This is a genomic window from Leptospira meyeri (assembly GCF_004368965.1).
In the GTDB taxonomy this organism is placed as follows: Bacteria; Spirochaetota; Leptospiria; order Leptospirales; family Leptospiraceae; genus Leptospira_A; species Leptospira_A meyeri.
The window spans coordinates 173,015-288,357 of the sequence record NZ_SORO01000002.1 but is presented as its reverse complement, the minus strand read 5'-3'; the positions used below and the strand labels follow the sequence as shown (position 1 = coordinate 288,357).

Below are 115,343 nucleotides of genomic sequence, written 5' to 3'. Positions count from 1 at the left end.
GATGATCCAAAAATCATAAAGAAAGTATTGGATGCTGAAATTGATGAACAAAAAAAACGCGCAAATACAAAGGTGTCTGAACAAAAATGAAATCAAAGCCATTCCAAGTTATATTATTGCCTTTCACTATACTTATTTTTTTAATACAATGTTCTGGTTCGGATAAAAAGACAGAAGATCCGTTAAAGAATACAAAAAAGTTAGCACTTGAAGGGCATAAGTCTCTTTATTACCAAGGAGCACTTCCAGTAAAAGGAACAAGTATTAAGTTCATTCCTCCTTTTCACGAATCTACAATTTATGTTATGGACCAACGGTTTGGGTTGGCAGGAGAGGAATTTTCACGTTCGGTTTTGAAGGCACGAGAGTCTGTTGTGATTGTGAAAGACGGAACTAAAATGAGTTGGTCTGCTGCAGGAAAGCTGAACGCAAGTGGAGAAGCTGCCGTTCAGTATTTGGATGAGAACGCCACCAAACCTGGATTATTTATCATGTACAGTTCTGTTGCTGAATCCTATGGATTAATTGGATCTTCTTGGGAGCGAGGCATTGAATCTCACGAGGCGGTGATTAAAAACTCAATTGCCACTCGTAAAGAATGGGATGATTGGGCGAATATGCAATTGAATCAGAAAGAAGAGAAAGACACCTCTCCTTCAACTAAAAAAAGGTTCAACGAATACAAAGAAAAATTCCAAAAGGTATATGAATCTACTGTGTACGGATATGTAGATTTAGATGATGCATTGAAATCGTCTTATAATGAAACTTATGATGATTTTAAATCAGGGACTTGGAAACGGAGGTTCTCCGAAATCGACGATTATCGATCTTCTGTCTCAATGAAAATTTTTGGGAACTGGAAAGAAACTATTTTTTCTTACGGGAAGGATACTTCTCAAGAACTTGATCGAGCCAAAGCAGATATAGAATCGATTGCAGATGGAGAAGGTGTCCCTCTGGCACTTCTTAAATTTTTTTCAAGAACAGCAAAAGCATTGTTTTACGATAGTGTCATCAAACCCATCGGAAAAATAACAATTCTTTCAATAGGATATGTTACTTGGAATGGAATCATTTATCCGTCTGCATACATTACGACTGCGGCAGGTTCAAGTCTGTATTGTTTGGTGGAAACATTTACATTGGCAGGGAAAGGCGTTGTTTATATTACAGCACCGAGTGTTGAGCTTGCGTTAGGTGCTTTGTTAAATAGCACAGAAGTAGTTTTAAAAGAATCAGTTCAGTCTATGGAGAAAGGGGCAAAAGTTACTTCCGCTGTTGCGAGAAAAACATCTGCTTATTCTGTTAAAACTGCTGCCGTAGTTACCGAATCATCGGGGAAATATATTTTGGCACCAATGAGTCTTGTGGGAGTCACAACAGCGCAGACAGTTCTTGGTGGCGGGCTAGCTGTTTCAGGTACGGTCACAGGGGCAACCTTTACAGGAGCTTCGGCAACCGCACAGGCGGTGACTTATACTTCCACGAAAGTTGCGGCAGGGACAGTTGGAGTTGTGGGCACCACGGCATCTTTTGGAACCGGGACAACTTATGGAATCTACCAGTTAACAAAAGCAGTTGGTGTCCCCAGTGGAATTGTGATTGGTTCAGGAGTTGTACTCAGTTATGAATTTGTTTCGCATATGTCCGCACATTCAGTGTTGGCGGTTGCGGATTGTACGTATTTAGTGTTATCCCTTGAAGGTGGGAAATGGGTTGTCTATGGTGTGAAAGATGGCTCGAAAAAAGCCTCACGTTTACTAACGGGAGCCGTTGTTGATATGGACCAAATCCGAAAAGAAGGAGGAACAGTAGTAAAAGTTCCTTTAGAAGAGGGTGAAGTTGAAAAAATACTAGGTAAAAAAAAGAAAAAATAAAACCGTAGGAATATGGAGAAAGAAGGAAAAAAAATTCTCATCATAGAAGATTCGGAATTACAGCGAAAACTTCTCAATCGATGGATCTCTAACCATGGTTATGTTCCTATTGAAGCGGTTTCTCTTTCTGATGCGAGAACAATCATAAGTCAGGATCAGATTGATGTCGTTCTTTTGGATTGGGAATTGCCAGATGGTTCCGGCATTGAGTTGATTTCTGAGATTTTCTCCTCTTCTCCAGTGGGTTGGCTTCCTATCATTATGGTCACAGGTCATACAGAACCTGAAAATCTAAAACTTGCAATTGAAGCAGGTGCTACCGATTATATTACGAAACCTGCTAAAGAAATTGAACTTTTGGCTAGAATCTTTAGCGCTCTTCGGATGAAATCTTTGCATGATCAACTAAGAGAAACCGCAATCCGTGATGTAATGACCGGTTTATATAATCGGCGTTATATGGAAGAGAGGATTGAGCAAGAGTTCCAAAGATGCAAAAGGCATAAACATACCTTATCATTGGCTATGATTGATATTGATTTTTTTAAAAAAGTAAATGATACTTATGGCCATGAAACAGGTGACATTGTTTTAAAGAGAATTGCTTCAGAATTGAAGTCTTGTTTGCGAAAATCAGATATTATTTCTAGATTTGGTGGGGAAGAGTTTGTCATCGTTTTTCCAGAAACAGGTGTACCGGATGCAACACGTGTTTTAGATAAGATAAGGGAAAAGGTTTCAAACATTGAATTGGAATCAGAGGGAAATCAAAAATTTAAAGTTTCTTTCAGTGGCGGAGTTGCTGGTGGAGATATCTCTGAAGTTGAAAATCCAATCGAACTTCTTCGAACGGCTGACAAACTATTATATGAAGCAAAGTCCTCAGGTCGAAATCGAATCATCAATTAATTTATCAAATTGAATATCAATCACTCTTTTTACCAACTAACACCTGATTCCATACTAAATGCTTTAGAATCATTGGGATATGAAACTACAGGTAGATTTTATCCCTTGAACAGTGTTGAAAATCGAGTTTATGATATTGAAACATCGAATGCGGGAAGAATCGTAGTAAAGTTTTATCGACCAGGTAAATGGAGTTATGACCAAATTTTAGAAGAACACCGGTTTCTCTTGGAACTTTCCTTGGAAGAAATTCCGGTGTTAACTCCAATCACTTTAAAAGGTAAAACTTTATTTGAATGGTCAGGAATTTATTTTGCCATTTGGCCTTTGCGGAATGGTCGGATTGTGGAAGAAATTGCCGGAGGTGATTTAGAAAGAGTAGGTGCGCTCCTCGGTCGAGTCCATGCGGTTGGGAAAAAACTCGGTTCGGTGCATAGACCAACCCTTGATATCCCTTCTTATGGTTTAAATTCTTTAAACTTTATTTTAGGTAAAGGATTAATTCCAAACAAAACTTTGGCAGAGCGATACCAAGTAACTGCTCTTAGGTCTTTCGAAATTTTTGAATCTTTAGTGAAAGAATATCAAATTCCTTTTCAAAGAATTCATGGAGATTGCCATAAAGGGAATTTGCTCGTTTCATCTGACGGTTATAGTCTTTTGGATTTTGATGATTTTTTGATGGGACCAATTATACAAGATTTTTGGATGTTGCTTCCATTGGGTGAATCAGATCGAAAGAATGATGTATTTGGTTTTTTACAAGGTTATACGATGTTTGCAGAGTTTGATGAAAACTGGTTACAATTGGTGGAACCACTTCGAATCATTAGATACATACATTATGCTGCATGGATTGCGAAACGCTGGGAAGATCCTTCATTTCCATCTTTATTCCCTCATTTTGGTACAGAAGAATATTGGTTAAAAGAAACTTTGGATTTGGAGTCTGCTAAAAAGGATTTGGAAGAGCAGTCGATTGAGGTTTCAAATCAAGGTAATATTGAGCCTGAGATGACAAACAAAGATTTTTTTTGGGATTGGGAAAATTAGAAGGGCGCATCAACCAGATGTGATAATGCAACTGCGAAAGCATGAGATACATTTAAAGAATCAATTTGATTTTTCATTGGAATGTAAACCAATTTGTCCGAGAGATTGAGAATGTTTGATTCGATTCCTTCTGCTTCATTACCAAGTACCAATACAAATTTTGTTTGTTTACCTGTTTCATAGATTGATTGAATTTTTGATGATAAGATTTTCCCTTCTCGAGGAAGGCTAAGAGATAATATTGTATGTCCAGTTTCTTTGAGAGTGTTGATTGTTTCAGTTGAATTATAAGTGCGAACTAGTTGAATCTGGAAAAGAGATCCCATGGACACTCTGACACTTCTTCGTAGATATGGTGAGGCAGACTTATTGTCAAAAAGAATGGTTTTGATACCAAAGGCTGCTGCAGAACGGATAATAGAGCCAATGTTTTCACTATCGACGATTGAGTTCACGAATAAAATCGGTGCAGTTGCTTTAGACAATTCACTCCATTTTTGATAACCAACAGCCATAAATCCTTGGTGTACAGAAAATCCAATCGTCTCTTCAAACACTTGTTTATCGGCAATAAAACAACGGTTAACGTCTGGTATTCTTGATAGGATTAATTCTTTGTGTTTTTCCCAGTATTTGGGCATACAGAATACGGATTCCACTGAAAGAGAAGAATTTAAGAGGCGAACGGCAGTTTTTTCATGGTCGGCAATGAATTTATCCGAAGTTTCTTCTTTTGCTTTGAGGAGTTGGTAATCGGCAAGCCTGGGGTCCTGAGGGGAGTGGATGTATTGCATTATGTCTCATTGGCCCGGGAAAGCCCCCACCCTGAATAGGGTGGTGGAGGCGGGCTTGTGGGTTTGTCTTAAAACCTCTAACACAAATTCTTCTTTCCTTCAATCAAAGATTATTTTTCCAAAAGTTTTCTTTCAAAAAGTTCATATTACTTCAGATGATACTTGGATTGGACAAATCCATTGGGAAAAGTTAAAGTTTTTATGTGCTCTAGTTTTTGGTCTTGGGCTAAATCACCGAAAAGAGGAAGACCTGAGCCAAGTAAAACCGGGATCCGTGTGATTGTGATCTCATCTAGCGCTCGTTCTTTGATAAAATGCTGAATCAACTTCCCTCCATCAACATAAGCTGATCTGATCTGCTTTTTCACTAAAGTTGTCGTTAAGTTTTTTATCGTTCCATTAAATATATAAATTGGATATTGAGACTCAAATTTGTAATCGGGATTGTGAGTGAAAACGTAAACAGGGGTGGAAACAAATGGATATGGTTCAAAGCCAAGAACAGACTCAAATGTCACCCTACCCATAACAATACAATCAATCGCTCTTATGAAGGCTGAATATCCAAAGTCATCCTGATCTAACTTAAATTCATCTGAAGTGAGCCAATCGAGAGCCCCATTTTTTCTTGCGATATAACCGTCTAAACTGCTTGCAATAAATGCTTTATACTGTATCATATTTTGTACTATTCTACGGCGTAGACTTTTTTCTACATTGTAGAATAGACTGGATAAAAATGAAACAAAAAATAATTCAAACCGCGCTGAAAATATGTGAAAAAGATGGATACGAATCCTTTAGTATGCGGAAATTAGCAGCAAATTTAGGTTTAGACCCGATGGCTGTTTACCATTATTTCGAAAATAAAGATGCATTAACTCTTGCAATGGTCGAACAAATCTTCAATCGGTTCCATGGTCAGGTTATTGTCGTTGAAAAACATTCGAAAACATATCTAAAAAGAATTTTAGTTGAATATTGGAAATTATTTCTCGAATACCCAGGAATGTCTCTATACCTAATTAAAAATTCCTATAATGGGTTTCCTTCTGTTGTGAGATTTAATCAAACCTTAGAATATTTAATTGTGAAGGTTTATCCAAAAGCAAATATCCGAAAAACCTTAAACATCTTAATTGATTTTATTCATGGCAATGCGCTTGCGTTTTCTTTTCTTCACCTTAAAAAACAAAAAGTAAAAAAAAATCCAAATAATCAAAAGGAATTTGAATCTTTATTGTCGTATCTTTTGGATTCTTTTTGACCACCTAATGGTAGTTTTCTGGCTGTGTGGCTTTTAAAGTTAGTAAAAATCACCAATCATGCCTCATTTGTAGTTGATAAAATTACGAACCTTAAAAATATTTATTTGAAAACCCGGGTTTCTCCTAACTTCAATGAACATAGACCCTCGCACAGTTGTATTTATAAACATCGTTGGATGTTTGCTAATGTCTGGGGGACTTTGGTTTGCCGCAAGAGGCTATTTCCAAAGGCTTCGTTTTGTTAAAGATTGGTCAATTGCCACATTGCTACAGGCGTTGGGGTGGGTAGTGATGGGTGCTCTCCGAGGTGTTATCCCGGACTGGATTTCTATCAGTGCAGGAAACTCTCTAATTCTTTTATCACTTGTTTATTCTAATAACATCATACTTTCAATGTTTGATCGAAAGACAATGTGGAAATCCGGACTTTTTTCCGTTGTCTTAGTATTTGTTTTGTTGGTATTTCATCAATTCTCTGATTTTGCACCAAAATATCGTATTTCCTTAATATCTTTTGCAGCTTCTATCCAACTCATATTGTCCTCCAAAACCATATTAGCTGCAAATAGAAAAGCGAGACTTTCTAGTCATTTTGCAGCTTTTTTCTATTTAGCTTGTGGTATATTTTTATTTTTTCGTTTTATATATTATACTTTCGCCGATGTTTCTGTTTCTCAAATAGCATTTGGTAAAGGGCCCATTCAAGATTTCACCTATTTGTTTTTTTATGTAACTTCTGTCATGATGACATTTGGTTTTTTGATGATGTGTATTGATATATTCATTAAAGGCCAAGAAGAAAGTGAACAGAAATATCGTTTGCTTGCAGAAAATACTTCTGATGTAATTTGGGTATTGAATTATGATGATCAAAAGTATATTTATGTTAGTCCTTCGATAGTTAACATTACAGGTTTTACATCGGGAGAGGCAGCTCTTCATTCAGTGCAGGAGTCCTTTACACCAACTTCATTTAAATATATAATGGATGTGTTGCCAAATAGAATCCAAGAATTTAGGAAAACAGGAGAGAGAAAACCATTCAGCGATGAAGTGGAACAATACTGTAAAGATGGCTCAACGATATGGATCGAAGCAAATACAGTGTTTCAATGGAATCCAAATGGTTCGATTAGTATATTAGGTGTTTCGAGAAACATTGATAAAAGAAAAAAAGCAGAAATAGAAAAAGACAAATTTTTTTCCCAATTACAATTATTGAATCATACTAAGGATAAATTTTTTTCAATCATTGCGCATGATTTAAAAGGCCCGATTGGGGGTATGAATACCTTTGCTGGTATGATTTTAGAAGATTTGGATACAAGACCCTTAAAACGCACGAAAAACGATTTGAGTATTCTTTTCCAATCTTCCGGTGAAATTTATAATCTTTTAGAAAACTTACTCACTTGGGCAAGATCACAAACTGGAGAAGTTTCTTTTTTTCCTGAGCATATCTCTTTATATCGCTCGATAGAATCGGCAATAGCTTCTGTATCTTTTTCTATTCAAAACAAATCTATAATAGCAAAGAACTCAGTTGATCCTAAGACAACAGCTTATGCAGACGAAAAAATGATAGAAACAATACTTAGAAATCTGATCTCCAATGCGGTCAAGTATTCTCAGCCAGGTGGTGAAATTAGGATTTCGGCAGAATCGATAGATAATGATATTCAAATTTGTATAACTGATTTTGGTATTGGTATCAATGAAGAAATTCGTAAAAAGTTATTTCGTATTGATGCCAAACAAACAAGTATGCCCGGTACAATTGGAGAAAGAGGGACTGCTCTAGGTTTGATTTTGTGTAAAGAATTTATTGAAAAGCACGGTGGCAGTATTCGCGTGGAAAGTGAATTAGGTAAGGGTTCTCAATTTTATATCACCTTACCTAGAGAGTCAAGTGTTCCTATTCGGGTACAACTTTAGTTCCATCGACCACTGTATCGCCTGGGTAAAGTATTACTGATTCGCCAACAGTAAGGCCACTTCTGATCATACTGGTTCCTTCACTTTGATGCTCTACCTCAACAAATCGAAGTTTGGCTCTCTTTTTTTCGACTATAAACACTGCCCATTTCTCATCTTCACGAAACAATGCGGAAGTAGGTATGACTATTGCGTCTGGTTTCTCAAATAGGATGATTTTACATTCCAGTTCATAGCCATCACCTATCCCGTGTGGTGGGTTGAATTCAATCGATATAGGAACCCTTTGTTCTTCTACGCCTAATGATGAAATTTTAGTTATAGCAGAAGGCTCTATGATGGATACTCGCCCTTCTAATGTTTGATCTCCGAATCCAGTAAGTAAAACTTTGTCATTGAGATCTAAATCTGGCATATCCTCTGATAGTATAAACGCAGACACATCAATTTTGGTAATGTCTCCGTAATCTAAAATTCGCTCACCCATAGCGACTGGGCCAGCACTTTCACGGTATACTTTTAAAATTTGACCGTTGGCAGTTGCTTTTATTGTTTTGATGATGTCCCAGTCAACGGTGACTAAAGTCATACCCTTTGAAACTTTATCGCCAGCATGTAATTCTACTCTTCGCATAACACCATTTACTGGAGAGTAGGCAGTATATAGCTCTTTGATTTTTGTTTTGCCTTGAACTGACAGTATTTGTTTGTAAATACCTTGGGCTACGACTGATACTTCCACAGGCTTTGGGTCTTTTTTTAAAATTAAAAAAGAAATAACTATAAAAAATGAGACGCCAATGGCGATTTTGGCGTTTTTTGTTTTGATCAAATCAAATATTTTTTCTTTTGTCATATTATTCTCTTACCTTGAGTACACTTAATAAATCCATTGTTTTTAATTTTCGATATACGATCACAAAGCTAATTGCTGCGGTAAATAATGCTAGAAGGATTGAATAATAGTAGGTAGATGGGAAAATTACTACTGGAACTTTAAATCCTTCTGTTTCATTGCTGTTTAATATTAAATTTGCAACTTTATTTCCTAAAAAACAACCAATTGGGATTGCCACTAAAATTTGCCAAGTGAGTTCCCAAGCAATAATTTCAAAAACTTCCTTTAGGCTGAATCCTAGAATTCGCAAACTTCCTAATTCATAAATACGTTCTGAAAGAGTAATCATAGCAGTATTATATATTACCCCTATTGAAATGATAATTGTAAATATTAAAATAACAACAGATGTTGATTGGAGAGATCTTTGCATCACTTCCTTAAATGCAGTGAGGATTGCTGACTTTGAAAACAAACCAATCACTAGCGGATTGTCTTTAAACTCTTCAATTAAGTTTTTATCTTCTATAGGATCCGTTTTTAGTAATGCTAAATTGATCAAACTACCTTCGTCTAACATCCGATTGAGATTCTTTCGAGTGATAAACACACCTTGCCCTAAAATTTCATTTGCGAAAGCAGAAACAGTAACATGGATTTTCCTTTTTTCCCCATCCAATGTTTCAATAAGAACTGTTTCTCCTTTTTGGATTTCCAATTTGTTCGCAAGTTCAGTGTTCATCATAATTCCATAGACAGGGATACTGATGGGATGTAAGTCATGATTTAAAATTCTTCTTAAATCAGAATCATCAGAAATACCCGTTAGAACTGTATCTTTTGATTTCCTATTTTTAGTTATTTTGATCGGTATGGAACGTTGTCCTTCTGCTATAAATACTCCCTTTTTTTCTTTTAAATCAAACAATATAGAATCTTCTACTGGGATCCTAAAAACTAAAGTAAGTGTTTCTCTTTGGATTGTATTAAATTGCAAGTCGAGCAAAGTTCCAACTGTATCTTGTATAAAATTTCCAATGATCATAATCATGATAGAAGTGGATAAACCTAAAATAGTAAGGATAGTTCGAGTTGGTCTTTTGAAAAGATTTCTAAAAACCATTCTTTGGATCGTTCTTAGATTTGTGATCCAACTTTCCCAAAAAGAAATTGTATATGTCCCAGGAGGAGCAGGTCGCATGGCTTGTGCTGGATCTAATTTTATGATAGTTCGTAATGAAAAGATCGTACCAAGTCCTCCAATTAAAATTCCAAAACTAACACTGAATAAAGCGAGTAGGGGAGGGAAAATTGGAACTAATTGTGGGAATTTATAAAATCTTCCATAAAGACTCGTCATTGCATTTCCTAAATAGTAACCAATTATCACCCCAAATAGACTACTCAATGCTGTGATGAACGTGATTAACTTTAAATAATGAAAAACGATGTCTTGGGAAGTGTAACCAAGCGCTCGTAAGGTTGCTATTTGTTCTCTTTCTTTTGAAATAAGTCTATTTGAAATGATGTGTAATAAAAAAGCAGCAATAGCTAAAAAAATCCCAGGTAAAAATACAGCAGTTGTTCTAAGTTGTCTAAATTCGTCACTTAAAAAGGAATCAGAAGGTAGGAATTTTCTTTCTTTTGCACCTAATCCTCCGTATTCATCCAACAGAACATCAAGGTCTCGCATCGTACGTAACCTTTCTTCTCCTTCTGCAGCAAAATGGAAAATGACTTGGTTAAAAGCACCTTCGAAATTAAAGTTTGCTTCCATCGCTTCTCGTTTCATCCAAATGATTCCATAATGTTTGTCATCAGGCATTGGATTTCCAGGTCTAAAGACATACACAAATTCAGGAGACAATCCAACGCCTGTTACCTGAAGAAATACTCGTTTCCCTCCAATAATGGAAGAAAGAATCGAGCCAGGTTCTAATTGATTTGCATTGGCAAAATTTTCACTAATCACTACATCTTGGTTTTGTTTTGGTAAAAAACCTTTTTTTAAATATAATGTATTTGTATGTTCAGGTAAGGAAATTAACTGTGCAGCAGAAGGGTATGTTTCACCTGGAAAATCCAAAACTATTTCTTTTGAGATCCTTGTTTCAAAGTCAGAGATCCCGGGGAGTGCGCGAATTTTAGATTCTAGATAAGAAGGTGCTCTATTTAAATAAACAAACCCTTCGCAAAGGTTTTGTTTGCTGTAAAAGTTTAGTTTAGCATCTAACAATGAAAAGTAAGCAGCCCAAGAAGCGGAAAAATATGTGATCCCAGCTGCAATCACCAACCCTACAGTTAGTCCTTGCATGCTCATCGCCTTTAAATCTCTTAAGAGTTTTAGATTTAATGTTCTGCCAATCACCAACTAACCTCGGATACGGGTTTTTTATGACGATTGACCGAGTCAGAAACAATCGTTCCATCTTTCACTAAAATAATCCTATCTGCAATTTGGGCAATGGACTCATTGTGTGTGATCACAACGGTAGTTGTTCCTAGTTCTTGGTTGATACCAGTGATAGCTTCTAAAACAATCCTTCCTGTCTTAAAATCGAGAGCACCTGTTGGTTCATCACATAACAAAAGCTCTGGTCTTTTTGCAATTGCTCGCGCAATCGCTACTCGTTGCTGCTCTCCACCAGAAAGTTGAGCCGGGAAGTGGTTTTTTCTATCTGCAAGTTTTACAAGTGTTAATGCTTCTAGGGGAGTCATTGAATGGTTTGATAGATCTGTCACCAAACGGACGTTTTCTTCCGCTGTAAGGCTTGGAATTAAATTATAAAATTGGAAAACAAATCCAACATAATTTCTTCGATATTGTGTGAGTCCCTCATCATTTTCGAGAGCCAATGTTTTCCCATGAAAAAAAACTTCACCTGTCGTTGCAGTATCTAGTCCCCCCAAAATATTGAGTAATGTTGATTTACCTGAACCAGAAGCACCTAACATAACAGTAAGTTCCCCTTCGTTGAATTTCAGATTAACTGAATGAAGTGCGACAAGTGGTACCTCACCTACTTGGTAGGTTTTCCCAAGGTTTTTTGTTTCGAGAAGGGTGTTCGATTTCTTCATTAAATACCACGAGTGCAAAAAGAACTCTTAATTTTACAAATCTAGTAATTTACTTAGATTCTGTGAACAGAAAAATTTATGGGTTTTTGGCGTGAGTGGTTGATGTTTCTCAATCTTTTGGAAGGATAGAAACTAATTTTGATTTGGAAGAAAACCCCGACAGAATTGAAATATTTTTTTTTGGGACATGAAAGTGTTTTGAAAGTACCTCAATTAATTCTTCGTTTGCCTTTCCATCTACTGGCGGTGACTTCAAACGCACAATACAATCTGTTTCGGATAAAAATTCTAACCCTGGTTGTTTGTTATTTGGTTTTACCTTTACTGTCAGTTTCATAAATGTTTAGTATAGAGTTTCTTGGTACTGAACCAGTTTAGTTCAATAGATCATAATCAATTTGAAAAGTAAATAACATAGATGAAACATTCTGAATCATTTTTCGATTTTATATTCACATCCTTAGTCTGTGCTTAGATTTCCTGGAAATAAATTTTGGTTTGTAAAAAAATATGAAACATGAAAGAGATCTTTTTGTTTTTGCGGGCGCCTCGACTTTGTTTGGTGATGTATATTTTATCGAGGAACGATCCCGCTCTACGCTCCAATCTTTCCCTTTGGGAAAGGATTTTCGCTTCGATCGGTGGCGCAGGATAAATAACAAGCAAGTTGCTTATCTTGTAGACAAAATAACCCTTTTTAGCACGACTCGTTTGTTTTTTAAAATGATTGTTAGGTGAGATTGCTTAGAATTCGACTTGCCGATCGATAAAAAATAGTCATTATCTCATAGGATCAGGTCCATTTCAGTCTTTCAAAAAAATGGAATAGAATTCGAGGGTAGGGATGTCGGTTCAAAAAAGTCTATTGGATATTTTATGGGTACTTGTCTGTTCAGGCCTTGTGTTAATGATGCAAGGAGGGTTTTTAGTATTGGAGTCTGGACTGACTCGGGCAAAAAACTCAATCAATGTTGCGATTAAAAACATAGCTGATTTCGGAGTTGCGACTCTTCTATTTTATCTTTTCGGATTTGGAATCATGTTTGGGTCATCCTTTTATGGATTGTTAGGTACCGATTTATTTTTACCTAACTTTCCTAAAGACAATGCTTGGCCTCCCACTTTCTTTTTGTTTCAGTTGATGTTTTGCGGAACTGCATCTACGATTGTTTCCGGTGCTGTTGCTGAACGTTTAAAGTTTCCATCCTATCTTCTCGCTACAGCTCTTATTTCCGGCATCATCTACCCAATTGTTGGGCACTGGGTTTGGGGTGGGACATTCACAGAAACATCCAAGGGTTGGTTGGAGCAATTAGGGTTTCATGACTTCGCTGGATCCACTCAAGTACATAGTGTTGGTGGTTGGGTTTCTTTGGCTCTCCTTCTCGTGGTGGGTCCAAGACTCGGAAGATTCAAAGACGGTGAACCTTCTAAGGCTGTGACAGGAAGTAATCTCCCTCTGGCAATGTTAGGTGGAATAATTCTTTGGTTTGGATGGATGGGATTTAATGGTGGGAGCACATTAGCCTTTAACGGATCTGTTCCAATCGTAATTTTAAATACCATTATTGCGTCAGGTTTTTCAATGATGGTGGCTTTGTTTCTGACTTGGTTTGTAAAGGGATATCCGGAGGCCATCTCTCCATTAAACGGATCTTTGGCGGGGCTTGTTTCCATTACTGCCAGTGCCGATTGTGTAGACCCGGCACAAGCTGCCTTGATTGGAATGATTGCCGGAGCACTTACGATTCCTGCTGAAAAATTACTAGAAAGATGGAAAATTGACGATGCAGTTGGTGCGGTTCCTGTCCATCTCGTTGGTGGGCTTTGGGGAACTTTGGCAGTTGGAATTTTTGGGGATTTGGATAGATTAGGTGTAATAATTGGACGTGGGGATTTTTTACTCATCCAAGTTTTGGGTGCATTAGTGATTGGTCTATTTGCGTTTTGTGTTTCCTATTTTATTTTCAAGGGCATCAATCGAATCTATCATCTAAGAGTAGATGAAACAGAAGAAAGGATGGGTTTGAATATTTCTGAACATAAGGCTACTACAGAACTCATAGATCTTTTTTTATCAATGGATTACCAACACAAAACGGGAGATTTAACTCTTGATGTGCCAGTAGAACCTTTTACTGAAGTAGGCCAAATCGCAGAAAGGTATAACTTAGTTCTAGGAAAGGTTCGTTCCACTCTGAAAGAAAACGAAGACTCTCGCGTTGAAATTGCAAATGCATATGAAAAGGTGCGCAATGAACAAGAAAGAGCCGAAAAACTACTGTTAAATGTTTTGCCAAAATCTATTGCAGAAGAGTTAAAAGAAAAACAAGGATTAATTGCAAATAGTTACCCAGAAGTTTCTGTTCTCTTTGCAGACATTGTAGGTTTTACACAAATTTCTTCAGGAATGAAACCTGAAGCAGTGGTTCGCATCTTAAATGAAATTTTTTCTTATTTTGATGTCCTCGCTGAAAAGTATCGTTTGGAAAAGATCAAAACCATAGGAGATGCTTATATGGCAGTTGCAGGGTTACCTGCACCTGATCAGTTTCATTCTTTACTAGCAGCTCATATGGCCTGGGATATGAAATCTCTTCTTTCCCGATTGAGGCTGGGGAAAAGTGGAACCAAACTCAGTATGCGAATTGGAATCAACACAGGTCCTGTAGTTGCTGGTGTGATTGGAACCAAAAAATTTATTTATGATATTTGGGGAGATGCTGTCAACCTTGCTTCCCGGATGGAGTCACATGGCCTACCAAATGAAATTCAAATTACTGAATCTACGGCTGATCTAATCCGATCTGATTTTGAATTAGAAGAAAGAGGGGAAATTGAAGTGAAGGGAAAAGGAAAAATCAAAACCTTCCTCGTCAAACAAAGGATACGTGAACCAGAAGTGAGTTTACCTTATTTCCAATTTGCCACATAGGGAAAACAAAGATTCGTAAGTCAGTCATTCCAACAAAACGGAATGGCTTTTAGAAAGACCAAAAGTTGATATCTAAGACCAAGTTGGCGGTATCCATAAACAGTCTTATAGGATTATTTATAGCAATTATTTACTTTTAATTGTCATATATGGCAAATTATGTAGTATTCGATTACTATCCAAATATGACCAAATAAGTATTGAAAAATAATTAACCTGTCATATTTTATTATTTAGTATGGGTTGGTCTGAAGAAAGTTTATACGTCATTCTGGAAAAAATAGGGTCTTCAATAAAAGGGAGACGTGTCCAAATGGACCTGTCACAGGAAGAACTTGCAGAAAAAAGTGGAGTTTCGCTTTCCTCCATAGCTCGCTTAGAAACAGGGAAAGGAAATATTTCCTTACTCAATTTACTTTCACTCTTAAAAGAATTAGAATTACTCAACGATTTGCAACTAACCTTTCGTGATCCCAACCTTTCGTTGTCGCTGATTGCGAAATCAAAAACAAAAAAACTGAAACAACGAGTAAGAAAACAAAAAGAAGTAGCACCTAACAAAAACGAGAAATGGGTCTGGGGAAACCAAAATGAGTGAACCAGTCACTTTGGCGAAGGTTTTTTTATGGGGAACGCTAGTTGGTTATATTTTTTGGAATGAAGAAGGGGGATTTGCTTCTTTTGAATATGAAAATGATTTTTTAAATGCTCCTGTAGAACCTTCGCCTCTCCTTATGCCCAAAAGCAGATCTTTATACTCATTTCGAAATTTAAATGTAGATACCTTTAAAGGTTTACCAGGTATGTTTGCCGATTCCCTTCCTGATAAATTTGGGAACGCATTAATTGATGTTTGGCTTTCTAAAATAGGAAGAGATTCAACATCATTTAATCCAGTAGAAAGATTGTGTTATATCGGTGAACGCGGAATGGGTGCTTTAGAATTTAAACCAGCAACATATAAATTAAAGACAAAAAATATTCCCATTGAAATTGCAGAGATGGTGGAGTTAGCATCTGAGATCTTAAGTAATCGTAAAAAATTCACTGCAAAGTTAGAATTAGAGAATCAAAAGAAATTAAATGAATCTTTGACAAGTTTAATGACGATTGGAACATCCGCAGGTGGTGCAAGGGCAAAATGTATTATTGCTTATAACGAAAAAACAGGCGATGTTCGTTCTGGGCAAGTAAAAACTACAGAAGATTATTCTTATTGGATTCTAAAACTAGATGGAATCCAAAATAATAAAGACAAAGAGCTGAATGATCCTAAAGGGTTTGGGGCAATCGAATATGCGTACTATCGAATGGCTTTAGATTGCGGAATACAGATGATGGATTCAAAACTTCTCGAAGAAAATGGCAGACACCATTTTATGACAAAACGTTTTGATCGCACCAATGGAGGTGAAAAATTGCATATGCAATCACTCTGCGCTATTGCTCATTACGATTTTAACATGGCAGGTGCTTATAGTTACGAACAAACTTTTGATGTGATTCGTAAAATCATTTCAGAAAACACTCGAAGTGCGTTAGAACAACAATTTCGAAGAACCGTCTTCAATGTCATATCCCGTAACCAAGATGATCATACGAAAAACATAGCATTTTTAATGGATAAAACAGGGAAATGGAATTTATCGCCTGCTTATGATATGACATACAGTTATAATCCCAATGGACAATGGACGAGCCGTCATCAAATGAGCATTAATGGAAAACGAGAAAAGTTTCAACTGGAAGATCTGATTGAGTTGGGTAAAAAAGCAGACTTAAAAAATATACAAATCAAATCCATTATAACTCAGACACAAGATATCGTTTCCTCCTGGAAAAAATATGCCAAACAATCCAATGTCCCGAATTCACTTATAATCCCAATCCAGAAAAACTTAAACCTATCTATCTAATTTAGTTTTCTCCCGAGCGGTAGAAAAATCGATTGTTGGAGTTGGAGTGCGGTTTGATCGACTTCCGAGAATGTATATTATGTCGCATAACAGGCGATAGGTGATTGTATGGATAGGCACATCGGTAACACATTAGATCACTCACATGGGTTACACTTTTGCTAGTCAATTCTATACAATATTCTCTGGTATTTCAACACTTTACTTGTATACAAATCCAAAATTCCAAGAATTGCATTCGAAAAGTAAAGACGACAATGCCTGTCAGAGATCTCTTCAAAGCCAACTACCTCTCCAATAAAAGGATTCCCAAAGAACACTCGATGGGGCCCGTACTGCGCAAAACCACTTTCGTGAACTTTATCTGTAACAATATGAGTTGGATAAGCTACTTCTAGAATTCTTTTTGGGAATGTCCTTTTAGAAGATTTATAGACTTTAGAAGGTGTAAGAAAACCTAAAGCTTCATGCGGTCTTACCTTGTTGAACTCATCACGGAATCTATCAAAGGCAAGCTGTTGAGCATCCAAACTAGACCTTGGAGGTAATGCAGTTTCTTCTTTGAGTGTTCTGTGCATTCTTTCGTGGCGACCATTTTGTGATGGTTTGCCTGGTTCTATACGTTCCGGTCGGATCCCAAATTTCAACCACCATATAGAAAGACTAGTTAAGCCGCCAATGGCCTTACTTGCAAAAGGTGATCCATTATCTGATTTGATTGCCTGCGGAAGTCCATACTCTTTAAAAACCCTTTCAAATACGGCTTTTGTTTGCTCTACATTCGTTTTGTTCAAGATTTCGCAGGCTATTAGATAACGACTATGCGCATCGGTTATGGTCAAAGGATCACAACGATGCCCGTTTCCTACAGTAAAATGGCCTTTAAAGTCGACACACCAAACATCATTAGGAGCAACAACATCAGAAAATGGAAAGAGAGATAGTGGAACTCTCGGTCGTTTCTTCTTTGGTTTGATAAGTCCTTTTTTCCTAAGAATATTACCAATTGTTGTTTCACTGGGAATGTGTTTTAGCCTGTGGAATCGTGCTTTTAATATGGGCCGAAGTTTCTTAGGTCCCCAAGATGGATGTTCTTCTCGTAAATCTATAATCAATCGAACAATTTTTTCTGGAGTTTCATTGGATTGGGTGATCCGTTTTCTGGATTTATCTTTGAGTCCATCGATTCCTTCTGACTCGTAGTTCTTTAGATATTTATATCCAGTTTTTCTTGAGATGTTGAAGTCTCTGCAAAGATCAGCAAAACACCATTTGCCACTTTTAACAGCTGCTATAAACTTAATTCTTTCTTCTATCACTTTGGTTTCCTTCCAAGGCATCGGATTGTCCTCCGATACTCATTGTCGGTGTTACCTATGTGAGTTGTCTCTTTTGTTACCTATCTGACCTTCCCATACCTTTTTTGAGTGTACTCGTATACCCTTTACAGTTTTGTCTCAATACATACTTTACAAAAAGTATGATACCAATGCCAAATGATCCTATTTTGTACCACAGGCTTTTTTCTTTAAGTCTTCACAAAGATAAGAGCCTACCAATCGTTCGGCGTCACATTGAAACTTTGCCGAAGCTTTTGTTTCTGTACTTCCGGTGACGGCAGAAGACCTTTCGGAACAATAGGAATAAGATTGGTAAACAAGAAGGGAACAAGCCAGATAATCTAAATCGGCTCGTTCGCAGGCTTCATAGGAAGGATTGGTTTTTGTACATTGAAAGAGCAAAAAAAGAAAGAAAAACGGGAGAATGAAGAAACGCACTGTCCAGTTTAGACAGATTTACTTTTCATTTTAGTCCTTGTTTTTTTTCTCTAGTTTGGCATTTGTTTCTACATAACGAATCTGTAGATTCTGTTTTAGTTCCAGTTTCAACTTTTCTAATCCGGGATCATCGGAGAACTGAATTCGATAAGCAGGTTTATTTTTGATTTGAAGTTCCAACTGGTAAGTACCAAAACCTTGAAGTAAATGTTTCCATTCTTCTGTTGTTAGTTCTGTTTCCGTACCGACGATGTAATCTCCTTTGCCTATGTCTTGCTGGATGATCATGGGACTCGTTGGTTTTTTCCTTTCAGGCAATTGGGTTTTCACCCCTTCTGCACAACTGACAAAAGGGATAAAAAGACCAATTAGAAGAACTTTATTGAAGTGTTGCAGAAACACCTGTCACCTGATTGAGATGTTTAACGGAATCGTTTGCATTGATAGATTTACCGTATTTTGTATTGGCAGAGAGAGAAGCAGTTGCAGTCCCTCCATCAATCAACTTCTGTATTACTTCTGCATGAGTTAATAAAGGATTGTAAGCTCGAATGAGAGCAGCAACACCTGCTACATTCGGAGTGGCCATCGAAGTTCCATTATAAAGACCGTAACTGTTGTTCGATCGAATCCAGGCACTCAAGTGAAAATCCCCAATCATAACTCCACCATTTTGAGTGGAAAAATCGGACACGTGACGATATCCAACAGTACAATTGGTATTCGCACTATTCATACAACTATTGAGAATAACTTCTTCAGATCCAATAAACGAAACATTTCCCAGACGGCAAAACTTCGTAGCATAGACTTGGCGATTGTAATCTGCCATGGTCATAAGAGATCCGCCTGTGAACGGACTCCCGGTCGCATTTTTTGAATATGCTTCCGTATAGTCATAACAAGAGTTAGTGTATCCCTCTCCGTCCGAAACAATAGTATGGAAGACTGATACTTTTGTTGAGTTAGCCGGGATCGTAAACGTTTTATAAACTTTTCGATCTAAACCAAATGCAACGGAAGTTGGTGTTGGATAAGGTGGTGTGAAGTTCCATGCAATCACGGAACAATCATTCGGGAGTGCCAGACCTTTTAAAGTTCCAGTACCAACCGTACAACTTTGATATGCCCAAGTAACTGCTCCACCTGAACCTTCTGTGGTCCAACCAGTGTAATTAGAAGCTCCTTCATCAAAGGTGGTTTCACTTCCAAAGATACTATGGATGTTGGTTCCAGGTGCGCCAAAATCTACAGTTCGATTTGCCGCAGTCGTTGTTGTGTCATAATTTGAGAAGTTTGCTCTCGCATAATTTTGATCCAATGCGGCGATACAGATTTGGTTGGTGTTATTGTTTTTACAAGGATAAGAGTTCCCAGTTTTCAAATCTGTGTTCTCATTACCTGCTGCCACCACAACAAGAACATCATTGGATTTTGCGTATTCAACTGCATCATAGATCAATTGGCTATAAGAAGCTCCACCTAAACTCATGTTAATGACTTTGGCACCGTTTCTTACTGCAAAATAAATCCCATCGGCAACGGAGGCATTACTTCCACCACCGACACCTAAGACTCGGACTGACATCAGTTTTGCTGTTTGGCAAACTCCAGAAATTCCTTTGTTATTATTTCCAACTGCTCCAATGGTTCCTGCAACGTGACTACCATGACCTTCTTCATCGATAGGGTCATTATCAGCTACAATACCATTGCCAGCAAAGTCCCAACCATGATTTGGGCATCCACCACCAATGGCAGTACCATTTTTATCTACGCAACCCGCAGACCCATCCCACATATTTCCTGACAAGTCTTCGTGGTTATAATTGATTCCAGTATCTAATACAGCTACTATGATGGAACTGCAACTAGTCGTTACATCCCAAGCACCTAACACATTCATATCATTCCCGGAGGTCCCTGGGTTATTGATTGTATAAGATGGTGAGGAAATCGTCTGTGCATTATTTTTCAGACCCCAAAGTTTACCGAAATCTGTATCATTTGGAGCAGTTGCTTGCGCATAATAATAATACTTTGGTTCTGCGTATTCTACAGCAGGATCTCTTTTAGCACGAGACACTGCCTCTTCAATTGTTTCGGTATTCGCAATCTTTACGGTCGTAAAATGTGCTCTTTTACTTACATTTTCCACATTAAAACCAAGAGATCTAGAACGAGAAAAAAGTTCATCGTTTGCAATGTGTGGTTTGAATTTGATGACAATTTCATCTGGTGCAAAGTCAGGTCGATTCGAGATCCCTGATTTTGTAGCCACATTGGATAAAGCACTTTGGAATCGAAACGGTTCAGATAAAATATTCCTTTGGATTGGATCCGAAACGAGAACGGTTGATCCAACAAGTGCTAGTAGACTTAAAATTTTGAGTTTTGAATTGCGACTGATCATAATTTTCATATCTTTTAATTTTCCTTAGATTAGGTTTGCGGCACGTTAATCGAAATTTGAGTCGAAGGTGCCCCGCCAGCGGTATTGTATTTTCCGAAAGCATAGACCTTGATGTACCAAGTTCCGTATGTGTTGACAGATATGGCTTTTGAAGTAGGTGTATTCCCACCTGTATTTGCTACAGTATCGCAGAAAATGGTAGTTCCGTTCACACCCGCTGGATCAAAACCAGTGGTTTTGCTATAACAAACCTTATATCCCCCATCTGTATCATTGGGAGCTTTTTCTTTTGCGGCAGTCCAGGATACTAAAACGGCAGCACTGGATTTTCCAGTCCCTTCTACAGTGATGTCAGCAGAAGAAGCAGTTCCATTGTTTCCATTTGTACTTGTCACTCGCACCACTGCCGTTTTTGCACCGGTCGTAGAAGGAAGAAAACTAACCGTAAAAGTTGTACTTTGACCCGGTGTTAAAGTCGCTGACCCAGCAGCACTCGTAGTAAATTGATCGGTATCTCCACTAAATTCATTCACTGCAAGGCCAGTAAGATTAGCAGTTCCATTATTGGTAATAGTCACTGTTTTTGAGCCGGAATTTATCCCAGGCCAAAAGGCTCCGAAGGTAGGGATGGTTCCACCAGAAGTAAAACTACTAGAGTTATGTGAAATCGCAATGTTAGGCTCTGGTTTTACAGTAGCAGTTCCATTGAGCGTAAAGATAAAATTCGTTGGTGTCCCAGCGACAGTGATTGTTGCTGATTTTGCACCAGAAGTGGTTGGAGAAAAAGTTACGTTAAATGTAAACGTACCGTCCTGCGCTAGGGAAGATCCATTTGCCGCTGTAACTGTAGAAACTGTAAATTGTCCATTGGAACTTTCCACCACAGGGTTCCCAAGTGTTGATGAAAGACTTCCTGAGTTACGAACAGTAAACTGTACCGCCGATCCGGAAGATTTTTCTTCTACACTTCCCATATTAAAACTTCCATTGCTTACAATCTCAGTTGCTCCTTGGGATACTGCCAATTGTGCTGCAGCAGGCCCACCAGTCCCAGTAAACGTCAATTGGAAAGCAGCGAGAGCCGGATCTGAAGTGGATAAACTAACAATCGCCGTCTTTAAACCTATTGAAGTTGGTTTGAATCGTAAAGTAAAAGTAACAGAAGCATTTGGAGCCAAAGTAGTTTGGTTTGGTTGGGTCAATTGGAAATGAGCACTATCTGCTCCACCTAACGTAACGATTGGTGAACCAGGTAAACTCAAAGATGCATTCCCTTTGTTTTGTATAGTTAGGGAGGCTAATTTCCCATTTGTTGTGTTGATTGGCTCTGATCCTAAGCTAATCGTTGCACCACTTTCACGAACTACACCTGAATATGTAATTTCTAACTTGGGTGCAGGAACATCAGTTCCGCCGCCGCCAAGACCTAACAAGGCAAAGGCAGCTCCGCCTCCACCACCCCCGCCACCAGGACAAGCGACTAATGTAGTTAAAGATAATAAGGGAATTAGAATGTTCTTTTTTAAATTCATAGTGACTCGGAAGGATTTCAATTTTCAACCACCCTAGTTTTTCCCTAAGGATTTAGCAATTGTACTATTTTCCTCAGCTTGCAGAAATTACGTTAAAAATGTTTTGTGAGCGTTTTTAGAACGTTAGTTCTGGTTTGGTTGAAAAAAAATTATGAATCTAGGCCCAAAGAGAAAGCGATCGTATCATTCGGTTTGTCGGTCAGTCATCTTCAGGTGGGCTTACGATACCATTTTTAGGGATTTCCTTACGATGACGAATGTCATTTTCGCACTCCAAATGCTTGTAAGACGAGAGAGAAGGGATTGTTTTGTCCGTAATTTCGCTATGATCTAAGTCGTATTCCCAGTATTTGGTGCGGTTTCCTTGCCAATCATACGGAACGGTTTTTTGAAATACAAACTCTTGCATTGTGGGTGATTTTGTTTGTTGGATCTCCAAATGCAAACTCCCATGAAAGAAATTCGGAATTGGGAAAAAATACAAACACCCAACAAGTAACATGTCTTCCTGATACTCTGATTGAGAAGGAAAAAATAGAAAAAAGGGTTGTTTCGATTTTGCTAGTGGGAGTGGATAAATTCTTAACCGTTGTTTTGTGGTAACTTGGTTACTTTCAAATGTTAGGCTGACTGGAATTTCTTCCACATTTCCAATGGATTGGTCTTTGCCTCGAACCAATCGCAAAACCAAATAACTTTCTTTGTCTTCCAAATTGGTAGGAGAGAACTGCTGCCCTCTTCTCTTTGTTTCTATAAAAGGACCCAATTTACAATTTGAATCCAAAAAAAACAGAAGAAGTAAAAAACTAAAAGAGAATAATAAATACGCCCAACTTGATTGCATTTTTTTTTGAATCATGTTAAAATCAACCATGGTATATTACTTAATTCTCACAACCATTCCTGTTGCCATCATTTCGGCCTTTTTTATCCATTGGTTTACATTGCAAGGGGAACCAAATCCACTCAAACGTCTAGAACATTCTCGTGGCATATATCTTGGATTTTCCTTTCAAATCCTGCTGTTTGCTTGGTTATTATTTCAATTAGGGCATGCACGATTTTCTTATCCGTTGTATGCCATTGGGTTTTCTTTTTTAGGAGATTGGTTTAACCTACAGTTCCCTATTGCCAAAAAACAAATGGAAGACCCGGTCCTTTGCGGAATTTTTAGTTTTGCCATTGCCCAAGTTTTCTTTTTATTATCTTTCTGGAAATTAACCACTTGGAATGAACTTTATACTGGCGTTTTGCCTTATGTTGTCACCATTGTTTTATTGATTTTACCAGCCCTAATTTTTTATTTCCGAGTGTACAATCCCAATCGTTCCAAATGGGTAATGGCCTCTGCCTTTGTTTACGGGCTTGTCTTGTGTTTTTTTGTTTCCTTATGTTTTAACGCCTATCTAACATTTGGTGGCGTATGGATGTATTTAGCAATTGGCGCTGGGTTTTTCCTTTTGTCTGATGCGGTGATGGGAGAAACAACAATCAATGGAACAAGACACCCAAAATGGGAATTCCAAGTGCCTTGGGTCACCTATTTAATTGCACAAAGTTTTTTGTTAGTGGGATTCTTTCTTGTCTCTCACACAAGACATATCTAAATCAAATCTTCGATAACATTTTTCGAATTTTATCAATCATTGTTTGGCGACAATTTCTTAGATTGTTCCCAAGCAATGATCATTCGCTTTCGACTCGGATTCCACCGATACCCACCAAATAAACCTGATGTTTGGATCACACGGTGGCAAGGGATTAGATAAGCAATGGGATTTTTCCCAATCGTCGTTCCCACTGCCCTTTGGGCAGCGGGTTGCCCTATGGATTCGGCAATGTCTCCATAAGTACAAAGGCTTCCCAAAGGTATTTTTAATAAAGATTTCCACACTTTAAATTGGAATTCTGTTCCGTATAAATAGAGTGGAACTGGCGATTCTGGAATTACAAATTTTTGAAAGTAGTCTTTTAGTTTTTGGTGATCTTTCGATCCGCCTTCTTTCCAAATTGCGTTTGGAAATTCCCTTCTGCTATCCTGGATCCCTTGGTCCAAAGAATCGATGAATTGAAGAGACTGTATCCCTCGTTCGGAAGACACCAAAAGGATCTCTCCGAAAGCGGAAGGAAATACTTCGTATTGCAAAACCATTCCCTCACCTCCTCTTTTGAATTCACCAGGAGTCATGGCTTCTAATTTTACAAATAAATCATGCAAACGTCCTGTACTGGATAGCCCCAGAGAATAAGTTGTATCTAAAATATTTGATTCCTTTAACAGTTGTTTGGCGTGAGACACCGTAACAAATTGCAAAAATTCTTTTGGTGATACACCAGCCCAAACCCGGAAAACCTTTTGAAAATGGAAAGGACTTAACGAAACCCTTTCAGCCAAAATATCCAAGTTGGGTTGTTCTTCAAAATGCTCCAAAACATATTCGATGGAGTTTTTTATGATTTCATAGTGTTTGTGATTAGAATCCACAAGGAAATCTTAAAGGATTCGCCAATGGTTGAAAACCCGATTCTTGCGATTTCTTAAAATAAAATACAAATTGTTTGATTTTTTCTTTAGGGATCTCTTCTATAAGAATAAAAGTGTCACCTCCTTTGGATCCATTTCCTGTATTAACCGCCTTACAATCCATTGTTGATTCGATTCAAAAAAATCCTGTTACCATTCTGGACGCCCCGCCTGGAACAGGAAAAACAACTGCTCTCCCGACGGAACTTCTAAAAGCCGGTCTTTCCTTGGAGAAAAAAATTTGTATCTTAGAACCAAGACGGATCGCTGCAAAGAATGCCGCCAAAAGGATTAGCCAAACTCTAAATGAATCATTGGGAGATACCATTGGGTATCGCGTTCGGTTTGATACAAAAATCGGAAAAAATACAAAGATTGAATTTGTAACCGATGGGATCTTAACCAAAATTTTACTGAATGATCCTGAACTCAAAGAATATGGACTGATTGTTTTTGACGAATTTCACGAAAGAAGAATGGATTCTGATTTATGTTTTGCGTTGGCTCGCAGAACCCAAGAAGTCTTTCGGAGCGATTTAAAAATACTGGTTATGTCTGCAACTCTCGAAGGTCAAAATTTTGAATCGATTGGGATCAAATCCAAACCGATCCATGTCAGTGCCAACCCTCATCCTTTAGAAATTTTCCACATGGGTGATTCTCAAAAAAAAACAAATGAAAGATTATTGGATTTAATCCCAAAAGCCGTAGAACAAACAGAAGGTGATATCCTCGTTTTTTTGTCTGGGAAAAAAGAAATTCAAAACTTAAGAAACCAATTAGAATCCCTTGCAGGAATCAAATCCAGCGCAGTGGTTTACGGGTTATTTGGAGACATGGATTTATCCGAACAAGAAAAAATCTTTTTACCTTCCCCGTCCGGAAAAAAGAAAATCATTCTTTCCACAAATATCGCGGAGTCTTCTGTCACCATCCCTGGTGTTCGGATAGTTTTTGATACAGGATACCACAAACATGTTATCTTTGATTCGGAATCAGGAATATCTCACTTAGTCAAAGATCGAATCAGTTTGAGCAGCGCCAAACAACGTGCTGGGCGGGCAGCAAGAGAAGGGAAAGGATTGGTGTACCGACTTTGGTCTAAAGATGAGGAAAATTCTTTTTTAGGTCGAACTAAACCTGAAATCCTGGAGGGAGATATTGATCGTTTGGTTTTAGAAGTAAAGTCTTGGGGAGAAGAAATCCATCAATTGCCTTTTTTAGATTCACCAAACAAAGGATCGGTGGCCCAAAGTACAAATCGATTGAAGCTCCTTGGTTGTTTGGATTCAAAAACAAATTTAACAAATTTAGGAAAAGAATGTCTGCGATACCCACTTCCCATTCGGTTGGGGAAAATTTTGGCAATCCTTCCAAAAGAGAAAGAAAATATCATTGCCGATATTATTTCGTTAGTTGGAAAAGAAAACACAGGGATCGATGCAAAAACGTTTCCAGTGGAGAATCATCCCTCTCAATTTCCTTTTGATTTGCGCATTATTTATGATCAAATTTTGCGTATTTACAGGGAAAAATCCGATTTTTCCAATGTTCTCTCGAAGAAAAATAGACTCTTTTATTTGGCATCTGGATTCCCGGATCGAATTGCCAAAGCCAAGGCCCTAGGTGGGAAAGATTTTAAACTTTCAAATGGGAAATTAGGAATTTTAAAAACTTCATCCATTCAAATTCCTGAATATATTTTAGTTTTAGACACATTTTCATTCGGCCAAGACCTATACATTACAAACTATTTGCCTTTGGACTTAAACCTAATTGAAGATCTCTTTTTAGATCAAATTGAAACAAAAATTGTTTCCGAAAAACGAACCAACCAAAGAGGCGAATCTTTTCTTTTGGTTAAAGAAGAAAGAAGACTAGGCGAATTAGTTTTAGATTCGAAAGAGTCCAAAGAATCAAACCAGACCATACTTCGTTTGGCTCTTGAAGAATACATCGCAAAGTCCAATTGGGAAGATGATTGGTTAAAAGAATCTGAGTTAAAACATTTTTATCATCGCATCAGGTTTTTAGTAAGTTTTGGAGTTTTAGATCACAATGTGGATCCAACGCATCTAAAACAAACGGCAAAAGAGTGGTTGTTCCCTTTTATCAATTTTGATTCTGGGAAATTGTCCTTAGACAAACTCCCTTTTTTGGAGGCATTTAAAGCCTATGTTGGTTATGATAAATTGAATTTGGTTGATTCTGAAGCACCAGTATCCATCCAAGTACCTTCCGGTTCTCGCATCCATTTGAATTATGATGGAATCGAACCCGAACTTCATGTCAAATTACAAGAGTTATTCGGCCTAAAATCATTACCGAAACTTGCCAATGGGAAAGTAAATATTTTGGTCCATCTACTTTCTCCCGCACGCCGACCTGTACAAATTACAAAAGATTTAGAAAGTTTCTGGAATCATGGATATCATGAAGTCAAAAAAGAATTAAAGGGTAGATACCCAAAACACCCTTGGCCTGAAAAACCTTGGGAAGCTGTCCCCACAAAACACTTAAATCACACCAAACGTTCGTAAGTGGATACCCACCCTTTTTTATTTACGAAAAATTTGGTTTGGCAATTGGGACAAAGGTAATCCCCTGCTAGTTTCCAACGAAGGAGAGATTGGCATTCCGGACAATGGACGGTTTTCTCTTCCGTTTGGGGAGTGAGTTCATTTGCTGGAGTTTCACTGATGATCTGGGATTCTAAAAAATGAATGCAGTCGGATTCTGTGGGATGGAGAGAGAGCAATGTCGAGTTTTCCTCTGAAACGGCAATCGATACGCCAAACCCCGCCACTTTGGACCCTGTTTCTTTACACCGACTTACAATCTTTCTTAAAAATTCCCAACCTACTTCTGTGACTTCGTCTACTTCCGAAAAATCAAGGCAAAAAAGAGAGGGGGAAAGAGATTCCTCCTTCAATTTTAAATAAAGTTCAGAGCCAATTTCCGCAGAAAATGTTCCCGCTAGGCGGAAAAGAAGTGATTTCAAACAGGTTTTTCCTCTTTTCTATTCTTCGGAAAAGATTCTGTATTTACAAGGAATTTTGTTCCAAATACCCTTATTTATCAGATATGAAATCGATCCCGAGACGATACTGGGTTTTTCCTGTAGACATACTCTTTATGTTTTTGTCGTATTTTCTCGCACACCTTGTGCGTTTTGAAAACATACGATTTTTAGATAGTTACCCCGATTTTTGGGTTTGTGCCACCATCGTTGTTGTCTCGCGGAGCGTCGTTTTTCTATTTTCGGGGATTTACCGATCATTATGGTCTTACGCCTCGTTACACGACCTTCTATCCATCATCAAAGCGACTGTCCTTTCATCTCTCGTTTCTACTCTTGCCCTTCTCTTCTACAATCGGTTCCACCAATTGTCTCGAATGGTACCAATTCTCGATACACTCATCCTTCTCGGATTTTTGTGTTTGAGAAGTTTGAGTTGGAGGATGCTAAGGGAACAAATTTTTAATTCTGACAAATCCAAACGAGGGACACCCATTTTACTTGTTGGGGCAGGGAAACTCGGAAGTTCATTCTTAACAGAGATTAGACGGAATGTTGATTTGGATTACCAACCTATTGGATTTTTAGACGACAACCTTTCCAAAAAAGGTGGTTACATCCAAGGAGTTCCGATCCTTGGTGCCACCGATGAGATTGGCAAAATTTTAGTTCGTTACGGCGTAAAAAAAGTGATTATGACGGTCCCGCAACCGGACGGTCGTGTTGTGAGCAAACTAATGAAAGAATGCGAAAGTGCCGGTGTGGATTTCAAAATCCTTCCCACGTTCGGAGAGTATCTTTCAGGCAAACCCAATATCACCCAACTTCGTGAAGTACAAGTAGAAGACCTTTTAGGGAGGCCTACGGTAGATTTAGAAATTGAATCCATCCGTTCTTATTTAGAAAAAAAAGTAATCCTTGTGACGGGAGCTGGAGGTTCCATCGGATCTGAAATTTGTCGTCAAGTGGCACTTTTTAAACCAAGTGTTCTTGTTATTTTAGATGCCGCAGAAACTCCGTTATACGAAATTGATTATGAACTCAGAAAAAGTTTTTCAGATCTCAATATAGACATTCGACCTGTCATTGCAGATGTAAAAAATCTTTCTCGTATATCTGCCATTTTTGAAGAACATAGACCTTCGGTTGTATTTCACTCCGCCGCCTACAAACACGTTCCTATGATGGAAATCAATCCTTCTGAGGCTGTGTTAAACAACGTGCTGGGGACAAAAAACGTTGCAGATGTTTGCCGCCTAATCGGTGTTGAACGATTTGTCTTAATTTCCACTGATAAAGCAGTCAACCCGGTCAATGTGATGGGAGCGTCAAAACGGGCGGCAGAAATTTATCTCCAACACATTTCACAAAATTCAAGAACAAAATTCATTACCGTTCGATTTGGGAACGTACTCGGCTCCAATGGTAGTGTCATCCCCCGTTTCCGAGAACAGATCAAACGAGGTGGGCCTGTCACCGTCACACATCCTGATGTCATTCGTTACTTCATGACAATTCCAGAAGCCACACAACTTGTGTTACAAGCTGGCAGTATGGGAGAACATGGAGAAATATTTATATTAGATATGGGAGAACCAGTCAAAATTCTTTCTCTTGCAGAAGAGATGATCCGTTTATCAGGATACACTCCACACAAAGACATCGCAATTGAATTTTCTGGGTTACGGCCAGGAGAAAAGTTGTATGAAGAACTCCTCCTCAACCAAGAAGGAATCAAAAAAACACACCATCCAAAAATTCGAATTGCGGCTCCTTTAGAAAATTATAATCTTCTCCTCTTCCAAAACAAGTTGAATCGATTGTTTTCTCTCGCCAAAGCCAACAAAAATAGGGAACTTTTCGGTGCTTTCAAAGAAATCATTCCAGAATACAAAATCCATGATGAATACATCGAATGGGAAACATCGCACGGTAAAAGGAATTTATGAGTCAAAACCTCACGCAGGAAGAAATCACAACATTACGTGAGTTTAAGAGAGATTTGTTTAATCTCTATTGGGAAAGATTTGGAGTATTTTACATCCATGTAATGCCTCACCCCAAACTAGAAATTGGGAAACGTGGATTGCTCAACGCAGAAAAAGAATCAGGCATTGTACTTGTGTTTGGTGATAAAGCCGTAAAAGTATTAGATAGCAAACCCGATTATTTATTTGCTGAACTACAATTTGGATCTGCTTGGGAACCTACAATGATACCTTGGGATGCTGTGTTTCGTATTTACGATAAGTTCCAAAATTCCGCAACACAACTTCGATTTTTACAAGTGGAAGCTGCAGCAACTCCTGAAGAAAATGTATCAAAACCAAAGGTAACCAAACCAGAAGTGAGTGGGGATGGGAATGTGATCCGAGTTGATTTTGGAGGGAAACGGAACGAATGAATTTTTTTACCATCACCCGTGGTGATCTCGACGGCTTTTTTGGTCTCATGGTAGACAACCTCATCCAACTTTTAGTTCTTTCTGCTCTTTGTTTGGGAGTTTGTGGTTTCCCACTTGGTTTTATCACTGCAGTAGTTTTGCCAGGTGCAGCCGTTTCTTTGTTAGTTGGAAATGTCTTTTATGCTTGGCAGGCATGGAAATTAGGGCAAAAAACTAACCGTACAGACGTTACAGCGATTCCTTACGGAATTAATACAGTTTCTCTTTTTGCATTTGTATTTTTTGTGATGTTCCCTACCTACCAAGCTACGGGAAATTACGTTGCGGCTTGGAAAGCAGGCCTTCTTGTTTCTTTTATTTCAGGTTGTATTGAAGTCATAGGATCTTTTGTGGCTGCAAAAATCCGATTGTACACTCCAAGAGCCGCTTTACTATCAGCTTTGGCTGGGATTGCCATTACCTTTATCTCAATGGATTTTTTACTTCGTACATTTGAAAGACCCATCATCGCCTTTATTCCGCTAGGTGTCATTTTATTACAATACTTCGGGAAGGTTCGATTTCCATTTGGAATCCCAGGTGGATTAACATCCGTTGTCCTTGGAATTTTGTTATCCTATCTTTCGAGTTTTTGGGGTGACCCCATTTACCAACCTGGGGCCATCGACAATGGATTACAAACCATTGGTTTTTATTTTCCCCAACTTTCTATTAGCCCCCTAATCGAAACTTTAACCTACGCCAATATCAAAGCCTATTTTTCCGTGATCCTTCCTATGGGAATTTTCAATGTCATTGGTTCGTTACAAAACATTGAATCAGCAGAAGCATCTGGAGATAGTTTTGATACAAAAACTTCCTTACTTGTCAATGGACTTGGAACCCTTGCGGGTACTGCTTTTGGTTCTCCCTTTCCAACAACTATTTACATTGGTCATCCGGGATGGAAAGCTCTCGGTGCAAAACATAGTTATTCAGTACTCTCTGGAATTTTTATGACAGTGGTGAGTTTATTTGGACTGATGGGACTCATCCAAGCTCTCATTCCTGTAGAAGCCGGGATGGCAATCGTACTTTGGATTGGAATTGTCATCACAAGCCAAGCGTTCCAAGCCATCCCCCGTCACCATTCCCCTGCGGTTGTGGTTGGGCTTTTGCCTGCCTTTGCAGGTTGGGCGGTTCTTATCATCCAAAATGTTTTTATCTTTTTGGATGGGAAACTTCAAACCACCTTACAGGAATTAGGAGTCAAGCAGACCATTCATTTTACCTTATCAGACATCCCTCCTCATTTGACTTTTCTCCCCTATGCTTTAAGTGGAGTGCTTTCGCTTTCCCAAGGATTTCTCATCACTTCGATGGTTTGGTCCGCTATGGTGGTTTTTATCTTAGAGAAAGAATGGAAAAAAGCCGCTCTTTGGGCAGGTGTTGCAGCAATCCTTTCTACAATTGGATGGATACATTCTTACGAACTACAAGGGAATGCCATTTTAAATCGCTTCACGGAACTTGCGAGTTGGGATTTTCCGATAGCGTATTTATCCCTTGCGGCACTTTTTTTACTCGTCCAGTATCTTGGCCCCAAGGAAAAACAGGCAAAATGAAACCATTAATTTGCTTGTAATCTCAAGCCGAGACAAGTACAGTTTTAGTCTAATGAATAGGTTCCATGAGAACCTTAAGGAGAACAATTTCCTATGACTTGGATCAAACGAATCGGTTTTTTCCTGTTAACCAATATTTTGATTATGACTACAATCTCTATTGTAACCACCCTACTTGGTTCAATGGGATTTAGTATCCGTGCTTATGGTTTAGATCTTACGCAACTCATTGTATTCTGTTTGATGTGGGGTATGGCGGGATCTTTTATTTCGCTTTTACTTTCTAAAATGATGGCGAAGTGGACGATGGGAGTCAAAGTCATCGATCCTAAAAAAGCATCTGCACCAGAAATGGATGTTTATCGTCGAGTGCAATCGCTTGCACAACGAGCTCACCTTCCTATGCCAGAAGTTGGTATTTATGAATCTCCTGAAGTGAACGCATTTGCAACAGGACCAAGTAAATCCAGCGCCCTTGTTGCCGTATCAACAGGTCTTCTCAATCGAATGAATGCCCAAGAATTAGATGGAGTGCTTGCCCACGAACTAACACACGTTGCCAACGGTGATATGGTGACTCTCACTCTCATCCAAGGTGTTGTGAACTCGTTTGCAATGTTCATTTCTCGCATCATTGCTTATTTGGCAGCAAACGCTGTAAAAGAAGAAATGGCGCATATAGTACGAATTGTTGTGACCATCGTCCTCGACATTGCGTTTTCCATTCTTGGTTCTATGGCAGTGGCTTATTTCTCACGCCAACGTGAGTTCCGAGCGGATGCTGGTGGCGCCAAACTTGCGGGAAGAGAATCTATGATTTCTGCTTTAGAATCATTACGACAAATGGTAGAAATGCCAGAAGATCCGAGAGGAGAAGCAATTGCTTCCTTTAAAATCTCATCCAACAAAGGTGGATTTCTTTCCCTATTTGCAACCCACCCTGCATTAGAAGAAAGAATCTTAGCTCTTAAACAAATGAGATAGATGTTTTAAAAGAGAGAGTTTAAGAATTCTCTTCAGAAAGGTCGGCAAAAATGCCGGCCTTTTTTTATTGCAAAGCCCTAGTCTTCTTTGGTTTCATCCTATTATGTCCATTGTCAAATCAAAGATTCGTACCATACCCGATTATCCAAAACCGGGAATTCTATTTCGCGATATTACTTCCCTTCTCATCGATCCAGAAGGTTTCCAACTCACCATTGGGATGTTTGTAGAACGATACCAAAATGCTAAATTGAATAAAATTGCTGCCATTGATGCAAGGGGTTTTATCCCGGGAGCGGCCTTGGCTTTCCAACTTGGCGTTGGATTTGTACCCATCCGAAAAAAAGGGAAACTACCTGGTACCACCATTTCCGAATCCTATGCATTGGAATATGGAGTGGATCATGTGGAAATTCATACAGATGCCATTAGCGCTGGGGAACGTGTTTTAATCATGGACGATTTGATCGCCACTGGTGGAACTTTAGAAGCTTCTATCAAACTTATCCAAAACCTAAAAGGGATTGTTCATGAATGTTCCACCATTATCAACTTACCAGACCTAGGCGGGGCAAAACGAATTAAAGATACATACGGAATTGATGTATTTTCTATTTGTGAATTTGAAGGACACTGATTCCACAAACTATAACTAGTATCTACTATAAAACAAAGAGTTTTGATTAGGTTGCGGATTTCCAATCAGAATTCTTTGTTTTATCCACTCGGATACTCACTTCATTCCCTAGAAAATTCCAACGAACAACAAAAAGTTTTTTCAGAATGTGAATTCCCCTCCCCCCTGTAACCAATTTTCTATCTGACTCGATGGGACTTGGAATTTGGCGCGGGTTAAATCCTTTTCCACTATCGATCACATATACATCAATAAACTTACGTGATTCGAATACATGTACAGTAATGATATCATCTTCCCTTTTGCCACCATGTTCCAAGGCATTGTCTAATGTTTCATCCACAAGAATCTGAAACCAAAAACTATCCATAATATGACGCCAATTTCTTTTGTCATATAAACTCCAAAGTTTTTCTTTAATGAGTCGGGAGTTGGATCTTGTGGCTGGGATTTGCTCTTCAAAGATTTTTGCTGACCTTTCAAAAATAAAAGAAAACGGATGTGTTAGATAATCTTCAGTAAACGAATAATGGAATAAAAAAACTGTAAAACAAAATAGAAACAATAGATTCATAAATAAAAATGAATGCAAAAAATATTTGGTTGTTAGTGGTATCCAATTAGGAAAAAAACAAAGAAACAAAAAAAAGGCACAAGTAAAGAATGTAGCAAAATAAATGTATTCCATAAACTTCTGAATTGCTGGGAAATTAAATCTTAATTTGGCAATGATCAAATAAGAAAAGGCAAAAAAAGCTAACACATAATAAGTGTTATAATAATATTTTAAAAGGATAAGACTTGCGTTCGGATATACTTCATTGAGCAGACCCAAGTCCACAAATAAAAGCATAATCCCCATTCCCAAGATAAAAGAACAAATGACAACCAAACGAGAAAAGTTACGGAAGAATGTGGGGAACTGTAATCCAAAAAACAAAAGAATAAATGATTCGAAAACCAAATATGTGGAGATGATATGGGGTTGGTTTAAGATTTTATTTTCTAAGAACAAAGTATCACAAAGAATTGTCAAATCTCCGATAAAGAAAAAAGCCGCAAGAATTGAAAAACTTGTTTTCATTCTTGTCCGCGGATTCTTTCTAAATGAAACAATGCCTGCAATCAGCGAAAAAAAGGCGGTGGCTCCGAATATGGTGGATTCAAACAAACTCATGCAAAAACAGAAAAAAATTCTCCTCTCCCCGTTCCTCTTTGCGAGTACTATTTTATTTTTTATTAGTTTATTCCTAAATCCTCTATCTGCTGAAGAACCCAGACAATCCATTGACGAAATTAAGAAATCTGTAGTCCAAATCCGAGTTTTTTCTCAAGCAAAAGACCCTTTTTCCCCTTGGATGTCATCAGGCATTTCTGCTTCTACTGGATCAGGTTTTTTAATCTCAAAGAACCGCATCCTTACCAACGCCCATGTTGTTTCTAATGCCAAATTTATGGAAACCCAACGAAACAACCAAACAGAATGGTATGAATTAAAAGTTTTGTTTGTCGCCCACGACTGCGATTTGGCTCTGCTGGAAGTTTCTGATCCAAAATTCTATGATGATAGTAATTATTTAGAATTAGGTAGTTTGCCAGAACTCGCAAGTCCAGTTGATATCATTGGTTACCCAATTGGTGGGAGCAAAATTTCTGTTAGCCGAGGAATTGTATCGCGTATTGAACAGTCAACATATGCACATTCGCAAATTGACAGCCATTTGGTTGTACAAGTTGATGCAGCAATCAATCCGGGAAACTCAGGAGGACCTGCACTCCAAGAAGGAAAGGTGGTTGGTGTTGCTTTCCAAGCTTCCACAAAAGGAGAAAACATTGGTTATATCATTCCAACAGCGGTGATCCAACATTTTTTGAAGGATATTGAAGACGGTATTTACCATGGATATGTTGAGTTAGGAATCCAAACACAACCATCTTATTCGGAATCGCATAGGAAATACTATGGAATTCCCAAAGGAGAAGAAGGAGTTTTTATCACAAAAGTTATAAAGGCAGGTTCTGCTGACGGATATTTAAAACCAGGGGATTATTTAACTGCTATTGATGGACGTAAAATCGGACGAAATGGGAACCTATTAGAAACAAACTCCATTGATTTTTTGGAAGTTGTAGATAACAAATTTGCTGGGGATGAGATTCAATTTGATCTCATCAGAGACAAGAAAAAAATGAATGTAAAATTCCCTGCAAAAAAAATGGTTCAAATGGAAAACCAAAGAGCAAGATACGGAGTCAATTATGACTATCTAATGTTTGGTGGCCATATATTTCAGACGGTGAATCGAGATTTACTTGAAGCTTGGAGTAAAAATGGGCAAACACAAGGAGGAAGTCTTCTTGTTTACCGATTTTATGACTCACCTACTTTGTCTGACGGACAATCGGAAGATGTTGTTTTATACCGGAAGTTACCTCATCCAATCAATTCCAATTCTGATTTTTATTTGAATATGGTTGTGGAATTTGTCAATGGAACGAAGGTAAAAAATTTAAACCATCTAAAAGAATTATTTCAAAGTTCAACAGATAAAACCATTAGGATTCAATTTTACGGAATTCAACTGCCAATGATTTTGGATCGTGAAGAATCAGAAAAAGCAGACCTAGAAATAAAAAAAACATATCACCTAACAGGGAATTAAAATAATGAAATTTCTGAACCAAATTTTTCGATTCGTTTTTACTCTTTCCATTTTCTTAGTTTCCGGGGCGGTCCTTTCAAAATCATTCCCAGTTGGTATGACAGATGCATCCATCCTCCAGGTTAAGGTAACAGTCCAATACCCACATTTTATCCAACCGTGGAGGAATAAAAATCCCGAGGTCCGACAGTCCACAGGAATTTATATTGGTGAAAATAAAATTTTAATTCCAGCTCAGGCAGTTTATTTTTATACAAGCATCGAAATCAAAAAACCAGATTCACTAAAAGTTTTTACTGCTGAGTTAGAAAGACTAGATCCGGACTTAGGACTGGCGATTCTAAAGTTTAACGATCCAAATGCCGCAAAGGACCTAAAAGCCGTGACTTTCTCTAATGAGGTTTTTTTGCCTGGAACAGGACTTGTAATGGAGAGCAAGGACCAAAGGAATCTCGAAGAAAAAAAAATCAGGATGATTCGTTTGGATATGGAAGCCTATTCAAGTGGTTATGTTGAACTTCCCTTTATTGAAATCCAGTCAGAAGAAAAATTGGATGGTGTGGGAGAACTGATTGTTGATGTAAGTTCTAGAATCCCGCAAGGGATCTTATACCAATTTAAAGAAAACAATACAGGAAGAGTAATCCCTACGTTTTCGATACGACATTTTATTGATGGAAAAAACTTTCCCTTCAAAGGATTTCGATTTAAACCGTTGATTGATAGTGCAACAAGAAATCATTATGGGTTAAGAAAAGATGATTTAGGAGTTCTTGTTGCAGAAATTTATCCAGGTTCTTCTGCAGATGGAGTTTTGCAATTAGAGGATGTTTTATTAGAAGTTTCTAATTTCAAAATTGATCCAAAGGGTTATTTTGATCATCCAAAATTTGGGAAACTGAATGTTTCTTATTTGTTCCATAATACGAATGATACAGACTCATCTTTCGGAAAAAAAATAAAAGTCAAAGTATTTCGAAATAAAAAGCCAGTTTCTCTTGAATTAGATTTAAAACCTATCCCTGAGTCTGCAATTCGAATCCCGCATGGGAATTCTAGATTTCAAACTCCCAAATATTTAATGTTAGCTGGGATCATTTTCCAAGAGTTGTCAGAACAATACCTGACAGAACATGGGAACCAATGGAGAAATCGTGTCAGTAAAGAACTTTTATATTTGAATGATTTTTACAGAATAAAAAGAAATTCCAACGAAGGAAAAGTGATATTTTTATCTCAAGTTTTACCACTTTCAGGGAATAAGGCCTACCACACTGCGCACCAAATGATTCTCAAATCAGTCAATGGAGTCCAAGTACAATCTTTGGAACAACTACAAACCTTAATCAAAGAATCGAGTACACCTTATATTCATTTCGCAATGTCAGACGGATTTGAAATGATATTCAAAAAAGAAGAAATCCAATCATTAAACGCAGAAGCCAAACAAAGTTTTCAAATCCAAAGGGATTCTAACTTTTAGAATCCCACCTGATAACCTAACTGCTTAGAAATTAGGAGTACTTTGACAAGAAACAAAACTAGAACGAACAAAGTTAGTAGAATGTATTCTTGGTTACGAACCGTCTTGTCCGAATTCATTAAAAATAACAAAACGGGAATGGAAAGGGTAAACATCCTCGATACGTTTTCATAAACTGACCAAAAATGATAATATCCTGCGGTCCCCACCATAAACATAATCAGTAAAAAAGAAATCCGGAATTCCCAACCTTTCCGAATTTGTCCCGTAAAGGGCAAAAATAAACCTAGAAAAAATAAAACAACCAAAGGGAACCTAGATAACAACCGAGCCAAATCTTTCCAATTGGTTCCACTCGCAAGGAATCGCCAAATGGATTCCATATATGAAATTAGTCCTTCTAAAGGTAAAATAAAATCCGTTAGACGGCCAGGTCTCCAATTTGGGAATCGATAAGCCAGATACAAATGCCAACAAACTGGGATTACAAGGACCAAACCAACAGCAATGATTCGTTTCCAGTCCCAACGAAAAACTGCGGCAAGGCCCAAAGGGAATAACAAAAACAAAGCAGGTTCTTTCGTCAGAATTGCTAAACTAGATAGAAGTATAAAAGGGATATAGTTTTCTTTAACGTAATAATAATATGCAATGATTAATATGGAAACCATAACAGAATCACTTACTAAAACATAATAACTACCCAATGCATATGGGCTAAGCAAATACAAAATTGCATACGGTTTTGTTTCTTCATTTAGAAGTTTGCGCAAATAAAAATAAGAAACAAGAGTAAGACAAATATTCCAAAAATACATTCCGAAAATTGCAATGGTTTTACCAAAAAAACCAAAAAGAGCAATTAACAGAGGATAACCAATTCTAGGTGCCCGGTAGGATTCATCAAATCCCTTCGGCCAATTCAAATTAAACTCTGAAAGTGGTCGTGAAAAATAGTAAAAAATTTGGCCATCATAACCTGCCCCCAGGTCTCCCGCTTCCCCTTTGAATAAGATGGCCTGCTCTGGCGTTTCTTTCTGATTTTGCAAAGCAAACTCATAACCAAAGTTCACCATAGAACTGGGGTTCCATTCATATTTTTTCCAATATGTTAGAGTGCTGACTCCCCAAATCAAAACAAAAGACGAAACGGTAAGCCATTGTTTTGAATTAAAAAATAAAAAAATTGGTTTGATACTTTTTAGAATCATCTGTCTACTCCAGACTAAGGATTTAATTTTGAGTATTTATTTTTGGGATTTTTAACTCTAAAGAATTAGAAAAAATAGAACTATAAAACAGAGCACCTTCGTATGTTAAATGATGCGGGTCAAAAAAATAACGGACATCACTCACAACTTCAGTATGATCGATTAAAGTCTGACCTCTGAGTTCTAAATGCGATTTTAAATTTGAAATCCAGTCTTTTCTCCATTGCGAATTTTTATAAAATGCAAATTCAATTGGATTCTCAGGACTTAAAATCAATACAAAGGGGATTTTGTTTTTGTAAAAATAATCAGATATCTCCAGGATACGGTTGAATTCCAACCAAGGCTCAAATAAAACTGAGTTTACATTTTTTTTTGCTTCTCGAACAAAGTGTAACCTCCAGAGTTCATTCCTTGAGCCAGCATCACGAATCATTCTTTCAAAGTAATCTTTTTTAAAATCATCGACTGCCATCGTCACCAAACGAGTGTCATCCCAATAGCTTGATCGAGAGTAAGAACGATTTTTTACATCCACTTTTTTGCAAAAAAAATGAGAGAGCCGGACTCCCACTTTTTCATCATTCCCATACCGAATGAGATTTACTTCTTTTGCAGAAGACAACTCCGACACAACTTGAAGTTGTACTAGAGACCATTCTGGTGAATCGGGGATCAGATTTATCCAAACCAAATCATTCCAACCGGAACGTTCATAAGTTTTTTCCAATTCAAAAATTGGTTTTTGGTTAGTTAGAGAATTCTCATTTGAATAAAAACGAAATTTTAACTTTGTATTGGGTCTCTGTGTAAATATAGATTCTTTAGGTTTTTTTTCGGGACAAGACAGAGTTGCCACTTCCCTTGTCCATCCCTTAGACCAAATCCCTTCCCTTGGCTTTTCACCTTGGTACAGATGATACTTTCTACCACTGCGAAAATGATTATCGATATAAACTTCGATCGGATCCCAAAAGAACACTCGAAACCGACTCACATAAAAAAGGGATTTTGTTGCAAGTTTAGAAATTGTTTTTCTAGGTAACTCCATCCAATGATCATTCAAATACGCATCCGGATAGATTGTTTTTGCAGGATATCTTTCTCCAAATTCTTGAAGCCATTGGGTTTCATTGAATTCAAGTTTCCCCTCTTTAGGTTCTAAATATTCCCATTGTAAATCTGCAAAATTATGTAAATAAACCACTAAGTCGGGATGAGATTCGAGAAGGATTTCTTTATAATAAAAAAGATCCGTAGGAGCCATTGCAACATGAGAAAAAAAAGAATATCTTGTTTTTGAGATATCTTTTTTGTTTAATTCATCTGGCAGAACTGAATAGAGGGCAACAGAACTTCCAGTGATGATGGTTCTATGTTTATCTTTTGTGGACTGTAATACCTTTGTTTTATGTATGAAGTTATACCAAGGAGATGAATCCCATTCTGTTTCATTTGGGAAAAGAAAATAGAGATCGAAAAAAAGAATTCGATCTAACAAAAAAATCCCACCAAGCAAACAACAGGTGAGAAAAAACACTCTCCATTTCAATCCGAAACGAGATTTGTTTACGGATATTGAGGGATCAGTTTCCATTTTCTTAATAATAGTTTTTTAGCAAATTGGATTGCAAGCTTCAAAACTTTGCGATTGAAACTACTGTTTGAAAAAACATAACGGATGGGTAATTCTTTTATGGATCCATCATTATTTGCAACAATTGAGAGAGCTTCCATATGGAAATCAAATGCAATTGATTCCAAAGGATATGCTGCAATTTTTTGAAACATCGGTTTTGAATACCTTCTGTATCCGCTTGTACAATCACGTAAGTTTGCTCCAAATAAATTGAAAATACCTTTGGACAAACAATAATTCATAACTTTGGCAGCAAGCCAAGATATGAACTTACGGTATAACGGAACATTGACAGTGGAAGTTCTAGATCCAATGACAAGGTCACACATAGGATAAGATTGAAATTCCTTTAGATAACTAGCGTCATGCGACAAGCCGGCATCCATTGTGATCACCCAATCATATCCTTTTTCTACCGCATATTTCATACCATCTTGGATTCCCTTTGGAATATGGGTATTTTTTTCATGGCGAATCACATGAAGACGTTTGCCAAATTCCTTCTGTAGTTTAGTTAAAATAGTCGGCGTGGCATCCTTACTTGCATCATCCGTCACCGAAACATCGGCATAAACAATGGCCCCTCGAATCACTTCTTCAATGGTTTCGGCTTCATTGTATGCAGGGATGACAACTAAAGTTCTATTTTGCATTCTACTTTCCAGAAATATTGAATACGTCCTTGTTCGCTTCAATCCACTTGAGAAGTCGAGTGACACCTTCTTTCGGAAGAATCTTTGGATTAAAACCGAATTTTTTTGCTTCAGTAATATCGCAAATAAAGTAACGCATGTCACCTGGCCTTTCTACTTCAAAAAGTATTTCTTGTTTTTTACCAAGGATTTCTCCAATCAAATGAATACATTCCAGAAGGGAAATTTTATGAGGGCTTGCACCACCAATATTATAAACACCAGGTATCGGATTTTTAAAAAACTCCAAATAAGATTTAGCACCATCTTCAGCATGTAAAATATCGCGAGTTTGTTTACCCGTCCCAAAAATACGAAGTGGTAGTCCAAATACAGAACGAATGGCAAAGTTTGCTACCCATCCGTGGTCTTCACCACCAAACTGACGTTCCCCATAAATCCCGGTAAACCGGAAACTCGCTGCTTTTACACCATACATATCCGTATAAGAACGTACATAATGTTCAGCACTCATTTTCGAAGCATGAAGAGGAGAAATCTGGCCCACCATAGTTGGTTGGGTAACAGGGATTTCTACTGGATTTCTTTCATAAGAGGTTTTCCCTTCCGTCAAACTATCGTTAATGGAATTTCCATAGACATGAATGGAGGATGTATTCACGACTGGAATTTTGTGTTTCCTTGCCGCTTCCATAACATTAAAAGTTCCAATCACGTTAGTTGAAAAATCTAGTTCCGGGTCCTCCCAGGAAATGGTCATGGCAGGTTGCGCCGCTGTATGGATGATATAATCACAATCTGCAGAACGATCCATAAGATGTTCTAAATTTCGAATGTCACCTTTTACCATTGTGACACCAATCGACTTTAAATAATTCCAGTTATAATCACGAGTGGCGTCAGTTCCATAACCTGTGCGTTTTAATTCATATTTTGTCATGTTGTCAAAACTAACAACATCCCAACCTTCTTTACGGAATAATTCACAAACATGGGACCCCAAAAATCCGCATCCGCCTGTTACCAATACTTTATTCGCCATCGCGATCTTCTCCTAGGTAAAACTTTTTAGATAAAATTAATTTCATTATATGAATGGAATCAGAAATCATATCACGTAATCTATATTCCACTTGCCCCACTGGTTTGAAATAAGAAACTGGGATTTCAATACAACGCATATGTGACCTTACAATATCGATCATCAGTTCTACAATGAACTTACGATCTTCAACAACAAGTTGTGGTTTCACTCGTTCGTAAGATTCTCGCCAAACAGAAAAAAACTGACAATCCACATCGGTAAATCGAGGTTCTTGTCCCCACCAAAATACTTCGACCAATTTACCCATCAGTAAATTCACCAAACGATAAAGTGGTTTTAAGTTCGAACCTTGTTCGATCATCTGCCTAGTGGTGCGTGTCCCAATCACCATATCCGAATCTTTCATATATTCGAGTAACTTTGGGAAGTCTTTGGATCTAAAAGATCCATCGGGAGAAACAACAACAATGATATCTCCAGTTGCGTATTCGATTCCCCTTCTTACTTGCTCTCCGAGTCTCGTGGGATCGCCATCACCAGGAAATGTGTAAGTTTTCACTTTCTCTTTTTTACTGAGAGCCAAAGTCTCATCAGTTGATTCATTATCAATGACAATGATTTCGTTAAATTTGTCTTTGAAGTCAACAATCACATCTGTAATGGATCTTTCATTGTTGTTGGTTGGAATGACCAAACTGGTTTTAAACTTATGGAATAAGTCATTTCTCACTTCATATACTGCATGATAATAATCTTGCATGGAGTTGATGTTGAAGTATTCACAACTGAGCATGGTTGCATACACCCCTCCTTTGGACTCCTTCGCCATTTTATCTATGACATCAGTAATTTCGATCACACCTGACTTTTGTGATGCGGGAGTTTTTTTAAAAAACTCAAAGTATTCTGGGGTAAAAAAATAACTGCCCAATCCTAAAAGTTCATTGGGAGGATTTTCAGGTTTCTCAACTAAATTAAGAATTTTATCATTCTCTAATACAACAGAATAATTTTTGCGAATTCTTGAGAGTAATGATGTTTTCACTATCCCAATGGAAGCTGCCATATTGGGATGTTTCTTTAAAACTTTTAAAAAGATATCATGGTCAGTTCGATAATAGAATTCATCCCCAAGAATCGTTAGAAAAGGTTCATGAATGGTTTTTTCAAGACTCGCCACATCAGAAGCCAACCCTTTCTCTGTCCAAGCAACTGGTTCAATAACCACTTTGGGTATTATGGATCGGATGTGTTCAATCTCTGCAATGATTTGTTCTTTGAGGTGGCCTACGAGTACATAGACCTTTTCAATTCCAAAGGTCTTCACCATGAGCTCCACATTTCGGTGGAGGATGGACTTTCCTTCAATGACGAAGAGAGGTTTTGGAATGAAGCTGGTTCGGGGATATGCTCGGGTTCCTTTTCCGGCAGCCGCAATGACCCCAATTCTGATCTTTTTCAATGTAAAAGGAAAGTCCCTGGAATGGACTAGTGGGTCAATTAGAAAAGGATCGTTTCCAACGGTAGAATTGCAAACCAGGACGAGAACGATACCCTTGGAAGGGCTCCCAAATTCGCTTAGAAGGATTCCATGACTTTTCGGGGTCTTTGCCACCAAGTCCGTTCAGATGGAAGCCCCAAATGCCTTCTGTTGTGATTTGTGGGGCATCAAAATGAATGGCCACCGGATCCCCTGGTCTATGGTCCAAAACGTAGGGCATCAGCACTTCTTTCCAAGTTCCGAGCAAAGACTCAGAAAGGACTAGTGGACCTGACCCAAAAGGCCCCAACCGAAACTCCAAATGGTCGCAGTCGAACCGCCTGAGGAGGGCCATTTTTTTCCCCCAAGTCTCTGTGGCTCGGATCTGGCAAGCTTCTGGGACAAGAATGAGGTCCTTACCATCCCGGGTCACTTTTCCAACAAATAAAACCTCTTCCCAACCACGGGATTTTTGAAACCGAAGCTCCTGCGCATTGTAAAAAGAGTTTCCCTTTTCTGTAAAAATTTCTATTCCTAGAATTAGGTAGCCATTTTCCGTAGGTAGCATTTCGGAAAAATACAGACCGTCCAGTGACTTTGCAAAGTTTGGATTCGTCCAAATGAATGTCAGGGAAAAAAGGCCTGCTACTAGGAATTTATGCATTTAAAACGATTGATCCTTTTTCCTTTCTTCCTTTTAACATCATTCACATTTTATTGCAATCCACTCAATCCACAAACAGAAAAAAATAACGATCTGGTTCTACTTCTGGGAGCCTATTCTTTGCTAGGAAGTAACTGTGTGAATGGACCCGATCTCTGGGCAAGGGATTTAATCACACAATCCAGTGTTTGTGTTTCCGTTGATTTGGTTAGTTCAGGTACGAATGTCGAAGTTTACAAAGAAAGGTCTCTATCTGTAAATTACGACTTATTAAAATTTGCCAGCGATTTTGATACAATTACTTACCCTACGCTCGTAAGTACCTTTGGTGCACCAAGTGATATCGATGGAGATGGGAAAGTAAAAATCCTCGTGATGGACATTCGTGATGGTGCCACAGCAAACAGTGCCTATGTGGCAGGATATTTTGACCCTATCAATTATTTTCCTGACAATCTATTTTCTAGAGTAAGGTCCAATTATGCAGAAGTTCTGTATATGGATGGAAAAGAATTGATTGTGGCTCTCAAAAATGATCCGAATGCGTTTGCATCTACTGCAGCCCATGAATTCCAACATCTACTCCGATATCCAAGAATGCGTGCGGTAAACCAAACCGACGAACTTTGGATCAACGAAGGAACAAGCGAAGTAGCCAGTGACATAGCTGGTTACGGGCCACAAATCAGTCGATTGGATTGTTATTCGGGAGTAAATGATTCTCGTTGTTCCGATGGGATCAATGGTATTTCTCTTTTAGATTGGGATAGTAGTAGTTCCGATGTTCTAAAACAATATTCTTTTGCTTATGTGTTTATGCGTTATCTCTATGACATCTCTGGAACTAATGAACCACAAAGACAAAACTTCTTTAGAGAAACAGTCATTGGGACTTCTGGTACAAGAGCCAACTCAACTGGGAACTTAATGAATTTATTTAAAAATACAACCTTTGCTCCCAATTTTGATGCCTCTTTACTCGGGAACCAGAACTCGGACGTGTTCTTTCGTGTCTTTGCCCTTCTCACTGCACAAAGTTATCAGCTTGTCGATCTTACTTCCGTCCAGCAGGTGACTAGTGATGGTGCTGCTCCCACTAACATTAATTTAACAACTGCACTGGCAAGATACCCCTTACCCGCAACCCTTTCAAGGATCGTTACAAATCCTGTCACACCAACAACTTACAAAAACACAATCAAACAGGGTTCAGCAAATTTTTATACTGCATCTTCTGGAACTCCAGCCATTCCTGGAAGTTCAAGAAAAAACTATGGAAGGGTGATTGCGGCAAACACGAAAGGAATTTTCTTTTGGGCGGATTCACCGTCTGGGCTCAGTGCCAGTATGAAGTATGTACAAACGAACGAAGAAGGAACCACTCTCATGATTCCTAAAAAACCAAGATCCCTCAAATCGGTAATTGAATCCTCAACAGGGCCCATCCCCATTTGTGGAATTGAGTTTACAGATGATTTGGTTCATACTTCCGAAAATATTCCAATAGAATAGAACGCATTAGACTTCGGTAACAATCTTTTGCTACGTGACCTCCATCTGCGAACGCATTACAGGTGTAAGATGGATCATTTTTAAGTTTTAAAATCGAAAAGTCTCTACTTGTTGTGATTAAATCGATCTCTTTTTCCCAAGTTTTGACTAATGTTTCTTTTTCCATCAATGTTTCAAAATCAGGAGAGGAAAGAGGCCAAACGATTACCGTTTTGATTTTTTCCTCTTTCAAACGATCTAAAATCTTTTCATAAAACCCAAATTGCATAGGGCTACGAACATATGAAGCAAATAACCAATCCAAGGTTCTATGGCTTGTCATTTGCAACGAGTTAGAATCTTTTTCCATATAATTATCAATCGGTGAAAGGCCATTTCCGTTATGGCTTAGAATATAATCATACGTTGCCTTATGCATTCCGATGGCATTGTCCAAATAAGGATTTCTATAATTTTTCCACATTTGATCTATATACGGTTTATAAGTTCCAACAGCAAAAAGTTTACGGCCCAAGTAAAATGAAACGTGGTCTTTTCCAAACAAACTCAAGTTAGACAAAACATAAGATAAATCAAAACTATAAGTGAGGTTAGAACTTTTGAATACGGAGTTTTGATTAAACTGATTTGGATCCGTCTCCATAATGACCAAATCTGGTCTGATGCCTGCATCCAAAATCTTTGTCAGCTGAAAATCGTAATAAGCAGGTGTAGTTACTGCTGAAGAAAGATTGTATATATCCCAATCTGGATAAAACGAAACCAATTCATCGTAATCAAAATAAAGAAGACGAGAGGACCCCAAAATTAACATGATTTTTTTTGTTTTTGGGGATCCCACTCCCGGTTTTTCGGAAATTAATTTTTCTAAAAAGTCTGATTTTGCCTTATAGTTAACTGCCGTTAAATCTATCTTGGTAATCGTTTGGATATAGGGGATTCGAAATATAGAATCTACCAAAAACAAAAATAGTAAAAGAATAACCGGGTAAAAAAGGAACCGCGCCTTGAGCATATCTGAAAGGAGAAAGGAAATGGATTTAATTGTAAAGCGAATTGAGATACCTCCCCCGAGCTTTCAGCCGAGGGAGAAATAGTTTAAGCGACTTGTGTGCGAGCGAGTTTACGTTTCTTTTTCAAGTTGACAAACCAATCATCCGCATTACGAACATGGCTTACCAATTTTTTTACATATTCCCTGTTTTCAGGATTCAAAATTTCACGCGCTTCTTGAATGATTTCTTCCACTGTTTTTACATGAAAGGTAAAATAACTAGTAAAGAGGTCGTAATACTCTCTATCTGTATTTTCCCAGTCTTTTGACTGAATGTCTGCGTAAAATTCAGATAACTGTGGTATGTCGATCTCAGGTGTCGCATCAAAATGATTATTCATCATTGCGATCCGGTCAGTTATATCAGTTAATTTCTGGAAATACGTTTCCAATTCGGGATATTCCATCTTCCAGCCCTCCTTAACAACCCTTACTTTTACCAGGATTTTAGAAAGGCCTTGGAGATCAAGATTTTTTAAAAAATTTTGTGATGTCCGGATTTTGTTTTAAGAAGTCTTTTAAATGAACGGCTTGCCCATCCCAAGCCTCTTTGGCTCCTTCAATCCAAACATCAGATCCTTCTCCATCCGGGAACCCTCCATTAACAATCGTTAACTGAGATTGATTTTGTCCTTTCGATTCGAATAATAATTGTAAATAAATTGCACCTGTCGGATCAGCAGGATGGTCTTTCCATTCCATCACCAATTCTTTTAATGGCTCAATCTTTTTATAAATTCCGTGAGTGGTGAAATCACCTTCCAAACCCAATTTCCAAGTCCATGAGAAATCCCCACCAACTTTTGGTCTTCCTCTTACTTCATCTGCCAACCAATGGACTAACACTTCATAGACGGTAACACCCGCCCACAATCGTTCGATTGGTTCATCAAAGGTAAATACAGACATTGTTTCTCTCATACACAGAGTAGTAAAGAGACAGGTTTTCTTTGGCAAGATGTTTTTTGGGATGGTACTACCGATAGGTTCCCCTACCGGTAGTCAGGTTTAGTACGAATTTAGAGATTTAGATTGTTTGGCCTTACATAAACCGATTGAATCACACTGATGTTTCGCATCTGAAAAGCCGCAGCACAATAAGCCAAATAGTATCTCCATTTTCTAATAAAAGTTTCGCTATACCCTTGGATTCTTACCTCTGTCAGGTTCTCTTCAAATGCCTTTAACCAAAGCCTTAACGTCTTCGCATAACTTAGTCCCATATCTTCCAAGTGAAATAAATACATATCTCCCGTACGACCAATCGATGGCAATAGTGAACCGGGAAAAATATGTTTCTGAATGAAATCGATTCCATTTTTGAATGAGGTAAACCGAGAATCAGGACAAGTGATGACTTGGAGGGCCATAATTCCGTCTCTTGTCAAAAGGTCTTGACACTTTTGAAAGAATGTTTCGTAATATGCATCCCCGACTGCTTCTAACATTTCTACAGATACAATTTTAGTGTATTGTCCCTCGATCTTTCGATAGTCCTGGATACGAATTTCGATTTTGTCAGATAATCCTTCTTTTTGAATTCTTTCTTTGGCATAAACATATTGTTCTTCGGACAGAGTAACGGTTGTCACACGACATCCATAGTATTTTGCTGCATGAATGGATAAAAATCCCCAACCACTACCAATCTCCAAAAGATGATCTCCAGGATTAAGTTTTAACTTTTGACAAAGTTTATCCACTTTCCTTGTTTGGGCTTCTTCTAAACTATCTTCCAGAGATTCAAAATAGGCAGAACTATAGGTCATTGAAGGATCAAGAAACAATTTGTAAAATTTGTTCCCTAAATCATAATGTTCTACGATATTTTTTTTACTACCTGTTAGGGTGTTTTTTCTTAAAAAATGTAAGAATTTATTGCCTAAATTGAATAAATCCAAATGAAAAAGTTTCTTTTTGGCTCCGGAAAGATTGGGACTATCATCCACATTCAAAATAAACCAAGAAATTACATTTTCAATGGAATCGGTTTCCCAATCACCTGTTAAATAGGATTCTGAAAACCCAATATCACCATATAACACTGATTTCTTGAAGAAAACAGGATTTTTTACATGGATGAGTGCCGAATGAAATTTTGGCTCAAAAGAAGAATTTACATCTCCAATGGTAACTTGTTCTCCATTTGGGAAGATCATACGAAGGGATCCTCGTTTCATGGAACTCATAGCTTTCAAAAATATCTTCCTATAAATGGGGAATTGTTCTAAAGTAGACTTGTTCTTTAATTCGGTAAAAAGTTTTGAATCAATCGTGTCTTGTAAGAGGGACTGGTTCTGTGATTTTTCCAAGGGGAACTCCTGTTTGTTTCTCTAAGTTTTGGTGTTTCTGAATGTACGGAATTTTTTTGATCCAAAGTTTGAACGCTTGCCAATGAATCAATGTTATTATTTTGACGGTGATAAATGGAAATTGGGTAAAAAGTTTTAATAAGTATTTTGATTGAAATGGAATTTTTTTTCCAAGAAAGGATGTGGTTAAAATTCGTTTCCCATTTTCGAAAGAGTCGACACCAATCTGCAGTTGATCATTGGGTAAGTTCAATCGAAACTCAAAATCGGAATCCAAACTAATAAAAGGTGAGACATAAAAATTCTTTGGTTCCCGGATATAAACATCGGGATCAGCAATGGTTCCCTTGGCTTGTTTAAAATAACCAACGTAAGGTTTGATTTCCCCAAAGGTATTCCCTACTTCTGCAATGGATACCAGTGGCTTCCCATTCGTATCAAAACAAAAGTAAAAACTTACAGGATTAAAAACATATCCTAAGACCCGAAGATTGGTAAGAAGAAATATCTTTCCAATGTTCAGAACACCCGAAGCCTCTAAAAAAGACTTAACGTTTTCATAAATTGTTCCTTTTTCAAATTGGATATGGTCTTTATCATAAAAGGAAAATAAGTTAAAACGGTTTCTGGAAAACCAAAAACTCTTGTGGGACAATTGGTCTATTTCCGAGAGATCCAAATAAAAATTAAAAATTCGGTATTGGAATTTATTTGGTTTCGGAGCGGTCCGAGCGTGGAACACGTCCGCTTCATACATACAAGAGTTTAAGTCCATGGGTCCCTTTTTAGTATGTTCCCCGAAACATTCACTGCTGATAAAAATCCATCTTCATGAAATCCATACCGAAAGTAAGCACCCGCATAATAGATAGGTCCATTTTGGTTTAACTCAAACAATCGGCTTTGGCCAAGGGAGGCTTCCACAGAAAAAAGAGGGTGTTCATAATCGATTTTTTTGATGATTTTATCCTTCGCTACACGACCAGGATCATTGATGGTCACAAAATAATTTTGTTTTTTGGAAACATTTTGCAAACGATTCATCCAATAGATTGTATATGGGTTTTGTTTTCCCATTCCATCTTCGACAATTTTATAATTCCAACTCGACCAACAAGAAGAGACTTTTGGCATATCACTCGCATCCGTATGTAAGGTGGCTGTATTGTGTTGGTATTGATAAAGAGGTAGGAGTTCACTCTCCAATTTTGTAGGATTTCCTAAAAGTTTCGCAGAAATATGGCCATGAGTGGCAAGTAATACCTTATCAAAAATTTCTTTTTTACCTTCTCCAAACACAAGTTCTACCTTCCCATCACCTGTTCGGTTCACTTGTTTGACGGGATGATTCAAACGAAACTTGTCTTTGATCGGAGGGATGATTCGTTTGATATACTCATGAGACCCGCCATCCACTGTGTACCACTGGTGCTGGGTATTGAGTCCTAAAAATCCATGGTTATAAAAAAAACGAATGAGTGATTTGGCTGGAAATTCTAACATCAAATCAGGAGGGGTCGACCAAACCGCAGAACTCATCGGGATTAAATAGAAGTTTAAAATGTCTTTTCCATATCCAAATGTTTCCATATAGCGTCCCAAATTCCAAGTATCGTATTTAGGATCGTCTAAAATTTTTGGAGCCGACTGATTGAACCTGTCGATCTCCAGTAACATTTTCAGATACCGAGGTCGAAATAGATTTTTTTTCTGAGCAAATAACCCCGAGAGACCTGAGCCACAAAACTCTAATTTGGTGGGATCATGTTGGACACTAAATGACATATCTGATTTTTTAGTGGGAACATTTAATGTTTGGAAAAGTCTAAGAAGATTAGGATAAGTCACATGATTGAAGACAATAAATCCTGTATCAATGGGAATGTTTTTCCCATCTTCTTCTACCATCACCGTATTCGTATGACCTCCGATATAATCGGCACTGTCAAAAATAGTTAAATCAAAATCATTTTTTAAAAAATAAGCGGAGCCAAGACCTGCGATCCCTGTTCCAACAATTGCTAAAGTTTCTTTCACTAGTTTCCCTTTTTGGTCATTAGACCATTAGAGAAAGAGTTGGTTCATTTCTTTATGCACTTCCTCCGCTTTCTTTTGTGCAACTTGTCCGTAATTTTCCTCTAAGGAACTGAGAGTGATCCCTCTTGATGAATTGATGAGAGAACGATTCCCCGATGCTTTCACAATGGATTTTAAATCCCCTCCTTGTGCTCCAAATCCCGGGATGAGAAAATATAATTCGGGATGACGAATTCGTAATGATTGGATCTCAGAAGGATGGGTTCCCCCCACAACAAGTCCTACTTGGTCAGGATATTCCCCTGCAAGCCTTGCCATTTGATCACTCACTTCTTCATATAAGTAGAGATCCTTACCCAAAAGTTTTTGTTTTTGGAAGTCTTGTGAACTAGGGTTGGATGTGAGTCCGAGAACAAAAATATAACCACCCAAATCTAAATAAGGAACGAGACTATCTCGACCCATGTATGGATTAACAGTAAGGGCATCCACTCCCAATGTTTTAAAAAAATACTTAGCATACTCTTTGGATGTATTGGCAAGGTCACCTCGTTTGGCATCCATCACAATGGGGACTTCAGGAGATACATCCTTCATCACGCGCACCATATGTTCTAATGCAAAATACCCTTCGGCTCCTAACCTTTCAAAAAAAGCGACATTGGGTTTCCAAGCTGCTGCATAAGAATGTGTATAACGGATGATGGTTTCAGTAAAATGGACAAGTGGTGCTTTTGAATCCAAACTAACTTTGGGTAACTTTTCCAATTCGGGATCGAGACCAATGCAGAGAAGAGATTGCAAAGCATCCCGACGGAAATTGAATTTTTGAATGAAATTAGAACTTGGGCTCACTTGGGTTCCTTAATTTGGATCTTTTGTTTTCGTTTTTCTAACTCTTTGTCAATGTCTCGTTTTTTATAACGACCATAAATATGACCAGGGATGACTGCCACTGCCGTGATGGGATTGGCTACCACATCCCCAATGGCTCCTCCCACATATGTTGCATAGGCCGGGGTGAGCAATTCATAAGAGGAGTCTAACTGTTCTTTGTCATTTTTTTCTGCAAAATAATTTAGCGCATCATCGGAGGCACGTGCCTCATGATACAAAGCTCCAATCACGGGGATGGCATAAACGGCTGCATAAAGAGTTCTTTTTTCCCTTTGCGCAAAATCTTTTGCATGGCCGCCCTCATGAATGACAACAGGAGGTAGATCCGAATAAACGTTAATTGTGTTCGTAAACGAATTATAATGATCTCCCCCAATGGTTCCTGCAAACAAACGACCAGGCAAAAAAGTATAAGCCAATAAAGAAATGGATCCAAAAAAATAACGAACCAAGGGGTTTATATTTTTGTTTTTGGGAAGCCGTTTCCATTCTGAAAGTGGTGCATATTGGTTGAAACGAACTTTGACATCTCGTAAATTGTTTTCCTTGATATAACGGATCAAATATTCTTTGGTTTCTTTGGATATATGGTGGTTGTCCGCTTTCAGATTCCAAAGTACAAGTTTGGAAGGAAGAGAAAAAATCCAATTTCCGGTTTGGTCCAAAATCCAAATTGGTTCCCCTTCTTCAAATTGTGGTTCATCTTCTGTAAATTCAGGGCTTGGTAAATATGGGTTCCCATAGTTGTATTGTTTTTCTAAAGAATAACAGTTAAAAAAGGTAAAACCCAACCACAGAAGAATGATCAAAACACGAATTCTCATAGACTATCAAGAATTTCCTTAAGTTTCGGATCCACTGGTTCTTGTTTGGTGGGAGTGGCTTTGGGTTTTAGTGGTATTGGTTCAATGTCAACTGGAGAATTTTGGTTAAACCCCGACACAATCTCCAATTTCGCAAAAAATTCGGACAATGAATTTCTGCCCAGTTGATTTAGTTGGTCTTCTCGATTTCCTCGAAACCCATTGTAAGGAACATACCACAACAATGGAACCACTGTTAATAGACTTCCTGTTAAATAACAATTGGTCACACGTGAATCAATTTCATCATAGTAAGAAAATGTTTCTTCCGCTGTTCCGAGAATTTGGATCCGAGCTTTCATCCTTACAAAACTTAAGTTTTTGGAACATCTATCCAAAGAAACAAGTTGGTATTCATCAATAAAAATCTTTCCACCCCGATCGAGTAACAAAGGGAAACGGTTTCCTCTGATAGAAAGTTCCTTTCGAATTAAATAAGAGAGTGGGCCATATTCATTGGTAAGCCCGTCGGGATTTGTAAAATACCCATCGTAAACACCCATCTTCATTCGATTCTCATCTTTCACAAAGATTTCGATATGATCCATTTTTTTGACATAGTCAAAAGCAATTTCCTGAGGGAAAGGTCTGTACACTCGAAGAGAAATCCCACATCCAAATCCGAATAAAGAAACTATACAAAAAAAGAAAAAATGGAACCTCAACTTAAAAAACATAAGTGTACCCAAAGTAAAAATTCGAAATCAAGTAACTTCTGGAAGGACGTTTGTCCCGACCATCCGCTTCATAAAAGGCAGAACTCAAATAATAATCACGAACTCCCGATACAAAGGACTCTTCGTTCAAAGCACGAATCCCAGGTGCATAAGATTCGTTTGTTCTCCAAATGTATTGGATGATTTGAAATCCCATATGAAATTTATGATGGTCTAATGGTTGCCAGTTGGCCTGCGCTAAGAGATCAAGTCCAGTGATTGTGGTTTGTAATGGTTTCTCCGAAAACAAAGAATAAGCTTCTTCTCTGGTCGTGGCGCCTTCCGCAAAACGTGGTATACCACCCATCTGGGTTAGGATGTCTCTTCGGTATTGGAGTTTCCCCAGAGGAGTAAAAAACAATTCTCCTCCCAATTCATAAGAAAAACCTTCACCAAGTTTATGATAAAATCGAAATCCCGTACTCGGTGCAAGATAACGCATTGAATCTCGCATGACTCCTGTTTGTCCTAAAGTTTGCGAGTTAAAAACAGAATTTGTATGAAAGGAGCCAGCTCTTAATCCAAAATCCCAACTATATCCTATATTTTTGGATAAATCTTCATAAATTTTCAGAACTAACTTATGTTCTGCGTTATACAACCGATCCGAATGGAAAGCCGATTGGTTTCCACCTAAATAACCTAATGAAATAAAATCGTTTGTTGTTTGAAATTGGAAATAGATATATTCCAATCCCCATTTTGCCGAGTTGTGTTTGTAAGCCACTCGTGGTGAAAAAGAACCGGAAGCCTGGTTTTTTTCCAAATCATACTGATAGGGAAGAGTTCGGATATTTTGATAGCCAATAGAAGAACGAGGGTAATATGGAGTTCCCGCTTGGAAAGCAATACGACCATCATCCAAGGCCCATTCTCTTCCCGAAGAAAAATCCCCAACTTGCCCTAAAGCACGAAATCCAATTTCCCATGTCCCTTGATGGAATTCCAGAGAACCCTTGTTTGTTGCAGGTGCAGAAGAAGTAGCTGGATATTCATTCGGCTGTTTGTCACGACTTTGAAACTGTTCAGAACGAAGCCGTTTTACCTTGGAACGAAGTTCATCGGCTTTTTTTGGGTAACCACGTTCTTCATAAGATTCCGCTTCTAATTCCAATTTCGTTGCTTTTGTTTCCTGGGCCCAAAGAACATAAGGCCCAAGAAAATAAAAAACAAAAGATAGGAAAAAGAAAGAGGAAACCTTTTTCACAAAGTTTTAACCTTTCCGTTTGATGTAGGCTTTTGCAAATTCAGGAAGAACAAAAGCGGCTTTGTGAATTTCTGGACTATAGTATTTGAGTCCTTTGGGAACACGTTTCGGATCTGGTGTTACCGAATACGGATCAATCGCATTCGATAAAAAAGTAAACCCGATGATCCCAGAAGGATAAGTAGGAATGGTTGTGTAGTAATAACCATACTCTGGAAAAATTTTGGGAATAAAATCAAAGAGTGACGAAATCACATCCCCATGATACCAAAAAGATTCCGCTTGTGTCGCAATGATTCCTGTTGGTTTTAAGGCACTTGCCATATCACGAAAAAATGGTTCTTTGAATAAAACTTCTGCAGGACCCACAGGATCACTTGAATCCACGAGGATCACATCAAAACGACCTTTGTTGTCTCGCGCAAATTTAGCACCGTCATCATAATGATGGATGACCTTTGGATCTTTCATTGCATCTGCACATTCAGGAAAATATTTATAACTAATATCCACAACTGCTTTGTCAATTTCGCATAACACAACTTCTTTGACAGATGGATGTTTTAAAACTTCGCGGACAGTTCCCCCGTCTCCCCCACCAATCACAAGAACTGATTCTGGATTGGGATGACTCATCATTGGGATATGGGCAATCATTTCATGATAAGAATGTTCATCTTTGTTAGTAACCATTGTTACGCCATCAAGTGTAAACATTCGGCCGAAGGATTGTGTTTCGAAAATATCTATTTTTTGGAACGGAGATTGTAGGCTTTCGATTGTTTTTGTTACCCGGTAACTGACCGCACGCCCTTTTTCTAATTCCAATTTTTCAGTATACCAAATCTCCATTAATTTCTCCTAAGGTTTCTCTCTTTAAACCAGATTTGTTATGGGAATAAAGAGGTGTAGTTTTTTTTAAACTTTCTTTGTTTATAAACAATGAAAAATTCAACTTGGCGAGAACTGGGTGTTTCGGTTCTATTGCCTTGTATGCAGAAATATTCACGTGTTTTTTACCTGCTTGGTTTTTTATCCATGCCCCTTTTCATTTTGTTGCTAGTATATGGATATATCAAAATCAACGAAATGGCCAGCGAAGAAATCCACTGGGGTCATAATAAATCCTTTGCTTTTGGTCAAGCATCACGTGAAGGGAAACTCGTCCTACTTGCTGTCACCAAATCCCGATGTGAAATGCTACAAGGTTTAGAATGTGGTGAAGGGAAACCGGATCTTGGTACCTATGTTCTCCTAAACTATACCCCAAGAGAACAAGAATTCCAATCATTGATTTTGGATGATCGATTTGCTTCTTTAAAGACTGAACCTCTCCCGCAATATTTTCTTCTGAATTCCTCTGGGGAAATTCGCCATATGTCAAAACAACTTCCAAGTGTGGAAGAAATGCAAAAACTTCCCAAAAAAGAATGATCTTTTTTCTGTCCTAAATAAAATTCTCTTGCAAGTTCCCAGATTCAATATACCCTATGGGGTATAGACCCAGCGGAGGATTTATGTTAGGACTCACTGTTCACAGAAAAAAAAGTTTCGAAGATACCATCACTGACACAACCGAAGCCTTAAAAAAAGAAGGTTTCGGAGTTCTTACCACCATCGACGTCAAAAACACCCTCAAAGAAAAAATCGGAGTGGATTTCAAACGTTACACAATCCTTGGAGCATGTAACCCTAGTTTTGCGCACAAAGCCCTCCAAACCGCTGATGAAATTGGTTTATTACTTCCCTGCAACGTAGTGGTCACAGAAGAAAAAAGCGGCGAAACCAAAGTTTCTATCTTTGACCCGATGACCATGACCAAACTGGTCCAAAATCCTGAACTCGAAAAAATTGCCAAAGAAGTCCAAGAAAAATTAATTCAGGTCATCCACCACTTACACGAATGATTCTGATGTTTTGGTGATATTTGCGGGCGCCTCGCCAATGGAGATCAGTTTTCACAATCTTTCCATTAGGCGATCCCGCTTTCCGCTCCAATCTTTCTGAATGGATTCCTTTACCAAACACGAATTTAAACCAGAAAGGATTTCCGCTGCAATCGGTGGCGTTTCGAATTTTATCTTAACGACAAAACCCCTTTCGTAATAAAACTTTCATTACTTACTTGCAGAATGTAGGAAGGTTTTGTTTCGCACTCTTAACCCGAGTATAACAAACCGTATACCCTTGTGTCGTCATTCCAAATAAATTTAAAGGGCCACCAACCGGATATTGTGCTGTCGATGCGGGACCTTCTTGCCAGTCAATATTGTAATTTCCTTCACTTTGTTTGATGAGTGATCCTTTCGCCACAGAGCCACTTTTTTTGTAACAAGATTTAATATCGCGATTGTTACTAATGATAAGCCATGCGGAAGGATTCGGACTTGGATCCTTAACACAATTGTTCGTCAAAATCCAATTCCCTTCCAAAATCGTCTTTGAATCCTCTAGGTTAGCTTTATCTCCCGACTGACAATAAAAAGCTGTGACAGAAACAGCTAATGCAATTACGAAACTAATTTTTTTCACTACTGACTCCTCTTGTAGAAATATATTATTTCTACAAGAGGAAAGTAAAAACTAGAAAACTGGAGTTTTGTCAAACGGAAATGTGAGTTTTCCCGATTATTTTTGTTAGGTTTTGTTTCGAATGAATTTTCCCATTGGCGTAGAATTCAGATAAACTGGAGATTACTTGAGTAAATCGAAATCAAAATGGGAAAGGGAATCATATCAAATTGAATGGAATCATTTAAATTTTTCCGAATTTCAATTTGCAAAATGAAATGAACTTACATTCGCAATACAAAATTGCTCACCTTTAAACAAATCTTCCAGAAAAAACGATTTTTTTCACAACCGGTAGTCACAACTTCCTCTTTTTTGTGTATCCAATGCAAAGGGAAAAACCTTCACAAAGGAGACAATCAAATGTTAGAAAGTTTAAAAAACCAAGGGCAAGATTTACTGACCCTGGAAAGTTTACCACAAACAACAGCCATTGAAATCGCGATAGCCCAATGCGCCGCAGAGGATTCCGAAAAATACCACCAAATGCGTAAAAAAATGTTACCTCTACTCCAAAACCAAACTGGTTTTTTGGCTTGGCGAGCCTTCCGTTCCCAAACAAGAGAAGGGATCATGTTAGATCTTTTGTACTGGGAAAATGCGGAAGATTGTCATAAAGCAGGAATCACACTTCAAAATTCAGAAACAGGAAAAGAATTTTTCGCCTTGATGAAACAAACTTTAATCTTTGAAATGTTTGAACGCCAACCACTCTAATGAAAACAAACAAACCAGAGGAAATAGAAATCATCGAAAGAGCGCGGACGGGAGACCGCCGTGCTCTAGAATCATTGTTATCGAATGTACAAACTTGGATTTACAATGTCGTCCGACGTATCTTATTAAACCCACAAGAAGCCGAAGATGTTACCCAAGAAGTGCTACTTAAAATTGCCACAAACCTTGCCGCCTACGACCCAACAAGAGCCAGTTTTAAAACATGGGCTTACCGAATTTCCATAAATCATGCGTTAAATGGGAAACGAGGAAGATTGGAAGAAATTACAACTGGTTTTTCAGATTATGCAAACGAATTGGAAAAAATGCCAAATATAGAAATTCCGGCAAATGAACTTTCTCGGCCAGAAAACTTAGTTTTAATAGAAGAAGCAAAGGCCTCTTGCACCTTGGGAATGTTACTCTGTTTGGACAGAGAACAACGTATCGCCCTGATCCTTGCCGATTTGATGGGACTCAGCGATCGTGAAAGTTCAGAAATTCTTGGTATTTCGAATGAAGCATTTCGAAAAAGATTAAGTCGTGCCAGAAAAGATCTTTACACCTTTTTGGATGATAAATGTGGTCTCATGAACGAAAAGAATCCTTGTCGTTGTTCCAAAAAAATGAAAAGTTTTCAAAACAATGGTTGGATTGATCCGACTAACCCTCGTTTCTCAATGCCACTGGTTCGCCGCTTAAAAGAGCAAGTTGCGGAACTGCATTGTGAATTTGAAGATTTCAAAAGACTTGAATACCAAGAGATATTTCGGGACCATCCGTATTTTGAAACTCCTCCCAAAATTTTGGATGAGTTAATTGCAAAATATAGTCCTGCAGTTTAAGTCTTACAATCTATCTAAAAAAATGGAAGAAGGAGAAATCTTAATTAGGATTCTCCTCTACTCTTTTTCCACTCTCCGCTTGTTTTCGAAATACTTCTAAAATAGCACAAAACAAAATCACACCACCACCTAACCAAAGTCTATCAGGTGGCACTTCACCCAAAAAGTACCACGCCGCCAAACTCCCGTAGATGGGACTAAGTGTGGACAACGTTCCTGCTGTTGTCACAGACAAATTTGATAAACTACGAATCCAAATGGTATGAGCAAGTGAAGTAAAAACTCCAGCGAGAACTACTTGAAACACCAAGTATTTGGGTTCCGATAACATCACAAAAAGCCCATCTGCAAAAGGAAGAAGGACAAGACTTGTTGCCATGAGTTGGGTAAAAAGAATCTGAGAGCTCGGGTAGTGAACATGCATTTCTTTTGTCAACAAATTGCGAATCGCATAAAGAACTGCCGAGACCACTCCCCAAACAACTCCTTGGAACATTTGGTTGTCCCAAGATAGATCCGGTACAATTAAAAAAAGTCCAAAAAAGGAGAAACAAGCGATAAAGAAGGCAAAGGGATCGGGGGGTTTTCCACCAAACAATGGTTCCAAAATGGCAGAAAACACGGGATAGGTGAAAAGAGACAACATCCCTACAGCGACAGTAGACACTTGGATGGAATGAAAATAAGTAACCCAATGAAGGGCGAAAAGAATTCCGATTCCAAAAACGAATAAAAAGTCTTTAAAACTTCGATAAGAAACGGACTTACCTCGAAGTAGGAAAAATAAACCAAGGATCAAAACAGAAAAAACTGCCCTACCAGAAATGATCGTGACCGCAGGAAAAGGAAGGAGTTTGGCAAACAAAGTGACGTTCCCCATAATGAGGATCGTCAAATTGAGTTCTAAAACAGATCGTAAGAATGAAGGAGAAGAAGACTTCACTTCTACTTAGGATTCAACCCCCAAAAATTTGGCGATGGATTTTCTGTCTTTTTCTAAACTATGTTTGTGAATTTCTTCAATTGCTTTTTCCACAATCGGAGAAACAAATAGAAGACTAGAAACTACATCCACATCGTAAGAACGTTTGGACTCCGCTCCATCAGCTTCGTATTTACTTTTACCTTTGATCACGAACACATTGTCTTTTCCTGGAGGCGAAATTTTGAATTCATGAGTGTTGGTCGTAATATCAAATGTGGATTCTTCTAAAAGAGAAAGGTCATTCAGGGCAGCCGAAAGTACAGCAGGCATGGATCCTTCCAAACTCACTTTCCGTTTTTGCCGAATGATATTCCCCTCTTTCGATTCTTCTAGTAAGGTTACATTCTTCAAATCAGGGAACTGATCTAAATGTTTGTATCTTTCCTCCCTCGCATGAAGAAGTTTTTCAAGGGAAACTGGAAATGAATGTGTAACTTGGTATTTCACTATTTTTTCTTACCTTTCTTTTTTGCAGGTTTTGATTTTTTCACCGCTTTTTTCACTGCCTTCTTAACAGCTTTCTTTGCCGACTTTTTGTTTGCCGGTTTGGCTTGTTTTGTAGTTTTTTTAGGAGAAGGTTTAGATTTCGTTGGTTGTGGTTTTTGTGTCGGTTTGGACGGTTTTGGTTTGGATGCGGCTTTAGCGGAACGATTCACTTGTTCCATTAATTCTTCATCTTCCCAGTAAAAAACTTGGTCAGCAGGTGTAGATTGTTCCATTGCCATTGCTTGTGCTTCTAACAATGAATTGTTGGACTCATTAAAATTTGCCAATTTTTGAAATAACAAGTTGATTTTTGGATCTTGGAATTTGTTACGAATAGTTGCGTAAAAATTACGTGCGTCTTCCCCTTCTCTGATGGCGAGTTCGATCGCTTTTCTTTCGTCGGCCTTCACTTCTTCGTTTTTGTTTCGATCAAGTCGATCCATTACCTTTTGGATAGTAGAAGAATGAAATTTTTCAATCTGAGAAAGTTGTTTTAGATTGGGAAGTTCCTTCCCCTCCGCACTTTTATAAATTTCCTTAATAAATTTAATGTGCTCATCGCCATCTAACGCAAGTTGGCTGAATAATTCTCTGATTTGGCCTTCTGGTAAACTTTCAGAGAGTTTTAGATAAAAATTGAAACATTGAACCTCATGTTCAATCGCAGCCGCAACCGCTTCAATAAAGGATGTTTTTTTTAGTGATTTCATAATCCCATTCCCTGGTTATTCAAAACCATTGATACGATACTCTTGAGTTTCAGGTGAATCAAGTATTTTTCACAGATTGTACATCCAACTCTTCTGCCTTTGTGGCCGAGTAGATGAGGACCTGGGCAATATAGTAAGTTACCATAATTCCCATCGATGCAGTGAATCTGTCCATTTCTGGTTTTAGAAACATAGAATAGGCAATGATAGAATCAGACAGGATAAAAACTAAGGCGCCCAAAAGGCCCAAATAAAATGGTTTGGAAACAGAATTCCTAGCAGCAGCACGCCAACCCATAAGACAAATCGCCGAAATATAAACTCCTACCGGAATGAGAAGAGCACCTAGTTTTGGCACAAGAACAAGAAAGAAGGAGGAACCAAATAATAAAAAGGGAATGGCAAGGATGGGTTTGATTTTCGAATCCAATGTAAAAGCATAGGAGTAAATCAATTGAGCAATGAGAAAGGAACCTAGCCCAAATACGAAAAATCCTTCTTTGGGAAGAGCAAGGAAACTATCTCCAAAAAGAGAAAACACAAGTCCTACAGCCACCAATTTCCCACGTTTTTCCAAACTGGGAAAATAACGAAAGAGTGCGACGATGAGAATCAGGATTGGAATGATTTTGGAAGGGAGATAAAAAACATCCTGTTTTGTGATCGTAGCGATCGCAAGCAGATGCACAATAGAATAGAGAACAAACAAAACAATTTCTTTAGCCATATTTCTTACTTTACAGGGAGATCATTCTCGAGATTTCATCAGATGAAAGCCCGAGTGATCAGCCTATGAAACAAACACGACCCTTGTCCATCCTTTTCTTAATCTGTCTCCTTTGGACCCAGACTTTATCTGCTAGAGAAGTCCCTTCTGGTGGCGAAATGTTGATCGATTTGATTGTGGCGCGACCTATGGGTCTTGCCGGTACAGTGCTTGGGACTGCAGCCTTTATTGTTGCTTCCCCTTTCACACTATTGTCTGGAACTTTTTTACAGTCAGGTAAACGTCTTGTTGTTTATCCGGCAAAATTCACCTTCACACGTGGGTTAGGCGACTTCCCAGGTTATATGGAAGATTACCAAATCGTAGAGGAATAAATTGAACGAATTTTTATTTTCAGACTTCCCTGAAGTTTCCACTGAGGATTGGAGAAACCAAATCCTAAAAGATTTAAAAGGTAACCCTTGGGAAAAAGTCACTTGGGAAACAGAAGAAGGTTTCAAAATCGAACCCTTCTATCGCAAAGAAGATATCGTAGACCTCCCTCGAGTGTACAAACGAACCAATGGTTGGAATGTCACAGAAACCGCAACTTCCGAATCCGAACTGATTGACCTTTCCAAAAAAGGTGCTGATGCCGTAATTCTAATCTCGCAAGGGGATAATGGAAAATTACCTGGATTAAAGATTGGATCCGCTAGTGACCTAGAACGATTGGCAGGGCTTACAGGGAATCTTCCCTTGGTTGTATCTCTAGAAGAAAAAACACCAACATTCTCCGACTCTTTAAAAAAACTTATTTCTTCGCATAACATTGTACTCAGTGATTTTGATCCTTATGGAGTCGCTTTAAAAAAAGGTGAACTAGGAACCGAAGAAAACGTTATTGGCAAAACATTCTCTTCACTTGCAGGAACCAAAGGGTTTTCCGGTGTCGGAATTCATAGTTATTATTTGCGAGATGCGGGTGCATCCATTGGCCAAGAACTGGCTTATTCCCTCTCTTGGGGAGTCGATTATTTAAACCGTCATCTAGATGCAGGTGTGACGATTGAAGATGCGGCTTCCAACCTTTGGTTTTGGATGGGGATTGGTTCTGACTATTTCACTGAAATCGCAAAATTCCGTGCCATGCGCATCCTTTGGACAGAAATTTTAAATGCTTACAAACCCGAACTTGGGGTATCACTTCCAGCACTGATTGTGGCAAGGACATCCAATTTTCAATTCACGGCTTATGATCCTTATGTCAATATGTTACGAGGAACTACTGCGGCAATGTCTGCAGTGATGGGCGGAGCTGATTTTGTTTCTGTATTGCCCTTTGATTCCGAATACTCCGCAAAACAAGAGTTAGGCAAACGTATTGCGAGAAATTCACAACTCCTTCTTCGTTATGAATCCTTCCTAGACAAAGTGGAAGATCCTGCTGCCGGTTCTTATTACTTAGAAGTGCTGACAAAAAAACTATCGGAATCGGCTTGGGGAAAATTTCAGAATTTGGAGAAAGATGGTGGGTTTGGTGAAGCACTTAAAAAAGGATTCATCCAAAACGAAATTTCTACGAGAGCCAACCAAAAAAGAAATGCACTTGCTACCAAAAAAGAAATTTTACTTGGAACGAACCAATACCCACTCAGTTCCGAAAGACATCCAGAATTAAAAACTTCCTTGGAAATTACAAAAGAAGATACCAACACCAAAGGACAGACTCGTTTTCTACGTCTTTTGCCAGTTCGTTTATCTTATGAATTTGATAAATGGAGAAATCTCACTGACATCCATGTTGCCGCTGGTAAAAAACTACCAAAAGTATTTTTGCTTACGATTGGGGATTTAACCATGCGGAAAGCCCGAGCTGGTTTTAGCTCCAATTTTCTTGGTTGTCTCGGGTATGAAATCATCGACAACCTAGGATTTGCCTCTGTCAAGGAAGGGGTAACGAAGGCAAAAGAACTGGTGAGTGAAATTGTTGTTCTTTGTTCGTCTGACGAAGAATATGCGACCTATCTCCCAGAGTTTGCCCAAGAAATGCAATCCCAACTTCCAGACTCTTGGAAACTACTTGCGGGTTACCCAAAAGACTTAATCACCCAAGCAGAATCACTCGGTATCGACGACTTCATCCATATGAAACGAAACATCGTGGAATTTATGGAAAAAGCCCAAACCAAATGGATCGGGAAATAAAATGAACAAACCTAATTTTGCGAATACTCCTCTTTCTTTCAGTTCCAATCAACCGGATTCCAAATCCATTTCGCTTTGGCAAACAGCAGAAGGGATCTCCATCCAATCTCGTTATGCGAAGACTGATTTAGAGGGAATGGAACATCTAAACTATGCTGCAGGAATCCCTCCTTACTTACGTGGTCCCTATTCCACTATGTATGTGAATAAACCTTGGACGATCCGCCAATATGCAGGATTTTCCACGGCAGAAGAATCAAATGCTTTTTATCGTAGGAACTTAGCTGCAGGACAAAAGGGACTTTCTGTTGCCTTTGACCTTGCCACACACCGCGGTTACGACTCTGACCACGACCGAGTCGTGGGAGATGTGGGAAAAGCCGGTGTGGCCATCGATTCGGTTCTTGACATGAAGATCCTCTTCGACCAAATCCCTCTAGACCAAATGTCTGTTTCCATGACCATGAATGGTGCAGTCATCCCCGTCCTTGCCTTCTACATTGTCGCTGCTGAAGAACAAGGTGTTTCCAAAGACAAACTTTCCGGTACCATCCAAAATGATATTTTGAAAGAGTTTATGGTGCGTAACACTTATATTTACCCGCCAAAACATTCGATGAAGATCATTGCAGATATCTTTGGTTATACTTCCAAGTACATGCCTAAGTTTAACTCGATTTCCATTTCGGGATACCATATGCAAGAAGCGGGTGCAACTGCAGACTTAGAACTTGCCTATACCCTTGCAGATGGATGGGAGTACATCAAAACAGGAATTGCTTCTGGTCTTTCCGTGGATGAGTTTGCGCCTCGCCTATCTTTTTTCTGGGCGATTGGAATGAATCATTTTATGGAGATCGCCAAGATGCGGGCCGGTCGTCTGCTTTGGGCAAAGATCGTCAATCAGTTCCAACCTAAATCTACTAAGTCTCTCGCACTTCGAACCCACTGCCAAACCTCCGGTTGGTCTCTCACCGAACAAGACCCTTTCAATAACGTAGGAAGGACTTGTATCGAAGCGATGGCCGCAGCCCTTGGTCATACACAGTCCTTACATACTAACGCACTAGACGAAGCCATTGCCCTTCCGACAGACTTCTCAGCAAGGATTGCAAGAAATACACAAATTTATCTCCAAGAAGAAACCAATATCCACCGAGTCATTGACCCTTGGGGTGGCTCCTTCTATGTAGAAAAACTCACAAATGATTTAGTACACAAAGCTTGGTCCTTAATCACCGAAGTACAAAAGTTAGGTGGGATGGCAGAAGCGATTGAGACGGGAATCCCTAAAATGCGAATCGAAGAGGCATCCGCTAGAAAACAAGCCCGTATCGATTCAGGAAAGGATGTGATTGTAGGAGTAAACCGATTCCGTTTGGATAAAGAAGCTCCACTTGATATTTTAGACATTGATAATACTGCTGTTCGAATTGCCCAAATCAAACGTTTGGAACAAATGAAAAAAGATCGGGATAGTAGTGCCGTAGAAGCTGCGTTAAATGCCATCACTAAATGTGCAGAAACAGGGAACGGAAATCTCTTGGAACTGGCGGTGGATGCAGCTCGCAAACGTGCCTCCCTTGGTGAGATTTCTTATGCCATGGAAAAAGTATTTGGGAGGTATAAAGCTGTGATTCGTTCCATCTCTGGAGTGTATTCCTCTGAAATTTCCGAAGACAAAGGGTATATCGAAGCAAGATCCCTTGCCGATGAATTTGCACAATTAGAAGGCCGTCGACCACGAATCATGGTTGCCAAAATGGGCCAGGATGGACATGACCGTGGTGCCAAGGTGATCTCCACTAGTTTTGCGGATATGGGCTTTGACGTTGATATCGGACCACTCTTCCAAACTCCAGCAGAGGTTGCCAAACAAGTGGTAGAAAATGACTGCCATATCCTAGGAGTTTCCTCTCTTGCTGCCGGTCACAAAACCCTTGTCCCACAAGTGATTGAAGAACTTAAAAAACTGGGAGCAGAAGATGTACTTGTAGTTGTGGGAGGAGTCATTCCTGCACAGGATTACGACTTCCTCTACAAATCAGGTGCCACTGCGATTTTTGGACCAGGAACTGTGATCTCAGAAGCTGCCAAACAAATTCTGAACATCCTTCTCGGCGAAAGAAGAGCCGCTTAAGTTCTAAACAAGGGCTTGGGGAACCATTCCACCAAACACCGATTTGTCTAAACAACAATCGGTGTTTTTTCGGACGATTCGCTAATAGAAATTCAAACTATATGAAAACACCAAACGAGGACATTGGCAACAAGAAAGAGGACGCGGATGTAACAAATCCAAAATCGGCACTGTCAGTCAACCCAGGTGTCGCCGATGCCCCCGCCATTTCTCCCTACATTCGTGACCAAAGAAAAACCCTTAGTCGCAAAGAAATCTCAGCAGAGGAATTAGCAGCCGGCATTCTTTCAGGAAACCGCACTCACCTCTCCAAAGCAATCACTCTTGTCGAAAGCAATTTAGATGCACATAATGACAAAGCCCAAGCCATCTTGGAACTAGTGATGCCAAAAGTAGGAAACTCCATCCGCATTGGAATCACTGGGGTTCCCGGTGTTGGGAAGTCTACCTTTATCGAAAGTTTTGGAAGTTACCTTCTCGAGCAAAATCATAAACTGGCAGTCCTTGCCATTGATCCTAGTAGTCAGCGGACCAAAGGTTCTATCCTTGGCGATAAAACTAGGATGGAAATTCTTTCAAAATCAGAAAATGCTTTTATACGTCCATCACCTAGCAGTGGTTCGCTTGGAGGGGTTGCTAGAAAAACAAGAGAGTCCATGTATCTCTGTGAGGCAGCAGGATTTGATACCATCATCATAGAAACAGTGGGTGTGGGACAATCCGAAACTCAAGTACACTCTATGGTCGATTTCTTTTTACTCCTCATGCTAGCCGGTGCTGGTGACGAACTCCAAGGAATCAAACGTGGGATTATGGAGATGGCTGACCTCATTGCCATCAATAAAGCCGACGGACAGAATGAACCCTTTGCCAAACGTGCCAGAGTTGAATATGAATCTGCCCTCCACCTTTTCCCAGCCCCCGAATCCAAATGGACACCCCGGGCGACCACTTGCAGTGGGATTGGAGGAAAAGGAATCGATGAAATCTGGAAGTTGGTTTTAGATTATATCTCCACTACAAAAGCAAACGGGTATTATGCGAAAAATAGAGATAACCAGACCCGGATGTGGTTTGAAGAAACTCTCAGAGAAGTAGTTTTGGAACAGTTTTTTATGCGCCCAGGGAAAAAAGAGGCCATCCTAGAATCGGAAACAAAACTGATGTCCGGCCAGTCTACACTCTTAAAAGAAATCAAACGATTGATGGACTGATCATCACCAAATCCAAAATTAGAAGAAAATTTTTAATCCTGCTTGGTATTCATTCCAATCCAATTCTTTTGTTTGGATTTGTTTGTATTTTAATTCCAATGATACATTTTCTAATAATGTCCAATTGATTTGAGAGACAAATTCAGGGAAGTTCCCTCTTTCTCCCGCAAAGGAAGACCGGTAGTCTCCTGAAAAAATCAATCCAAAAGACTCATAGATACGAATGAGAAGACCTGTGCTACTCACACCTCCTAAACGATAACCCCTACCCCAAATAGGAGATTGATCTGCCCTAAAATCCAAAAATGAAAACAAAACAAATTGATGCCTGAAAAAAGGATAAAATGGCTCCCAGGCAACCCCATAACCTCCACTCACATAACCGTAGTATTCTGCAATGGATTTTGTATAGTTTTTCTCCGTATAAAGTGACTTAACGCCTAAATCCAAACGCCAAGAGGGTTTCCAAATTTTCTGTCCAATTGGGTTTAATGAAGTCATTTCCAAAACGTGAAACTCTTGAATTACGGTTTGTTTTGTATCTTCGTAGAAACGTGCATTCATTCTTAAAAACGAAATTTGATTGTACGGAGAATACCCTAAATAAGAATCCGTAAAATCTCGGAGTACTGGCCGGTATTGGATTTCGCTATAACCTCCATTTGTCGAATTTCCATGGGCCATTGTCACTTGTGATGGTGCATGGCTGAGAAGCGGATTGGACAATTTTTCAATTTGGAAATATTCTGGTAACGAATTTAAAACCTGTATGTCTCCTCTTTTTTGTTCCGCTTCTGCATATAACTCTTGGTCTTTGATTTCCATCTTTCCATATGCTTTAATTTTATGAATGACTAGATGGTCGATATAAATATCAAAAAGAAGAGTCCTTCGAACTGAGTCTAACTCAAAGACTGAATCCATCTTCCCATCTACCATTTGGTCTAAAATGGTTTTTTCTGAAGAAGTTAAATAACCATATTTGTGCCTGTATCTTTCGATGATAGAAGGTCTAAACTGAATTTGGTCAATGAGTCCCGTTTGATTGGAAAGAATTTTCAAACTTTCTGTTGGCAGTAACATCACGGAAATTCGATCTGTAAGTCTGAGACTTGGTCTTGCTACTTCAAGAAGAGTCAAAATGCGGAAAGAACAATTTTCATCTAAAAAATAATAATCAAAATGATTTTGCGACATCTCCCAAAGATGACGAGTCAATTGATTCACTTCTTCTTGGTTTAAGTTGAGTTTGAATTCCCAAAGATTTCTGTTTTCAAATTCATTGTACTCATGAATTTTATATAGGTACTTTTGAATTTCAAATGATCCATGAAATCCACCGGCAAGCCCATAAATCACAAAAGAAATTGGATCGATGTTTCCAGGGACTGTTGCCGCATAATTCAAGATCAAATCTTCGGAAACAACTCCATTTGATTTTTCTTCATTAAATTTGAGCATCGTATGCCCAAATAAGGAAGCAGGATGTTCTGGATGAAAAGATGCAAAAATTACCGAAACTGATTTTGCTCGCATTTGGTTCTTAAACTCAGGCCACTTCGGACAATCTTGTTCCCAAGTTGGATCAATAGGAAATCCGAAACGTTTTCGAATCCAATGAAACCTAGCAGGGAATTTGCATTCCATTTTGATTAAATCTTCTTTTGGTTTTTGAAAGAAATCCAAATGAGCTTTTAATTCAGAGGTTGGATTGGTAAGACCGTCAGCAGATAAAAAAAAGGAAGGTCCATCAGCCAGACTTTTATATGTCTTTTTCCATTTGGAAGTTTGGTAATGAAGGAGAACTAGCCAATCTCTTTCCAAAGAAGCTTTCTCAATAGAATCTGTATCTGGAAAGTTTGACTCAGAATGTATGGGCGAGACAAAAAGACAAAAGAAGAAAAATGTTGTAAGAAAATAATGATGGAGTTTGTTCAATGAAAGAGGAGAGAAGTTGGACTGAGCAACATAAGTTGCATCAGCCCAACAAAAAACTTACTTAACGCCGGTAGCTTGGCAAGCTTCAGTTGTAGAAATTCGGCTTGTAGTGAACAATCCGTGAGTCGCAGGACCTTTTGCATCAACAACTTGAGTCACACCTTCTTTGTTTAGGTCATCTAAACAAGCAGTAACAGGAGCACCCCAAAGTGTAAAGATAGCCGGGTTCATTTGAGTAGCAGTTACTACTTCTTTTCCGCCAACTTTAGTTTTGTCGATGCTGTAACAGTTTGCAATGAAAGCTGCAACTGCTGCCATGAGTAAAATTTTCTTCATAAATTCTCCTATGAAAGTGTAACCAAGGCTATATTCCCGTTTCCTTTAGGCAATATTTTTTCGGGAAACAAATGTTACAGAATTGCAATTTTTTGAATCGTCTGTAGGTAATTTTGCCACCTAAGACCATTCCTAAATCTCCTGAATCCCACAGAGGAAACTAAAAAAATACCACCGTGGTCTCGAACACGATGGCACTTGCAAAAGCAATGGAATGTTAAATGGAAATTCTACACGATTCGCCAGCCAAAGTAAGCAGACTGGGATTCTTCGGATTATGCTAACAGAGACGGGAATTAGTGTCTATCTACCAAATGGTATAAAAAGAAAGTAAAGAAACCATTCCCAACCTAAACTTTTGCTTTTTTTGGATTCCTTTATAAAACCCAATTCATCAAAAATACCAGTGCTAAATACACACCAAACCATAAAACAAGCCTTAGTTTGATAAAAAAAGCAGAGATCCAATGAATCGATTCTAGTCGCATTTGTTTGTATTCTGGTAAGTTGATGAGGCAGTATAACCGATTTTGTAGCCAATGTCCATTTACCAGATGGTATAAATTAGAATTTCATTTCCTTTAAAAAATTCCAAACTGACGGGCTTTTTTTAGCATTTGGACCCGAGTGTTCACTTGGAGTTTTTTATATATGGCTTTGATTTGTTGGCGGACGGTTCCAACCGTTGTCCCAAACAAAGAAGCGATTTGGCTAGGGTTGTCCCCTTCTACAATCAGTTCCAAAATTTGTCTTTCTCTAGGAGTCAAGACTTCAACCCCAACAATGAATGAATCGGTATGAGTCTGGGGTTTTCGAAAACTTAACAACACTTTTGCGGCAATCGAAGGGGAAATCACACTCCCTCCATCCAAAATGGTTTGTATGGTCTCAGGAAGAGAGTCCAACTCTGATTTCCAAATATAACCAGAAGCTCCATTCCGAAGGGCCGAAAAGATAGCGTCATCCGTTTGTAAGGATGAAATCACGAGGCTCTTTCTTGATTCCAATGTATGATAAGTTTTGAGTACATCAATCCCACTCATACCGGGAAGTCCAATATCCAAAATGAGCAAGTCCCATTCTTTTGATTGTCCATTGGCCCAAAAATCTTCAGCTGAATTCCAAGTGACTAAATTTAGATGAGAATTTAGTTTTAAGACAGCACATAAAGATTGTAAAAAATCTAAATTGTCTTCGATGATACCGATGGAAATAGATTTCATATATGAAATAAACTCATAGGAAGTTTCATATGAATTTGGTATGGTGATTCAATTATTTGAAGGTCGCCATTCAGAGATTTGATTCTTTGGTGAAGGCCTCGTTCGCCAATTCCTGATTCATTCCATCCTTGTTTGTTTGAATAAAACTCCGAACTCTTTTCTTTTCCTTCTGGCTTTTCAAGTTCTGTGGCAAATTGGAATACCAAATGATCCGGTGTTCTATCGATCTTCCATTCAGAAGTCCCATTTCCATGTCGTAAGTCATTGGTTGTCACTTCTTTGAAGAATTGTAGGATATGATGAGCTACCTCTGGGTCGGGGATTTTAATCATCGTTTCTTCTCCTATGGACTCCCATTTTAAATTGATTGTTCGACCTACAAGTTTGTATCGTTTTTTGACTAATAGCTTCAATCCGTCTAACAAAGATTCTTGGATCAAATCTCTTTGGTCTTCTTCTTGGACTTGGTTGCGTAAGGACTGAAGTGCTGATTCTGAAAGTTGTCTTAATTTTTGTAATTGGTCATCCGTGATCTCATCCGATTTTTTTTCCAACTTTTGGGCAAGTAAAACTAAATCAGTTAATTGAGAACCTAAACTATCATGGATGTCTTGGAAAAAAGTTCTACGTTTTTCTTCGAGTAACATCCCGCGATATGCAGCGATGTATCGAGTACGAAACCACCAATGGTTTAAAAAAAAGGCCACGAGAAACAAAGGGAAGATGGTGGACATCTCTCTCCAGGTTTCGATCGGTATGACTGTGTGGTTTGTAAAGTATACCCTAAGGATATAAATCAAAAGTACAATGGACCATTCTAAAATGTACTGCCAAACAAGGCCTGGATAAAAGAAAGACGATGTTGCAAGTAAAGCTGTGATCGTTAACCAATTTCTAGGATCAAAATAGGGAATCGTTGGGTCATGAAATCCAGTTTCAATTTCTACCAACACCAAAAGAAAAAAAGTCAGACGGACGATGATGGGAGCAAAACCAAAAAACCTCCTATAAAAAAAAGAGGTCAAAACTAGAATGATACTTAGAACGAGTTGGATAGCAGATAAAATACAATTGGTTTGGTCTGGAGCGTTCCATTCCAAATACACACTTTGGATGTACGCCAAACAATAGGCGAATCCAAGAAAATACAATTTGCTGATGATCTCGGAATAAACGGCTAGAAGAGAAATCGGTTCGAGAGGAATCCCACGAAAAAAACGAAACAACCTTTGCAACATTGGAAGGCTACCTGAGAATCAAACGTTTTAGGACTCGGGAATGGTTCAGGTTATACTGCTAGTCGACTGATATGTTCCAACAAAAGTTTTTGGTCATCGTCAAACATTTGGTTGAATTCAAGGCCAACTTCATAAAAAGCTCCTTCTCCAAATTCTTCCAATCGTACGACTTTTGCTTTTGGATATAAAACGTACTTCACATCAGGGAATCTTAATTCTAGTTCCAAACGAGTTCCGAGGGGCATTGGTTCTTTGGTTCGAAACAAAAGTCCCCCTTCAGAAATGTCTTGGGAATCCCCTTCTCCTTTGTCTTTTGGTAAAAACTGAGAAGAACCGGCTCCCGATTGGATCACTCGGTAGGTGAGATGTACTTTTTCGGAGATTCGTTTGTAGATTCGGCGTTCGCTGGACATGTTAGCAAGAGAACGCCGAATTCAAAGTTTGGGCAAGTTTAAATTTTACCTTGCGAAATTACTAAAATGAAGGTTTAGTCCTCTAAATCCTCAGGTCGAATTTCATAATCAGGGCGGAAAGCACCTTCAATTTTTTCGCGGATGCGGTCAATGTATCCAAACACTGCAGGCACCACAATGAGAGTGATGAGTGTGGATAAAACAAGCCCCCCAATGATGGCAATCCCCATAGCAGTTCTTGATTTGGAGGCCTCTCCGATTCCCAAAGCAATCGGCAAAGTTCCTGCAATCATCGCAAGAGAAGTCATAAGAATAGGGCGAAGTCGTTTTGATCCGGCGTCGAAGATCGCTTCATCCCGAGTCATTCCATGTTCTCTCATGGCAAGCATTGCATGGTCCACAAGAAGAATGGAGTTTTTAGCCACAAGTCCCATAAGAAGAATGAGTCCAATCATACTGAATAAATTTAACATCTCGCCAGTTAGAGCCAGAGCAAAGAAGGCTCCCGAAATGGCTGGAGGGATCGCAAAAAGAATTGTGATTGGTGTGATAAAAGACTCATAAAGAGAAGCTAACACCAGATAGATGAAGATAAGAGCCATCCCAAAGGCAAGGACAATGTTTTGCAAAAGTTCTTTAAAGTCTTCCGATTGTCCTACAAAGGTATAAGTGATTCCTGGTGGTGGCGGAAGTTTTTCTTTTAAGATTTTTGTGGCTGCATCTGATGCTGAGGCAATGGCTCCCCCTGGTGCTAAGTTCGCATTGATCGGAACCACCCGAGACCGGTCTTCCCGAATGATCCTTGCAGGAGAGCTACTTTCCTTTCCATCCGCAATCGCATTCAGTGGAATGAGTCGGTTTTGGATATTGGGAACTCTCGTTTCATAGAAAGACTTACGTAAATTTCGTTGGTCTTCTTTCAAACGAAGTCTTACATCATATTCAATTCCATTTTCCAAATACTTGGCCACTTCTCCACCTTCGATATGATAACGAAGTTCGGCTCCCATGACACCTGCCACAACCCCAACGGTTTGCATTTTGGCACGGTTTGGTACCACTTGGAATTCTGGTTTCCCTGTTCTGTACGTTGTGTCCACATCTGTAAGATCCGGAATTTTTCGTAACTCTTCCATAACTTTGAAGGAATATGCTTCTAAGTCTTTTAAGTTTTCGCCCTTCAGGTTTAAGTTGAATGGATACTGAACTCCACCACCAATCGCCGAATAATCGTTCACTTTCGGTCTGGCTTGTGGGTATTGTTTCAGATATTCGCGGATTTGGTCTTTGACATCACCCGTGGTGCGTTTGCGGTATTCGGAAGGAAGAAGAGCCACTCCAATGGTTGCAATATTGGATTCACCATCACTATTACCCACAACTGTTGCCAAAAGTTCCAACTCGGGAACCGTTTGAATGATGGCGTTTTGAATTTCTTTCACTACTTCTGCTGTCCCTTGTAAGGAAGTCCCCGGAGCCATCTCCACATTGACCATAAATTCACCTTGGTCGTTTGCTGGTAAGAAGGTCTTTTTCACAAAAGCTAGCGAAAAAATACTAGTGACCAATGTAAGAAATGTTAACAAAATGACTGCCCAAGGTTTTTTGAGGGCAAATTTCATAATAATTCCGTACATTTTGTCCAAAAAATCTTGGAACTTATCAAAGTTACGAAGGACAATATTTTTCTTTTTATGGATATCCGTTTTCCCCGCAAAATAGGCGGATAACATCGGTGCAACGGTCAAACCATCAAAAAGTGAAATGATCATCGCAAATACAACGGTGAGTCCAAACTGTTTAAAAAACTGACCTACAATTCCTGATAAAAATCCAATGGGTAAAAAAACTGCTATCACGGTTAAGGAGGTTCCAATGACGGCAAGTGTTACTTCTTCTGTTCCTTTCCTTGCCGCAACAATCACCGACTCCCCTTCTTCTAGTTTACGGAAAATATTTTCACGAACCACAATGGCATCATCCACGAGTAATCCGACAGCAAGGGATAATGCAAGTAAGGTCATTACGTTCATGGTAAAACCCATTGCATACATAATGATGAAGGCACCTAACATAGAGTTAGGAAGTGCCATTCCAGTGATCAGTGTAGAACGTACGTTCCCGAGAAAGAGATAAACTACTATGACAGCAAGTAAAATCCCAAGGATGATCGCAATAGTCACATCTTCAATATTGGCCCGAATCCATTTAGATCCGTCCCGAATCAGAATGACCTTTGGTGCCCCTTTAAGGTCTTTGATTTGTGCATTGATGGTATCAATTTTTCCGAGAATCCCGTCAGCCACTTCGACCGTGTTGGCACCGGATTGTTTGTACACATCCAAGAAGAGAGCTGTTTTTTGAATTCTTTCTTTTTTGGGTGCATCGTATTTGAATAATAACTTCCCGATGAGAGAAGGTTCTTCATGTTCTTCGGCACTGATTGGTGCATACAACATACCCAATGTTTGGCGGTCCTGGAGCGTGTCCTTCACTTGGCCAAGGTCTTTTACTAAAACCCCTCGCCCAAACTCTCCCCCAAAGGAAACAACTGTGTTTTCAATTTGAGATAAGGATTCATACTTAGCGACTGTTCGAAACGAAGTTTCTTTATCTCCACCTTCTACTTTTCCGGCTGGGATATTGACACCTGAATTTTTGATCTGGTTCCCAATGGCAATGGCCGGAACTTGGTAGGAATTGATTTTGTTACGATCAAGTTCAATGTGGATCTCACGACGAGAACCCCCAATGATTTTTACCGCACCAACGTTATTCACCTGCTCGAGTTTGGTTTTGATTTTTTCTTTTGCCAAATCATAGAGTTCCCCTTCAGGTAAGTCCGCAAAAAGAGAAATCCTCATGATGGGTTGGTCAGATGGATCAAACCTTTGGACCAGAGGTTCTTTGGAGGAATCAGGAAATAGCGGTTTGACTCGCGCGGTTTTATCCCGAACCTGTTGTTCCGCATATTTGATATCCGTGGTTAAACTGAATTCTGCAAACACCATCGAAATCCCTTCTTGGTTTCTTGAGGTGATTCGTTTCAAACCAGAGATGGAACTGAGTTCCTCTTCCAAGGGTTTGGAAATGGAAGTTTCGATTTCCTCAGGCCCTGCCCCAGGATACACAGTCGAAACCACGACAAAGGGGATGTTGATGTCGGGGAAGAGGTCAACACCGATTCGTTTTAAGGAAATAAATCCTGTGATCACCATAATGATGACTAACGAGGAAATGAAAATGGGGCGTTTGATTGAAAAGGAAGCAATACTCATAAAATTTTTTCTCTATTTGAGCAATTTATATTCTTGGAGACAAGCAATACCAGAACTCTCTCTGTAAGTAGACAGCAATGTTGACTTACTATTCAAGATTTTTGTACGATTTTCAAATTTTTCTTCTACAAAACTATCCGGACAAACATCACTCAATAAAAGAACGGAATCAAAATCTGTCCATTCCTTCCATCGGTATTTGTTATCGTTTCTTACCATTCCTTGTTTATAAGTCTTTAGTTTCATGGCAAGATCGAAATCCGAGGCAAGCACACGGCCTTTGGTGTTGTATTTTTCTTCAAAATGGAACGCATTGATGAGGATGTACTTTTTCTCAGGTTCAATGCGTTCGGCGATCTCCCTTGCCGGTTGGAAATCACTCACATTCATTCCACGATAACAAAACATTTTGGTTTCATAAAATTCACCCGACAAAATCCCTTGAGAATACAGTGAATTTGAAAACACAAAGAGTGAAGTAAGTAGAAAAACGGAAACAGAAGCCAATTTTTCTATTTTAGTCTCAGCTAACTCGTATAGACGCAAGATCCAAAGAAATCCCATGAGTCCGATGGCAGGGATAAATTGGAGGACATGTCGTGGCTGTTTATTTCCTGTTGTGACTTCTAAAATGAGAAGCTCCAAAAACAAAATCAAGGTCCCTGCAAGTAGCGGATCTTTTAGTTTGTTTGGGAATTTTTTCCCAGATCGGAATAGAAAATAAAGAAGGGATAAAACAGAGAAGATGATGAGGGTTCGAAATCCCCAGATAAAATCAAAAACCCCTGGCACCGAAGGATCAAGTCCTGGTTCTGTCCAAAGTGTTAAGAAAAAACTCCGAGTGTATGCATTCACAATCATTTGGGCATCGATCAGAGCATTGACCCGGTCCGGGTTCATAAAAAGCCACAAAAATGCTGGGAAAATTGCATAAACCCAAAGGACCACTGCAGTTTTTGGAAAGACTTTTTTAATTTCATCTCTTTTGCGGAAAAAATAAACGGACAAATCGACAAACAAAAGAAAGGTGATCCCAAACATAAACTGTTTGAATCCCTTCTGGTTGAGATTAATTTTTGTAACCACTCGTAATACTGGCAAAGAAAAAACCATAAGCACAACAAAAACTAAATATACTAACCTTACACCTCTTGCATAATGTTTTAAGAGATACACCAAAGCATCTTTGTACAAAGAAGGGGATCTAACTAACTCATAGGCAAAACATGCCATAAAAAATAAAATTCCATAAGGATATTTGGTAAAATAAAAACCAAATAAGGAAAAGAAAACAAGCCACTTCGTACCCGAATCAATCTCTGATTCTCTGTTGTCTACATCATACAAACGATAAATCGCATAGATAGAAAACAAAAGAAAAAACATGGATTGTGTTTCTAACATGGAAGAAAGAGAATATGCCGGAACTTCTCCTGTTTGGATGGTTAAGATAAAAATAAGTCCAGAGAGAACCCCTGCCCATAACAATGATTTTGTGATTCGATAAGAGATAAAAACAAGGCCAGGATAAACCAAAATTAAGAATAAAAGTCCTAAAAAAGAATCCCGATACGTTTCATAAGCATCGATTGGCAAATAAAGAGTAACAAAAGTTAGGATCGATCGAAGCGGTGGCCAAGTAGGGCTTTCCAAAAAGGGCATAATCCCTCGAATCCAACTTCCATTTCGAAAATCTACGTACTGATCCAGGACTTGATTTAATCTGATGTTTTCATCCCAAGACAAAAAATCCTTGTTGGGACAAAGGTTAAGGAAAGTCTCCCATGACTTTGTAGCATAGAACACTACCAGCGAAATACCAAAAATGATGAAAATAAACCCCAAAACACTGGGAAGAATGTTTTTTGCCTTCATACCAATCCTTGGAATCATTCTTTCTCCTAGGTCGACTTGGAATCAACCGAAGTTCTTTTTCTGCAATTTTTCTCTTTGATTACAGTCCAAGGTAGAGAATTCTGTCCGTTAGAAGGTTCCAAAAATGCAAGATTTCGTAGACCTTGGGGAAAAAATCATCTTCCTCGTTATGTTATTTGCGAGCATTCTCGCAATTGCCGTATTCATCGAAAGGTTAATTGTCTATAAACGTAATTTTAACAAAGAATCAGAGTCACTTCTCGATTCACTCACTCTTCTCATCCGCCACAGAGACTTAAAAGGGACGGAAAAACTCCTAGAAACCCATCCTATGGAAAATTCTTATACTCGATTCATGCATTTTGTTTTGGAAAGGGAAAAGGAAAACCACAAAGGTCTCGAAGAGTTGATGGAAGGGAAAATTTTAAAAGAAAAATTAGGTTTGGAAGAAAGACTTCCCATCCTCAACACTCTTGGAAACAACACTCCCTTCATCGGACTTTTGGGAACCGTTCTTGGTGTGATCAAAGCGTTTTATGGCCTCGGAACTCTTGGAAATTCAGGAGCGGAAGTGGTGATGCGGAGTATCTCCACTGCCCTACTCGCTACGGCTGCAGGTCTTGCTGTTGCAATTCCAGTAGTTATGGCAAATAACTATTTCACTCGTAAAATGAAACTCATCATTGGCCACTTAGAAATTCTTTCAAAGGAAATCCACGCAAGTTTTATCACGAGTGGAAAACACAACCAATCCTCTAGTTCTACACCGAATATCCACCACTAGAAGATCAACTTATGCAATCATTTACACTATATCTGCAATACAAACTGAGACGGTTCGGACTCTTTCGTGCCAGTCTCTTTGCCTCTGTTGGATTGCATTTATTTTGTTATTTGATTTATTTTATACTCACACTTCCCAGTAGTGCTGCCTTCCAAGAAACTTCTATGGAAGATATGGATGTTTCCTTTGAAGAAATCCCTCCAGAACTTATTGGAGGAACTTCAAGTCCCGCACCCGTGGAAAAACAAGAATGGGTGGAAGGATCAAACAAAGATGCGGAAGAAAAACCTGACAATTCTGACTTAAATCCCAACCAACTCTCAGGTAATGGAACGGATAAAGATGGGTATTTATTTTCTTTTAATGGAGATCGCCCTCCCACACCCATCATTGACTTTGATTTAAAATCATATTTTCCCGAAGCTGCTAAGGCTGCAAACATCAGCCAAAAGACTGTGGTGGTGATGGTGCAAGTGGACGAACACGGTGTTCTCCAAGGTGTCAAAATTGTTTCCGGTAGAGCCGGTTATGGATTTGATGAAGCGGCCATTCGCATCATCCAAAGAGCCCGTTTTTCTCCTGGTTATGACAAAGGGAAACCAACTCGGATGGCCCACCGACTACCGATCAGTTTTGATTTAGAAGAGGACTGAAATGTTACGGAACAACAAACGTCGAATTGCGATTGGAACTATTTTTATCGCATTGACCCTTATGATGGTAGGGTTTCAATCCAAACCCATTACTGGGAAAACAGAATCTAAATCTTCTTCCAGAAAATTAGGTCTTATCCCCGATCCTTTTGAGCTCTATCAAAGTATCCCACCCTTCCGTTCCGAACAATCAAGTTCCGACCTTCCTGGGAATTTTGAGTTTACTAACGAATTTCCCACACCTTCTGACCAAGGGATTTACAAAGATAACGTTGGTTATACTGTGGGATACGGATTAATTTCTTATCTGGAAGCCAAAAAAAAAGGGATCCGTAACCTGTCATCTGTTGCACCTACTTCAGCAAATGGACAAAAGATATTATATTCACCTAACTTTATTTACAACCAGTTGAATAGTGGAAAAGACCAAGCAGTTTCTCTTTTGGATGGTTTGGTTCTTGCGGAAAGTCGAGGTTCCGTCTCTTTGGAACAGATGAACGAATCCTCTTCCAGCTTTCGCACGAGACCCAAAGCAGATATAGTCGAATTAGGAAGAAAAGCAAGGCTTCGAAGAATTTATCGAATTGAACCACATGATTTAACAACCATCAAACTAGCATTAACCGAAAAAAGACCCGTATTAATTGGTTACTTGGTTTATGAAAATTTTAGAGATCCAAAACCAGATACGGTTTTTGAAATAGGAACAGGCGAAATTTTAGGTGCTCAGTCTTTAGTGATCTTAGGATTTAATGATAAAAAGAAAGCATTCAAAGTATGGAATTCTTGGGGGACAACCTGGGGAGACCAAGGGTATTTATGGATATCTTACGACACCTTTCCTAAATACACAAAGTCCGTCTATGTAGCTGATTCTGAAACGGAAAACGAACTTCTAACACAGATGAAACTAAATAATGCTTTAGAAGCACTCGATTATGGGGAACACAATCTTTTCCCACCAAAAGAAGTATTTGCCTCCCGAGGGGATTTTTCAGATCGCATTCGGATCAGTTGGTCAAGAGAAAAAAGAGCCATTGGTTATGAAGTGTATCGGAAACGCAAAATTGATAGTAAATACCAACTCGTTGGACTCTCTAAACAAGCATTCTTTGAAGACTTTGGAATCCAAAAAAATACGGCATACAATTACCGAGTGGCAAGCCTAGATGAAAACTACTTATCAAAAGCATCTATTGACTCAAACGACGGTTATGCGGTTGACCCAACAAAACCAGCAGGAATTCTTCCTGTTACCAACCTTCGGGCGACCGTTGCTCCTACTAACGATAGAATTCTATTGGAATGGGACAAACAACCTATCTCCACTACTTATGCTATTTATAAATGGAATCCAATGGCAAGGATCTACCGATTTTTGGGCAAAACCGAAAAAACATCTTATATCGATTTAAAAGCTAGCCGCAATGGAGATAGCGAGATCTACCAAGTCATTCCTGAAAGGAACCAACTCATCGGAGAAGCCAGCTATTATGTTTCCGCACATTTAGATCCTTCCGAAGTATTAAAACCAAGACCAAAAAATTTAACAGCTTCCAAAGGTTTGTATGCAGGTGCGACAATTCTGCAATGGGAAGGTTCTCCTAGTGCAGTCGCATACCATATCTTTCGTAAAACAGATGGATCATGGAAAGAAATTGCAAAAACTACAGAACTCCAATTCAAAGATGATGAATCCTACCAAAAAGAATCTTTTTATGCTGTGGCTTCTGAATTTGAAGGAAATTTGTTTAGCTTTCCATCTGAACCAGACATTGGGTTTCCATCTCTTGTCGCTGGAAGATCTTCTGGAATCAAATCCCCCGAATTAATCGTTACGGAGAATCACAAAACGAGTGAATTTTCATTCAGTTGGAACCCAATTCCCAAAGTAACTTCTTACAAAATTTACATGCGCAAAAAAAATGATCCAGAATGGAGCCTAGTCAAAGAAACTTCGGATACTAATTTCAAATTACAAAATCTTACCAAAAATCAGTTTTATTTTTTCGCCATCCAATCTGTTTCTAAAGGGATTGGTGAAAGTTTATTTTCAAAACCTGTTACTTCAGTGATTTCAGACACAGTGGTAGATATAAAGAAAGTAAAAACCTTTGGAGAGTCCGCCATACAGAAGTTTATTGGTCCTTGGACTGCCATGTATTGGGACGGCAAAAACAAGGTTAAACCTGTCCGTTTGACCATTGAAGCGGAAGATATTGAAGGGAACATTATCATGAAATGGAATGAAAATGAGATCTTCCGTGGCAAAAACATTGTAGATTCCGATCTGCTTGAAGAAAAAGGAAAGTGGAAAATTAAACTATCACCTAATTACGATTCTTTGTCCGGCGAATTTGAAGATAAAGGTTTAGTCCCAGAAAAAAGCCAACTTTCGTTTATTCGAGAATAAATTACGAAGTAAATTTCGGCTTCCGACGTGGACTCTTGGAGTTAAAAAACCGTCCCACTTTCGCAATTTTTGCGACATGTTTTTTCTAAACCCAAACAACTTCCGACAATGGCTGTTAGATCCTGCGCACTATACTCTGGACTATTTGTAGCAACCTTGTAAAAGGCATCATTTCGGATAAAACACTCTCCTTCTATCGTTGAACACTTGTTCCGCTCATAACAAGCTGTCCGAAAAGAGAAAGGAGCTCCACAACTTAAAATAAACAAAAGAATACAAAAAAATAAAATCTGCTTCATAAAGAAATTGTTTCGTTTGCAAATTCCTTACGATTCAAGGAAGAGATCTTTTTTAACGCACCTGATTGGTTTTGAAAAGTTACCTTCCCTTTGATTGAGATTGGTATATCAAATAAGACTTCTCCCAATACCTTTAATTCTTCACAATATAGCAAAGACGGATATTGTTGGAAGAGATGATCAAACTGGTGAATTTTTTTATAATAAGTTTCATCCAAATGAACGAGTACCTCACCAAGTCCTGCCGCTTTTCTTTCCTTTGTCATCGTGAGAGAATAATCATCATTTAATACATAAGCATCTGACCTACGGATCAAATAGTCCTCAGTTTTTTTGACAGGTGCAAATCGATCTCTCGGGATAATGATTCCTTTAAATCTTTGAAAATTCCCGACTGCACTTCCCATTGCTGTTTCCAATTGAATGACTGATTTCCCATCAACCTGTTTCGGATTTACAATGAGCGATAAAGAGAAGTTTCCTTGGCTAAATCTTTCTTTTAGGGCTTTTAAATTGATCCAAAGATTGTTGGTCGAAAAAGTTCTAAATTTCCCAAGCCCACTAAATTCGTTTTCATGTTCTTTAGGGACTTGTGCTGTTTCCAGAAGTTCATACTTCAGAAACTTTCCACCAATTGTTTTGCGATAGATAGCTCCACCTTTTTTGTCTGCTAATGTTTTTGGAGTCATCTCCATTGCAAAATGAATGTTTTCTCTCAAAAGATAACTTACAATATGCGGATCTACGGTAGCTCCTAAGTTATCCCCATTCGAAAGGAAAGCAATTTCATAACCTTTTGAAAGTAATTCATCCAAAATTCCTTCTTGGACCATAGTAAAATAAATATCACCATGCCCTGGCGGGCACCAGTTCTCTTTTTCATTTTTGTTTTGGATGGGCGTAAATGTTTCTGCATCTAACCTCGGCACTTTGTTCTGCAAAAAGCTAGTTCGGAGTGTTTGTTTGAATCCGTTTTTTTCTAATTCCTCTTGTGAGTCTTTTTGTGTATTATAAGAATCCATAAAAAGCAGAGGTACATTGATTCCAAACTCGGAACGAATGAACTCAATTTGTTTTGCCATCACAGCAAGAAAAGACATCGAACCTTTGATGGGAATGAGGGACTTCGCTTTGTCTAGACCCATGCTGGTCCCAAGTCCTCCATTCAATTTGATCACGACTAATTTAGATAACAAACTGAGATCAGTAGGATAAGAAGAATGGATGGATTCTAAGGAAATTTCATCGGTTTTGGGATCCAAATCTCCTACTTCTTCCCACTTGACCATCCCTGTTTCACCGTTTCGCACGGCATCTACCTTCGTGATAAAATCGGCAATGAAGGCATCAGTAAGACCTGCGGCTTTCATAGTTTCTCTGATCAATTGGTCCGATTTTTGTTTATCCATATCATTTCCCTTCGTGCGGTTCCCCAAGTTCGATCCGATGGGGCTCTTCCGAAATCCCCGGATTCCATAAAAAAAATACGAGGAGATTCCGACCCTCTTCTTTCGGCACAGCCACAGTCTCTTTTCTTTCGTATTTTGGCATAAAAACTTCAAAATTGTACATCCAGTACTTTCCCTTTTTTCTCGTCACTTGCCGAATCCCTTGTTTCAATGGATCTTTTTTCGTGAGTTTGCCATAAGGGAGAGGGTACTTTGTTTCCCAAATTTGGGACAAAAGCTTTGCTGCCTCATCATAATTTCCGGGTTCTGCAGATAGTAAGGCAGGAAAAAGCCCGAAAAGAAAAATAATTAAGAAACTATGACGCATACGATTCTAAAAGGCAATCCTATGCAAGTACGGTTATCGGTCAATTCAGGAATTCTTCCGGCGCTGGAATTGATTTTCATAGACAAGAATTGAGTCAGACAGAATCATTTAATTCATGTTTCGATTCATAGAATATCTGGAACGTTTTTGGGCGTTGTTGTCGTTTTATCTTCCCAGTCATTTGTTTGTGGAAAACAATAAAGATAAAAACATTTTGATCGTTCCTGGGTTTCGGGCCGGACGTTCCTATTATTCGAGACTCAAATCCAATTTAGACAATTTGGGATTCAAAGTCGGAATTCTTTCGACTCTCCGAGACCCAATTTCTCTGGAAGAAGCGGTCCAATATCTTGCTAGCCAGATCCTGACAGCACCTAACGAGGTCACTTTGATCGCACACAACACAGGCGGACTCCTTGTTTTAATTTTACCAGACGAAGCCCGACGAAAAGTAAAACGACTCATCACACTGGGAACTCCCTTTCATGGTTCTGACAGATTCACCAACACAAGACAATCTTATTGGGGTTATGAATCGGATTGGGTCAAAACAAATTACAAAAATGCGCTCTTCTTTCCCCTTTTCCAACCTCTTTCTGCCATCGAAGATTTTTCCTTTCCTCCACAAGAAAGTACAGAATTTGGCCAAGGCCGAGACCTGTGGTTTGACATTCCTGGGAATTATAACTTAGTCAGAAGAAATGAAAACATTCGGACACTTAGAGAATTTTTGGGCACACCAAAAGATAGTATTGCCATCCAATCGGCACCAAAAGCAAACCCTGAGTTTGCTGTTCCAAAAAAGATTGAAGTGGATTTTTCTAAATACGAACCATCCGTTTATAAAAAAAACCAAAAACATTTAGCAGAAAAGAAGAAGTCCGCAGTTAAGAAAACAACACCGGCTAAAAAATCAAAACCTGTGACAAAGCCAGTAACAAAACCAAAGGCCAAAAAAAAGGCGAAAAAACGTTAGATTCCTAAATGGAAAACAAACAACTGCCCGCCAAACAGCGGACAGTTGCAGTTTGTGACTCATTCAATCTTTGATCAAATCAATCAATTAAACTTTCTTTAATTCCTTCACACAAGCGAGACAACTGTCTCTGCATTCTTTGCAGATTGTATGGTGGTTTGCATGTTTGTCACATTCTTTTGCACAAGCTTCACAAACTTCAATGCACAAATTAGCTAACTTCTTTGTATATGGCGAAGATTGGCTTGCCAGTTTCACAAAAGAATCACATAAACTAATGACTTCTCTTGTACTAGCAGCACAAGCCGCCATAGATTTATCTCCTTTTCCAAGTTCTGTGAGGCAATGACTGAGGCAATCCTCAGCAGAAAGTTGGCAGTGCATGGCGGCCATCATTGCTTTGGAATATTTGGATTTCCCAGCAGAGGAAGTTGTCATTGTAGAGTGATCATGGTCTTCTGCGGAAAGTGTGGATAAAATTCCTGAAACGGCAACTGCCATCCCTGCTTTTTGTAATAATTCTTTGCGATTCATATCGTATAACCTCTGTTAAAATTTAAAAACTAATAAAATCAAAATCACTTCACCTAAAACATAGGTGTAACAATCTCAAATCAGAAGTCGAACAGTCTTTGTGGGGAAATAAGTAGGAGAAAGGCGCTGGCCCGAAACAAGCCACTTTGTGGATGAGCCGTAATTGTATGGCGGTTTTATAACAGAAAATCCGTTCCAAACCAGAAGTTTCATCTGCTTCCAAATCGGGAAATCCGTCCCACTGGAAGATTGAAGTTCTTCGTGAGTGATGGGACATTCGCAAGAATTTGTCGCATCCTCTTTGGCATCAGCAGTTTGGTGGCATGGTGGAACGGAAGCTCGCTCTACAAATTTTTCTGCAGAAGTACAAAACCCAAATACGGATGATTTACAACCCAGATAAGCGAGAAAAATTAGAATGAATCCAATTGTAAACTTACGTTTCATACACTTCTGCTACACCGATTAGACGATCTAATCTTAGTTCTTAAAATAAATTCTTCAAGCCTTTTCCTGCCACAATAAAGGTTCCGATGGTAGATCCAAATTGGGGGAGAAAAAAAACGAGAAAGATATGAAGGACACGATTTTTCCAGAATCCTGCAACTGATTCTGAATCATCTGCGATATGTTCGAAGTCTTCCACTAGAGGTTTACGCAAATAAGATTCAGAAAGGGCACTCACCCAACCGGCTTTAAAGATGGGAACGAAAGTTCCAATAGGTGCGGTGATAAAGGCAAGAAGGATAGAAATCGGATGTGCCCAAGCAATGAGAGCACCAAGGGCAGCAAGGCCACCTTTGATATAAATGAGTTTTGAAAACAAATCCATACCAGCTTCCCCACCTTGGCTCCAGGTGGTGTACCCAATGAGGCCAGCAAAAAAAACAGGATATAGAATGATACTAATATTGTCCCACCATTTACGTTTAGGAACTTCATCTAACACTGATAAGTCGTTTTTTGTCTGGATATTTCTTTCGATTCCAGCCAAATGACCAGCACCAACGACAGCCAATACCTTTTTTGCCGACTTTCCTTCAGTAGCTTGCCTTATTTTTTCAGCTAAATACACATCCCTTTCATCAATGATGACATGTTTGACCGATTCGTATTTTTTGGGTATTTGGGAAAACAAGTCTTTTAAGATATCATCTGATTTCATCTCTTCGATTTTGTCATCGGAAACATCTTCCCGAACCAGAAGGGATGCCAATAGAGCACTAAAAAGATACATCTTAGAGAAAAAACCTACATTCCCCCAAGACCTTTTGAGAGTAGTTTGGATTTCCCTGTCGATGGCTACTATTGGTTTTTGAAGTGCACGACCCATAGTGATGGCTTTTCGCATTTCATCACCAGGTTTGATATCTTTATTCCCGATTTTTTTCTGGAAAGAAGAAAGGATAAGGCTGGATAAAAGTAACCACATCTTTCGTTCTTTAAAAACTTTGAATATATCTAATTTTTTTAGGTAATCGGGATCTTCCACCGACTTCATTCGAGATTCACATAACTCTACACAAATGACATCCGGTTTTAATTTTTGGATCATTTTTTCAACTTCATCTACACTTTGTTTGGAAACATGTGCTGTTCCAAGGATGTGGACTTCCGTTTTTCCGATGGTTTGGAAGAGGTAAGGTTCCGTTGTTTTGAAACCTTTTTTGGTAGATTTTCTTGTGGGAGTTGATTTTTTGATTGAACGCATAAGGAAAGGTTACTATCTATAATACCTAAGTAACGGTTCCACTCTCTAGAAACAAGTAGAATGTCTATAAAATCCAAAATCATCAATGTGGGAATAGCCGACATCAAGGTCGGAAAAGATATGGACGTGCTTAGAACTACACTAGGTTCGTGCATAGGAATCGTTTTGTATGATCCAGAACAGAAAGTGGGCGCCATCTCCCATATCATGCTTGCAAAAGATCCCACAGGCAAAGATGCAACAAAGTTTCCGCACAAGTACGGGGAAACAGCTCTACCCATCCTCATTGAGATGATGAAACAACAAGGTTCCAATATTGGACAGTATTCTTGTCGTATGTTTGGTGGTGCTTCTATGTTTAAGGGAATCAACTCCCAGTTTCTACAAAACATTGGGGAACAGAATATTGCTATTGTCAAAAAATTTATGGAAGAGAATAAAATCCCTGTCATAGTGGAAGATGTGGCCGGGAACGAAGGAAGAACGATCAGCCTTTATTGTGACGACGGGCGAGTGTTACTAAAAAAAGCTGGTATGGAAAAATACCTTTATAAGGTGCGTTAGGCGAATATGCTAAAATCAAAGGTTGATGAAATACTACAAGACGTAAATAAACTGCCTGCCATTTCGGCTGTTGTGTCTAAGGTATTGGAAAAACTCCAAAAGCCTGACGTAAACATTGCGGACCTTGCGCAAGAAATTTCAAAAGATCCTGCTATCACGGCCAACGTAATTAAACTTTCCAATTCCGCTTACTATCGAGCTTCAAAACCCATTCGTACGGTCCAAGAAGCACTCATGACCCTTGGAATCAAAACGGTAAAAGAAATTGTACTTCTCACTGCAGCCAAAGGAATCCTTTCACAAGATTTAAATAGTTACCAACTGGATGCAGCCCAACTCTGGACTTCTTCCCTACTAGTGGCTGAGCTTTCTAGTAAAATCGTACAACATAAAAAGCTAAAAATTGATAAGGATCTTGCCTTCACTTCGGGATTACTTTGTAGTGTTGGTAAAATTGTCCTCGCGCAGTTTTTTAGTCCAGTGATGATGCAAATCAAAACCGATTTAAAGGACAACCAAGAACCTTTTCCTAACTTAGAGAAAAAATACTTCGGATACACTCATATGGAGGTATCTGAAAATCTTTTAAAACGTTGGAACTTCCCACAGGAATTGACAGATGTGGTGGCAAATTACCTCACACCTGAAAATTCGAAAAACAATCCAATTCTCACTTCTGTGGTACATATCGCAAGTATACTTATTGTTGTTTCTGGAATTGGAATCGACATCGGTGGTGAATCAGTACCGATTTCTCCATTTGCCCTTAGCCAAACAGGCGTTACAGAAGCAGATATTGAAACTTATTTTGTGCATATCCCTGACTTACAAGCGGGACTTGCCGATTTGTTAAACGTATAGCTTATTTAACCTTTACCTTCAAACGTTGAACCAGATTGTATGAACATTATTTTTATTGGAGCTAGGGGCGCTGGGAAATCCAAAGTCTCAAGAACTCTTTCCAAACAAACAGAATTCCCAGCGGTTTCTACAGATTCCATTTGCGTATACGAAGCCGGAGGGATTCCCATCCCCCAATTTGTCGAAAAACATGGTTGGAAGAAATTTCGTGAATTAGAATATTCTATTTTACAAAAATTACAAAATGCAGATGGGATTATTTTGGACTGCGGAGGTGGAATATTGTTTGATTTGGACGCAGACGGAAACGAAATTCCAAGCCAAAGGAAACTCGACCTCCTAAGAAAAATCGGACGGATTGTCTATTTGGAACGAGGGATTGAGGAATTAGTGGAAAAGGTCAAAGGAGATTCGACAAGGCCCGACCTTTCCAAAGTTACATCTTACCGTGCCATTTTAGAGAAAAGACTCCCGGTTTACCAAGAAACCGCTCATTTTAAGTTAAACCTCTCTAAACTTTCTAAAGAAGAAGCCGCCGAACGAGTCTTAGACTGGCTCGGGATCAAATCCAAATAAATCAGATATCGTTTCGATAACGAAATCCAAAACAACGGAATTTGAAAGTTCCGACGGAATGAACCTAAAAAACGAAGCACTGAGACACTCAGAACTCTCCTTAGGACACGTTGAGATTTAGACAATCTTCCTATGGAAGTTGCAGTTCGCTTCTTTCTTGTACTCTTATATTTTTTAGACCTAATCTAGTATTGTCACAATAAACGACGAAAAGATCATGATATGAGCCGATTGTTTGCAATTTGCACATTTTCTAGTGTTTGATTTTGCCTAAAAATAAATCATTTTGCTGAAAACAAAATAATTGGACAGTACACCCAAATTCAAAAACAAGGTACAGTAATTGCTTTAGAGTAGGGTACGTATGTCAAAATCTAACCAACCACCCATCCTTCCGCCACTCGGCCCACAGGCCCAAGGTATGTATGATCCTGCCATGGATAAAGATTCCTGTGGTGTTGGTTTTATCGCAAATTATAAAGGCAAACGTTCCCGTGATATCGTCGACAAAGGGATCCGCCTGATGTGCAATTTAGAACACAGGGGTGCCGAAGGGGCAGATCCAAAAACCGGTGACGGTGCAGGGATCATGATCAATATCCCAGATGCATTTTTTAGAAAGAACCTCCCCTTCACTTTACCAAAAGAAGGTGATTATGCTGTAGGATTTCTTTTCCTTCCACAAAACACAGAAGCCCGCACTGCTGTGGAAAACGTAATTGAAAAAATCATCGTAGACGAAGGGGAAGAGTTTCTCGGATTTCGTGACGTCCCTATTAACAAAGAATATGCGGGAGTTGTTGCATCCAAAACAATCCCAGTCTTCAAACAAGTATTCATTGGTAAAAAATCCAAAAAAATAAAAACACCTGAGGACTTCGAGAGAAAACTATTTCTCATCCGTCGCCTCATCGACAGACGAATCCGCACAGAGATGAAACTGGATCGTTCCCAATACTACGTACCAAGTTTTTCTTCACGTACGATTGTATACAAAGGGATGTTACTCGGTGACCAAGTCAAAAAATTCTATGAAGATTTAAAATCTCCTGATTTAACTTCTGCGTTTTGTTTGACTCATACAAGATTTTCGACTAATACCTTCCCTACTTGGGATTTGGCTCACCCTTACCGTCAAATTGCACATAACGGAGAGATCAACACACTTCGTGGGAACATGAACTGGATGGCCGCTCGCCAAATGGTAATGCAGTCTCCTCTTTATGGTGATGAACTTCGCCGTATGCTTCCGATTGTAATGGAAGGCCAGTCAGATACGGCAACTTTTGATACTGTACTCGAACTACTTGTTATGGGGGGAAGATCTCTCCCTCATTCTGTGATGATGATGATTCCGGAAGCTTGGTCCAAAAACAAAGCCATGGATGCCGACAGACGCGCGTTCTACGAATACCATGCAACCTTTATGGAACCTTGGGATGGACCTGCTGCCATCGCCTTTACTGATGGAAGGATCATCGGGGCAACACTCGACCGTAACGGACTTCGCCCTGCACGTTTTGTCGTGACGAAAGATGATGAAGTGATCATGTCTTCGGAAGCGGGTGTACTCAACCTTCCTCCAGAAGAAATTTTAATCCAAGACCGACTTCGCCCTGGCCGTATGCTCCTCATTGATATGGAGAAAGGCCAAATCCTAGATGATGAAGAAATCAAAAAACAAATCGCTACCCAAAAACCTTATCGTAAATGGGTAGAAGACAATATGATTCGTCTGGGATCTTTGCCAGATCCTGAGAACGTTAAACAACCACAACATGAAACCATTTTGGAACGCCAAAGGGCTTTTGGTTACACACATGAAGATGTGTTTACCATCATCAAACCGATGGGAGTTTCTGGCGAAGAACCCATTGGTTCTATGGGTGTGGACTCTTCGCTTGCCGTTTTAAGTGAAAAACCACAACCCCTATTCCGTTATTTCAAACAAAACTTTGCGCAAGTTACCAACCCACCGATTGACCCGATTCGGGAAGAACTGGTGATGGAACTCACAACCTATATTGGACCGGAAGGGAACCTTCTCTCAGAAGAGCCTGAACATGCACATCGATTGGAGTTGGAACATCCCATTCTAACCAACGAAGATTTCGAAAAAATCAAACAAATCAGCGAAGGTCATTTCAAAGCCAAAACTTTTGAGATCCTTTTTGATCCATCCAAAAAACATGATATGAGAAACTCTCTTGATCGTGTTTGTGCCGATGCTGCCAAAGCGGTTCGAGAACAAGGGGTAAACCTTATTATCTTAACTGACCACGGTGTGGGTGAGAAAAAAGCAGCCATCCCATCGCTTCTAGCAGTAGCGGGACTCCACCACTATTTGATCCGTGAAGGTCTGAGAACAAAAGCAGGGATTGTTTTAGAATCAGGAGAACCAAGAGAAGTAGCCCACTTTGCCTTGTTATGTGGTTATGGTGCAAACGCCATCAACCCATACTTGGCATTTGAAACCATTGCAGATCTTTCCCAACAAGGTTTACTCCCAGAAGTTCCTAATTACAAGGATGCAAAAAAGAAATACATCAAATCCATAGGGAAAGGACTCTTCAAAGTGTTCTCAAAAATGGGAATCTCCACATTACAGTCGTATTGTGGCGCACAAATCTTTGAAGCAGTGGGACTTGATTCCGAGTTAGTGAATACTTACTTTGCAGGAACTCAATCCAGAATCGAAGGATTGTCGCTTGAGATGTTAGAAGAAGAAACAGTTCGTCGCCACAAAGCGGCTTATGATCCGACTTTTTTCCCTAACAACTTGGAGCCGGGCGGAGTTCACTACTATCGTAAAAATGGCGATAGCCATCTTTATACTCCCATTACTGTACATAAATTACAGAAGGCAACTCAGGACAACGACTACAAAACTTTTAAAGAGTTTTCAAGCTTAATTGATAACCAAAACGAAAAGGCAATCACTCTTAGAAGTTTATTCCATCTCGACTTTGAAGGATCGAAAGCAATCCCGATTGAAGAAGTGGAATCTGTGAAGTCCATTCTGAAACGTTTCCAAACAGGAGCGATGAGCCATGGTTCCATTTCTTGGGAAGCACATACTACTCTCGCAATTGCCATGAACCGAATTGGTGCGAAATCCAATACAGGAGAAGGTGGTGAAGATCCAGTTAGGTTCAAAACCCTTCCGAATGGAGATAGCATGCGTTCGGCGATCAAACAGGTTGCCTCAGCTCGTTTTGGTGTGACTATGGAATATCTCACCAATGCAGATGATATCCAAATCAAAATGGCACAAGGCGCAAAACCAGGAGAAGGTGGACAGCTCCCTGGGCACAAAGTAGATAAATACATTGGATGGCTCCGTTATTCTACTCCGGGTGTGACTCTCATCTCCCCTCCTCCACACCATGACATTTATTCCATCGAAGATTTAAAACAGCTGATCTTTGATTTAAAAAATTCCAACCCAAGAGCACGAGTTTCAGTGAAACTCGTTTCTGAATCTGGGGTAGGAACTGTGGCTGCTGGTGTGGCCAAAGCCCACGCCGACCACATCCTCATCGCAGGACATGAAGGAGGAACGGGGGCAAGTCCAATTTCTTCGATCCACCATGCAGGAACCCCTTGGGAACTCGGACTTTCGGAAACCCACCAAACACTTGTGGCGAACGGACTTCGTGATCGTGTGTATCTGGCTGTGGATGGAAAACTCCTCACTGGAAAAGATGTGGTTGTAGGTGCCCTACTCGGAGCGGAAGAGTTTGGATTCTCTACTTCTGCACTTGTATCAGTAGGTTGTATCATGATGCGGAAATGCCACTTGAATACTTGCCCAGTTGGTGTTGCGACACAGGATGAATTCCTACGAAGTAAATTTACCGGCAAACCAGAGTATGTTGTAAACTTTATGACCTTTGTGGCGGAAGAAGTTCGTGAGATTATGGCTAAACTTGGATTTAGAACTTTTGAAGAAATGATTGGCCAAGTAGAAAAAATCAAATTCAAACGACCTCACCACCACTGGAAGGCTCGTGGTCTTGATTTTAGCAAAGTGCTCCATAGACCAACTCCTGTATTCCCTACAGGACTCTATCGTGCCAAAGAACAAAACCACCACTTGGATGAACAAATTGATAACGAACTGATTCGTAAGTCACTTGCTGCGATTGACCATAAACAACCGGTGAAAATCCAAACATCCATTGTGAACCTAAACCGTTCTGTGGGAACCATGCTCAGCCACGAAGTCACTAAAAAATATGGAGTGGATGGTTTGTCGGAAGACACAATCGATATCGAATTTACCGGAACCGCAGGACAGTCGTTTGGTGCATTTGTAACCAAAGGGATGACACTTCGTCTCATCGGGGAAGGAAATGACTATGTGGGCAAAGGACTTTGCGGTGGAAAACTCATCTTCCAAACTCCAAAAAATGCCCCTTACAAAGCAGAAGAAAATATCGTCATCGGTAACACTTGTTTCATTGGAGCCACCAGTGGAAATGCCTATGTCAATGGGATTGCCGGGGAAAGATTCTGTGTTCGGAACTCGGGAGCTCATGTGATTGTTGAAGGAACTGGAGACCATGGTTGCGAGTATATGACAGGGGGGCGGGTTATCATCCTTGGAGACATTGGACGTAACTTTGCCGCTGGTATGTCTGGTGGGATTGCTTACCTTTGGGATCCAAAGAAAAACAAAGAGGCTCTCATCAACAAAGAGATGGTCGACTTAGATCCGTTAACTGATGCAAGTGAAATTGCAGAAGTGAAAAAAATGGTAGAGGACCATAAGGCGTATACTGGTTCCAAACGAGCCGAAGAAGTGCTGAAAGATTGGGATACAGTTGTAAAACAAATGATCAAGGTCATTCCAAGAGATTATAAAAAAGCTTTAGAAAAAATGGCAGAAGAAGCTGCCGCAGGAAAAACGAACAAAGAGGGGGTAACAGCTCGTGGGTAAACCAACAGGATTTTTAGAATTTAAAAAAGAATACCTTCAGAAGATTGAACCAAAGGAACGAGTTAAAAACTACAAAGAGTTTGAAAAACCTTTTCCTGAAGCTGTTGCCAAAGACCAAGGTGCTCGTTGTATGGACTGCGGGATTCCTTTTTGCCACGGTGATACAGGTTGTCCTGTGGATAACCTCATCCCTGAATTCAATGACTTCGTTTACCGAGGTCGCTGGAAGGAAGCTTGGGAAAATCTTTCTAAAACCAATAACTTTCCTGAATTCACAGGAAGGCTTTGCCCTGCTCCTTGTGAGTCGGCTTGTACTTTAGGAATCATCGAACCACCGGTATCAATCAAATCCATTGAAAGAACCATTATTGACCGAGCTTGGGAAGAAGGATGGGTCATCCCACAACCACCGACTTCCAAATCAGGAAAAAAAGTAGCGGTAGTTGGTTCAGGTCCAGCAGGACTTGCCGCAGGACAACAGTTAGCTCGTGCCGGACACACAATCACAATCTTTGAAAAAAATGACCGGATTGGTGGCCTACTCCGCTACGGAATCCCAGATTTCAAAATGGAAAAAAGACATATTGACCGACGTGTCAAACAGATGGAAGCGGAAGGTATTACTTTCAAAACCAATGTCAATGTGGGAGTCGATATCACCGCAAAACAATTACTCGCTGATTTTGACGCCGTGGTACTTGCTTGCGGATCAGAAGTTCCAAGAGACCTTCCCGTAGAAGGAAGAAACAGCAAAGGGGTTCACTTTGCAATGGAGTTTTTGTCGAAAAACAACAAACACGTAGCAGGTGATGACCTAGAAATCATTAATGCCAAAGACAAACATGTTATCGTGATCGGTGGTGGTGATACCGGCTCCGATTGTGTGGGAACTTCTAACCGTCATGGGGCAAAATCTGTTACTCAAATCGAACTTTTCCCAGAACCGCCAAAGGATAGAGACGCATCCACTCCTTGGCCATTGTATCCAAAAATGCTCCGTACTTCCACCTCACATGAAGAAGGTGTAAATCGGAAATGGGCCGTTTCTACTATGGGTTTTAAATCCAATGAAAAAGGAGAGGTCACAGCCATCTACGGATCCGAAGTGAAAGAAGAAAATGGCAAGTTTAATCCAGTCCCTGGAACCGAATTCGAATGGCCTGCCGATTTAGTTTTCCTTGCGATGGGATTTGTAAACCCCGTCAAAGAGGGATTACTCGCTGATTTGCAAAAAGAAGGTTTGGAGCTTGACGGTCGTGGGAATGTAAAAGCTGATTTTGGAACAAAATCAGGATCTTTCGCAACTACTGTACCGAAAGTGTACGCTTGTGGGGACGTAAGACGGGGGCAATCCCTCATCGTTTGGGCCATATCTGAGGGAAGGAAGTGTGCCGACCAAGTCCACCACTTCCTGATGCAAGAAGTGGAGGGTTAAAAACCTCTACTTCTTAAGAACCACATTTGGAACATACCTTATCGTAACATGGATAATTTATTTCCAACTGTGGGCTCGCTTTCGAACCATCTTTAACAAAAAAATTCTTGCCTAACTTCCAAATTGCGAAAATCATTGGAGAGATCAATTGAAACGTAGCAAGTAACACTATAGAGATTGTTATATAATATTCCAACACTTGAGATACCCTTGAAACTGACTATTACACAATTCATTAAATTCGCAACACTTTTGGTACTATTCGCCGGTAACCTCGCTGCAGAGAACATCCTCCTCAAAAAAGGGGGAACTCTCCAAGGAAAGGTAGTCGAACAAGACCAATACAAGCTAAAAATTCGAAAAGAAGACGGAACCACAATCGTTCTGAACAAAACTGATATTCTCAAGGTAGTCTACAAAGATCACCTAACAGCTGCAGAAGAAGACAAACTCAGAAAAGCAGAAGAAGAGAAAGAAAGAATTAAAAAAGAAAAAGAAGAAGCAGCCAGACTCAAAAAAGAACAAGAGGATGCAGCTCGCTTAGAAAAAGAAACGGCTGCAAAAAACGCCTCTCTTGATGCAGAAGCAAAACGAAAACAAGAAGAAGATGCAAAACTTGCAGAAGCTGATCGCAAAAACCTAACAAAGACAGGTGCCGCATGGAGATCTGCTGTTCTTCCTGGTTGGGGACAATGGAAACAAGGTAGAAAAGTACAAGCGATTGTTTATCCTTCCATCATTGCTGTTGGACTCTTTTTTACATATGACAAACATCGTATGTATTTAAATGCCAAACGTGATTATAATAATTTAGAAAATCCTTATACAACAAACGGTCTCATCCGTGCTGCTTTTTCTCCCCAATCTGCGGCAACGGTTTCCCCTGCGGAAGCAGTCGTTGCAAGCCAACTGGGTCCCTTCAAAGGACAAAGAGAATCCGTAGAACGTCACTACCAAGATATGCAATACATTGGGATTGCGACTCTCCTTGTTTATTTCTGGAATATCTTTGATGCTTACTATTTTCATCCCACTGGTTCTGGACTCAGCCAAGACGACACGAGAAAAGAAAAATTCTTCATGCATTCTTCAGTGGAGCGCGTTGGATACCACCCGACTGCCATTGCTGGAGATCGTGGAATCGAACATCGTACACAATTAGGATATGAATTTACTTTCTAACCGCTGTTAGAAAGTCCGCACAAACAACCCTCCTCAATTAGATTCAGTCTAAGTCTCAAAGCTCCCCTTGACAAAAATCAAGGGGGGATTCTAAGAACCGCATTCTGTTTTTCTTTCTTTTCTTCGTCACTTTATAGACAAAGGAATTAGTTCTCTATATAAATGGAACTGATAAAGATTAAGGAGAGAAACATTGGCTACGGAAAAAACTCAATATGACGATTTTATCGTAAAAGGGTTTATCATTTCAGCGTTAGTCTGGGGCGTCGCATCAATGACATTTGGTGTCATTATTGCCTTCCAGCTTGTATATCCACAGCTGAATTTGGAATTACCTTGGACGAGCTTCGGAAGGTTACGACCTCTACATACCAATGCAGCCATTTTTGGTTTTGCGTTGAGTGTTATCTTCGCCACAGCCTACCATACGGTACAAAGATTGTGTCGAACTAGAATGTGGAACGACACACTTTCCAAAATACACCTGGCACTGTATAACCTAACAATTGTCCTTGCAGCAATTACTTTACCTCTTGGATACAGCCAATCAAAAGAATATGCCGAATTAGAATGGCCTATCGATTTGTTGATTGTTGTATGGTATGTAATTTTCTTTGCAAACTATTTGATGACGGTAATCAAAAGAAAAGAAGAACAAATGTATGTAGCCATTTGGTTTTACATTGCTTCTTTTGTTACGGTTCCACTTCTTTTTATCGTAAACAACATTGTAATCCCAGCTGGACTTTTAAAATCCTACTCGGTATACGCAGGTGTGTTTGATGCCAACATTCAATGGTGGTATGGACACAACGCAGTGGCCTTTGTTCTTACGACTCCGTTCTTGGGACTTATGTACTATTACCTCCCAAAACACATCAAACAACCCATTTACTCACACAGACTTTCGATCATCCATTTCTGGTCGTTAATCTTTATCTATATTTGGGCAGGCCCTCACCATTTACTTTACTCTCCAATTCCAGAGTGGTTACAAACAACAGGGATGGTTTTCTCCATCATGTTATGGATGCCTTCTTGGGGTGGTATGTTGAATGGATTCCTAACACTTACCCAAGCAAAAGACAAAATCAAAGTAGATGCTACTCTCAAAATGATGTTAGCTGCCGTCACTTTCTACGGTATGTCTACATTCGAAGGTCCACTTCTTTCCATTCGTGCTGTTTCCGCTCTTGGACACAACACTGACTGGATCATTGGTCACGTTCACTCAGGAACTCTTGGTTGGGTTGGGTTTATGTCAGCCGCTGCACTTTACTACTTAGTTCCAAGACTTTGGAATGCGAACCTTTATAGCGAAAAACTTGCCAATGCACACTTCTGGCTCGGAACTCTTGGTATCCTACTCTACATCATCTCCATGTGGGTATCTGGTATTACTGAAGGTTCTATGTGGAGAGCAGTTGGCGAAAACGGCGAACTCGTTTATAAAGACTGGGTAGAAATTGTTGAGTTCTTAAAACCGTTCAGACTATTCCGTGCGATCGGAGGAACACTCTATCTAACAGGAATTATTCTTATGGTGTATAACTTTATCAAAACCATTCAAAACAAAGACAGTGGGTTTGTAGAACAAGACTTACGTATAGGAGTGAAATCATAATGTTTGGATTTAACAAATTCTTAGATTGGTTTTCTGAAGTTGCAGACCATTGGGATACAAAAGGGGTTAAGTTTACACTTTATACAACGATTGCCGTTGTGATTGGTGGACTTTTCGAACTAATCCCTCCGTTTTTTCTTACGAAAACGGTAACTCCAATTTCAACTGTGAAACCATATTCCGCATTGGAACTAGCAGGTCGTGACACTTACCAAAGAGAAGGTTGTATCGGATGCCATACACAAATGGTTCGACCTTTCAAATGGGAAGTAGATCGTTTTGATCCAACAAAGGCTTACGGACGAACTGGATATTCAAAAGGTGGAGAGTATGTTTATGACCATCCATTCCTTTGGGGTTCTAAAAGAACTGGTCCGGATTTAGCTCATGAATCTCAAATGCTTCGTTCTGATGAGTGGCATAAAAACCATTTGATCAACCCAAGAACGGTAGGTGGTGTACCTAACTCTGTGATGCCAGCCTATCCATGGTTATTCGAAGAATCACACAAAGTGGATGTAGAACAAGTAGTAGCTAACATGAAAGCTCTTAAAGCCATCGGTGTTCCTTACACAGAAGAAGACTTTGCAAATGCACCGTCACTTCTTAAAGACAAAACCGAAGGACAAGCTCTGGTTGCATACCTACAAAAACTTGGAAAGGATTCAGCAGAGTTACAAAAAGGGATGAAGTAAAACTATGAACGATGCAGATATTCTACTCGTTTATAAAAGTTTGAGATTGCCGGTCCTTGTGATCGCAATCTCTTACATCACCTACTACGTTTATAAAAAACGTACTAAAGACGAAATGGAGAAACCCAAGTATAGAATGCTTGAGGAGGATTAATACGAATGAAAGAACCAAAAGAAGTAGACGGAATCTTCCAAGCCGACAATCCCATGCCCACTTGGTGGAAATTAGTCTGGTTGATCAGTATCATCGTTTCCATCGGTTACGTTGTATATTTTCACTGGTATTCTGAATGGCCACAAGAAGTTGCATTTGAAAAAGAAGTTGCGGAACACGAAGCGCAATTTCCTGCAAAACAAGCAGTTGTTGTGAACACAGAAGATGGATCAAATCCTTACCGTGATGATGCAGTGGCGATTAAAGAAGGCGAAGGAACTTACAAACAAATTTGTTCCGCTTGCCACGGCCCAACTGCAGAAGGTGCGGTAGGACCAAGTCTTGTGGACAAAGATTGGATTCATGGGAACACTGATAAAGAAGTGTTTAACAACATCATGAAAGGAATTGGACCAGAAAGACAAAAACTCAACCGAGGTGGAATGCCAGCTTGGGAAGGTTTAGGTGCTGAAAAAGTTTATGCTGTTATGGCATGGCTTGCAACTAAAAACAGTAGTTTGGTAAAGGCTAAGTAAAGATGATTATTTCAAGACCACAAACAGGGAAAGTAAGAACACGAAGAAACTTTGTAATGAGTTTTCTCGTAGGTTTATTTTTAATCGCACCATGGGTGATGTTACCGGAAGGTAGCCCTCTCATTAGATTGGATATCCCGCACAGGGTGTTTCACTTGTTTGGTGGTCTTTTTATCCCGCAGGAAGGACTCATCTTATGGTTTTTCCTTCTCACGATGGGACTCTCTCTTTTCTTTTTCACCTCCGTCATTGGCCGTGTTTGGTGCGGATGGGGGTGTCCTCAAACCATTTACACCGATCTTTTCGATCGAATTGGTCGGTTTGTTTTAGATTCTAAATACGGGAAAAAAGATGCCTCAATTGTAGGTAAATATACCGTTTATTTTCTCTGGATCGTTATATCTTTTATCGCTTCTTTTCATTGGATTGGTTACTTTGTTAGCCCATACGAAATGTTGGCCGACTATGTTAACCTTTCTTTTTTAAACCAAACATACTTTTATTTTACATTATTTTTTACAGCCGCGATGTTTATCGATATCGGTTTTATTCGAGAACAGTTTTGCCGTTATGCTTGTCCATACGCAAGATTTCAAACCCTCCTTATGGATGAACATTCTTGGAATGTTACCTATGATTTCAAACGAGGAGAACCTCGAAGGGATGGGAAAACCAAAATCGGTGATTGTGTTGCTTGCAATATGTGTGTGGTGGTCTGCCCTACTGGAATTGATATCCGGGATGGTTTACAAGTGGGTTGCGTTGCTTGCGGAAAATGTGTGGATGCCTGCACTTCCATCATGGCAAGAGAAAACAAAAAAACCCTCATTGGTTACTTCTCACTTAAACAAATCGAAACGGGGGCAAAAATCAAATGGATCAGACCAAGAACGGTCATTTATGCTATTTTACTCACAGTCGTCATAACAGGTGCCATCATTCAACTTGTCACGAGAACTCCTATGTCTATGATTGCAGCATCAAACAAATCGATGCCACCTATCTTAATTCCAGACAATAAAATCCGAGCTTTTGTTGCTCTACGCATTCAAAATATAGCACCGATAGAAAAAGAATTTCAACTTTCGGCTTCTGACACAAGACATGGAAAAGAAATCCTAATTCGTTCCGGTGAAGAAAATAACAAGTTCAAATTAGGATCAGGCGAAATCAAAAGTATTTCTGTGGTATTAGAGACACAACCTCTCACAGAACAAGAATTAAATGAAGGTTACTTACCTGGCTCCATTGTATTACAAAATGCAGAGGACCCAGACGAACGATTGGAGAAAAAACTCTCCTTAACATTACCAAGGAGGTAATGATGTTTAAAGAATTACACCCCAGCCTACGAAATGCCATGTATGTGGTTCTGTTTAGTTTTACAGCACTTGTGGCTGCTACCTTTTACACCATTCGTTTGACCTATAAAAACTTTGAACCTGTAATGGACAAAAATTATTACGAAATTGGTTTGAACTACGAAAAAGCAATTGAGAACCAAAAAGAACTTCTGAAACAAGGGTATCTGATCAAAACAAATTGGGATAACCAATCCCTACTTCCAATCGGTGAATCAGAAATTTCAGTTCAACTTGAGAAAAGTGGAACAGTGACAAATGCAAAGTCTATGGCGGTTTATTTGGAACGAAATGCCACCACCAAAAATACAGCTCGTTATGAGCTAAAACCAACACCTAGCGGATTTGTTGGAAAAATCCCACTATTAGAAAGGGGAACTTGGAATTTGCGACTTGTTGCAGATATTGATGGCAAGTCGTTTGAGAGAGAAGGAAAAATTTCTGTTAAATGAACGAAACAATTTCCGACGTAACAAAAACTGAATGTGACCATTGCGGAAATCCAATCCGGTTGGTGAGGATTGAAGCAAGGGTCGGAAATGATACAAAGGTTTTTTGTTGCGAAGGATGCGAAACTGTTTATTCCATCATCAACTCCCTCGGTGGAAGTTATTATTATAATTTAAAAGGAAATACAAAACTCGATCCAGTTCAAATCGAAGAATCGGACGCTGACATAGAAAACGAACTTGTTTACGAAAAGTTTGTTCGTAAATCAGGAGATTTTTCTGAAGTTTCAATCCAAATCACAAACATTCATTGTTCTGCTTGTGTTTGGATCAATGAAAAAGTTTTAAACGAAGAAGAAGGGATCATTTCTGCTCAAATTAACTTTGCTTCTGGTAGAGCTCGGGTCCGGTTTGAACGTTCCAAAATAAAAATCTCTCGAATTCTATCCCTAATCCGAGCCATCGGTTATAAACCTGTACTTTTTTCGCCCACAGAAGGTACTGTGGAAAAAACAAAACAACTAAAGACTCTTCTCCTCCGCATCGGTGTGGCTGGGTTTTGTTTTGGAAATATCATGATCCTAAGTGTGGCCTTATATTCTGGTTATTTTACAGGGATCGATTTGGATATCAAACGACTCTTCCATTATGCATCCTGGGTATTTGCCACTCCCGCCTATCTTTACTCTGGATACCCTTTTATGTCTGGTTTTCTAACAAGCATCAGGCGAAGAACTCTCTCGATGGACTTTCTTTTGTTTTTAGGAATCTCCATGGCATATTTCTATTCCGTTTATGTAACTCTTACTGATGTAGGTGAAGTTTATTTTGACTCGGTGGCAATGATTTACTTCTTTATTTTGATAGGGAAGTACTTTGAAGAAAAAGCAAGGGTGTTTGCCTCTGACAAATTAGAATCCATTCTTTGCAAACTTCCCGAAACTTCTGTACGTGTTACGGAAGCCGGCGAAGATACCATCCCTAGTTCCGAAATCAAAATTGGAGATACCATTCGTGTCGCTCCAGGGAAACGAATTCCCGTGGATGCCATTCTTGTATCCGAACATACATATGTGGATGAGTCATTTTTAACAGGAGAATCCTTACCCATTCGAAAAAAGAAAGGTGATACCATACTTGCAGGTTCCCTTGCGATGGATAATCCAGCTTTAATTGTTGCAGGATCAGACTACCACGCCTCCACTCTTTCTTCTCTCAAACTAAGATTAGAGGAAGCCTTACACCTCAAACCAAAATTACAAATTCTCACAGAACGCATTGCCTCTTACTTCATCTCTGTTGTTTTTGCCCTGGCCTTTCTTTGTTTTTTTGTTTGGTATTTTGTATCCGGTGGAAATTTAGAGCAAAGCCTTGTCACAACTATTTCTGTTCTCATTGTTGCTTGCCCTTGCGCTTTGGGAATTTCTGTTCCGACAGCCCTTGTCACCAATCATATTCTGAATGCAGATAAAGGAGTGCTTTTAAAAAATCCATCCGTTGTGGAAGCACTCGCGAAAGCCAATACTATCTTTTTAGATAAAACAGGAACACTTACTGAAGGGAAGTTTTTAGTGAGACAGGTTTCAGTCAAAGATGACCACCTACCACTTGTTTATCGAATTGAAAAAGAGGTCAACCATCCTTTAGCTAAATCTCTGGTAAAGTATTTGCAACCATTCAGTTTCGTCACAAAACGAGCTGAGTCCATTTTATTAGCCAATTTAGAGAACATTCCAGGGAGAGGAGTCAAAGCCGAATTGGAAGTAGATTCTAAAAAACTTTCGGTTCTCATCGGAAACAAAATGTTACTTGAGAGTGAGAAGATTCCGATGGAAAATTTACCCGAAGGGGAAGGATCATTGATTTTACTTGCTGTGAATGGAATTTATCAGGGGAGTTTTTTACTCGCCGATGAAATCCGTCCTGGAGCTCGTTCTTTTGTTTCTCTTCTCAAACACTTTATTCCTAATATTTCGATCCTTTCGGGAGACCGATTTGCCGCAGTGAAATTTATTGCTGACTCTCTTGGCATTGAAAAATACGTTTCTGACCTTTCTCCAGAAGACAAATCAAATCTCATTAGTGCTGCACAAGCAAAAGGGAATGTTGTCATTATGGTGGGAGATGGAATCAACGATAGTTTGTCTTTAGCTCAGGCCAATGTATCCATATCTCACACAGAAGCAGAAGACCTTTCTTTAGAAAAATCAGATGTGGTATTAACTTCTGGAAATTTGAATGGGCTCGTCCATTCCTTACTCTCCGCCAAAAAAACAAGAGAGGTGATTTTACAAAATATCATCATTTCCTTTTGTTATAATTCAATTATGTTACCCCTTGCGATGTTTGGGTTAATGTTACCTGTGATCTGCGCCGTGTTTATGGCTTGTTCCAGCTTGACAGTCCTTCTCAATTCTCTTTCCATTAGATTTAGGATCCCCCAATGGAAGCCCTCTACTTAACAATACCTATGGCAATGTGTATTGCCGCCTTCTTTCTTTATGTCTTTATCACTGCCTTCCGAAAAGGCCAGTTTGAAGACATCGAATCCCCTAAATATAGAATGTTTTTTGAGGAAGAATACCCCCAAGAAAGCCAATCTAAACCAAATCCAACCGATGGACCAACTAGCAAATCTTAGCTTTTTTGGTTCCATCTTTTTGTATGGATTTGTCAGTAGCTTTCATTGTCTTGTGATGTGTGGTCCGTTTGTCTCCCTATTGCAAACGGAGAAAGGAAAACATATTCCCATTTATCTTTATCACCTAGGAAGACTCATTTCTTATACCTTTCTCGGTATGGTGCTGGGGTTTATTGGAAAAGGTGCCAATGCTTTAGGTGAACTAAGTGCCATCCAAGGTGTGGCAGGTATCCTAACGTTTTTATTTTTAGTTGTCTTTGCCATCCGCACTTATTCTACAAAATCAACATCCTCCTTTGGTTCTTTACCACAAGGGATTCGTAAGTTCTTAGAAAACATCCGAAAAAGATTTAGTAAAAATGGTCTTGGATTTGGAATTGGGATGGTGAGTGCCCTACTCCCTTGTGGGGTTTTGTATCCTGCGTATGCAGCATCTTTTGCCACAGGTACTCTGTTAAACGGTGGACTTGTGATGTTTTTCTTTTATCTAGGAACTGTTCCGGCACTCACCGGTCTTGGTTGGATCGTGGGGAAATGGAGAAACAAGATCCCTACAAAATGGATCCCTGCCTTTGGAACAATTGTGATTTTAACTTCTCTTAGTTTTTTACTCTACCGTCTTTTTTTCCATACTCACGGAGAGTCCTGCGACCATCTTTTATAGCCTTAGTATCTTCCTACTTTTCTTTCATTCAAACGGCGTCTGTAATCAAACGATGACCCGTTCTTTAAACTTAGAACCCTCTTCCTCGAAAGTACTTTTCTTTAAAATGGCTAACAAGGTCTTGATTGATTTCATTTTCGCTGTTATTACCAATGACGGCTATAAGTTTTTTGGCTAAATTTCTATCATGATTGACCAACCATCGTCTGTATTGAGTATTCAATTCAGACTCCCCAACCAATATAACTTCGTTAGGCGATTGCAATGTATTCGTGATATCTTCAAAATCCCAGACATCCGACTCTTTCGATTTTTCCCAAGATCTAGATCGCATTTGATCTGATTCAAACTTAATCATCTCAATTCGTTTTTTGTTGAGGTACAGGATGCAGGCGTTCATATTTTCACTTCCCTTACTTTATTATGACGCAAAGGAAAATAAAATTAAACTCTTTTTATAAAAACAGCAAGCGTTCACTCCCTACCTTTATCATTGATAAATGTCAATCCATACTCAAACTAACAATTGATTCTGAACTCAGTTCATCCACCAGATAATGGATATTAGTTGACAATTCACTGGGTTCGACGATGAATTCATTGAAAAAAATTAGGGAAAAGAGTAGAGTCGAAACCGCTAAGGTGACATAGGCTTTCCGTTTTGTTTTTTCCGTTTGGATTCTGGACTTGGTCTTTCTTACAAGACGCAATTCAAAATCAGAATCATTCAAAAGTTGTTCCCATTTTTTAGGATTCCTGGAATTCATTTCTTCCTCCTGGTATATGTTTTCGTATCCATTCTTTGGTTCGAAACAATCGTGATTTGACGGTCCCTTGCTGAACCTCAAGTTCTTTTGCAATTTCATCCATTGTGTTGCCGGCCAAATAAAGACGTAAGGTTTGTCGATAAATTTCGGGGATTTGGAGAAGCAAGGATTCCATCCATTCTTCTTTTTCAAAAGTAGCTTCCTCTCGCACACCGGATAATTGGACTTTATTCTTAACTAAATATCGTTTTGCTTTCTCTTCTTCTCGCAATCGTTTTTCATTCATACGAAGTGCTTCGTTACGGGCAATTGTGTAAATCCAAGTAGAAATTTTGGACCTTCCATCAAACCCACCCTTTTCCAAAGATTTAAAAACACGAAAGTAAACTTCCTGCACTACATCTTCTGTTGCATCATCAAAACGGTCGATGAGGGTATCACCGACCGTTTTCAAAACCAAAAATTTGGTTTCTTTGACTACTGTTTCGAAGTCAAACTCAGGCATTGTTTATTCTTCCGGTGGTTGGTGACGACTTGCAAAACGTTCCACTAGATCAGCAAACTTCTCCCTTTGTTCTGGCTTTAAAACCGCATGGAATTCTACGAGTTTTGATTGGAAAAACTTACGCATTTCTTGGTGGCGTGTTTCTCTTTCGATACTCATTTTATCCAACAACTTCGTATCAATTTTTTCTGCACGAATCTGTGTTGCCATTTCTTTGGCCCAAGATTCATGTTTTGGTTTCATTTCCTTGTGTTTGGCAATGAGTTCGGCTTTAATGGTTTCTAGTTTTGCTTTTTGAGCATCATCTAAATCAAGTTTAGACGTGAGTTTAGAAGCAACCCATTCGATTCTTTTTTCGAAATCTTTATGTCCACGGCAATTACCAAAAGCGAATGCCATCACCGATACAAGACCAATTGTTGTAACAATTTTGAATGTTTTTTTCAGAGAGATCATAAAACCTTCCTTGTTTGTTTGGTGAATATGACCCGAAAGAGGGAGAGAGAGTTCCCTACCCCAAGAAAAAAGAGGCAGGGAATTTGTTTTTTTTAATTAGAAACTAGGGAACGGATCTCCAGTAAAGTAACCATCAGTTTTTAAGTCTTGGCAAGAAATGATATTTGTGATTGTAGATCCAAGTAAGAATCCTTTAAAACCTTGGATGTCGTTAACACACTGATCCACATCTGCTTTGACATAGTATTTTGCAGCATCAATATTTGCAATGTCAGAAGCAAGCAAACTGAGAATCGAAACACTAGCCCTTCCTGCTAATACAGTTGAGTTGATGAGGTCTGTTTGGATGGCAGCATCCGTAATCCTGGAAGCGACAACAGACCCTTTTTCACGATCAATCGTTGCACCAGCAGGATTTAAGATCAAGCAATTGGTTAGCGAAAACGCTAAAGCAACAAAGAGTAATTTTTTTAACATAAATGTTTCCTTGAACAATGGTTTCACCAAATATAAACCTGCCTTAGTTACGTTTCAAGAAAAATCTATACAATACGTTAATTTAACAGTGGTCAATCGCCTACGATAAAGATAGTGAGATACCAATTGTTTTTCTTTTTTTCAAAGAATGCTCTGTAGTCGAGAGGACTACGTAAAAACCTGTCACATACATATCCAGGTTTTCCCTGAGGTGTACAAATCTTTTTCCAATTGCAATTACTCTCTTTTTCTAGTCTTCGCCCATCCAAATCATCAGCTTCTGCTCTTACAATTTGGTAACTTAACTGTGAGATAGACTTTGATTCTTTTGAAGCATCTTCTCTTACATTCACATTCTTTCCAACGACCAAGTAATGAGTGAATGGATCATAGTCCCCAGGGAAGGTTTCAAAAAAGTAAGGAGCCACCATCTGGCCTTCTTTGTTTTGACGAAACCCTAACTTGATAGTTTCTTCCATTAAATCCCAAAAATTTGAAGTGGAGGGTTTTTCTGTTAGTTGGAATGATTTTAGAAAATCTTTTTTCCCAGCTTCTGCACCAAACGAGAAATGAATCTCTTTATCAATTACCTCTTCTAAGGCTTTTCTATCTTTAGATTTTAGAATCTTTAGAAATTTTGTTTTGAATTCGTTGAAACTTTTATCCTTCGCCGAATGATCGATAGGTGCCAAAGTTTTTGCCGTAAAAGGTTCACAAGGCAATAGAACGGTAGGAATCAGAAAAAACAATAAGACAAATTGAAATTTTAGCATAAAACTTGCAAAAAAGTATACCATCCACTGCAAGAATCAATTCTTTTTCGAGAGATTTGCCGCCATGTTGCATTGTTTTATTATCCCCAAATTCTCCCGAATTTCATCCAATGAAAGTTTTTTCCGTTTGAGTTCACATACCTTTAGAAAAAGTTCTGCATACTCCTTATCTAACTTCTCACCCTCCTCATCTTCGTCCGTCAAAACCAGTTTGGCAATGTCCATACAGGACCTCTCCGATTCTGGTAAAAGTTGAAAAATCGTTTTTACGGTTTCCTCCTTCTGTTTGCAGGGAACGGTAGAAGTTTGTTTTTCCTTTCCGATTAACGTAGAAAAACAAATAAGAAAAGTAAGAAAAAGGGAAGAAAATCTGATTTTATACATTGGCAACATAAATCTTCTTCCCATTTGGATTTGGTCGAGTATCTTTCGTCCTATCCAAGAGAATTTATAAACTTATGAAAGTAGCAACACGAAGAGAACACGATCTTTTGGGGGAAAGAGATCTCCCCGCTGAAGTTTATTGGGGAATCCATACCTTGCGGGCTTTGGAAAATTATCCTATCACTGGGAAAACCATTGGAACCTACCCTGACCTTGTTCGTGCACTCGCTTATATCAAAAAAGCTTCAGCAAAAGCAAACCAAGAGTTAGGACAACTCACAAAAGAAACCACCCAAATGATTACAAGGGCCTGCGACAGAATCCTAAACGGGGAATTCCATTCGGAGTTTGTTGTCGATGTCATCCAAGGAGGAGCCGGAACTTCCACGAATATGAATGCCAATGAAGTGATCACAAACATTGCGCTCGAGATGGCTGGGTTTTCCAAAGGAGACTATTCTCATTTACACCCATTAAATGAAGTGAATATGTCCCAAAGTACAAACGACGTTTACCCTACTTCGATCAAAGTAGCTGCAGTATTTGCAATGAAAGGTTTACTAAAAGCTATGGAAGAACTCCAATTGGCTTTCCGTAGAAAATCAGAAGAATTCAAAGATATATTAAAGATAGGGAGAACTCAATTACAAGATGCAGTCCCAATGACACTTGGGCAGGAGTTTTCCACTTACGATGTTATGTTAGGTGAAGATATTAGCCGATTGAAAGAGGCCACTTCCCTCATCGGAGAAATCAATTTAGGTGCTACAGCGATTGGAACGGGGATCAACACCGACATTCGTTATTCTCAGATTGTTACAGATATTTTATCAAATGAAACTGGATTAAGTTTGATTGCAGCACCAAACTTAATTGAAGCTACACAGGACACAGGCGCCTTTGTTCAGTTATCTGGTGTTCTAAAACGAATTGCGACTAAGTTATCCAAGATATGCAATGACCTACGTTTACTTTCCAGCGGCCCACAAGGAGGATTTAACGAAATTAATTTGCCAGCAAAGGCTGCAGGCTCTTCTATCATGCCAGGAAAAGTAAACCCAATTATTCCAGAAGTGGTCAATCAAATTGCATTTGAAGTGATTGGGAACGACATCACAATTACTTTGGCAGCTGAGGCAGGCCAATTGCAACTGAATGCTTTTGAACCAATAATTGCCCATAGTTTATTTAAAAGTATTGAACATCTAACTGCTGGATGTAAAACTTTAGAACTCAACTGCATTGTGGGGATCACAGCAAACCGAGAATTGCTTGAATCCCGAGCCAAAACTTCTGCAGGCCTTGCGACCGCTTTGAATCCGTACATTGGATATGAAAATGCTACCCTCGTTGCCAAAAAAGCACTCTTAGAAAATCGACCCGTCGAGTCCATAGTTCTAGAACTTGGTTTGTTAGAAGAAAAAAAACTGAAAGAGATCCTAAGGCCCGAAATTCTCACCTCACCACATACACTTTAGGGTTCGTTTATTTGTTGCTTTCTTTTCAAATTTTCAGAAAAATACGCTCGGATCTATCTGCAATTTATGAAACAATTAAGTATGGTATACCTAGTTGAAGATGATATAATTACAACATTTCTCATCAAAACTTTGATGGAAAAATTTTCCTTTGCAGACGAAATCAAAGGTTTTCAAAACGGAGAGGAAGCTTTGAATGCCCTCTTCGCTGGTTCGGCTGATCCTGATATGTTATTTTTAGATTTGAATATGCCCATTATGGATGGATGGGAATTTTTAAGGGCGATCAGCAAACATCCCAAATACGCTAAACTTCCGATCTACATTTTAACCTCCTCCATAGATCCAACAGACAAGGCCAGATCAGAAGAATTCAAAAATGTAAAAGGATACCTAGTAAAACCACTTTCTTTGAAAGATTTGCAGTCCATCAACCCGGCAGTGGGTTAATGAGACATATTTTTTTCTTCAGTTTTTCCAAATCAGGTCGATCCTTAAAATGTGAAACTTTCTGATATCCCTTCTGTATCTTCTGTTTTGAACCGAATGGAATCCCTATCCAAACTTTCAGAAAATCCCAAATCTTTGGTTTCCTTTCCTGATGTTTTAGAAAAGGAATGGAACCGGTCGAAAACACAAGAAGTCCTTCCCACAAGTGCCGCAAATGAAAAAAAGGATGGAATCTCTCTCCCCTTCCCCGAAGAACTGAGACCCAAATTTTCACCCTCCAAACAAATCGATACAATCGCAAAACCAACTGATATCTTAGAAACCATTGATACAATCGCAAAATCTCAAGGGATGGATCCTAACCTAGTAAAGGCGATGGTCAAAGCGGAATCAGGATTCAAACCAAAGGCTGTCTCTCCTAAAGGGGCGATGGGACTGATGCAGCTGATGCCAGAAACTGCTGAGTCCTTGGGAGTGAACAACCCCTTTGATCCCGAAGACAATATTGGTGGGGGAGTGAAATTTTTAAAGGGGCTAATGAAAGAATTTAAAGACCCTGAAAAAGCAATCGCCGCTTATAATGCAGGTCCTGGGGCAGTGAAACGATACAAAGGCATTCCGCCATATGAAGAAACACAAAAGTACGTAAACAAAGTCAAACGCTACTACAAAGACTTTAGTTCGTAATCTGTTTTAATAGAAAGTTAAGTAACCAAATTTTTTCTGTAAACCGGCAGTATATAAATCAAACGGGCGTTTTGTGGGAGTTCCTTCCCAGGCTTCATCCACCTTTTTCACAATAAAGTTCAAACTCTTTTCATTTTTAATTTTTTCTGCAGTTGCCCTTTGGATGAGAACATCATCTTCACTGATGGATACAATCGCAAATGCTCTCTGACTTCTTCGAAAGAGTCCGGATTTCTGAACCAATTGGATGTCTTGGTTCCAAATTCCATCTACATACAAAAAAGATTTATCAGTTACCGTTTCTTCACGCATATATCTGGTTTTAGTTCCCGTTTGAAAATAAAAGGCAAAAGAAAATTCTTTTGGTAAGTAGATGGGATCTGATTTTAAAATGAGAGCTTGCCCAAAGGCTTTCGTTAGATTTTTTGATTGGAGTTCCCAAGGTTCTTTCTCAGAGGCATTTAGATTTTTGAATATAAAGTAAATCGAAACTGCAATGGACAGAACGATCACAACCGAGGCCGTGATGGTATTTAATTCTTTTTCTGTTTTTAATAAAACATGTCCTACTCCAAGTACCACAAGTGGCAAAAAGATGAGGAGACCAGACGTGTACCAAGTTTTGAATAAGAAGTTAATGGAGTTTGGTCCAAAAAAATCTGTGTAAGAAAAGTAAATGAGAGAAAGAATAAAAAACCCAAGATACCCAAGTAAAAACAAAAATGGAACATTTTTCTTTTTATAAAACACAGACGTTTTTTGGGCAGCTTTCCTTGATCCCCGAATCCCTGTAAAAACCACAAAGAAGGTAAAACCCAAATAAAACATAATGAAACTGGAAAAAAATGCAAACGCTGTAAACGTAGGAAAAACAAGAAGGTCTGTCATTTTTTCCAATCGGAATGTTAAAAACACTAAAAGTAAAAATACAAGGCAAAGTGTTTCCGTAAAATACGAAGTGGGAAATCCGTAAGAAAATGGCATAAAGGCTGCCAGATACACCAAAAGGTAATGGTTACGTTTCCACTCTGTTGAACGAAGCAGTAACATAAACAAATGAAGGAAAAGACTGTAAAACAAACCAGCTAACACAAGGAAGGATGGAATATAATTCATCCCGAAGAGTTTTTTCCATGCCACAACAAACCAGATGGCAAGTGGTTCCCGAGAAGAAACAAGTCCCCCCTCTTCCACAGCGGCCTTGGTATTGGCCAAAAACTCCCATTCGGTTTCTGTTGTGGGGAAAGGTCTAAAATAGGAGAACAGAGCAAAGCCTAAACTTAAGAATAAGATGCTAAAAAAGAAAGGAAGTGGTGAAAAAGGTTTCGGGTCTCGCATCTTGGAAAAGGCTCAATTTGCCTAGTCCTGTATAAATTTTTAGGTGAAAATATTCCAGAAGATTTTCAATTATACATAGAATTTATAAAACGAGGCAAAGAATGTCCGCCGAAAAAAAAGATTACCTTCTCGTGGACGAGAATGGACAGGGAAAACCTGACAAACCGTGGATTTTTAGGACTTATGCAGGTCATACCAATGCAAAAGCCTCCAATGAGTTGTACAGAAAGAACCTTTCTAAAGGCCAAACAGGGCTTTCCATTGCATTTGATCTCCCCACACAGTGTGGTTATAGTTCCGACCACGAGGTATCACGCCCAGAAATCGGAAAGGTGGGAGTTCCCATCAACTCACTCGAAGACTTTCGCATTTTATTCGACCAAATCCCGATCGAAGAGATGAACACTTCCATGACGATCAATGGAACTTCCATGTGGTTACTTTCACTATATGTTGCTCTAGCTGAAGAACGTGGGGTTCCTTTGGAAAAACTAAACGGAACCACTCAAAACGATCTTATCAAAGAATATTTAGCACGAGGAACTTATATTTATCCTCCGAAAGATTCCATGAAGATCATAGTCGATATGTACGAGTATTGTTTACACAATATTCCAAAATGGAATCCATCTAACATTTGTTCTTATCATTTACAAGAAGCGGGAGCCACTCCCGTTCAGGAACTTTCTTTTGCTCTCGCTACAGCAATTGCTGTGTTAGATGCCATCAAAGAAAGAAATTGTTTTTCTGACGATGAATTTGAGCAGTGTGTGGGTCGAATTTCCTTCTTTGTAAACGCTGGAATTCGTTTTGTAGAAGAAATGTGCAAAATGCGCGCCTTCACTGAAATGTGGCAAGAGATTACTACCGAACGTTACAAAGTAAAAACTGCAAAATATCGAGTATTTCGATATGGGGTACAGGTAAACTCTCTTGGACTCACAGAAGAACAACCAGAAAACAATGCCTGGAGGATTCTCATTGAATCACTTGGTGTCACACTTTCTAGAAATGCAAGATGCCGTGCCCTCCAACTCCCTGCTTGGAACGAAGCATTATCATTACCAAGACCTTGGGATCAACAGTGGTCACTTCGATTGCAACAAGTCCTTGCTTATGAAACTGACCTTCTGGAATACCCAGACATCTTCGAAGGATCCAAAGTCATTGAATCCAAAGTCAAAGCTCTGAAAGAAGAAGCCAAACTTGAAATCCAAAAGATCATTGATATGGGAGGGGCTCTCGTTGCAATTGAAAATGGCTATATGAAGTCTCAACTTGTGAAATCACAAACAGAAAGACTTTCTAAAATCAATTCCAATGAACTAGTAATTGTTGGTAAAAACAAATGGACCGATGGAATTAAATCTCCACTCATGACTGACTCCGATGGTGGTATTTTCAAAGTAGACCCTAAATCCGCAGAACAAACATTAAACGTTCTTGCAGAAGCAAAAACTCGCAGAAATGCGGAACTTGCAAAAAAATCTTTAGAAGACCTAAAACAAGCAGCAAAAGATGGAAAAAATCTAATGCCTTTCTCCATAGCATGTGCAAAAGCACTTGTCACTACAGGGGAATGGGCGGACGCACTTCGTGAAGTCTATGGAGAATACAACCCACCAACAGGTGTAGATGGGCAAAAACTCTTTTTGTCGGACGATAAAGTTTCTACAGTTCGCGGGAAAGTAGAAGCCTTTACAAAGGCAAATGGACATAGACCAAAAATTGTAGTGGGAAAGCCAGGACTTGATGGTCATTCCAACGGTGCGGAAATGATTGCCGTTTCTGCAAAACACAGTGGTTTTGATGTGATTTATTCGGGGATTCGACTCTCTCCAGAAGAAATCGTACAATCGGCGGTGGAAGAAAATGCCAATGTAATTGGCCTTTCAATTCTTTCTGGATCTCACAAAGAAATCGTAAAACAATTGTTCGACGAACTTGCACACTATAAGGCGAAAATCCCTGTGGTGATTGGAGGGATCATTCCTGAATCCGATTTTGAAGAACTCAAAAAAATGGGCATTCGCGAAATCTTCACTCCAAAAGATTATGATCTAATGTCGATTATGGAAAAGATCATCGATATCGTTACGATAGAACCAGCTCTCGTTTAAGAACAGAAAGTCGTTTCTAATTTCCCTTCCATTGTAGAGTTTATAAATCTGCAATGGAAGTTTTCACTTACCTGGTTTATCTTTAATAATGGCAACATCCCTTGATTGAAACTAAAGAATCATTATCCCAACTAGTATCGGAGGCACTACTCGGCGAAAAGTATCCGATTGCTAAAATCATTTCAAAGATTGAAACAGAAAAAAATTTAGAATTTCGCGAGTCCTTATTCCAAGAACTCTCCCTCCAAAACCCTGATACAAAAGAAGGACTTACCATCGGAATTACAGGAACACCAGGTGCCGGCAAATCTTCGTTACTCGGTGAGTTGTGTAAACTTTTTTTAGATTTTGCTCCAGATAAAAAAATGGCCATTGTTGCCATTGACCCTTCTTCCAATCTGAGTGGGGGCTCTATCCTTGGTGATAGAACAAGAGTCACTCTACCAAGAAGGGATACACGAATTTATTTTAGATCCCAACCTTCCCAACTAGAACTAGGGGGCCTCAATCCCTATACTTATCATGTCATTCGATTCTTACGAAGAATTTTTGATTTTGTTTTTGTGGAAACAGTTGGGATTGGCCAGAATGAAATTTCAGTTTCACTCATTTCAGATTTATCCTTTCTTGTGATGCAACCTCTCGGTGGAGACCAAGTGCAGTTTATGAAATCCGGAATCATGGAAGTTCCAGAAGCCTTTATCATCAACAAATGTGATGAAGAGTCCTTGGCAAATTCCAGTTATTATATGTTAGAATCCACTTTGGAATTCATCAAAGACATATTACCAAATCAGTCTCTTCCACCTATCTTTAAAACATCGGTCACCAAACGGAAGGGAATCGAAGAACTATTACGATACATCTTACAGTATCAAAAACGAAAGGATAAAAATACAGAAACGCTCACCCAACTCACTCAGTGGATTCGGAATGAATATGGAAGATGGGGAATCTCCATTTGGGAAGAGTTGGAATCATCTAAGTGGAACCAGGCGGTCAAACGAAATCCACTTGGAGGAATTCATAAACTAAAGTATGAGGAAGAAGAACGTAAAATAGTTTCTCTGATTCAAACAAAAATCAAATAAGGGCTTTTAGAAAAACTTCTGGGATAGGACATGGTTTTCTTTCCGTATAATCAAAAAACACGATGGCAGTTTTGGCCCGAGCGATTTCTTTTCCCCCATTTTTATGCGTAATCACATATATCATTTCTAAAGATTTTGTGGACACATTGTCCACAAAAAGTTGCATC

The 115,343-nt window shown here is 39.1% G+C and carries 109 protein-coding genes and 1 pseudogene (2 of these 110 running past the window's edge); 51 read left to right on the top strand and 59 right to left on the bottom strand.

Annotated features, from left to right (window positions below; all coding sequences use genetic code 11):
* The 4 genes in view from CLV96_RS15500 to CLV96_RS15485 are tightly spaced (at most 12 nt apart) and all read left to right on the top strand, a layout consistent with a single transcriptional unit that may run on beyond the window.
* Positions 1–90, top strand: the final stretch of a protein-coding gene (locus CLV96_RS15500; protein ID WP_004788040.1) for a hypothetical protein. The gene continues 1,389 nt to the left of window position 1, outside the view; only the last 90 of its 1,479 coding nucleotides appear in the window; the start codon falls outside the window, past its left edge; the stop codon is at positions 88–90.
* Positions 87–1,880 carry a hypothetical protein gene (locus tag CLV96_RS15495; protein WP_004787968.1) on the top strand — a complete coding sequence of 598 codons (1,794 nt, stop codon included), beginning with the start codon at positions 87–89 and terminating at the stop codon, positions 1,878–1,880. Before CLV96_RS15500 ends, CLV96_RS15495 begins: the two co-directional genes overlap by 4 nt.
* 12 nt (positions 1,881–1,892) lie before the next feature.
* Positions 1,893–2,789, top strand: a complete 897-nt coding sequence (gene dgcR / locus CLV96_RS15490; protein WP_004788274.1) for a diguanylate cyclase DgcR — start codon at positions 1,893–1,895, stop codon at positions 2,787–2,789.
* 9 nt (positions 2,790–2,798) lie between these two features.
* Positions 2,799–3,842 carry a serine/threonine protein kinase gene (locus CLV96_RS15485; RefSeq protein WP_004788097.1) on the top strand — a complete coding sequence of 348 codons (1,044 nt, stop codon included), beginning with the start codon at positions 2,799–2,801 and terminating at the stop codon, positions 3,840–3,842.
* On the opposite strand, the gene CLV96_RS15480 is transcribed toward CLV96_RS15485, so the two are convergent.
* Positions 3,839–4,636 carry a TrmH family RNA methyltransferase gene (locus CLV96_RS15480; RefSeq protein WP_004788205.1) on the bottom strand — a complete coding sequence of 266 codons (798 nt, stop codon included), beginning with the start codon at positions 4,634–4,636 and terminating at the stop codon, positions 3,839–3,841. The genes CLV96_RS15485 and CLV96_RS15480 overlap by 4 nt on opposite strands.
* A 146-nt stretch (positions 4,637–4,782) precedes the next feature.
* Positions 4,783–5,316 carry a dihydrofolate reductase family protein gene (locus CLV96_RS15475; protein ID WP_004787982.1) on the bottom strand — a complete coding sequence of 178 codons (534 nt, stop codon included), beginning with the start codon at positions 5,314–5,316 and terminating at the stop codon, positions 4,783–4,785.
* Positions 5,317–5,375: 59 nt separating this feature from the next.
* Between CLV96_RS15475 and CLV96_RS15470 the strand changes: the two genes are divergently transcribed.
* Entirely contained in the window at positions 5,376–5,903 is a 528-nt protein-coding gene (locus CLV96_RS15470; RefSeq protein WP_004787844.1) for a TetR/AcrR family transcriptional regulator, read from the top strand.
* A 187-nt stretch (positions 5,904–6,090) separates the two neighbouring features.
* Complete coding sequence (locus tag CLV96_RS15465) at positions 6,091–7,839, top strand: PAS domain-containing sensor histidine kinase (protein WP_004788000.1); 1,749 nt, start codon at positions 6,091–6,093, stop codon at positions 7,837–7,839.
* Here the strand turns inward: CLV96_RS15465 and CLV96_RS15460 are convergent.
* From CLV96_RS15460 to CLV96_RS15445, 4 genes and pseudogenes are all read right to left on the bottom strand, one after another.
* On the bottom strand, positions 7,820–8,695 hold the full coding sequence (locus tag CLV96_RS15460) for an efflux RND transporter periplasmic adaptor subunit (protein WP_004788242.1): 876 nt from the start codon (positions 8,693–8,695) through the stop codon (positions 7,820–7,822). The genes CLV96_RS15465 and CLV96_RS15460 overlap by 20 nt on opposite strands.
* Before the next feature lies 1 nt (position 8,696).
* Complete coding sequence (locus tag CLV96_RS15455; RefSeq protein ID WP_208325421.1) at positions 8,697–10,997, bottom strand: ABC transporter permease; 2,301 nt, start codon at positions 10,995–10,997, stop codon at positions 8,697–8,699.
* Positions 10,998–11,233: 236 nt separating this feature from the next.
* A pseudogene (locus tag CLV96_RS15450) lies at positions 11,234–11,755 on the bottom strand (ABC transporter ATP-binding protein); the annotation flags it as partial.
* A 109-nt stretch (positions 11,756–11,864) separates the two neighbouring features.
* The gene (locus tag CLV96_RS15445) at positions 11,865–12,092 is read right to left on the bottom strand and encodes a DUF167 domain-containing protein (RefSeq protein ID WP_004788216.1); all 228 of its coding nucleotides are present in this window, start codon (positions 12,090–12,092) and stop codon (positions 11,865–11,867) included.
* A 507-nt stretch (positions 12,093–12,599) separates the two neighbouring features.
* On the opposite strand from CLV96_RS15445, the gene amt reads away from it, so the two are divergent.
* The 3 genes from amt to CLV96_RS15425 all read left to right on the top strand — a co-directional run bounded on the left by amt (position 12,600) and on the right by CLV96_RS15425 (position 16,606).
* Positions 12,600–14,690, top strand: a complete 2,091-nt coding sequence (gene amt / locus CLV96_RS15435; protein ID WP_004787993.1) for an ammonium transporter — start codon at positions 12,600–12,602, stop codon at positions 14,688–14,690.
* 238 nt (positions 14,691–14,928) lie between these two features.
* The gene (locus CLV96_RS15430; protein WP_269209440.1) at positions 14,929–15,288 is read left to right on the top strand and encodes a helix-turn-helix domain-containing protein; all 360 of its coding nucleotides are present in this window, start codon (positions 14,929–14,931) and stop codon (positions 15,286–15,288) included.
* Positions 15,281–16,606: a type II toxin-antitoxin system HipA family toxin gene (locus CLV96_RS15425; protein ID WP_004787845.1), complete on the top strand. Its 1,326-nt coding sequence runs from the start codon at positions 15,281–15,283 to the stop codon at positions 16,604–16,606. Before CLV96_RS15430 ends, CLV96_RS15425 begins: the two co-directional genes overlap by 8 nt.
* 161 nt (positions 16,607–16,767) lie before the next feature.
* Here the strand turns inward: CLV96_RS15425 and CLV96_RS15420 are convergent, their stop codons facing one another.
* From CLV96_RS15420 to CLV96_RS15395, 6 genes are all read right to left on the bottom strand, one after another.
* Positions 16,768–17,946 (bottom strand): integrase core domain-containing protein, encoded by a 1,179-nt coding sequence (locus CLV96_RS15420; RefSeq protein WP_134152037.1) that lies wholly within the window; start codon positions 17,944–17,946, stop codon positions 16,768–16,770.
* Between the two features lie 162 nt (positions 17,947–18,108).
* Positions 18,109–18,384 carry a hypothetical protein gene (locus CLV96_RS15415; protein WP_004787948.1) on the bottom strand — a complete coding sequence of 92 codons (276 nt, stop codon included), beginning with the start codon at positions 18,382–18,384 and terminating at the stop codon, positions 18,109–18,111.
* 30 nt (positions 18,385–18,414) lie between these two features.
* Positions 18,415–18,786: a hypothetical protein gene (locus tag CLV96_RS15410; RefSeq protein ID WP_243836512.1), complete on the bottom strand. Its 372-nt coding sequence runs from the start codon at positions 18,784–18,786 to the stop codon at positions 18,415–18,417.
* On the bottom strand, positions 18,764–20,806 hold the full coding sequence (locus CLV96_RS15405) for a S8 family serine peptidase (RefSeq protein ID WP_004788072.1): 2,043 nt from the start codon (positions 20,804–20,806) through the stop codon (positions 18,764–18,766). Before CLV96_RS15405 ends, CLV96_RS15410 begins: the two co-directional genes overlap by 23 nt.
* A gap of 20 nt (positions 20,807–20,826) precedes the next feature.
* A complete protein-coding gene (locus CLV96_RS15400) occupies positions 20,827–22,329 on the bottom strand; it encodes a choice-of-anchor D domain-containing protein (protein ID WP_004787951.1) in 1,503 nt (500 codons plus the stop codon).
* A 199-nt stretch (positions 22,330–22,528) separates the two neighbouring features.
* Positions 22,529–23,188: a hypothetical protein gene (locus tag CLV96_RS15395; RefSeq protein WP_004788045.1), complete on the bottom strand. Its 660-nt coding sequence runs from the start codon at positions 23,186–23,188 to the stop codon at positions 22,529–22,531.
* Here CLV96_RS15395 and CLV96_RS15390 point away from each other — a divergent pair.
* Complete coding sequence (locus tag CLV96_RS15390; RefSeq protein ID WP_004788058.1) at positions 23,187–23,936, top strand: lysoplasmalogenase family protein; 750 nt, start codon at positions 23,187–23,189, stop codon at positions 23,934–23,936. The genes CLV96_RS15395 and CLV96_RS15390 overlap by 2 nt on opposite strands.
* A 32-nt stretch (positions 23,937–23,968) precedes the next feature.
* Here the strand turns inward: CLV96_RS15390 and CLV96_RS15385 are convergent, their stop codons facing one another.
* The gene (locus CLV96_RS15385; protein WP_208325414.1) at positions 23,969–24,814 is read right to left on the bottom strand and encodes a methylated-DNA--[protein]-cysteine S-methyltransferase; all 846 of its coding nucleotides are present in this window, start codon (positions 24,812–24,814) and stop codon (positions 23,969–23,971) included.
* Positions 24,815–24,927: 113 nt separating this feature from the next.
* Between CLV96_RS15385 and hrpB the strand changes: the two genes are divergently transcribed.
* A complete protein-coding gene (gene hrpB, locus CLV96_RS15380; protein WP_004787869.1) occupies positions 24,928–27,393 on the top strand; it encodes an ATP-dependent helicase HrpB in 2,466 nt (821 codons plus the stop codon).
* Here the strand turns inward: hrpB and CLV96_RS15375 are convergent.
* Positions 27,375–27,854 carry a hypothetical protein gene (locus tag CLV96_RS15375; RefSeq protein WP_004787960.1) on the bottom strand — a complete coding sequence of 160 codons (480 nt, stop codon included), beginning with the start codon at positions 27,852–27,854 and terminating at the stop codon, positions 27,375–27,377. The genes hrpB and CLV96_RS15375 overlap by 19 nt on opposite strands.
* Positions 27,855–27,937: 83 nt before the next feature.
* Here CLV96_RS15375 and CLV96_RS15370 point away from each other — a divergent pair, with 83 nt between their 5' ends.
* The 5 genes from CLV96_RS15370 to CLV96_RS15350 all read left to right on the top strand — a co-directional run bounded on the left by CLV96_RS15370 (position 27,938) and on the right by CLV96_RS15350 (position 33,501).
* Positions 27,938–29,821: a polysaccharide biosynthesis protein gene (locus CLV96_RS15370; protein ID WP_208325413.1), complete on the top strand. Its 1,884-nt coding sequence runs from the start codon at positions 27,938–27,940 to the stop codon at positions 29,819–29,821.
* Positions 29,818–30,276, top strand: a complete 459-nt coding sequence (locus tag CLV96_RS15365) for a ClpXP protease specificity-enhancing factor SspB (RefSeq protein ID WP_004787852.1) — start codon at positions 29,818–29,820, stop codon at positions 30,274–30,276. Before CLV96_RS15370 ends, CLV96_RS15365 begins: the two co-directional genes overlap by 4 nt.
* Complete coding sequence (locus CLV96_RS15360; protein ID WP_004788282.1) at positions 30,273–31,880, top strand: hypothetical protein; 1,608 nt, start codon at positions 30,273–30,275, stop codon at positions 31,878–31,880. The genes CLV96_RS15365 and CLV96_RS15360 overlap by 4 nt, the downstream gene beginning before the upstream one ends.
* Positions 31,881–31,973: 93 nt before the next feature.
* Complete coding sequence (gene htpX / locus CLV96_RS15355; protein ID WP_004787957.1) at positions 31,974–32,864, top strand: protease HtpX; 891 nt, start codon at positions 31,974–31,976, stop codon at positions 32,862–32,864.
* Between the two features lie 103 nt (positions 32,865–32,967).
* Positions 32,968–33,501, top strand: coding sequence for an adenine phosphoribosyltransferase (locus CLV96_RS15350; RefSeq protein ID WP_004788008.1), 534 nt, complete (start codon positions 32,968–32,970; stop codon positions 33,499–33,501).
* 46 nt (positions 33,502–33,547) lie between these two features.
* Here CLV96_RS15350 and CLV96_RS15345 read toward each other — a convergent pair whose 3' ends face one another.
* A complete protein-coding gene (locus tag CLV96_RS15345; protein ID WP_004788140.1) occupies positions 33,548–34,585 on the bottom strand; it encodes an ATP-binding protein in 1,038 nt (345 codons plus the stop codon).
* Positions 34,586–34,616: 31 nt separating this feature from the next.
* Here CLV96_RS15345 and CLV96_RS15340 point away from each other — a divergent pair, with 31 nt between their 5' ends.
* Positions 34,617–36,164 carry a S1C family serine protease gene (locus tag CLV96_RS15340; RefSeq protein ID WP_004788188.1) on the top strand — a complete coding sequence of 516 codons (1,548 nt, stop codon included), beginning with the start codon at positions 34,617–34,619 and terminating at the stop codon, positions 36,162–36,164.
* A gap of 4 nt (positions 36,165–36,168) precedes the next feature.
* Positions 36,169–37,647 carry a PDZ domain-containing protein gene (locus CLV96_RS15335; RefSeq protein WP_004788280.1) on the top strand — a complete coding sequence of 493 codons (1,479 nt, stop codon included), beginning with the start codon at positions 36,169–36,171 and terminating at the stop codon, positions 37,645–37,647.
* On the opposite strand, the gene CLV96_RS15330 is transcribed toward CLV96_RS15335, so the two are convergent.
* Genes CLV96_RS15330 through CLV96_RS15305 form a run of 6 tightly spaced genes read right to left on the bottom strand, consistent with a single transcriptional unit; the run spans position 37,644 to position 44,339 of the window.
* Positions 37,644–38,858 (bottom strand): AZOBR_p60025 family cell surface glycopolymer formation protein, encoded by a 1,215-nt coding sequence (locus CLV96_RS15330; RefSeq protein ID WP_004787854.1) that lies wholly within the window; start codon positions 38,856–38,858, stop codon positions 37,644–37,646. The two genes, CLV96_RS15335 and CLV96_RS15330, sit on opposite strands and share 4 nt — an antisense overlap.
* Before the next feature lie 22 nt (positions 38,859–38,880).
* On the bottom strand, positions 38,881–40,455 hold the full coding sequence (locus CLV96_RS15325; protein ID WP_208325412.1) for a hypothetical protein: 1,575 nt from the start codon (positions 40,453–40,455) through the stop codon (positions 38,881–38,883).
* Complete coding sequence (locus tag CLV96_RS15320; protein ID WP_004788089.1) at positions 40,428–41,150, bottom strand: glycosyltransferase family 2 protein; 723 nt, start codon at positions 41,148–41,150, stop codon at positions 40,428–40,430. The genes CLV96_RS15325 and CLV96_RS15320 overlap by 28 nt, the downstream gene beginning before the upstream one ends.
* Position 41,151: 1 nt before the next feature.
* Positions 41,152–42,192 carry an NAD-dependent epimerase/dehydratase family protein gene (locus CLV96_RS15315; RefSeq protein ID WP_004788049.1) on the bottom strand — a complete coding sequence of 347 codons (1,041 nt, stop codon included), beginning with the start codon at positions 42,190–42,192 and terminating at the stop codon, positions 41,152–41,154.
* Complete coding sequence (locus CLV96_RS15310) at positions 42,182–43,657, bottom strand: nucleotidyltransferase family protein (protein WP_004787917.1); 1,476 nt, start codon at positions 43,655–43,657, stop codon at positions 42,182–42,184. Before CLV96_RS15310 ends, CLV96_RS15315 begins: the two co-directional genes overlap by 11 nt.
* Positions 43,658–43,691: 34 nt before the next feature.
* A complete protein-coding gene (locus CLV96_RS15305) occupies positions 43,692–44,339 on the bottom strand; it encodes a hypothetical protein (RefSeq protein WP_040917499.1) in 648 nt (215 codons plus the stop codon).
* A gap of 138 nt (positions 44,340–44,477) precedes the next feature.
* Between CLV96_RS15305 and CLV96_RS15300 the strand changes: the two genes are divergently transcribed.
* The gene (locus CLV96_RS15300) at positions 44,478–45,851 is read left to right on the top strand and encodes a hypothetical protein (protein ID WP_004787966.1); all 1,374 of its coding nucleotides are present in this window, start codon (positions 44,478–44,480) and stop codon (positions 45,849–45,851) included.
* Here the strand turns inward: CLV96_RS15300 and CLV96_RS15295 are convergent.
* The 11 genes from CLV96_RS15295 to speE form a co-directional block, all read right to left on the bottom strand.
* The gene (locus CLV96_RS15295) at positions 45,805–46,866 is read right to left on the bottom strand and encodes a DUF1574 domain-containing protein (RefSeq protein ID WP_040917497.1); all 1,062 of its coding nucleotides are present in this window, start codon (positions 46,864–46,866) and stop codon (positions 45,805–45,807) included. The two genes, CLV96_RS15300 and CLV96_RS15295, sit on opposite strands and share 47 nt — an antisense overlap.
* An 83-nt stretch (positions 46,867–46,949) precedes the next feature.
* A complete protein-coding gene (locus tag CLV96_RS15290; RefSeq protein ID WP_004788240.1) occupies positions 46,950–47,312 on the bottom strand; it encodes a hypothetical protein in 363 nt (120 codons plus the stop codon).
* Between the two features lie 58 nt (positions 47,313–47,370).
* Positions 47,371–47,826: an SRPBCC family protein gene (locus CLV96_RS15285; protein ID WP_040917496.1), complete on the bottom strand. Its 456-nt coding sequence runs from the start codon at positions 47,824–47,826 to the stop codon at positions 47,371–47,373.
* Between the two features lie 98 nt (positions 47,827–47,924).
* Positions 47,925–49,217 carry an SAM-dependent methyltransferase gene (locus CLV96_RS15280; RefSeq protein ID WP_134152035.1) on the bottom strand — a complete coding sequence of 431 codons (1,293 nt, stop codon included), beginning with the start codon at positions 49,215–49,217 and terminating at the stop codon, positions 47,925–47,927.
* Positions 49,174–49,974 (bottom strand): DUF1365 domain-containing protein, encoded by an 801-nt coding sequence (locus CLV96_RS15275; RefSeq protein ID WP_004788214.1) that lies wholly within the window; start codon positions 49,972–49,974, stop codon positions 49,174–49,176. The genes CLV96_RS15280 and CLV96_RS15275 overlap by 44 nt, the downstream gene beginning before the upstream one ends.
* 8 nt (positions 49,975–49,982) lie before the next feature.
* Positions 49,983–51,254 (bottom strand): NAD(P)/FAD-dependent oxidoreductase, encoded by a 1,272-nt coding sequence (locus CLV96_RS15270; protein WP_004788063.1) that lies wholly within the window; start codon positions 51,252–51,254, stop codon positions 49,983–49,985.
* Between the two features lie 27 nt (positions 51,255–51,281).
* Positions 51,282–52,109, bottom strand: a complete 828-nt coding sequence (gene pyrF, locus CLV96_RS15265) for an orotidine-5'-phosphate decarboxylase (RefSeq protein ID WP_004788147.1) — start codon at positions 52,107–52,109, stop codon at positions 51,282–51,284.
* On the bottom strand, positions 52,106–52,975 hold the full coding sequence (locus tag CLV96_RS15260) for a hypothetical protein (RefSeq protein WP_004788254.1): 870 nt from the start codon (positions 52,973–52,975) through the stop codon (positions 52,106–52,108). Before CLV96_RS15260 ends, pyrF begins: the two co-directional genes overlap by 4 nt.
* Positions 52,972–53,691 (bottom strand): hypothetical protein, encoded by a 720-nt coding sequence (locus tag CLV96_RS15255; RefSeq protein WP_004788109.1) that lies wholly within the window; start codon positions 53,689–53,691, stop codon positions 52,972–52,974. The genes CLV96_RS15260 and CLV96_RS15255 overlap by 4 nt, the downstream gene beginning before the upstream one ends.
* Positions 53,681–54,937 (bottom strand): hypothetical protein, encoded by a 1,257-nt coding sequence (locus CLV96_RS15250; RefSeq protein ID WP_004788212.1) that lies wholly within the window; start codon positions 54,935–54,937, stop codon positions 53,681–53,683. Before CLV96_RS15250 ends, CLV96_RS15255 begins: the two co-directional genes overlap by 11 nt.
* Before the next feature lie 6 nt (positions 54,938–54,943).
* Complete coding sequence (gene speE / locus CLV96_RS15245) at positions 54,944–55,789, bottom strand: polyamine aminopropyltransferase (protein WP_004787861.1); 846 nt, start codon at positions 55,787–55,789, stop codon at positions 54,944–54,946.
* A gap of 141 nt (positions 55,790–55,930) precedes the next feature.
* Between speE and CLV96_RS15240 the strand changes: the two genes are divergently transcribed.
* Positions 55,931–56,371 carry a hypothetical protein gene (locus CLV96_RS15240; protein WP_004788270.1) on the top strand — a complete coding sequence of 147 codons (441 nt, stop codon included), beginning with the start codon at positions 55,931–55,933 and terminating at the stop codon, positions 56,369–56,371.
* A gap of 83 nt (positions 56,372–56,454) precedes the next feature.
* Positions 56,455–56,844, top strand: coding sequence for a DUF302 domain-containing protein (locus tag CLV96_RS15235; RefSeq protein WP_004788185.1), 390 nt, complete (start codon positions 56,455–56,457; stop codon positions 56,842–56,844).
* 214 nt (positions 56,845–57,058) lie between these two features.
* Here CLV96_RS15235 and CLV96_RS15230 read toward each other — a convergent pair whose 3' ends face one another.
* Complete coding sequence (locus CLV96_RS15230; protein WP_040917495.1) at positions 57,059–57,469, bottom strand: hypothetical protein; 411 nt, start codon at positions 57,467–57,469, stop codon at positions 57,059–57,061.
* Positions 57,470–57,871: 402 nt separating this feature from the next.
* On the opposite strand from CLV96_RS15230, the gene CLV96_RS15225 reads away from it, so the two are divergent.
* Both CLV96_RS15225 and CLV96_RS15220 read left to right on the top strand, forming a co-directional pair.
* Positions 57,872–58,225, top strand: coding sequence for an antibiotic biosynthesis monooxygenase family protein (locus CLV96_RS15225; protein WP_040917534.1), 354 nt, complete (start codon positions 57,872–57,874; stop codon positions 58,223–58,225).
* Complete coding sequence (locus tag CLV96_RS15220; RefSeq protein WP_004787997.1) at positions 58,225–59,070, top strand: RNA polymerase sigma factor; 846 nt, start codon at positions 58,225–58,227, stop codon at positions 59,068–59,070. Before CLV96_RS15225 ends, CLV96_RS15220 begins: the two co-directional genes overlap by 1 nt.
* Before the next feature lie 40 nt (positions 59,071–59,110).
* Here CLV96_RS15220 and CLV96_RS15215 read toward each other — a convergent pair whose 3' ends face one another.
* From CLV96_RS15215 to CLV96_RS15200, 4 genes are all read right to left on the bottom strand, one after another.
* The gene (locus tag CLV96_RS15215; RefSeq protein WP_004787867.1) at positions 59,111–59,950 is read right to left on the bottom strand and encodes a DMT family transporter; all 840 of its coding nucleotides are present in this window, start codon (positions 59,948–59,950) and stop codon (positions 59,111–59,113) included.
* 69 nt (positions 59,951–60,019) lie between these two features.
* Positions 60,020–60,502, bottom strand: a complete 483-nt coding sequence (locus tag CLV96_RS15210) for a DUF2505 family protein (RefSeq protein ID WP_004788278.1) — start codon at positions 60,500–60,502, stop codon at positions 60,020–60,022.
* Entirely contained in the window at positions 60,502–61,251 is a 750-nt protein-coding gene (locus CLV96_RS15205; RefSeq protein WP_004787839.1) for a ferritin-like domain-containing protein, read from the bottom strand. The genes CLV96_RS15210 and CLV96_RS15205 overlap by 1 nt, the downstream gene beginning before the upstream one ends.
* A gap of 58 nt (positions 61,252–61,309) precedes the next feature.
* Positions 61,310–61,978: a lysoplasmalogenase gene (locus CLV96_RS15200; protein WP_004787986.1), complete on the bottom strand. Its 669-nt coding sequence runs from the start codon at positions 61,976–61,978 to the stop codon at positions 61,310–61,312.
* A gap of 65 nt (positions 61,979–62,043) precedes the next feature.
* Between CLV96_RS15200 and CLV96_RS15195 the strand changes: the two genes are divergently transcribed.
* The 4 genes from CLV96_RS15195 to meaB all read left to right on the top strand — a co-directional run bounded on the left by CLV96_RS15195 (position 62,044) and on the right by meaB (position 67,519).
* A complete protein-coding gene (locus CLV96_RS15195) occupies positions 62,044–62,352 on the top strand; it encodes a hypothetical protein (RefSeq protein ID WP_004788068.1) in 309 nt (102 codons plus the stop codon).
* Between the two features lies 1 nt (position 62,353).
* Positions 62,354–64,165 carry a methylmalonyl-CoA mutase family protein gene (locus tag CLV96_RS15190; RefSeq protein WP_004787876.1) on the top strand — a complete coding sequence of 604 codons (1,812 nt, stop codon included), beginning with the start codon at positions 62,354–62,356 and terminating at the stop codon, positions 64,163–64,165.
* Position 64,166: 1 nt separating this feature from the next.
* A complete protein-coding gene (gene scpA, locus CLV96_RS15185; RefSeq protein WP_004788009.1) occupies positions 64,167–66,305 on the top strand; it encodes a methylmalonyl-CoA mutase in 2,139 nt (712 codons plus the stop codon).
* Between the two features lie 101 nt (positions 66,306–66,406).
* Positions 66,407–67,519 (top strand): methylmalonyl Co-A mutase-associated GTPase MeaB, encoded by a 1,113-nt coding sequence (meaB, locus tag CLV96_RS15180; RefSeq protein WP_004788032.1) that lies wholly within the window; start codon positions 66,407–66,409, stop codon positions 67,517–67,519.
* An 18-nt stretch (positions 67,520–67,537) separates the two neighbouring features.
* On the opposite strand, the gene CLV96_RS15175 is transcribed toward meaB, so the two are convergent.
* The 7 genes from CLV96_RS15175 to CLV96_RS15145 form a co-directional block, all read right to left on the bottom strand.
* Positions 67,538–69,343, bottom strand: a complete 1,806-nt coding sequence (locus tag CLV96_RS15175; RefSeq protein WP_134152033.1) for an Lnb N-terminal periplasmic domain-containing protein — start codon at positions 69,341–69,343, stop codon at positions 67,538–67,540.
* Between the two features lie 171 nt (positions 69,344–69,514).
* On the bottom strand, positions 69,515–69,793 hold the full coding sequence (locus tag CLV96_RS15170; RefSeq protein ID WP_004788263.1) for a hypothetical protein: 279 nt from the start codon (positions 69,791–69,793) through the stop codon (positions 69,515–69,517).
* A gap of 581 nt (positions 69,794–70,374) precedes the next feature.
* Entirely contained in the window at positions 70,375–71,016 is a 642-nt protein-coding gene (locus CLV96_RS15165; RefSeq protein WP_004787983.1) for a response regulator transcription factor, read from the bottom strand.
* Positions 71,013–72,254, bottom strand: coding sequence for a sensor histidine kinase (locus CLV96_RS15160; RefSeq protein WP_004787886.1), 1,242 nt, complete (start codon positions 72,252–72,254; stop codon positions 71,013–71,015). The genes CLV96_RS15165 and CLV96_RS15160 overlap by 4 nt, the downstream gene beginning before the upstream one ends.
* 50 nt (positions 72,255–72,304) lie before the next feature.
* Complete coding sequence (locus CLV96_RS15155) at positions 72,305–72,667, bottom strand: PilZ domain-containing protein (protein ID WP_004788244.1); 363 nt, start codon at positions 72,665–72,667, stop codon at positions 72,305–72,307.
* A 74-nt stretch (positions 72,668–72,741) separates the two neighbouring features.
* Positions 72,742–75,945 carry an efflux RND transporter permease subunit gene (locus CLV96_RS15150; RefSeq protein ID WP_004788086.1) on the bottom strand — a complete coding sequence of 1,068 codons (3,204 nt, stop codon included), beginning with the start codon at positions 75,943–75,945 and terminating at the stop codon, positions 72,742–72,744.
* A gap of 12 nt (positions 75,946–75,957) precedes the next feature.
* Positions 75,958–77,838 carry a hypothetical protein gene (locus CLV96_RS15145; RefSeq protein ID WP_004788219.1) on the bottom strand — a complete coding sequence of 627 codons (1,881 nt, stop codon included), beginning with the start codon at positions 77,836–77,838 and terminating at the stop codon, positions 75,958–75,960.
* A gap of 106 nt (positions 77,839–77,944) precedes the next feature.
* On the opposite strand from CLV96_RS15145, the gene CLV96_RS15140 reads away from it, so the two are divergent.
* From CLV96_RS15140 to CLV96_RS15130, 3 genes are read left to right on the top strand one after another with little or no spacing between them, the layout of a single operon-like run.
* Positions 77,945–78,604 (top strand): MotA/TolQ/ExbB proton channel family protein, encoded by a 660-nt coding sequence (locus CLV96_RS15140; RefSeq protein ID WP_004788069.1) that lies wholly within the window; start codon positions 77,945–77,947, stop codon positions 78,602–78,604.
* Between the two features lie 11 nt (positions 78,605–78,615).
* A complete protein-coding gene (locus tag CLV96_RS15135) occupies positions 78,616–79,257 on the top strand; it encodes an energy transducer TonB (RefSeq protein WP_004787931.1) in 642 nt (213 codons plus the stop codon).
* Between the two features lies 1 nt (position 79,258).
* Positions 79,259–81,670 carry a fibronectin type III domain-containing protein gene (locus CLV96_RS15130; protein WP_004788273.1) on the top strand — a complete coding sequence of 804 codons (2,412 nt, stop codon included), beginning with the start codon at positions 79,259–79,261 and terminating at the stop codon, positions 81,668–81,670.
* Positions 81,671–81,711: 41 nt separating this feature from the next.
* On the opposite strand, the gene CLV96_RS20160 is transcribed toward CLV96_RS15130, so the two are convergent.
* The 3 genes from CLV96_RS20160 to CLV96_RS15115 are packed head-to-tail and all read right to left on the bottom strand — an operon-like array spanning position 81,712 to position 83,745.
* Positions 81,712–81,969 (bottom strand): LA_0364 family Cys-rich lipoprotein, encoded by a 258-nt coding sequence (locus CLV96_RS20160; RefSeq protein WP_040917492.1) that lies wholly within the window; start codon positions 81,967–81,969, stop codon positions 81,712–81,714.
* On the bottom strand, positions 81,966–83,378 hold the full coding sequence (locus CLV96_RS15120; protein ID WP_004788150.1) for a UTP--glucose-1-phosphate uridylyltransferase: 1,413 nt from the start codon (positions 83,376–83,378) through the stop codon (positions 81,966–81,968). The genes CLV96_RS20160 and CLV96_RS15120 overlap by 4 nt, the downstream gene beginning before the upstream one ends.
* Position 83,379: 1 nt before the next feature.
* On the bottom strand, positions 83,380–83,745 hold the full coding sequence (locus tag CLV96_RS15115) for a hypothetical protein (RefSeq protein ID WP_004788233.1): 366 nt from the start codon (positions 83,743–83,745) through the stop codon (positions 83,380–83,382).
* A gap of 115 nt (positions 83,746–83,860) precedes the next feature.
* Here CLV96_RS15115 and CLV96_RS15110 point away from each other — a divergent pair, with 115 nt between their 5' ends.
* Positions 83,861–84,721, top strand: a complete 861-nt coding sequence (locus CLV96_RS15110) for an esterase/lipase family protein (RefSeq protein ID WP_004788264.1) — start codon at positions 83,861–83,863, stop codon at positions 84,719–84,721.
* Positions 84,722–84,808: 87 nt separating this feature from the next.
* Here the strand turns inward: CLV96_RS15110 and CLV96_RS15105 are convergent, their stop codons facing one another.
* From CLV96_RS15105 to CLV96_RS15095, 3 genes are all read right to left on the bottom strand, one after another.
* Positions 84,809–85,255 carry a four-helix bundle copper-binding protein gene (locus CLV96_RS15105; protein ID WP_004788025.1) on the bottom strand — a complete coding sequence of 149 codons (447 nt, stop codon included), beginning with the start codon at positions 85,253–85,255 and terminating at the stop codon, positions 84,809–84,811.
* Between the two features lie 75 nt (positions 85,256–85,330).
* Entirely contained in the window at positions 85,331–85,702 is a 372-nt protein-coding gene (locus CLV96_RS15100) for a hypothetical protein (protein WP_004787848.1), read from the bottom strand.
* Positions 85,703–85,742: 40 nt separating this feature from the next.
* On the bottom strand, positions 85,743–86,966 hold the full coding sequence (locus CLV96_RS15095) for a TraB/GumN family protein (protein ID WP_004788102.1): 1,224 nt from the start codon (positions 86,964–86,966) through the stop codon (positions 85,743–85,745).
* Positions 86,967–87,026: 60 nt separating this feature from the next.
* On the opposite strand from CLV96_RS15095, the gene CLV96_RS15090 reads away from it, so the two are divergent.
* From CLV96_RS15090 to CLV96_RS15020, 15 genes are all read left to right on the top strand, one after another.
* The gene (locus CLV96_RS15090; protein ID WP_040917490.1) at positions 87,027–87,530 is read left to right on the top strand and encodes a chemotaxis protein CheD; all 504 of its coding nucleotides are present in this window, start codon (positions 87,027–87,029) and stop codon (positions 87,528–87,530) included.
* Between the two features lie 6 nt (positions 87,531–87,536).
* Positions 87,537–88,391: an HDOD domain-containing protein gene (locus CLV96_RS15085; protein WP_004788173.1), complete on the top strand. Its 855-nt coding sequence runs from the start codon at positions 87,537–87,539 to the stop codon at positions 88,389–88,391.
* Between the two features lie 39 nt (positions 88,392–88,430).
* Positions 88,431–88,967, top strand: coding sequence for a shikimate kinase (locus CLV96_RS15080; protein ID WP_004788050.1), 537 nt, complete (start codon positions 88,431–88,433; stop codon positions 88,965–88,967).
* 364 nt (positions 88,968–89,331) lie between these two features.
* Positions 89,332–93,909, top strand: coding sequence for a glutamate synthase large subunit (gene gltB, locus CLV96_RS15075; protein ID WP_004788167.1), 4,578 nt, complete (start codon positions 89,332–89,334; stop codon positions 93,907–93,909).
* Entirely contained in the window at positions 93,902–95,344 is a 1,443-nt protein-coding gene (locus tag CLV96_RS15070) for a glutamate synthase subunit beta (protein ID WP_004788266.1), read from the top strand. The genes gltB and CLV96_RS15070 overlap by 8 nt, the downstream gene beginning before the upstream one ends.
* 210 nt (positions 95,345–95,554) lie before the next feature.
* A complete protein-coding gene (locus CLV96_RS15065; RefSeq protein ID WP_020777087.1) occupies positions 95,555–96,526 on the top strand; it encodes an LA_0442/LA_0875 N-terminal domain-containing protein in 972 nt (323 codons plus the stop codon).
* A gap of 193 nt (positions 96,527–96,719) precedes the next feature.
* A complete protein-coding gene (gene ccoN, locus CLV96_RS15060) occupies positions 96,720–98,150 on the top strand; it encodes a cytochrome-c oxidase, cbb3-type subunit I (protein ID WP_035983516.1) in 1,431 nt (476 codons plus the stop codon).
* Entirely contained in the window at positions 98,150–98,845 is a 696-nt protein-coding gene (gene ccoO / locus CLV96_RS15055; RefSeq protein WP_004788210.1) for a cytochrome-c oxidase, cbb3-type subunit II, read from the top strand. Before ccoN ends, ccoO begins: the two co-directional genes overlap by 1 nt.
* 4 nt (positions 98,846–98,849) lie before the next feature.
* Positions 98,850–98,999, top strand: coding sequence for a hypothetical protein (locus CLV96_RS15050; protein WP_004788227.1), 150 nt, complete (start codon positions 98,850–98,852; stop codon positions 98,997–98,999).
* Between the two features lie 5 nt (positions 99,000–99,004).
* On the top strand, positions 99,005–99,535 hold the full coding sequence (locus tag CLV96_RS15045) for a c-type cytochrome (RefSeq protein ID WP_004788022.1): 531 nt from the start codon (positions 99,005–99,007) through the stop codon (positions 99,533–99,535).
* A gap of 2 nt (positions 99,536–99,537) precedes the next feature.
* A complete protein-coding gene (gene ccoG / locus CLV96_RS15040; RefSeq protein WP_040917488.1) occupies positions 99,538–100,857 on the top strand; it encodes a cytochrome c oxidase accessory protein CcoG in 1,320 nt (439 codons plus the stop codon).
* Positions 100,857–101,348 carry a FixH family protein gene (locus tag CLV96_RS15035; protein WP_243836510.1) on the top strand — a complete coding sequence of 164 codons (492 nt, stop codon included), beginning with the start codon at positions 100,857–100,859 and terminating at the stop codon, positions 101,346–101,348. The genes ccoG and CLV96_RS15035 overlap by 1 nt, the downstream gene beginning before the upstream one ends.
* Positions 101,345–103,807: a heavy metal translocating P-type ATPase gene (locus CLV96_RS15030; protein ID WP_004788243.1), complete on the top strand. Its 2,463-nt coding sequence runs from the start codon at positions 101,345–101,347 to the stop codon at positions 103,805–103,807. The genes CLV96_RS15035 and CLV96_RS15030 overlap by 4 nt, the downstream gene beginning before the upstream one ends.
* On the top strand, positions 103,789–103,986 hold the full coding sequence (locus CLV96_RS15025) for a cbb3-type cytochrome oxidase assembly protein (RefSeq protein ID WP_004787989.1): 198 nt from the start codon (positions 103,789–103,791) through the stop codon (positions 103,984–103,986). Before CLV96_RS15030 ends, CLV96_RS15025 begins: the two co-directional genes overlap by 19 nt.
* Positions 103,964–104,650 (top strand): sulfite exporter TauE/SafE family protein, encoded by a 687-nt coding sequence (locus CLV96_RS15020; RefSeq protein ID WP_004788046.1) that lies wholly within the window; start codon positions 103,964–103,966, stop codon positions 104,648–104,650. Before CLV96_RS15025 ends, CLV96_RS15020 begins: the two co-directional genes overlap by 23 nt.
* 70 nt (positions 104,651–104,720) lie before the next feature.
* Here CLV96_RS15020 and CLV96_RS15015 read toward each other — a convergent pair whose 3' ends face one another.
* From CLV96_RS15015 to CLV96_RS14985, 7 genes are all read right to left on the bottom strand, one after another.
* Positions 104,721–105,008: a hypothetical protein gene (locus CLV96_RS15015; protein ID WP_020777162.1), complete on the bottom strand. Its 288-nt coding sequence runs from the start codon at positions 105,006–105,008 to the stop codon at positions 104,721–104,723.
* Positions 105,009–105,153: 145 nt separating this feature from the next.
* Complete coding sequence (locus tag CLV96_RS15010) at positions 105,154–105,417, bottom strand: hypothetical protein (RefSeq protein WP_004788209.1); 264 nt, start codon at positions 105,415–105,417, stop codon at positions 105,154–105,156.
* The gene (locus CLV96_RS15005; RefSeq protein ID WP_004787933.1) at positions 105,398–105,922 is read right to left on the bottom strand and encodes an RNA polymerase sigma factor; all 525 of its coding nucleotides are present in this window, start codon (positions 105,920–105,922) and stop codon (positions 105,398–105,400) included. The genes CLV96_RS15010 and CLV96_RS15005 overlap by 20 nt, the downstream gene beginning before the upstream one ends.
* A gap of 3 nt (positions 105,923–105,925) precedes the next feature.
* Positions 105,926–106,378: a Spy/CpxP family protein refolding chaperone gene (locus CLV96_RS15000; protein ID WP_004787927.1), complete on the bottom strand. Its 453-nt coding sequence runs from the start codon at positions 106,376–106,378 to the stop codon at positions 105,926–105,928.
* Positions 106,379–106,474: 96 nt separating this feature from the next.
* Positions 106,475–106,855, bottom strand: coding sequence for a TIGR04452 family lipoprotein (locus tag CLV96_RS14995; protein ID WP_004788137.1), 381 nt, complete (start codon positions 106,853–106,855; stop codon positions 106,475–106,477).
* Positions 106,856–106,947: 92 nt separating this feature from the next.
* A complete protein-coding gene (locus CLV96_RS14990) occupies positions 106,948–107,628 on the bottom strand; it encodes an SH3 domain-containing protein (protein WP_004788111.1) in 681 nt (226 codons plus the stop codon).
* 36 nt (positions 107,629–107,664) lie between these two features.
* Positions 107,665–108,021 carry a hypothetical protein gene (locus tag CLV96_RS14985; RefSeq protein ID WP_208325418.1) on the bottom strand — a complete coding sequence of 119 codons (357 nt, stop codon included), beginning with the start codon at positions 108,019–108,021 and terminating at the stop codon, positions 107,665–107,667.
* A 65-nt stretch (positions 108,022–108,086) separates the two neighbouring features.
* Here CLV96_RS14985 and CLV96_RS14980 point away from each other — a divergent pair, with 65 nt between their 5' ends.
* The 3 genes from CLV96_RS14980 to CLV96_RS14970 all read left to right on the top strand — a co-directional run bounded on the left by CLV96_RS14980 (position 108,087) and on the right by CLV96_RS14970 (position 110,627).
* The gene (locus CLV96_RS14980; RefSeq protein WP_004788149.1) at positions 108,087–109,490 is read left to right on the top strand and encodes an aspartate ammonia-lyase; all 1,404 of its coding nucleotides are present in this window, start codon (positions 108,087–108,089) and stop codon (positions 109,488–109,490) included.
* Between the two features lie 66 nt (positions 109,491–109,556).
* Positions 109,557–109,940 (top strand): response regulator, encoded by a 384-nt coding sequence (locus tag CLV96_RS14975; RefSeq protein ID WP_004788074.1) that lies wholly within the window; start codon positions 109,557–109,559, stop codon positions 109,938–109,940.
* A 51-nt stretch (positions 109,941–109,991) separates the two neighbouring features.
* The gene (locus CLV96_RS14970; protein ID WP_004787945.1) at positions 109,992–110,627 is read left to right on the top strand and encodes a lytic transglycosylase domain-containing protein; all 636 of its coding nucleotides are present in this window, start codon (positions 109,992–109,994) and stop codon (positions 110,625–110,627) included.
* Positions 110,628–110,633: 6 nt separating this feature from the next.
* Here CLV96_RS14970 and CLV96_RS14965 read toward each other — a convergent pair whose 3' ends face one another.
* The gene (locus tag CLV96_RS14965) at positions 110,634–111,965 is read right to left on the bottom strand and encodes a hypothetical protein (protein WP_004787888.1); all 1,332 of its coding nucleotides are present in this window, start codon (positions 111,963–111,965) and stop codon (positions 110,634–110,636) included.
* Positions 111,966–112,066: 101 nt separating this feature from the next.
* Here CLV96_RS14965 and CLV96_RS14960 point away from each other — a divergent pair, with 101 nt between their 5' ends.
* Both CLV96_RS14960 and CLV96_RS14955 read left to right on the top strand, forming a co-directional pair.
* The gene (locus CLV96_RS14960; RefSeq protein ID WP_004788020.1) at positions 112,067–114,085 is read left to right on the top strand and encodes a protein meaA; all 2,019 of its coding nucleotides are present in this window, start codon (positions 112,067–112,069) and stop codon (positions 114,083–114,085) included.
* Between the two features lie 101 nt (positions 114,086–114,186).
* Positions 114,187–115,176: a P-loop NTPase family protein gene (locus tag CLV96_RS14955; protein WP_004788120.1), complete on the top strand. Its 990-nt coding sequence runs from the start codon at positions 114,187–114,189 to the stop codon at positions 115,174–115,176.
* Here the strand turns inward: CLV96_RS14955 and CLV96_RS14950 are convergent.
* Positions 115,169–115,343 carry the 3' portion of an acyl-CoA thioesterase gene (locus tag CLV96_RS14950; protein ID WP_004788084.1) on the bottom strand. It continues 248 nt past the right edge of the window, so the window shows 175 of its 423 coding nt (coding positions 249–423); its start codon lies off the right edge, out of view; its stop codon occupies positions 115,169–115,171. The two genes, CLV96_RS14955 and CLV96_RS14950, sit on opposite strands and share 8 nt — an antisense overlap.

Bases quoted from the DNA above. Each gene is read 5' to 3' on its own strand.
- CLV96_RS15495 (WP_004787968.1), top strand. From the start codon at position 87: ATGAAATCAAAGCCATTCCAAGTTATATTATTGCCTTTCACTATACTT.
- dgcR (WP_004788274.1), top strand. From the start codon at position 1,893: ATGGAGAAAGAAGGAAAAAAAATTCTCATCATAGAAGATTCGGAATTA.
- CLV96_RS15480 (WP_004788205.1), bottom strand. From the start codon at position 4,636: ATGCAATACATCCACTCCCCTCAGGACCCCAGGCTTGCCGATTACCAA.
- CLV96_RS15475 (WP_004787982.1), bottom strand. From the start codon at position 5,316: ATGATACAGTATAAAGCATTTATTGCAAGCAGTTTAGACGGTTATATC.
- CLV96_RS15470 (WP_004787844.1), top strand. From the start codon at position 5,376: ATGAAACAAAAAATAATTCAAACCGCGCTGAAAATATGTGAAAAAGAT.
- CLV96_RS15465 (WP_004788000.1), top strand. From the start codon at position 6,091: ATGTCTGGGGGACTTTGGTTTGCCGCAAGAGGCTATTTCCAAAGGCTT.
- CLV96_RS15460 (WP_004788242.1), bottom strand. From the start codon at position 8,695: ATGACAAAAGAAAAAATATTTGATTTGATCAAAACAAAAAACGCCAAA.
- CLV96_RS15455 (WP_208325421.1), bottom strand. From the start codon at position 10,997: ATGAGCATGCAAGGACTAACTGTAGGGTTGGTGATTGCAGCTGGGATC.
- CLV96_RS15445 (WP_004788216.1), bottom strand. From the start codon at position 12,092: ATGAAACTGACAGTAAAGGTAAAACCAAATAACAAACAACCAGGGTTA.
- amt (WP_004787993.1), top strand. From the start codon at position 12,600: ATGTCGGTTCAAAAAAGTCTATTGGATATTTTATGGGTACTTGTCTGT.
- CLV96_RS15430 (WP_269209440.1), top strand. From the start codon at position 14,929: ATGGGTTGGTCTGAAGAAAGTTTATACGTCATTCTGGAAAAAATAGGG.
- CLV96_RS15425 (WP_004787845.1), top strand. From the start codon at position 15,281: ATGAGTGAACCAGTCACTTTGGCGAAGGTTTTTTTATGGGGAACGCTA.
- CLV96_RS15420 (WP_134152037.1), bottom strand. From the start codon at position 17,946: ATGCCTTGGAAGGAAACCAAAGTGATAGAAGAAAGAATTAAGTTTATA.
- CLV96_RS15405 (WP_004788072.1), bottom strand. From the start codon at position 20,806: ATGAAAATTATGATCAGTCGCAATTCAAAACTCAAAATTTTAAGTCTA.
- CLV96_RS15400 (WP_004787951.1), bottom strand. From the start codon at position 22,329: ATGAATTTAAAAAAGAACATTCTAATTCCCTTATTATCTTTAACTACA.
- CLV96_RS15390 (WP_004788058.1), top strand. From the start codon at position 23,187: ATGTTAAAATCAACCATGGTATATTACTTAATTCTCACAACCATTCCT.
- CLV96_RS15395 (WP_004788045.1), bottom strand. From the start codon at position 23,188: ATGATTCAAAAAAAAATGCAATCAAGTTGGGCGTATTTATTATTCTCT.
- CLV96_RS15370 (WP_208325413.1), top strand. From the start codon at position 27,938: ATGAAATCGATCCCGAGACGATACTGGGTTTTTCCTGTAGACATACTC.
- CLV96_RS15365 (WP_004787852.1), top strand. From the start codon at position 29,818: ATGAGTCAAAACCTCACGCAGGAAGAAATCACAACATTACGTGAGTTT.
- CLV96_RS15360 (WP_004788282.1), top strand. From the start codon at position 30,273: ATGAATTTTTTTACCATCACCCGTGGTGATCTCGACGGCTTTTTTGGT.
- htpX (WP_004787957.1), top strand. From the start codon at position 31,974: ATGACTTGGATCAAACGAATCGGTTTTTTCCTGTTAACCAATATTTTG.
- CLV96_RS15350 (WP_004788008.1), top strand. From the start codon at position 32,968: ATGTCCATTGTCAAATCAAAGATTCGTACCATACCCGATTATCCAAAA.
- CLV96_RS15345 (WP_004788140.1), bottom strand. From the start codon at position 34,585: ATGAAAACAAGTTTTTCAATTCTTGCGGCTTTTTTCTTTATCGGAGAT.
- CLV96_RS15340 (WP_004788188.1), top strand. From the start codon at position 34,617: ATGCCTGCAATCAGCGAAAAAAAGGCGGTGGCTCCGAATATGGTGGAT.
- CLV96_RS15335 (WP_004788280.1), top strand. From the start codon at position 36,169: ATGAAATTTCTGAACCAAATTTTTCGATTCGTTTTTACTCTTTCCATT.
- CLV96_RS15330 (WP_004787854.1), bottom strand. From the start codon at position 38,858: ATGATTCTAAAAAGTATCAAACCAATTTTTTTATTTTTTAATTCAAAA.
- CLV96_RS15325 (WP_208325412.1), bottom strand. From the start codon at position 40,455: ATGGAAACTGATCCCTCAATATCCGTAAACAAATCTCGTTTCGGATTG.
- CLV96_RS15320 (WP_004788089.1), bottom strand. From the start codon at position 41,150: ATGCAAAATAGAACTTTAGTTGTCATCCCTGCATACAATGAAGCCGAA.
- CLV96_RS15315 (WP_004788049.1), bottom strand. From the start codon at position 42,192: ATGGCGAATAAAGTATTGGTAACAGGCGGATGCGGATTTTTGGGGTCC.
- CLV96_RS15305 (WP_040917499.1), bottom strand. From the start codon at position 44,339: ATGCATAAATTCCTAGTAGCAGGCCTTTTTTCCCTGACATTCATTTGG.
- CLV96_RS15295 (WP_040917497.1), bottom strand. From the start codon at position 46,866: ATGCTCAAGGCGCGGTTCCTTTTTTACCCGGTTATTCTTTTACTATTT.
- CLV96_RS15290 (WP_004788240.1), bottom strand. From the start codon at position 47,312: ATGGAATATCCCGAATTGGAAACGTATTTCCAGAAATTAACTGATATA.
- CLV96_RS15285 (WP_040917496.1), bottom strand. From the start codon at position 47,826: ATGAGAGAAACAATGTCTGTATTTACCTTTGATGAACCAATCGAACGA.
- CLV96_RS15275 (WP_004788214.1), bottom strand. From the start codon at position 49,974: ATGTATGAAGCGGACGTGTTCCACGCTCGGACCGCTCCGAAACCAAAT.
- CLV96_RS15260 (WP_004788254.1), bottom strand. From the start codon at position 52,975: ATGAGAATTCGTGTTTTGATCATTCTTCTGTGGTTGGGTTTTACCTTT.
- CLV96_RS15255 (WP_004788109.1), bottom strand. From the start codon at position 53,691: ATGTTTTTTAAGTTGAGGTTCCATTTTTTCTTTTTTTGTATAGTTTCT.
- speE (WP_004787861.1), bottom strand. From the start codon at position 55,789: ATGGAGATTTGGTATACTGAAAAATTGGAATTAGAAAAAGGGCGTGCG.
- CLV96_RS15240 (WP_004788270.1), top strand. From the start codon at position 55,931: ATGCAGAAATATTCACGTGTTTTTTACCTGCTTGGTTTTTTATCCATG.
- CLV96_RS15235 (WP_004788185.1), top strand. From the start codon at position 56,455: ATGTTAGGACTCACTGTTCACAGAAAAAAAAGTTTCGAAGATACCATC.
- CLV96_RS15225 (WP_040917534.1), top strand. From the start codon at position 57,872: ATGTTAGAAAGTTTAAAAAACCAAGGGCAAGATTTACTGACCCTGGAA.
- CLV96_RS15220 (WP_004787997.1), top strand. From the start codon at position 58,225: ATGAAAACAAACAAACCAGAGGAAATAGAAATCATCGAAAGAGCGCGG.
- CLV96_RS15215 (WP_004787867.1), bottom strand. From the start codon at position 59,950: ATGGGGAACGTCACTTTGTTTGCCAAACTCCTTCCTTTTCCTGCGGTC.
- CLV96_RS15205 (WP_004787839.1), bottom strand. From the start codon at position 61,251: ATGAAATCACTAAAAAAAACATCCTTTATTGAAGCGGTTGCGGCTGCG.
- CLV96_RS15200 (WP_004787986.1), bottom strand. From the start codon at position 61,978: ATGGCTAAAGAAATTGTTTTGTTTGTTCTCTATTCTATTGTGCATCTG.
- CLV96_RS15195 (WP_004788068.1), top strand. From the start codon at position 62,044: ATGAAACAAACACGACCCTTGTCCATCCTTTTCTTAATCTGTCTCCTT.
- scpA (WP_004788009.1), top strand. From the start codon at position 64,167: ATGAACAAACCTAATTTTGCGAATACTCCTCTTTCTTTCAGTTCCAAT.
- meaB (WP_004788032.1), top strand. From the start codon at position 66,407: ATGAAAACACCAAACGAGGACATTGGCAACAAGAAAGAGGACGCGGAT.
- CLV96_RS15170 (WP_004788263.1), bottom strand. From the start codon at position 69,793: ATGAAGAAAATTTTACTCATGGCAGCAGTTGCAGCTTTCATTGCAAAC.
- CLV96_RS15165 (WP_004787983.1), bottom strand. From the start codon at position 71,016: ATGAAATCTATTTCCATCGGTATCATCGAAGACAATTTAGATTTTTTA.
- CLV96_RS15160 (WP_004787886.1), bottom strand. From the start codon at position 72,254: ATGTTGCAAAGGTTGTTTCGTTTTTTTCGTGGGATTCCTCTCGAACCG.
- CLV96_RS15155 (WP_004788244.1), bottom strand. From the start codon at position 72,667: ATGTCCAGCGAACGCCGAATCTACAAACGAATCTCCGAAAAAGTACAT.
- CLV96_RS15150 (WP_004788086.1), bottom strand. From the start codon at position 75,945: ATGAGTATTGCTTCCTTTTCAATCAAACGCCCCATTTTCATTTCCTCG.
- CLV96_RS15145 (WP_004788219.1), bottom strand. From the start codon at position 77,838: ATGATTCCAAGGATTGGTATGAAGGCAAAAAACATTCTTCCCAGTGTT.
- CLV96_RS15140 (WP_004788069.1), top strand. From the start codon at position 77,945: ATGCAAGATTTCGTAGACCTTGGGGAAAAAATCATCTTCCTCGTTATG.
- CLV96_RS15135 (WP_004787931.1), top strand. From the start codon at position 78,616: ATGCAATCATTTACACTATATCTGCAATACAAACTGAGACGGTTCGGA.
- CLV96_RS15130 (WP_004788273.1), top strand. From the start codon at position 79,259: ATGTTACGGAACAACAAACGTCGAATTGCGATTGGAACTATTTTTATC.
- CLV96_RS20160 (WP_040917492.1), bottom strand. From the start codon at position 81,969: ATGAAGCAGATTTTATTTTTTTGTATTCTTTTGTTTATTTTAAGTTGT.
- CLV96_RS15120 (WP_004788150.1), bottom strand. From the start codon at position 83,378: ATGGATAAACAAAAATCGGACCAATTGATCAGAGAAACTATGAAAGCC.
- CLV96_RS15115 (WP_004788233.1), bottom strand. From the start codon at position 83,745: ATGCGTCATAGTTTCTTAATTATTTTTCTTTTCGGGCTTTTTCCTGCC.
- CLV96_RS15110 (WP_004788264.1), top strand. From the start codon at position 83,861: ATGTTTCGATTCATAGAATATCTGGAACGTTTTTGGGCGTTGTTGTCG.
- CLV96_RS15105 (WP_004788025.1), bottom strand. From the start codon at position 85,255: ATGAATCGCAAAGAATTATTACAAAAAGCAGGGATGGCAGTTGCCGTT.
- CLV96_RS15100 (WP_004787848.1), bottom strand. From the start codon at position 85,702: ATGAAACGTAAGTTTACAATTGGATTCATTCTAATTTTTCTCGCTTAT.
- CLV96_RS15095 (WP_004788102.1), bottom strand. From the start codon at position 86,966: ATGCGTTCAATCAAAAAATCAACTCCCACAAGAAAATCTACCAAAAAA.
- CLV96_RS15090 (WP_040917490.1), top strand. From the start codon at position 87,027: ATGTCTATAAAATCCAAAATCATCAATGTGGGAATAGCCGACATCAAG.
- CLV96_RS15085 (WP_004788173.1), top strand. From the start codon at position 87,537: ATGCTAAAATCAAAGGTTGATGAAATACTACAAGACGTAAATAAACTG.
- CLV96_RS15080 (WP_004788050.1), top strand. From the start codon at position 88,431: ATGAACATTATTTTTATTGGAGCTAGGGGCGCTGGGAAATCCAAAGTC.
- gltB (WP_004788167.1), top strand. From the start codon at position 89,332: ATGTCAAAATCTAACCAACCACCCATCCTTCCGCCACTCGGCCCACAG.
- ccoO (WP_004788210.1), top strand. From the start codon at position 98,150: ATGTTTGGATTTAACAAATTCTTAGATTGGTTTTCTGAAGTTGCAGAC.
- CLV96_RS15050 (WP_004788227.1), top strand. From the start codon at position 98,850: ATGAACGATGCAGATATTCTACTCGTTTATAAAAGTTTGAGATTGCCG.
- CLV96_RS15045 (WP_004788022.1), top strand. From the start codon at position 99,005: ATGAAAGAACCAAAAGAAGTAGACGGAATCTTCCAAGCCGACAATCCC.
- ccoG (WP_040917488.1), top strand. From the start codon at position 99,538: ATGATTATTTCAAGACCACAAACAGGGAAAGTAAGAACACGAAGAAAC.
- CLV96_RS15035 (WP_243836510.1), top strand. From the start codon at position 100,857: ATGATGTTTAAAGAATTACACCCCAGCCTACGAAATGCCATGTATGTG.
- CLV96_RS15030 (WP_004788243.1), top strand. From the start codon at position 101,345: ATGAACGAAACAATTTCCGACGTAACAAAAACTGAATGTGACCATTGC.
- CLV96_RS15025 (WP_004787989.1), top strand. From the start codon at position 103,789: ATGGAAGCCCTCTACTTAACAATACCTATGGCAATGTGTATTGCCGCC.
- CLV96_RS15020 (WP_004788046.1), top strand. From the start codon at position 103,964: ATGGACCAACTAGCAAATCTTAGCTTTTTTGGTTCCATCTTTTTGTAT.
- CLV96_RS15015 (WP_020777162.1), bottom strand. From the start codon at position 105,008: ATGATTAAGTTTGAATCAGATCAAATGCGATCTAGATCTTGGGAAAAA.
- CLV96_RS15010 (WP_004788209.1), bottom strand. From the start codon at position 105,417: ATGAATTCCAGGAATCCTAAAAAATGGGAACAACTTTTGAATGATTCT.
- CLV96_RS15005 (WP_004787933.1), bottom strand. From the start codon at position 105,922: ATGCCTGAGTTTGACTTCGAAACAGTAGTCAAAGAAACCAAATTTTTG.
- CLV96_RS15000 (WP_004787927.1), bottom strand. From the start codon at position 106,378: ATGATCTCTCTGAAAAAAACATTCAAAATTGTTACAACAATTGGTCTT.
- CLV96_RS14995 (WP_004788137.1), bottom strand. From the start codon at position 106,855: ATGTTAAAAAAATTACTCTTTGTTGCTTTAGCGTTTTCGCTAACCAAT.
- CLV96_RS14990 (WP_004788111.1), bottom strand. From the start codon at position 107,628: ATGCTAAAATTTCAATTTGTCTTATTGTTTTTTCTGATTCCTACCGTT.
- CLV96_RS14985 (WP_208325418.1), bottom strand. From the start codon at position 108,021: ATGTTGCCAATGTATAAAATCAGATTTTCTTCCCTTTTTCTTACTTTT.
- CLV96_RS14980 (WP_004788149.1), top strand. From the start codon at position 108,087: ATGAAAGTAGCAACACGAAGAGAACACGATCTTTTGGGGGAAAGAGAT.
- CLV96_RS14975 (WP_004788074.1), top strand. From the start codon at position 109,557: ATGAAACAATTAAGTATGGTATACCTAGTTGAAGATGATATAATTACA.
- CLV96_RS14965 (WP_004787888.1), bottom strand. From the start codon at position 111,965: ATGCGAGACCCGAAACCTTTTTCACCACTTCCTTTCTTTTTTAGCATC.
- CLV96_RS14960 (WP_004788020.1), top strand. From the start codon at position 112,067: ATGTCCGCCGAAAAAAAAGATTACCTTCTCGTGGACGAGAATGGACAG.